99 protein-coding genes and 1 tRNA gene (1 of these 100 running past the window's edge) are annotated in these 115,343 nt (G+C 63.3%); 57 read left to right on the forward strand and 43 right to left on the reverse strand.

What is annotated here, in order from left to right; all coding sequences use genetic code 11:
• Positions 1-232, reverse strand: a 232-nt coding sequence (locus GCT13_RS50795) for a helix-turn-helix domain-containing protein (protein WP_193727573.1), incomplete at its 3' end; no start/stop codon positions are given.
• 187 nt (positions 233-419) lie between these two features.
• On the opposite strand from GCT13_RS50795, the gene GCT13_RS03450 reads away from it, so the two are divergent.
• Positions 420-929 carry an acyloxyacyl hydrolase gene (locus tag GCT13_RS03450; RefSeq protein WP_227746716.1) on the forward strand — a complete coding sequence of 170 codons (510 nt, stop codon included), beginning with the start codon at positions 420-422 and terminating at the stop codon, positions 927-929.
• Between the two features lie 44 nt (positions 930-973).
• Complete coding sequence (locus GCT13_RS03455; protein ID WP_087734154.1) at positions 974-1,357, forward strand: nuclear transport factor 2 family protein; 384 nt, start codon at positions 974-976, stop codon at positions 1,355-1,357.
• 132 nt (positions 1,358-1,489) lie between these two features.
• On the opposite strand, the gene leuA is transcribed toward GCT13_RS03455, so the two are convergent.
• Positions 1,490-3,148 carry a 2-isopropylmalate synthase gene (leuA, locus tag GCT13_RS03460; RefSeq protein ID WP_152755377.1) on the reverse strand — a complete coding sequence of 553 codons (1,659 nt, stop codon included), beginning with the start codon at positions 3,146-3,148 and terminating at the stop codon, positions 1,490-1,492.
• 533 nt (positions 3,149-3,681) lie between these two features.
• Positions 3,682-4,653 carry a DNA-binding protein YbiB gene (gene ybiB / locus GCT13_RS03465; protein ID WP_152755378.1) on the reverse strand — a complete coding sequence of 324 codons (972 nt, stop codon included), beginning with the start codon at positions 4,651-4,653 and terminating at the stop codon, positions 3,682-3,684.
• A 293-nt stretch (positions 4,654-4,946) separates the two neighbouring features.
• Here ybiB and GCT13_RS03470 point away from each other — a divergent pair, with 293 nt between their 5' ends.
• Entirely contained in the window at positions 4,947-5,645 is a 699-nt protein-coding gene (locus GCT13_RS03470; RefSeq protein WP_152755379.1) for a fumarylacetoacetate hydrolase family protein, read from the forward strand.
• 33 nt (positions 5,646-5,678) lie between these two features.
• Positions 5,679-6,323, forward strand: a complete 645-nt coding sequence (gene maiA / locus GCT13_RS03475; protein ID WP_152755380.1) for a maleylacetoacetate isomerase — start codon at positions 5,679-5,681, stop codon at positions 6,321-6,323.
• A gap of 126 nt (positions 6,324-6,449) precedes the next feature.
• Here maiA and ftsY read toward each other — a convergent pair whose 3' ends face one another.
• Entirely contained in the window at positions 6,450-7,649 is a 1,200-nt protein-coding gene (gene ftsY / locus GCT13_RS03480; RefSeq protein WP_152755381.1) for a signal recognition particle-docking protein FtsY, read from the reverse strand.
• Between the two features lie 350 nt (positions 7,650-7,999).
• Here ftsY and rsmD point away from each other — a divergent pair, with 350 nt between their 5' ends.
• The 3 genes from rsmD (at position 8,000) to GCT13_RS03495 (ending at position 9,634) form a co-directional block, all read left to right on the forward strand.
• Positions 8,000-8,614: a 16S rRNA (guanine(966)-N(2))-methyltransferase RsmD gene (rsmD, locus tag GCT13_RS03485; protein ID WP_152755382.1), complete on the forward strand. Its 615-nt coding sequence runs from the start codon at positions 8,000-8,002 to the stop codon at positions 8,612-8,614.
• 113 nt (positions 8,615-8,727) lie between these two features.
• Positions 8,728-9,234: a pantetheine-phosphate adenylyltransferase gene (gene coaD / locus GCT13_RS03490; protein WP_152755383.1), complete on the forward strand. Its 507-nt coding sequence runs from the start codon at positions 8,728-8,730 to the stop codon at positions 9,232-9,234.
• A 142-nt stretch (positions 9,235-9,376) separates the two neighbouring features.
• Positions 9,377-9,634, forward strand: coding sequence for a YfhL family 4Fe-4S dicluster ferredoxin (locus GCT13_RS03495; protein ID WP_090863358.1), 258 nt, complete (start codon positions 9,377-9,379; stop codon positions 9,632-9,634).
• A 53-nt stretch (positions 9,635-9,687) separates the two neighbouring features.
• Here the strand turns inward: GCT13_RS03495 and hisC are convergent, their stop codons facing one another.
• The 8 genes from hisC to GCT13_RS03535 all read right to left on the reverse strand — a co-directional run bounded on the left by hisC (position 9,688) and on the right by GCT13_RS03535 (position 16,790).
• Complete coding sequence (gene hisC, locus GCT13_RS03500; protein WP_152755384.1) at positions 9,688-10,755, reverse strand: histidinol-phosphate transaminase; 1,068 nt, start codon at positions 10,753-10,755, stop codon at positions 9,688-9,690.
• A 26-nt stretch (positions 10,756-10,781) separates the two neighbouring features.
• Positions 10,782-11,384: an aminoacyl-tRNA hydrolase gene (gene pth / locus GCT13_RS03505; protein WP_152755385.1), complete on the reverse strand. Its 603-nt coding sequence runs from the start codon at positions 11,382-11,384 to the stop codon at positions 10,782-10,784.
• A gap of 121 nt (positions 11,385-11,505) precedes the next feature.
• The gene (locus GCT13_RS03510; protein ID WP_152755386.1) at positions 11,506-12,117 is read right to left on the reverse strand and encodes a 50S ribosomal protein L25/general stress protein Ctc; all 612 of its coding nucleotides are present in this window, start codon (positions 12,115-12,117) and stop codon (positions 11,506-11,508) included.
• Positions 12,118-12,273: 156 nt separating this feature from the next.
• Positions 12,274-13,230: a ribose-phosphate pyrophosphokinase gene (locus tag GCT13_RS03515; protein ID WP_087734318.1), complete on the reverse strand. Its 957-nt coding sequence runs from the start codon at positions 13,228-13,230 to the stop codon at positions 12,274-12,276.
• A gap of 47 nt (positions 13,231-13,277) precedes the next feature.
• Positions 13,278-13,354 (reverse strand) — tRNA-Gln (locus GCT13_RS03520).
• A 51-nt stretch (positions 13,355-13,405) separates the two neighbouring features.
• On the reverse strand, positions 13,406-14,287 hold the full coding sequence (ispE, locus tag GCT13_RS03525; RefSeq protein WP_152755387.1) for a 4-(cytidine 5'-diphospho)-2-C-methyl-D-erythritol kinase: 882 nt from the start codon (positions 14,285-14,287) through the stop codon (positions 13,406-13,408).
• Between the two features lie 29 nt (positions 14,288-14,316).
• Positions 14,317-14,949 carry a lipoprotein insertase outer membrane protein LolB gene (lolB, locus tag GCT13_RS03530; protein ID WP_152755388.1) on the reverse strand — a complete coding sequence of 211 codons (633 nt, stop codon included), beginning with the start codon at positions 14,947-14,949 and terminating at the stop codon, positions 14,317-14,319.
• Positions 14,949-16,790 (reverse strand): tetratricopeptide repeat protein, encoded by a 1,842-nt coding sequence (locus tag GCT13_RS03535; RefSeq protein ID WP_152755389.1) that lies wholly within the window; start codon positions 16,788-16,790, stop codon positions 14,949-14,951. The genes lolB and GCT13_RS03535 overlap by 1 nt, the downstream gene beginning before the upstream one ends.
• 87 nt (positions 16,791-16,877) lie before the next feature.
• Between GCT13_RS03535 and mutM the strand changes: the two genes are divergently transcribed.
• Complete coding sequence (gene mutM / locus GCT13_RS03540; RefSeq protein ID WP_152755390.1) at positions 16,878-17,708, forward strand: bifunctional DNA-formamidopyrimidine glycosylase/DNA-(apurinic or apyrimidinic site) lyase; 831 nt, start codon at positions 16,878-16,880, stop codon at positions 17,706-17,708.
• A gap of 7 nt (positions 17,709-17,715) precedes the next feature.
• Complete coding sequence (mutY, locus tag GCT13_RS03545) at positions 17,716-18,867, forward strand: A/G-specific adenine glycosylase (protein WP_152755391.1); 1,152 nt, start codon at positions 17,716-17,718, stop codon at positions 18,865-18,867.
• An 11-nt stretch (positions 18,868-18,878) separates the two neighbouring features.
• Here the strand turns inward: mutY and GCT13_RS03550 are convergent, their stop codons facing one another.
• From GCT13_RS03550 to kdsD, 11 genes are all read right to left on the reverse strand, one after another.
• Complete coding sequence (locus GCT13_RS03550) at positions 18,879-19,514, reverse strand: LON peptidase substrate-binding domain-containing protein (RefSeq protein ID WP_152755392.1); 636 nt, start codon at positions 19,512-19,514, stop codon at positions 18,879-18,881.
• 58 nt (positions 19,515-19,572) lie between these two features.
• Positions 19,573-20,466, reverse strand: a complete 894-nt coding sequence (gene rapZ, locus GCT13_RS03555) for an RNase adapter RapZ (protein WP_152755393.1) — start codon at positions 20,464-20,466, stop codon at positions 19,573-19,575.
• Positions 20,467-20,543: 77 nt separating this feature from the next.
• Positions 20,544-21,512, reverse strand: a complete 969-nt coding sequence (gene hprK / locus GCT13_RS03560) for an HPr(Ser) kinase/phosphatase (protein WP_028365019.1) — start codon at positions 21,510-21,512, stop codon at positions 20,544-20,546.
• Positions 21,513-21,749: 237 nt separating this feature from the next.
• A complete protein-coding gene (gene ptsN / locus GCT13_RS03565) occupies positions 21,750-22,265 on the reverse strand; it encodes a PTS IIA-like nitrogen regulatory protein PtsN (protein ID WP_087734138.1) in 516 nt (171 codons plus the stop codon).
• Positions 22,266-22,577: 312 nt separating this feature from the next.
• Positions 22,578-22,937: a ribosome hibernation-promoting factor, HPF/YfiA family gene (gene hpf / locus GCT13_RS03570; protein ID WP_090863397.1), complete on the reverse strand. Its 360-nt coding sequence runs from the start codon at positions 22,935-22,937 to the stop codon at positions 22,578-22,580.
• 173 nt (positions 22,938-23,110) lie between these two features.
• Positions 23,111-24,628, reverse strand: coding sequence for an RNA polymerase factor sigma-54 (locus GCT13_RS03575; protein WP_152755394.1), 1,518 nt, complete (start codon positions 24,626-24,628; stop codon positions 23,111-23,113).
• A 205-nt stretch (positions 24,629-24,833) separates the two neighbouring features.
• Positions 24,834-25,616 carry an LPS export ABC transporter ATP-binding protein gene (gene lptB / locus GCT13_RS03580; protein ID WP_060599301.1) on the reverse strand — a complete coding sequence of 261 codons (783 nt, stop codon included), beginning with the start codon at positions 25,614-25,616 and terminating at the stop codon, positions 24,834-24,836.
• The gene (lptA, locus tag GCT13_RS03585) at positions 25,613-26,290 is read right to left on the reverse strand and encodes a lipopolysaccharide transport periplasmic protein LptA (protein WP_152755395.1); all 678 of its coding nucleotides are present in this window, start codon (positions 26,288-26,290) and stop codon (positions 25,613-25,615) included. Before lptA ends, lptB begins: the two co-directional genes overlap by 4 nt.
• A gap of 21 nt (positions 26,291-26,311) precedes the next feature.
• On the reverse strand, positions 26,312-26,917 hold the full coding sequence (gene lptC, locus GCT13_RS03590; RefSeq protein ID WP_152755396.1) for an LPS export ABC transporter periplasmic protein LptC: 606 nt from the start codon (positions 26,915-26,917) through the stop codon (positions 26,312-26,314).
• The gene (locus GCT13_RS03595; protein WP_152755397.1) at positions 26,914-27,477 is read right to left on the reverse strand and encodes a KdsC family phosphatase; all 564 of its coding nucleotides are present in this window, start codon (positions 27,475-27,477) and stop codon (positions 26,914-26,916) included. The genes lptC and GCT13_RS03595 overlap by 4 nt, the downstream gene beginning before the upstream one ends.
• Complete coding sequence (gene kdsD / locus GCT13_RS03600; RefSeq protein ID WP_152755398.1) at positions 27,477-28,460, reverse strand: arabinose 5-phosphate isomerase KdsD; 984 nt, start codon at positions 28,458-28,460, stop codon at positions 27,477-27,479. The genes GCT13_RS03595 and kdsD overlap by 1 nt, the downstream gene beginning before the upstream one ends.
• A gap of 148 nt (positions 28,461-28,608) precedes the next feature.
• Here kdsD and GCT13_RS03605 point away from each other — a divergent pair, with 148 nt between their 5' ends.
• The 5 genes from GCT13_RS03605 (at position 28,609) to purU (ending at position 33,805) form a co-directional block, all read left to right on the forward strand.
• Positions 28,609-30,612, forward strand: coding sequence for a monovalent cation:proton antiporter family protein (locus GCT13_RS03605; RefSeq protein WP_152755635.1), 2,004 nt, complete (start codon positions 28,609-28,611; stop codon positions 30,610-30,612).
• A 113-nt stretch (positions 30,613-30,725) separates the two neighbouring features.
• Positions 30,726-31,292, forward strand: a complete 567-nt coding sequence (locus tag GCT13_RS03610; RefSeq protein ID WP_152755399.1) for an adenine phosphoribosyltransferase — start codon at positions 30,726-30,728, stop codon at positions 31,290-31,292.
• 25 nt (positions 31,293-31,317) lie between these two features.
• The gene (locus GCT13_RS03615) at positions 31,318-31,932 is read left to right on the forward strand and encodes a LysE family translocator (RefSeq protein WP_152755400.1); all 615 of its coding nucleotides are present in this window, start codon (positions 31,318-31,320) and stop codon (positions 31,930-31,932) included.
• 75 nt (positions 31,933-32,007) lie between these two features.
• Positions 32,008-32,856 (forward strand): NUDIX hydrolase, encoded by an 849-nt coding sequence (locus GCT13_RS03620; RefSeq protein ID WP_152755401.1) that lies wholly within the window; start codon positions 32,008-32,010, stop codon positions 32,854-32,856.
• A gap of 85 nt (positions 32,857-32,941) precedes the next feature.
• Positions 32,942-33,805 (forward strand): formyltetrahydrofolate deformylase, encoded by an 864-nt coding sequence (gene purU, locus GCT13_RS03625; protein ID WP_152755402.1) that lies wholly within the window; start codon positions 32,942-32,944, stop codon positions 33,803-33,805.
• Between the two features lie 55 nt (positions 33,806-33,860).
• Here purU and GCT13_RS03630 read toward each other — a convergent pair whose 3' ends face one another.
• Positions 33,861-35,096, reverse strand: coding sequence for a PepSY-associated TM helix domain-containing protein (locus GCT13_RS03630; protein WP_152755403.1), 1,236 nt, complete (start codon positions 35,094-35,096; stop codon positions 33,861-33,863).
• A gap of 420 nt (positions 35,097-35,516) precedes the next feature.
• On the opposite strand from GCT13_RS03630, the gene GCT13_RS03635 reads away from it, so the two are divergent.
• Positions 35,517-37,649: a TonB-dependent siderophore receptor gene (locus GCT13_RS03635; RefSeq protein WP_407670744.1), complete on the forward strand. Its 2,133-nt coding sequence runs from the start codon at positions 35,517-35,519 to the stop codon at positions 37,647-37,649.
• A gap of 83 nt (positions 37,650-37,732) precedes the next feature.
• On the opposite strand, the gene GCT13_RS03640 is transcribed toward GCT13_RS03635, so the two are convergent.
• Positions 37,733-38,818 carry an AI-2E family transporter gene (locus tag GCT13_RS03640; protein ID WP_152755404.1) on the reverse strand — a complete coding sequence of 362 codons (1,086 nt, stop codon included), beginning with the start codon at positions 38,816-38,818 and terminating at the stop codon, positions 37,733-37,735.
• A gap of 21 nt (positions 38,819-38,839) precedes the next feature.
• Complete coding sequence (gene uvrA / locus GCT13_RS03645; RefSeq protein WP_152755405.1) at positions 38,840-41,974, reverse strand: excinuclease ABC subunit UvrA; 3,135 nt, start codon at positions 41,972-41,974, stop codon at positions 38,840-38,842.
• Positions 41,975-42,243: 269 nt separating this feature from the next.
• Here uvrA and GCT13_RS03650 point away from each other — a divergent pair, with 269 nt between their 5' ends.
• Complete coding sequence (locus GCT13_RS03650) at positions 42,244-43,431, forward strand: MFS transporter (RefSeq protein ID WP_152755406.1); 1,188 nt, start codon at positions 42,244-42,246, stop codon at positions 43,429-43,431.
• 137 nt (positions 43,432-43,568) lie between these two features.
• On the forward strand, positions 43,569-44,108 hold the full coding sequence (locus GCT13_RS03655) for a single-stranded DNA-binding protein (RefSeq protein WP_152755407.1): 540 nt from the start codon (positions 43,569-43,571) through the stop codon (positions 44,106-44,108).
• Between the two features lie 162 nt (positions 44,109-44,270).
• On the opposite strand, the gene GCT13_RS03660 is transcribed toward GCT13_RS03655, so the two are convergent.
• The gene (locus tag GCT13_RS03660; RefSeq protein ID WP_321574167.1) at positions 44,271-45,014 is read right to left on the reverse strand and encodes an SDR family oxidoreductase; all 744 of its coding nucleotides are present in this window, start codon (positions 45,012-45,014) and stop codon (positions 44,271-44,273) included.
• 137 nt (positions 45,015-45,151) lie between these two features.
• Here GCT13_RS03660 and GCT13_RS03665 point away from each other — a divergent pair, with 137 nt between their 5' ends.
• Complete coding sequence (locus GCT13_RS03665; RefSeq protein ID WP_152755409.1) at positions 45,152-46,057, forward strand: LysR family transcriptional regulator; 906 nt, start codon at positions 45,152-45,154, stop codon at positions 46,055-46,057.
• A gap of 235 nt (positions 46,058-46,292) precedes the next feature.
• Positions 46,293-47,942 (forward strand): methyl-accepting chemotaxis protein, encoded by a 1,650-nt coding sequence (locus GCT13_RS03670; protein WP_152755410.1) that lies wholly within the window; start codon positions 46,293-46,295, stop codon positions 47,940-47,942.
• 203 nt (positions 47,943-48,145) lie between these two features.
• Here GCT13_RS03670 and GCT13_RS03675 read toward each other — a convergent pair whose 3' ends face one another.
• From GCT13_RS03675 to GCT13_RS03705, 7 genes are all read right to left on the reverse strand, one after another.
• Positions 48,146-48,955, reverse strand: coding sequence for a c-type cytochrome (locus GCT13_RS03675; protein WP_152755411.1), 810 nt, complete (start codon positions 48,953-48,955; stop codon positions 48,146-48,148).
• On the reverse strand, positions 48,955-50,577 hold the full coding sequence (locus GCT13_RS03680; protein ID WP_321574168.1) for a b(o/a)3-type cytochrome-c oxidase subunit 1: 1,623 nt from the start codon (positions 50,575-50,577) through the stop codon (positions 48,955-48,957). The genes GCT13_RS03675 and GCT13_RS03680 overlap by 1 nt, the downstream gene beginning before the upstream one ends.
• A complete protein-coding gene (locus tag GCT13_RS03685) occupies positions 50,564-51,136 on the reverse strand; it encodes a cupredoxin domain-containing protein (RefSeq protein ID WP_087734116.1) in 573 nt (190 codons plus the stop codon). Before GCT13_RS03685 ends, GCT13_RS03680 begins: the two co-directional genes overlap by 14 nt.
• Before the next feature lie 2 nt (positions 51,137-51,138).
• Positions 51,139-51,321, reverse strand: coding sequence for a hypothetical protein (locus tag GCT13_RS03690; protein WP_152755413.1), 183 nt, complete (start codon positions 51,319-51,321; stop codon positions 51,139-51,141).
• Between the two features lie 43 nt (positions 51,322-51,364).
• Entirely contained in the window at positions 51,365-52,705 is a 1,341-nt protein-coding gene (locus GCT13_RS03695) for a c-type cytochrome (RefSeq protein WP_152755414.1), read from the reverse strand.
• Positions 52,702-53,424, reverse strand: a complete 723-nt coding sequence (locus tag GCT13_RS03700; protein WP_321574170.1) for a c-type cytochrome — start codon at positions 53,422-53,424, stop codon at positions 52,702-52,704. Before GCT13_RS03700 ends, GCT13_RS03695 begins: the two co-directional genes overlap by 4 nt.
• A 428-nt stretch (positions 53,425-53,852) precedes the next feature.
• Positions 53,853-54,746, reverse strand: a complete 894-nt coding sequence (locus GCT13_RS03705) for a LysR family transcriptional regulator (protein WP_152755415.1) — start codon at positions 54,744-54,746, stop codon at positions 53,853-53,855.
• 99 nt (positions 54,747-54,845) lie between these two features.
• On the opposite strand from GCT13_RS03705, the gene GCT13_RS03710 reads away from it, so the two are divergent.
• From GCT13_RS03710 to GCT13_RS03745, 8 genes are all read left to right on the forward strand, one after another.
• A complete protein-coding gene (locus GCT13_RS03710; protein ID WP_321574171.1) occupies positions 54,846-56,153 on the forward strand; it encodes an MFS transporter in 1,308 nt (435 codons plus the stop codon).
• A gap of 663 nt (positions 56,154-56,816) precedes the next feature.
• Positions 56,817-57,470 carry a response regulator transcription factor gene (locus tag GCT13_RS03715; protein ID WP_152755638.1) on the forward strand — a complete coding sequence of 218 codons (654 nt, stop codon included), beginning with the start codon at positions 56,817-56,819 and terminating at the stop codon, positions 57,468-57,470.
• A gap of 123 nt (positions 57,471-57,593) precedes the next feature.
• The gene (locus tag GCT13_RS03720; RefSeq protein WP_321574172.1) at positions 57,594-58,304 is read left to right on the forward strand and encodes a response regulator transcription factor; all 711 of its coding nucleotides are present in this window, start codon (positions 57,594-57,596) and stop codon (positions 58,302-58,304) included.
• Between the two features lie 85 nt (positions 58,305-58,389).
• A complete protein-coding gene (locus GCT13_RS03725) occupies positions 58,390-59,031 on the forward strand; it encodes a response regulator transcription factor (protein ID WP_152755416.1) in 642 nt (213 codons plus the stop codon).
• A gap of 214 nt (positions 59,032-59,245) precedes the next feature.
• Positions 59,246-59,992 (forward strand): aquaporin, encoded by a 747-nt coding sequence (locus tag GCT13_RS03730; RefSeq protein ID WP_152755417.1) that lies wholly within the window; start codon positions 59,246-59,248, stop codon positions 59,990-59,992.
• Positions 59,993-60,107: 115 nt separating this feature from the next.
• Positions 60,108-64,463, forward strand: a complete 4,356-nt coding sequence (locus GCT13_RS03735; RefSeq protein ID WP_227746719.1) for an ATP-binding protein — start codon at positions 60,108-60,110, stop codon at positions 64,461-64,463.
• A 157-nt stretch (positions 64,464-64,620) separates the two neighbouring features.
• Positions 64,621-65,055, forward strand: coding sequence for a CHRD domain-containing protein (locus GCT13_RS03740; protein WP_152755419.1), 435 nt, complete (start codon positions 64,621-64,623; stop codon positions 65,053-65,055).
• A gap of 166 nt (positions 65,056-65,221) precedes the next feature.
• Positions 65,222-66,172, forward strand: coding sequence for an alpha/beta hydrolase (locus tag GCT13_RS03745; RefSeq protein WP_152755420.1), 951 nt, complete (start codon positions 65,222-65,224; stop codon positions 66,170-66,172).
• Here GCT13_RS03745 and GCT13_RS03750 read toward each other — a convergent pair.
• Entirely contained in the window at positions 66,142-66,984 is an 843-nt protein-coding gene (locus GCT13_RS03750) for an EcsC family protein (protein ID WP_152755421.1), read from the reverse strand. The genes GCT13_RS03745 and GCT13_RS03750 overlap by 31 nt on opposite strands.
• Positions 66,985-67,122: 138 nt before the next feature.
• Here GCT13_RS03750 and GCT13_RS03755 point away from each other — a divergent pair, with 138 nt between their 5' ends.
• Both GCT13_RS03755 and GCT13_RS03760 read left to right on the forward strand, forming a co-directional pair.
• The gene (locus GCT13_RS03755) at positions 67,123-68,718 is read left to right on the forward strand and encodes an MFS transporter (protein ID WP_152755422.1); all 1,596 of its coding nucleotides are present in this window, start codon (positions 67,123-67,125) and stop codon (positions 68,716-68,718) included.
• Between the two features lie 35 nt (positions 68,719-68,753).
• Positions 68,754-69,224, forward strand: coding sequence for a MarR family winged helix-turn-helix transcriptional regulator (locus tag GCT13_RS03760; RefSeq protein ID WP_152755423.1), 471 nt, complete (start codon positions 68,754-68,756; stop codon positions 69,222-69,224).
• 96 nt (positions 69,225-69,320) lie between these two features.
• On the opposite strand, the gene GCT13_RS03765 is transcribed toward GCT13_RS03760, so the two are convergent.
• Positions 69,321-70,598 (reverse strand): amino acid deaminase, encoded by a 1,278-nt coding sequence (locus GCT13_RS03765; RefSeq protein ID WP_152755424.1) that lies wholly within the window; start codon positions 70,596-70,598, stop codon positions 69,321-69,323.
• Between the two features lie 141 nt (positions 70,599-70,739).
• Between GCT13_RS03765 and GCT13_RS03770 the strand changes: the two genes are divergently transcribed.
• The 3 genes from GCT13_RS03770 to GCT13_RS03780 are packed head-to-tail and all read left to right on the forward strand — an operon-like array spanning position 70,740 to position 73,567.
• Positions 70,740-71,630 carry a MurR/RpiR family transcriptional regulator gene (locus GCT13_RS03770; protein ID WP_152755425.1) on the forward strand — a complete coding sequence of 297 codons (891 nt, stop codon included), beginning with the start codon at positions 70,740-70,742 and terminating at the stop codon, positions 71,628-71,630.
• Between the two features lie 3 nt (positions 71,631-71,633).
• A complete protein-coding gene (locus GCT13_RS03775; RefSeq protein WP_152755426.1) occupies positions 71,634-73,121 on the forward strand; it encodes an N-acyl-D-amino-acid deacylase family protein in 1,488 nt (495 codons plus the stop codon).
• 59 nt (positions 73,122-73,180) lie between these two features.
• Positions 73,181-73,567, forward strand: a complete 387-nt coding sequence (locus GCT13_RS03780) for a RidA family protein (RefSeq protein ID WP_152755427.1) — start codon at positions 73,181-73,183, stop codon at positions 73,565-73,567.
• A 113-nt stretch (positions 73,568-73,680) separates the two neighbouring features.
• Here the strand turns inward: GCT13_RS03780 and queF are convergent, their stop codons facing one another.
• From queF to ilvA, 3 genes are read right to left on the reverse strand one after another with little or no spacing between them, the layout of a single operon-like run.
• Entirely contained in the window at positions 73,681-74,505 is an 825-nt protein-coding gene (gene queF / locus GCT13_RS03785) for an NADPH-dependent 7-cyano-7-deazaguanine reductase QueF (RefSeq protein WP_152755428.1), read from the reverse strand.
• A complete protein-coding gene (locus tag GCT13_RS03790; RefSeq protein ID WP_152755429.1) occupies positions 74,502-75,404 on the reverse strand; it encodes a 5'-nucleotidase in 903 nt (300 codons plus the stop codon). The genes queF and GCT13_RS03790 overlap by 4 nt, the downstream gene beginning before the upstream one ends.
• Before the next feature lie 18 nt (positions 75,405-75,422).
• Positions 75,423-76,991 carry a threonine ammonia-lyase, biosynthetic gene (ilvA, locus tag GCT13_RS03795; RefSeq protein WP_321574192.1) on the reverse strand — a complete coding sequence of 523 codons (1,569 nt, stop codon included), beginning with the start codon at positions 76,989-76,991 and terminating at the stop codon, positions 75,423-75,425.
• 560 nt (positions 76,992-77,551) lie between these two features.
• Here ilvA and GCT13_RS03800 point away from each other — a divergent pair.
• From GCT13_RS03800 to GCT13_RS03890, 18 genes are all read left to right on the forward strand, one after another.
• Positions 77,552-81,667: a DUF3683 domain-containing protein gene (locus tag GCT13_RS03800; protein WP_152755431.1), complete on the forward strand. Its 4,116-nt coding sequence runs from the start codon at positions 77,552-77,554 to the stop codon at positions 81,665-81,667.
• A gap of 33 nt (positions 81,668-81,700) precedes the next feature.
• Positions 81,701-82,129, forward strand: a complete 429-nt coding sequence (locus GCT13_RS03805; protein ID WP_087734312.1) for an HIT family protein — start codon at positions 81,701-81,703, stop codon at positions 82,127-82,129.
• 7 nt (positions 82,130-82,136) lie between these two features.
• Positions 82,137-82,550: a gamma-butyrobetaine hydroxylase-like domain-containing protein gene (locus GCT13_RS03810; RefSeq protein WP_152755432.1), complete on the forward strand. Its 414-nt coding sequence runs from the start codon at positions 82,137-82,139 to the stop codon at positions 82,548-82,550.
• Positions 82,551-82,728: 178 nt separating this feature from the next.
• The gene (gene ubiE, locus GCT13_RS03820; protein WP_152755433.1) at positions 82,729-83,460 is read left to right on the forward strand and encodes a bifunctional demethylmenaquinone methyltransferase/2-methoxy-6-polyprenyl-1,4-benzoquinol methylase UbiE; all 732 of its coding nucleotides are present in this window, start codon (positions 82,729-82,731) and stop codon (positions 83,458-83,460) included.
• Positions 83,461-83,497: 37 nt separating this feature from the next.
• A complete protein-coding gene (locus GCT13_RS03825; protein ID WP_152755434.1) occupies positions 83,498-84,499 on the forward strand; it encodes a Tim44 domain-containing protein in 1,002 nt (333 codons plus the stop codon).
• 110 nt (positions 84,500-84,609) lie between these two features.
• The gene (locus GCT13_RS03830; protein ID WP_152755435.1) at positions 84,610-85,254 is read left to right on the forward strand and encodes a ubiquinone biosynthesis accessory factor UbiJ; all 645 of its coding nucleotides are present in this window, start codon (positions 84,610-84,612) and stop codon (positions 85,252-85,254) included.
• A gap of 15 nt (positions 85,255-85,269) precedes the next feature.
• Positions 85,270-86,853, forward strand: a complete 1,584-nt coding sequence (gene ubiB, locus GCT13_RS03835) for a ubiquinone biosynthesis regulatory protein kinase UbiB (RefSeq protein WP_152755436.1) — start codon at positions 85,270-85,272, stop codon at positions 86,851-86,853.
• Between the two features lie 23 nt (positions 86,854-86,876).
• A complete protein-coding gene (locus tag GCT13_RS03840) occupies positions 86,877-87,518 on the forward strand; it encodes a class I SAM-dependent methyltransferase (protein WP_152755437.1) in 642 nt (213 codons plus the stop codon).
• 139 nt (positions 87,519-87,657) lie between these two features.
• Positions 87,658-88,002: an FmdB family zinc ribbon protein gene (locus tag GCT13_RS03845; protein ID WP_152755438.1), complete on the forward strand. Its 345-nt coding sequence runs from the start codon at positions 87,658-87,660 to the stop codon at positions 88,000-88,002.
• A 67-nt stretch (positions 88,003-88,069) separates the two neighbouring features.
• A complete protein-coding gene (locus GCT13_RS03850; RefSeq protein WP_090863550.1) occupies positions 88,070-88,732 on the forward strand; it encodes a DUF502 domain-containing protein in 663 nt (220 codons plus the stop codon).
• 72 nt (positions 88,733-88,804) lie between these two features.
• Positions 88,805-90,604, forward strand: coding sequence for an aspartate--tRNA ligase (aspS, locus tag GCT13_RS03855; RefSeq protein WP_152755439.1), 1,800 nt, complete (start codon positions 88,805-88,807; stop codon positions 90,602-90,604).
• Positions 90,605-90,764: 160 nt separating this feature from the next.
• Positions 90,765-91,241, forward strand: coding sequence for a dihydroneopterin triphosphate diphosphatase (gene nudB / locus GCT13_RS03860; RefSeq protein WP_152755440.1), 477 nt, complete (start codon positions 90,765-90,767; stop codon positions 91,239-91,241).
• The gene (clsB, locus tag GCT13_RS03865) at positions 91,238-92,506 is read left to right on the forward strand and encodes a cardiolipin synthase ClsB (protein ID WP_152755441.1); all 1,269 of its coding nucleotides are present in this window, start codon (positions 91,238-91,240) and stop codon (positions 92,504-92,506) included. Before nudB ends, clsB begins: the two co-directional genes overlap by 4 nt.
• Before the next feature lie 269 nt (positions 92,507-92,775).
• On the forward strand, positions 92,776-93,381 hold the full coding sequence (locus tag GCT13_RS03870) for a TetR/AcrR family transcriptional regulator (protein ID WP_087734085.1): 606 nt from the start codon (positions 92,776-92,778) through the stop codon (positions 93,379-93,381).
• A 375-nt stretch (positions 93,382-93,756) separates the two neighbouring features.
• The gene (locus GCT13_RS03875; RefSeq protein WP_152755442.1) at positions 93,757-95,544 is read left to right on the forward strand and encodes an acyl-CoA dehydrogenase C-terminal domain-containing protein; all 1,788 of its coding nucleotides are present in this window, start codon (positions 93,757-93,759) and stop codon (positions 95,542-95,544) included.
• Between the two features lie 135 nt (positions 95,545-95,679).
• Entirely contained in the window at positions 95,680-98,115 is a 2,436-nt protein-coding gene (locus GCT13_RS03880; protein ID WP_321574173.1) for a 3-hydroxyacyl-CoA dehydrogenase/enoyl-CoA hydratase family protein, read from the forward strand.
• Between the two features lie 235 nt (positions 98,116-98,350).
• Complete coding sequence (locus GCT13_RS03885) at positions 98,351-99,550, forward strand: acetyl-CoA C-acyltransferase (RefSeq protein ID WP_152755443.1); 1,200 nt, start codon at positions 98,351-98,353, stop codon at positions 99,548-99,550.
• Positions 99,551-99,653: 103 nt separating this feature from the next.
• Entirely contained in the window at positions 99,654-100,418 is a 765-nt protein-coding gene (locus GCT13_RS03890) for an enoyl-CoA hydratase (RefSeq protein ID WP_152755444.1), read from the forward strand.
• A gap of 25 nt (positions 100,419-100,443) precedes the next feature.
• Here the strand turns inward: GCT13_RS03890 and fdhD are convergent, their stop codons facing one another.
• On the reverse strand, positions 100,444-101,274 hold the full coding sequence (fdhD, locus tag GCT13_RS03895) for a formate dehydrogenase accessory sulfurtransferase FdhD (protein ID WP_321574174.1): 831 nt from the start codon (positions 101,272-101,274) through the stop codon (positions 100,444-100,446).
• A 139-nt stretch (positions 101,275-101,413) separates the two neighbouring features.
• On the opposite strand from fdhD, the gene GCT13_RS03900 reads away from it, so the two are divergent.
• Both GCT13_RS03900 and GCT13_RS03905 read left to right on the forward strand, forming a co-directional pair.
• Positions 101,414-101,890: a nitrate reductase associated protein gene (locus GCT13_RS03900; RefSeq protein ID WP_152755446.1), complete on the forward strand. Its 477-nt coding sequence runs from the start codon at positions 101,414-101,416 to the stop codon at positions 101,888-101,890.
• A 182-nt stretch (positions 101,891-102,072) separates the two neighbouring features.
• Positions 102,073-105,207 carry a sensor domain-containing protein gene (locus tag GCT13_RS03905; RefSeq protein WP_152755447.1) on the forward strand — a complete coding sequence of 1,045 codons (3,135 nt, stop codon included), beginning with the start codon at positions 102,073-102,075 and terminating at the stop codon, positions 105,205-105,207.
• A 64-nt stretch (positions 105,208-105,271) separates the two neighbouring features.
• Here GCT13_RS03905 and GCT13_RS03910 read toward each other — a convergent pair whose 3' ends face one another.
• Positions 105,272-105,667, reverse strand: coding sequence for an acyl-CoA thioesterase (locus GCT13_RS03910; protein ID WP_152755448.1), 396 nt, complete (start codon positions 105,665-105,667; stop codon positions 105,272-105,274).
• A gap of 271 nt (positions 105,668-105,938) precedes the next feature.
• Here GCT13_RS03910 and GCT13_RS03915 point away from each other — a divergent pair, with 271 nt between their 5' ends.
• On the forward strand, positions 105,939-107,828 hold the full coding sequence (locus GCT13_RS03915; RefSeq protein WP_152755449.1) for an ABCB family ABC transporter ATP-binding protein/permease: 1,890 nt from the start codon (positions 105,939-105,941) through the stop codon (positions 107,826-107,828).
• A gap of 28 nt (positions 107,829-107,856) precedes the next feature.
• Here the strand turns inward: GCT13_RS03915 and murU are convergent, their stop codons facing one another.
• Together murU and GCT13_RS03925 are read right to left on the reverse strand one after the other, a co-directional pair.
• Positions 107,857-108,555, reverse strand: a complete 699-nt coding sequence (gene murU, locus GCT13_RS03920) for an N-acetylmuramate alpha-1-phosphate uridylyltransferase MurU (protein ID WP_152755641.1) — start codon at positions 108,553-108,555, stop codon at positions 107,857-107,859.
• 28 nt (positions 108,556-108,583) lie between these two features.
• Complete coding sequence (locus GCT13_RS03925) at positions 108,584-109,678, reverse strand: aminoglycoside phosphotransferase family protein (protein ID WP_152755450.1); 1,095 nt, start codon at positions 109,676-109,678, stop codon at positions 108,584-108,586.
• Positions 109,679-109,904: 226 nt separating this feature from the next.
• Here GCT13_RS03925 and GCT13_RS03930 point away from each other — a divergent pair, with 226 nt between their 5' ends.
• The 4 genes from GCT13_RS03930 to rsmA all read left to right on the forward strand — a co-directional run.
• Positions 109,905-112,271 carry an LPS-assembly protein LptD gene (locus GCT13_RS03930; protein WP_152755451.1) on the forward strand — a complete coding sequence of 789 codons (2,367 nt, stop codon included), beginning with the start codon at positions 109,905-109,907 and terminating at the stop codon, positions 112,269-112,271.
• 257 nt (positions 112,272-112,528) lie between these two features.
• Positions 112,529-113,908 carry a peptidylprolyl isomerase gene (locus tag GCT13_RS03935; protein ID WP_321574175.1) on the forward strand — a complete coding sequence of 460 codons (1,380 nt, stop codon included), beginning with the start codon at positions 112,529-112,531 and terminating at the stop codon, positions 113,906-113,908.
• A gap of 14 nt (positions 113,909-113,922) precedes the next feature.
• Positions 113,923-114,924, forward strand: coding sequence for a 4-hydroxythreonine-4-phosphate dehydrogenase PdxA (gene pdxA / locus GCT13_RS03940; RefSeq protein WP_152755453.1), 1,002 nt, complete (start codon positions 113,923-113,925; stop codon positions 114,922-114,924).
• A 20-nt stretch (positions 114,925-114,944) separates the two neighbouring features.
• Positions 114,945-115,343 carry the 5' portion of a 16S rRNA (adenine(1518)-N(6)/adenine(1519)-N(6))-dimethyltransferase RsmA gene (rsmA, locus tag GCT13_RS03945; protein WP_152755454.1) on the forward strand. 432 nt of this gene lie beyond the right edge of the window, so only the first 399 of its 831 coding nucleotides appear in the window; the start codon lies at positions 114,945-114,947; its stop codon lies beyond the right edge, outside the window.

The following is a 115,343-nucleotide window of genomic DNA, read 5'->3' on the forward strand; positions in this document are numbered from 1 at the left end:
CGCAGTGACCGCCTGTCAGGCCGCACACCCCGCTGTCGCGCCACGCGTGGGACCAGTTATAAACCGATTGGCCGCTCACGCCGAGCTGCTCTGCGATGGCCTTTGGCTTGATCTTGCGCCCAAGCATCAGCAGGCCCGCCGCTCGCGTGCGTATATCCCGATGCTTGTGATTGATCGACAGCTGTTGCAATGTAATTTTCTCAGCTTCACTCAGCTCTACGACACACTTCATTCACTATCCCGGCATCACGAAGGCGCCAGGATAGCGAAATTCAAATCAGTTGCCCAGGAACACTTAATTGTCTCTGTCTCTAAAATGTCGCTGCGCGATTTTCGCCGCTCAACCCTGAAATCTCAGTGGACACACGATGGAAAAGAATAAGGCTTGGTGTGGTCTGGTACTTAGGTGCACCGCGGCGATGGCGTTTTGGGGCGTATGCGGGTCGGCTTTGGCGGACGAGTTTGGCGTGCAGATCACGGGCGGCCTCGCCGATCATCATGTGCGCAAGCTCGATCTGGGCTTTGTCTGGGACCCGAATCTGACCTGGTGGGAAATCGGCGGCTGGCACTTTGCACTGATCGGCGAAGCGCACGCCGCGTGGTGGCACACGGACGAAGGCAACGTCCACAACAACATCGGCGAATTCGGCGTCACGCCCATTGTGCGGTTCATCAAGGGCACGGGAGCGTTCCGGCCGTTCGTCGAGGCGGGCGTCGGCGTGCGCGTGCTGACCAGTCCGCGAATCTCTTCGACCTTTACGTTGGGCTCCGCGTTCCAGTTTGCCGACATGGTGGGCGCGGGCGCGCAATTCGGCTCGCATCAGCAGTATCAGCTCGGCTACCGTTTTCAGCATGTCTCGAACGGCGGTATCAAAGAGCCGAATCCTGGTATAAATTTCCACCAGGTTTACGTGCAGTACAACTTCTGACGACGGCCGCCGTTGCAGGCACTGTCGTCCTGGGGGCGAATGCAATGGCGGCAAAGGTGATCGAGGCGATTCGCGGGCTGGAGCGCGATCGCTTTCGCGCGATGGTCGAAGGCAACGGGCAGCAGCTCGACGCGCTGCTCTCCGACAACGTCATTTACGTCCATACGAACGGCAAGCGCGAGTCGAAGCAGCAGTTCATCGACGCAATCACGGCCGGGCGCCGCCGCTATCGGCAGATCGAGATCCAGTCGCAAGACGTGCTGCCCGTCGGCCGCGAGACGTGCGTGGTCACGGGACGCGCGCTGATCGAGATGGAGGCCAACAGCGGCGCGCTGCTCTTTCCGATCGCTTACACCGCGATTCAGGCGCAGGAGGACGGGAAGTGGCGGCTGATCGCCTGGCAAGCGACGCGTTGCGCGATCGAGTGACACGGATCGCGCGATCACTCTTTTCCTGACGGCGCCACCTCGTGAGTGGGCCGTGCGCGCCGCGGTGATCCGAACCGTCGGCGCTGGCGTTTTCTGCGTTCCTGCTCGTGTGCGTCTATGCCTGTCCGGTTGCTACGCCGCAACTCGGCGGTCCACCGTTGGCCAGCCCGAGCGATTGACGCCGCTGACTACGGCATCGACGACGGCCGTCATTTCGTCTTCCGCGACGCCTACGCCGTGCCGCATCGGCTGCTCGCCGACACGGCAGCCGACGAACACGGCCGTGCGTCCGTCCGTCGTGCGCACGGTCTCGAAGGACGTGATTTCGACAGGCTGTGTCGCCGCCGCCGACATTTCCTGCGCGACAGCCTTTGCATGCGCCTCGTGATCGTCGGCGCGGGCCGCCGCCGTCGCGGGCACGCCGATCTCGCGCTTGTTCCAACGGACCGTCGATCCGTTCACGCGCTGCGCCGGCCCTTCCGTCTCGAAGTATTCGCGCGCGAAGAGCGCGCAGATCGCGTCGCCCGTCACTTCTTCGCCCGACTGGTCGGCGACCGTCTGCACGGCATGGCTGAATTCGATCTGCACGCGGCGCGGCGGCGCGAAGCCCATGCCGCGCTCGAGCAGATACGTCGAGCCGCCCTTGCCGGACTGGCTGTTCACGCGAATCACCGCGTCGTAGCTGCGGCCGACGTCGGCGGGATCGACGGGCAGATACGGCACTTCCCATACGGCGCCCGTTTTCTGCTGCGCGAAACCCTTGCGGATCGCGTCCTGGTGCGAGCCGGAAAACGCCGTGTAGACGAGATCGCCCGCATACGGATGGCGCGGATGCACGGGAATCTGGTTGCAGCGCTCGACGACGCGCCGCACTCCGTCGATATCCGAGAAATCGAGCCCCGGATCGACGCCTTGCGTGTACAGGTTCATCGCGAGCGTCACGATGTCGACGTTGCCGGTGCGCTCGCCGTTGCCGAACAGGCATCCTTCGACGCGGTCCGCGCCTGCCATTAACGCGAGCTCGGCCGCCGCGACTGCCGTGCCGCGATCGTTATGCGGATGCACCGACAATACGATGCTGTCGCGGTAGCCGAGATTGCGGTCCATCCACTCGATCTGATCGGCGAAGACGTTCGGCGTCGCGGCTTCGACGGTGGCGGGCAGATTCACGATCATCTTGTGATCGCGCGTCGGGCGCCACGTCTGCGCGACGGCGTCGCAGACTTCGCGCGCGAACGGCAGCTCGCTCATGCTGAACGTCTCCGGCGAGTACTGATAGGTCCAGTGCGTCTGCGGACGGGCATCGGCGTGCTCGCGGATCATGCGCGTGCCCTCGACGGCAAGCGCCTTGACCTCTTCCTTCGACTGGTCGAACACGATCTTGCGAAACGACGGGCAGATCGCGTTGTACAGGTGGACGATCGCGCGCGGCACGCCTTCGAGCGCCTCGAACGTACGCGCGATCAGCTCTTCACGCGATTGCACGAGCACTTCGATCGTCACGTCGTCGGGAATGCGCTTCTCGTCGATCAGCTTGCGCACGAAGTCGAAGTCAGTTTGCGACGCGGACGGAAAGCCCACTTCGATCTCCTTGAAGCCGATCTGGACGAGCATCTCGAAGAACTCGGTCTTTTGCTCGATGCTCATCGGCTCGATCAGCGACTGGTTGCCGTCGCGCAGATCGGTGCTCATCCAGATGGGCGCGCGCTCGATCGTGCGGCTGGGCCATTTGCGTCCGGTCAGACGGACGGTGGGGAAGGGACGGTACTTCTCGGCAGGGTTGCGCAACATGGTGAGCCTCGTTCGTTTCGTTTAGTCGTGTGCTGGGTGATGTGGCGTCGAGCGGCTGGCGGGGTGCCACGGATGCACGTCCCGCAAGCCGGGCGCTAGCGGGAGCAACGAACGGGCGCGGACGAAGAACGCCATCGGGACGACGACGAAGGCAACGATCGGTACTGAAGCCCATGCAACGTGCATTTGACCCTCGCGATTCGTCCGAGTGGTAAACGGACGAATACAGACGACTACAGGTTTTGAAGGAACTACGGACTGGGGTGAAACAGGAACTACGGGAACTGCTTGGGAGGACCGCGCGAGCCGCTATGGCGACTGCGTGCGGCGCTACGCCTGGCTTACGCTAGACTTAGCGATAGGGGCCGCGCTAGGCGGCCGAGGGTAATTCGGAGGGTGTTCGGGTGAGAACGCATTTTTTAAGGGTAAGCGAGGCCGCGCGTGGCTGTCAACACGCCCTGGTCACTTGATGCTCTTCTGACTGCGCTCGCCGCGGCGGTTCACAACGTGCGTGAAGCCGCTGCATGCCTTGATCAGGCGGCCTTTCTGGCGATGTCGACGATCAGTTCGACCTGGCGCGTGATCGCGGCCGGCACAGGCGCTTCGCCACGCAGAACGGACTCGATCCAGGCCGCCGTCGTGGGCGCATCTCGGCCCTCGGGCAGTTCGACTTCGGGCGCATCCGGCGAGGAGCGCTCGGCGGCGACGCGCGTTTCGCAGATGCCGTCGTGCAGCCAGTCGATCTGCACCTGGCGGCGCGTATCGGCAACCGCTTCGCCTTCCGTGCCGCGCGCGAGCAATGCGCCGCCAACGGCCGCGTCGGGATGCGAGACGAACAGCTGCGTCAGGCTTTCGCGGTACGGCGGGTGCGTGTAGTTCACGAGCCGCAGACCGGCGGGCGCGAACGGCTGGAGGATCTTGACGAGCGTATGCGTCGAGTTGCGCACACCCATCCGCCGACGCAGCGACAGCAGCCGCGCGAGCTTCGGCGCGAGCGTTTCGATCGGTGCGAATGCGATGCGCCGGTTCGCAAGACCCGCTTCGATATCGGCGTGCGTTTGCGCCGGCGCGACGTTCAGATGGGCGAAGATTTCCGCGCTTGTCACGCGGCCAGGGTCTTCCGTCACGCCGTGAACCAGCACGGGCACGCCCTCACGCGCGAGCAGCAACGCGAGCAGCGGCACGAGGTTCGGCTGCTTGCGCGCGCCGTTGTAGCTCGGAATCGACACGGCCTGATGCGCGTCGTGCGTCACGTTGACGGGCGGGAACGACGCATGGGCCGCCGCCAGCATAGCGGCCAGTTCATCGGCGGATTCTCCTTTCACGCGATACGCGAGCAGAATCGCGCCCAGTTCCAGGTCGGACACGCGTCCGTCGAGCATCGCGGCGTAGAGCGCATGCGTGTCGTCGGGCGTGAGCGCGCGCGCGCCATTGGGGCCGCGCCCGATTTCCTTGATGAATCGGGCGCAGGGGAAAGGGGCGGCAGTGTCGGTGAAATCGGTCATCGGGCAAATCGGTCTCGTGGGGACAGCGGGCAACGAGGCTATGCACTGGCTCGTGAGCGAGCGGGGCGCGGATCGCGTGGCGTCGTCGGCCGTTTGGTCTTGATTCCGTCCAGTATCGCACGCTGCGCGTGCCTCCAGAATTCGAGCAAATCGCCGGCCTGCATCGAACGTTAAAGCATGGCCGCGAGGCTCGCCACCTGGCCGTTCGGCCAGGCCACGCGCGTGACAGCGTCGCGTTACACTCAATGTTTCGCCGCGTCGGGCGGCTCAATCAATAGAAGACGGAGAAGGGAATGGGTTACGTGTTTGCGCCAGCGCCGGTGACGGCAGTGCCGGTCGTCGGATCGGACGATCAATTCGCGGTGCGCCGCATTTACTGTGTCGGCCGGAACTACGAGGCGCACGCGCGCGAAATGGGCCACGATCCCGATCGCGAGCCGCCGTTCTTCTTCGCGAAGCCCGCCGACGCCGTGCTGTACGTGGCGCCGGGCGCGACGGGCGAATTCACTTATCCGGCGCAGTCGAAGAACGTGCACTACGAGATGGAACTCGTCGCGGCAATCGGCAAGGCCGGCAAGAACATTTCCGCCGACAACGCGCTCGACCACGTCTACGGCTACGCGCTCGGCCTCGACATGACGCGCCGCGACCTGCAGGCCGAGGCGAAAAAGCTGGGCCGTCCGTGGGACACGGCAAAGGGCTTCGACCAGTCGGCGCCGCTCGGCCCGATTCATCCCGTGTCGAAAGTCGGGCACGTCGGCAAGGGCGCGATCTGGCTCACCGTCAACGGCGAGGAGAAGCAGCGTTCAGATGTGTCGCAACTGATCTGGTCGGTGGCGGAGACGATTGCTTATCTGTCGACTTTCTTCGAACTTCAACCGGGCGACCTGATTTTCACGGGCACGCCGGAAGGCGTCGGCGCGATTGTGCAAGGCGATCTGATGAAAGGAGGCGTGGACGGGCTGGGCGAGTTCAGCGTGCGCGTCGTTTGATGATGTAGAAGTGAGGTTGGGGAGGACAACACGATGAAGCTGTACAGCTACTTTCGCAGTTCCGCGTCGTATCGCGTGCGCATCGCGCTGAACCTGAAGAACCTGCCGTACGAGTACTTGCCGGTGCACATGCTGCGTGATGGCGGTGAGCAGTTCAAGCCCGAGTATCGCAAGCTCAATCACGATGCCGTCGTGCCCACGCTGGTGGACGACGGCACCGTGCTGACGCAGTCGATCGCGATCGTCGAGTATCTGGAGGAGACGCATCCCGAACCGGCGCTGCTGCCGTCGAATCCCGCCGACCGCGCGTACGTCCGCTCGATCGCGCTGCAACTCGCATGCGAGATTCATCCATTGAACAATCTGCGCGTGCTGAAGTATCTGAAGCGCACCGTCGGTGTGAACGACGAGGTGAAGGACGCGTGGTATCGCCACTGGATCAGTTCGGGCTTTGCGGCGCTCGAAGAATATCTGGTCGCGGATGGGCGCGGGGGCAAGCTGTGTTTCGGCGATATGCCGACTTTGGCGGATATCTGTCTCGTGCCGCAAGTGTTCAACGCGACGCGCTTCAATGTCGATATGAGTCCGTATCCGACCATCCGGCGCATCTGCGACTACGCGAACACGCTCGACGCGTTCGCGCGCGCGGAGCCTGGCGTGCAGCCCGACGCCGAGTGAAGTCGTGGCGTTCGAGCAGCCCGCTATCGCGATGCACGAACGGTGACGGCAACGAAAAAAGGGCGTCATGCAAACACATGACGCCCTTTGTACCTGGTGCCTGGCCAGCCTTAGCGGCCCGACGAATCAGCCCAGCAACGCATCCGAGAATTCTTCGGCGCTGAACGGCTGCAAATCCTCGACCTTTTCGCCGACGCCGATGAAATACACGGGCACCGGGCGCTGCCGCGCGATCGCCGCGAGAATGCCGCCCTTCGCCGTGCCGTCCAGCTTCGTCACGATCAGGCCGGTGAGGTTCAGCGCATCGTCGAATGCCTTGACTTGCGCGAGCGCGTTCTGACCCGTGTTCGCGTCGATGACGAGCAGCACTTCGTGCGGCGCGCCGTCCATTGCCTTGCCGATCACACGCTTCACCTTGCGCAGCTCTTCCATCAGATGAAGCTGCGTCGGCAGGCGTCCCGCCGTGTCCGCCATCACCACGTTGATCTTGCGAGCGCGCGCCGCTCCGACTGCGTCAAAAATCACGGCAGCGGGGTCGCCACTTTCCTGCTGCACGACCGTCACGTTGTTGCGCTCGCCCCAGATCGCGAGCTGTTCGCGCGCGGCGGCGCGGAACGTGTCGCCCGCGGCGAGCAGCACCGACTGGTTGAAGTTCTGCATGTGCTTTGCCAGCTTGCCGATGCTCGTCGTCTTGCCGGCGCCGTTCACGCCCGCGATCATCATCACGGTTGGCTGGTAGTGGCCGAGCGTCAGCGACTTCTCCAGTGGCTTCAGCAGGTCGACGAGCAGCGCGCGCAGCGCGCCCTTGACCTGCTGCGGATCGGTAAGGCGCTCGGTGCGCACTTTTTCGTGCAGCGCTTCGAGCAGATACTCCGTCGCGTCGACACCCGCGTCGGACATCAGCAGCGCCGTCTCCAGCTCTTCGTACAGTTCTTCGTCGATCTTCGTGCCGACGAAAATGCCCGTAATGCTCGAACTGGTCTTCGACAGGCCGCTCCGCAGACGCGTGAGCCACGTGCGCTTCGCTGCTGCCTCGGGTTGCGGCGGCGGGATGATTTCGACTTCCTCGTCCGCGTCTTCGAAGTCGGCGGCGCTGGGCACATAGTCGGGGTCGAATTCGGGCGCGTCGACTGAGTCGGGCACCGGCTGCGCGTCGCGCGCAGGCTTCGACGAAGCGCCGGGAGTACCGGAAGCGGCGGGCGCTTCGGGTGCTTCGGGCGCGGCCGCGTCCTGCGTATCGACGTCGCCGCCTGAATCGGTCTGCGACGCCTCAGGCGTGCCGTCGGGCGTCTTCGAACCCTTGAATCGTTTGAAAAAGCTGAACATGGTCTGAGCTGCGTGAGAATGCGCTGGATTCCCGCTATTTACCGGATGGCGCGTGGCGACGAACGTCGACGCGTCGGTTCTGGCGGCGGGGCATGGCAGTGCGGGATGCGAGGCGCTGGAAGCCCGACATTTTATCAGGCGCGTCCGGCGCCGTCGTGATGGCGCGTCATTGGGCACCGCGACGGGCGTCATCGCGCACCGCCCCCGTGAACTTCGGCGAAGGCCGCCGCGCGCGTGTGGTAACGTGGGCGCTCCGGCCCGCCCGTGGACGAAACCTGCGCGATCGACATATCTTGACGCGTATCGACCGCATCCGCGACAGGCAGGCGCACGCTCAATAAACGAACCGCATGTCCCGTACTTCCCCTGCACGCGCAAGAAACGCGCCGTCCGGCAGTGGCCAGGCGCGCACCATTCGCATCATCGGCGGCGACTGGAAACGCACACCGCTGCCCGTGATCGACATCGACGGGCTGCGTCCGACACCCGACCGCGTCCGCGAAACGCTGTTCAACTGGCTCGGCCAGCGGCTCGACGGCCAACGCTGTCTGGACCTTTTCGCCGGCAGCGGCGCGCTTGGCTTCGAGGCGGCATCGCGCGGCGCCGCACGTGTGCTGATGGTGGAGCGCAACGCGCGCGCGGCGGCGCAGTTGCGCGCCAATCAGGCCAGGCTGTCGGCGAGCGCGATCGAAATCGCCGAGGCCGATGCGTTGCGTCTCGCCGCAAGCCTCGCGCCCGGCTCCTTCGACGTCGTCTTTCTCGATCCGCCATTCGGCGAGGATCTGCTCGGCCGCGCCCTCGAGGTCGCCGCACCGCTGGTAAGCGCGGATGGCTTTCTTTATGTCGAATCCGGAGAATCGCTCGACGCGGCCGGAAGCGCGGCGCTCGAAGGCTGGTCGGTGATCCGCGAGGGCAAGGCGGGCGCCGTCCGCTATCATTTGCTGCAACGCGAAAATGAGGAATAATGCGCGTTCATAACAAGCGCCGGGCGGCTTGCCGCTGAACGCGCGGTGTCGTTGCCGGACGGGTCCTGCGGGGCGTTCCGGCACGCTTCTAGTCTGTAGAGAGGAGAAATCCCATGGTAGTCGCCGTGTATCCGGGTACGTTCGATCCGCTCACGCGTGGTCACGAGGACCTCGTGCGTCGCGCATCGAGCATTTTCGACACGCTGGTGGTGGGAGTGGCCGATAGCCGCAACAAGAGGCCGTTCTTTTCGCTCGAAGAGCGGCTCGACATCGCCAATGAGGTGCTCGGCCACTATCCGAACGTGCAGGTAATGAGTTTCAAGGGGCTATTGAAGGATTTCGTCCGAGTCAACAACGCGCGCGTGATCGTGCGCGGTCTGCGCGCCGTATCCGATTTCGAGTACGAGTTTCAGATGGCGGGTATGAACCGCTATCTGCTGCCGGACGTCGAGACGATGTTCATGACGCCATCCGATCAGTATCAGTTCATCTCGGGCACGATCGTCCGCGAGATCGCCCAGTTGGGCGGCGACGTGAGCAAGTTCGTGTTCCCGTCGGTGGAAAAGCGGCTGCAGGACAAGGTCGCGGCGATGGAGCAGGCTCGGGCGGCGCAACCGTGATCTTCGGCGCCTGACGGAGTGCTGCGTCCTCGTAGTCGATAACCGGATGCGGCGCATGGTCTATCCGACAGGCGTAGAATCGTGGATTACGGAATGTTAGCCGGCATGCGCGCGACGCGCGCCGGCATGAAGTGAGAACAGTATGGCCCTGATGATTACCGACGAGTGCATCAATTGCGACGTTTGCGAGCCCGAGTGCCCGAACGACGCGATTTCGATGGGCCCGGAAATCTATGTGATCGACCCGAAGAAGTGCACCGAATGCGTCGGCCATTTCGACGAGCCGCAATGCGTGCAGGTGTGTCCCGTCGAATGTATTCCGCGCAATCCGGAGCATCTTGAGACGCCGGAACAGTTGATGACGAAGTACAACGCGCTGCAGGCCGCAAAGAGCGCGTGATCTCACAAAAGCGGCACACGGGACGCGCCGCTTGTCTTGTTCCCGGCGTTATATCAGCCGACGATCTCCTTCAACGCGTTCACGAGCGTATCGCACTCGGCATCGGTGCCGATCGAAATACGCAGATGCTGATCGATGCGCGGCGCCTTGAAGTGCCGCACGAAGATTTCTTTTTCCCTGAGCCGCGCTGCAAGCGTCGCGGCATCGTATCCGGCGTGTCGTGCGAACACGAAATTCGCTGATGACGGCACGACGTCGAAGCCGAGCGCCGTCAATTGCGTAGTGAGCCGCTCGCGGCTCGCGATCACTTTTTCGGTGCAATCGCGGAACCACGCGTCGTCCTCGTACGCGGCCGTTGCGGCGGCTTGTGCCAAACGGTCGAGCGGATACGAGTTGAAGCTGTCCTTCACGCGATTCAACGCATCGATCAACGCAGCATCGCCGAACGCAAAGCCGACGCGCATGCCGGCGAGCGAGCGCGACTTCGACGTCGTATGCACGACGAGCAGATTCGGATACTTGCCGATCAGCGAAATCGCAGACTGCGCGCCGAAGTCCACATACGCTTCATCGACGACAACCACCGAATCGGGATTCGATGCGACCACTCGCTCGATGTCCGATAGCGGCAGCGTGTGGCCAGTCGGTGCATTCGGATTTGGAAAGAGGATGCCGCCGTTCGGCTGCGTGTAGTCGTCGATGCGAATCTTAAAGGCGTCATCGAGTGGAATCGTCCGATACGCGACATCGTAGAGACGCGCGTACGTTGGATAGAAGCTGTACGTGATGTCGGGAAAGAGAATCGGCTTATTGTGCTTCAGAAGCGCCTGAAACACGGTCGCGAGCACTTCATCGGAGCCGTTGCCCGCAAACACCTGATCGGCGTTCAGACGATGATGCGCGGCGACCGTCTCACGCAACGCGCGCGCAGTCGGATCGGGATAGCGGCGCAAGGATTCGGCGTGCTCGCCCAGTTCGTTGCGGATCGCGCTCACCACGCCGGGAGACGGCGGATACGGATTCTCGTTGGTGTTCAGCTTCACGGGATGCGCAAGCGCGGGCTGCTCGCCCGGCACGTATGGCGTCAGCCGATGAACGATATCGCTCCAGTAGCGGCTCAAGCTTCTCTCCTTTTTAGACGCTCGCGTCAAGGATTGCGATGCAACTGCATCATCGCGCGTTCGAGTTCGCCTTTGACGACAGTTGGCATCACGGCAAGCGCGCGTTCGATCGACGCGTCGATCACGTCCTGCTCTTCCCTGCGCGGCGGCTTCAGCACGTAGTTCGCGACGTCCGGTTTCGCGCCCGCGCGGGCGCTCTCGGGAATCAGGTCGCGCGGGTGGCCGATGCCGATACGAAGTCGCCAGTATTGCTGCGTCGACAGATGCGCGGAAATGTCCTTCAGGCCATTGTGTCCGCCGCTGCCGCCGCCGAGTTTCAGCTTGACGGTGCCGGGCGGCAGATCGAGTTCGTCGTGCGCGACGAGAATTTCATCCGGCAGGATCTTGAAGAAATGCGCGAGCGCGACGACCGATTGACCCGAACGGTTCATATACGTCTGCGGCTCGAGCAGATGCACCTCTTCGCCATACAGACGTGCTTTCGCGTAGAAGCCATGAAAGCGCCGTTCGTCGCGCAACGTCGCGCCTGCTTCGCGCGCGAGTTGGTCGACGAGCCAGGCGCCGGCGTTGTGGCGGGTCGCGGTGTATTCGGCGCCCGGATTGCCGAGCCCGACGATCAGCTTGATCATGTTCGAGTGAGCTGCGCGGCACGCACGCAGCCTGGAAAAAATCGAAAAAAAACCCGCCGGGGGTAAACCGCGGCGGGTTACGTCGACCGTTCCATTGAAACGGATCGAGAGGATAGCGGCCTTATTCGGCAGCCGGCGTTTCGCCTTCAGCCGATGCTTCTTCCGACACGGTACCAGCAGGAATCGGTGCCGACACGATCACCGGGTTTTCTGCTGCAAGGTGCGCAACGAGTGCGACGCCAGCCGGCAGAACGATGTCCGCTAAGTGCAGCGATTGACCCGCTTCGATCTTCACCAGATCGACTTCGATGAACTCCGGCAGAGCGGCCGGCAGGCATTCGACTTCGATTTCGTTGATGACGTGCGAGATCACCGCGCCACCCAGCTTCACAGCCGGGTTGGTTTCCTGGTTCAGGAAGTGCAGCGGCACCTTCGTGTGAATCTTCTTGTTCGCGTCGACGCGCTGGAAGTCCACGTGCAACACGAGCTGACGGAACGGGTGGTATTGCACGTCGCGCAGCAGAACCTGTTGCGACTTGCCTGCCACTTCCAGATCGAGAATCGACGAGTGGAATGCTTCTTTCTTCAGTGCGTGAAACAGCGCGTTGTGATCGAGTTCGATCAGTTGCGGTTCGCCGGCGCCGTACACGATACCCGGGGTCTTGCCCGAGTTACGCAGGCGGCGGCTCGCACCCGTACCTTGCAGATTACGCTCGAAAGCGATGACTTTCATTTGATTCTCCATTATCTGCCCGCGACCAGGCAGTAAGACGAGGCTTGCATACCCAAAACTGGATTAGCGGCCCCAGACACGACGGCGTGAACCTTCGTCCGTTCACGCCGATATGCAAAAGCGCCGCATTCGTCATGCGGCGCTTTCGCGGATACTTTAGCTTTCCGCGAACAGCGACATCACCGAGTCGCCGCGACGGATGCGCGAGAACGTTTCGGCCAACAGACCTGCGCTCGTCAGCGAGCGGATCTTCGGGCACGAGCGGGCTTCTTCGCCGAGCGGGATCGTATCGGTAACGACGACTTCGTCGAGCGCCGAAGCCGCAATGCGCGCGCCAGCACCGCCCGACAGAACCGGGTGCGTCGCATACGCGAAAACCTTCGTCGCGCCGCGCTCCTTCAGCACTTGCGCTGCCTTGCAGAGCGTGCCGGCCGTATCGACCATGTCGTCCATGATCACGCAGGTGCGGCCTTCGACTTCACCGATGATGTTCATCACTTCGGCGACGTTCGCCTTCGGACGACGCTTGTCGATGATGGCCAGATCGCAGTTCAACTGCTTTGCCAGCGCGCGGGCGCGGACCACGCCGCCGACGTCCGGCGACACGACCAGCAGGTTCTCGTGATTCTGCTTGCGCAGATCGCCGAGCAGCACAGGCGTTGCGTAGATGTTGTCGACGGGGATGTCGAAGAAGCCTTGAATCTGGTCAGCGTGCAGATCCATCGTGATGATCCGCTCGACGCCAGCGATTTCCAGCATGTTCGCCACGACCTTCGCCGAGATCGCGACGCGCGCCGAACGCGGGCGGCGATCCTGACGCGCATAGCCGAAGTAGGGGATGGCTGCCGTGATCCGGCCGGCGGATGCGCGCTTGAGCGCATCGACCATGATCATCAGTTCCATCAGATTGTCGTTGGTCGGCGCGCACGTGGACTGCAGGACGAAGACGTCCTTGCCACGAACGTTTTCCTGAATCTCGACCTGAATCTCGCCGTCCGAGAAACGGGAGACCATTGCTTTACCGAGGGGAATACCGAGGATCTTGACGACTTCCTGTGCAAGCGCCGGATTTGCGTTGCCAGTAAAAACCATCAGGCCGTCATGGCTGCTCATCATGCACCTGCTTCAGGCTGTGGGAGGCGAGGAACTGCGAGAATTTTTGGCAGGGGAGGAAGGACTCGAACCCTCGCATGCCGGAATCAAAATCCGGTGCCTTAACCAACTTGGCGACTCCCCTACACTAACTTTGAGCTTCACTGAATGTGTAGGCCATTCAGTGCCGCGAAACTTATGCCGCGAAAGCGAAGAGTGGATGCGTATCCAGACTTGCTGCTACTGCACTGTTCCATTCGACTGGCAGTTTGGCTTGCGCCGCCACCGCTTCATCTTTGCTACGGAACGATGCAAAAACGCTAGCACCTGATCCCGTCATCCGCGCTGGCGCGATGTCGCCAAACCATCGAAGCACCTGCGCGACTTCCGCGTATTTTCCCGCGACAACCTGCTGCATATCATTCCGGCCGAAGCTGTCTGGCCATTCTGCGTTGCAGCTATGCTGTGCAAGAAAGTCTGCTATTGTGAGGGCTTTCGTATCTCTTGTCAACGTTTTTTCGGAAAAAATCGCTGAGGTTGGAACGTGAACCCTCGGTGTCACCACCAGAAAGTGGCGCGGCGGCAATTGTACCTGCTCAAGTTCCTCTCCGATACCCTCTGCGAAGGCATTTTTTCCGAAGATAAAGAACGGCACGTCGGCGCCTAGTTTGACTGCGAGCGCCTGCAATTCCGCGCGCGGCAAAGCGACCTTCCAAAGACGGTTCAGCGCGAGCAGTGTCGTCGCCGCGTCGGAGCTGCCGCCGCCCAGGCCAGCGCCCATCGGCAGGCGCTTGTCGATCTCGATGTTCACGCCGAGGCGCGCGCCCGTGTGCTCTTTGAGCAGCTTCGCTGCGCGCACGGTGAGGTCGGTGTCGGCGGGAACATCGGCGATCTCGGTGCCACGCGTGATCGCGCCATCGTCGCGAAGCGTGAAGTGCAGCGTGTCGCCCCAGTCAAGCAACTGGAACACCGTCTGCAATGCGTGATAACCGTTCGGCAGACGTCCGGTGATGTGCAGGAAGAGATTCAGCTTCGCCGGAGCGAGACAGTCGCGCAGCGAGTCGTTCGTTTCGATCATGAGTCTTTGCAAGGAGCGCGTGCGCGCAATTACTGGTCGAGCACGAGCTTGATGTCGAGCGGCGGTTCGGAGCGTTCGAGATTCAGGCGCTTCACGCCGGTTGCGGGCGCATCGGCATAGGCGAGATAGTCGATCGTCCAGCCGTCCTGTTGAATCTGCTTCAGATGCGATTGCTGCTGCGGATCGCTTTCGGTCGTCGCTCTCGACGTCGGCGCGACGGACGGCTGCAGCCAGTAGCGCAGTCCTTCGACGGGCAGCGTGAAGCCGAGCGCATTCTGCATCAGCGTGGAGACGTTATCGGCCGTCATCGGCTGACGGTTCGGCAGTTCGAGCGTGGCGGTCGCCGGCGATGACGTCACGATCGCCATGGTCTGTCCGAGCGGATTGCGCAATTGCACCGTGACGGTGTCGCCGTGTTCCTGCCAGTCGAAATTGCCGTATGCGTTGCGCTGCTGGCCGTTCTGGTCGACGTACTGAACGGCGAAACGGCCGTGATAGGCGCGGGCCGTCTGCGCGGTGACGGCCGTTGCGGCATTCGACGTGGATGGGCCCTGCGGCTTGACGGAAGCACAGCCCGCCAGGGCGACGACGGCTGCGGCTGCGAGACCCAGCGCCGCGCGGCGCGGCGCCGGAGTTGAAAACACGAGATGGGGAAAAAGCATCAGAGATCGTTCACCTGAAAACGTTTGAGCGTTTTTACGAGTGTGTCGTTGTCCGGTTCGAGCTTGCGCGCATCGCGCCATGCTGCGCGCGCCTGGTCCTGATCGCCGCTCTTCCACAGCACTTCACCCAGATGCGCACCGATTTCGGCGTTCGGCTGCAGATCGTAGGCCCTGCGAAGCAGATTGATCGCATCCGTCGTATCGCCCAGCCGGTACTTGACCCAGCCGACACTATCCATGATGAACGCATCGTTCGGCGCCAGCGACAGCGCCTTTTCGACGAGCTTGTCCGCTTCCTGCAGACGCTGGTTGCGATCCGCGAGCGAGTAGCCGAGCGCGTTGTATGCCTGCGCGTTATCCGGTTGCGTGCGCATCAGCTTGCGCAGTTGCGTTTCCATCACGTCGAAATGGCTGTTCTTTTCCGCAGCCATTGCGTAGTCGTAGGTGAGATCGGGGTCCTCCGGGAAATCGCTCGTGGCTTGCGCGAGCCGCGTTTCGGCTTCCGAATAGCGCTTCGCGTCGAACAGAATGGCGGCGTCGGTACGCGCGATCAGCGCCTGATCGCGCGGGTCCTGCGGATGAATGCCCGCAAGCAGCTTGCGCGCGTCATCGACTTTGCCCTGCTTTTCCAGCAACTGCGCGCGCGTGATCTGCGCGGGGACGTACTGCGTGCTGGTCGGCGAAATCTTGTCCAGCCAGCGGCCGGCTGCGTCGTTGTCCTTCTGTTCGAGCGACAGTTGCGCGAGATAGATATACGCCTGACCGGCATCCGCGCCCGGCATTTTTTCGGCTCTCTGCGCGTACTGCTGCAGATAGTTCTGCGCTTCGGGCAGATTCTTTTGCTGGATCTTGATCAGCGCAAGCGCCATCAGCGGCGTCAGATCGTTCGGGTTGTCCTTCTGCATGTACTCGAACTGTTTCTGCGCGTCGTCGAGGCGATCGCTCGCGAGATACATTTGCGCGAGCGCGAGCCGTGCTTCATGCGACCTCGGATTGGCCTTGACATACCTTTCCAGCGACTCGATGCCTTCCTTGCGTTCTTCCGGTCCCATCTGCGAGAGCAGCAGCGCAGCGGGCAGATAGTCGGGCTTGAGCTTGAGTGCCTGTTCGAGCGACTTGCGCGCGCCGGGCGCATCGTCGGCGAGAAGCTGCTGACGCGCCATCGCGAATTGCGCTTCCGGGCGGTTCATGTCGTTCGCGAGCAGATCCTGCAGCACGTGCAATCCGCCTACACGATTCGGCCCGCGCGAAATCAGCAGCTGTAGCGCGAGAATGCCGTTGCTGCGATTTTCCGGCGCGATCTTCGCGAGTTCTTTCGCGAGCATCGGCTTTGCGTCATCGGGCTTGCCCGACAGCACGAGCAGCGATGCGTCGAGTTGCGCGGCGCGCTCGGACGTCGGCGCATATTGTTGCCACAGTTGCGCGGCCGTCAGCGCATCCGACGGACTCTGCGCAGCGAGCGCGATTTCAGTCGCGCGCTGCGCCATGCGCGGATCGTGCGTGTCGCGAGCGAGCGAGAGATAGGTCTGATACGCGGGCGCAGGCTGATTGCGCTGCAGCGCGACTTCGGCTGCGAGCACCTGGAAGACGATCTGGCTCGTCAGCGCAACGTTCGGCAGATTGTTCTTTTCTTCGGCGGATTCAGGGCCGAAGGCGTCTTGCACGGATACGGCGTTGTCATCCGTATCGGGCGACGGATCCTGGGCATGCGCGGGCAATGCGGCGAGCGCCCAGACAGCCAGAGCGGCCACACCGAGCAGCCGGCGTGGGGAAACAGCGTGCGGCACGCTGTTCACACCAGTCCGGCGCTTAAAAAACTGCGTAACGAAGGACAGGTTCATACAGATCCGTTCAATGTTTCGGACGATTGTAACGCGCTCGCTACAATAAGCGCATAACCACGGACGCAAGTTGCAGACCAGTTAGACATGCCAGAGTTGCCAGAAGTTGAGGTTACGCGACGCGGAATCGAGCCGTTTGTCGCTGGGCGGCGCGTCGAGCGCGTCGACGTACGCACGCCCGCGTTGCGCTGGCCGATTCCAGCCGGTTTCGCGCGCCTGCTGCATGGCCGGCTGGTCCACAAAGTGGAACGGCGCGGCAAATATTTGCTGTTCGAGATCGACGAGGGCTGGTTCATCGTGCATCTCGGCATGACAGGGACGCTCAGAGTGCTGCGCAACGTGCCGCATCCGCCGGCAGCCGCAAAACACGATCACGTCGACTGGGTCTTCGACGACTTCATTTTGCGCTTTCGTGATCCGCGCCGCTTCGGCGCCGTCTTATGGCACCCGCGCTCGGCAGGCGACATTCTTGATCATCCCTTGCTGGCAGCGCTCGGCGTCGAGCCGTTCGCACCTTCTTTTTCCGGTGCGCTGCTGCATCGTAAGACGCGCGGGCGCAAGGTATCAGTGAAGCAGGTGCTGCTCGCAGGTGAAATCGTCGTCGGCGTGGGCAACATTTACGCATCCGAATGCCTGTTCCGCGCCGGCATCCGGCCGACCACGCCCGCTGGACGCATCTCGCTCGTTCGTTACGATCTGCTTGCAGATGCCGTGCGCGCCACGCTCGCGTCCGCGATCGAAAAGGGCGGCAGCACATTGCGCGATTTCGTCGGCAGCAACGGCGAGAGCGGCTACTTCCAGCTCGACTATTTCGTCTATGATCGCGCGGGTCTGCCATGCCGCGTGTGCGGCACGCCGATCAAACAGATCGTGCAGGGGCAACGCTCCACTTACTACTGTCCGACCTGTCAGCGCTGAATCATTCATGTCCGCTTCCGTTTCCTCGACCGCTTCTTCGGCTGCCTCTTTGAGCGCATCTGCGACCGCCACTTCGATCGCATCTTCAACAATACCCGCTCTGTCCGATTTCTCTGTGCGCCTGATCGCATGGCAGCGCGAACATGGCCGTCATGACCTGCCGTGGCAGAACACGCGCGATCCATACCGGATCTGGCTGTCCGAGATCATGTTGCAGCAGACGCAGGTGTCGACGGTGGTTCCGTACTACGCGCGCTTTCTCGCGCGTTTCCCCGATGTCGCCGCGCTCGCCTGCGCGCCCGCCGACGACGTGATGACGCTGTGGGCCGGCCTCGGCTACTACACGCGCGCGCGCAATCTGCATCGCTGCGCGCAGGTCGTCGTCGAACAGCACGGCGGCAGGTTTCCGGAATCAGTGGAAGCGCTCGCGGACTTGCCTGGCATTGGACGATCGACGGCGGCTGCGATTGCATCGTTCGCATTCGGCGCGCGCGCGACGATTCTTGACGGCAACGTGAAGCGCGTGCTTGCGCGCGTATTCGGCGTCGAAGGTTTTCCGGGCGAGAAGAAGGTTGAGAACGGCATGTGGCTGCTCGCGGAATCGCTGCTGCCCGTGAACGTAACCGACGATGACGTGAGCGCCTACACGCAAGGCCTGATGGATCTCGGCGCGACGCTGTGCGTGCGTGGCAAACCCGATTGCGCGCGCTGTCCGTTCGCGGTGGACTGCGTGGCGAAGGTGACGGGCCGTCAGCGCGAATTGCCGGCGGCGCGTCCGAAAAAGACCGTGCCGACGCGCCGCACATGGATGCTGCTGCTGCGCGACGGCGATACCGTGATGCTCGAAAAGCGTCCGCCATCGGGCATCTGGGGCGGCTTGTGGAGTTTGCCGGAAGCGGCGGATGAAGCGGCGCTCGTGCAACTCGCGCGCGACTTCGGCGCGAGCGCCGATGTGTCGCCGCTTGCGCCGCTCACGCATGTGTTCACGCACTTCAGGCTTGATATCGAGCCGCGTCTTGCCGAACTCGATCGCTCTTCAAACGCCGCGAACGCACGCGACGCCGAAACCGTATGGATGTCGCTGAACGAACTCGACGCGTTTGGCGTGCCTGCTCCCGTGCGTAAGCTGCTAGAAGGCCTGCAGGGTTCGCTGATCTGATCGGCCGCGAGCTACAGCAGCTGATGTTGCTGCATGTAGTGATGCACGACGTCGATGCGCGCGCCGGCGTCTTGCAACTCCATCAGTTTTTGCCGCGCCTTCAATGCGATCGGCAGCACTTCCGACAAGCGGTTCGATACCCATGTGGGATCGTCGAGCCTGAACGGTTCGATGAACGGAAGACTTTCCGGATCGCGCTCGCGTATGGTCGCGATGATGCGTTCGAGCACTTCCGCGCACGCGCCGAATTTCTCCATGTGGCCCGTGCCTTCAAGCGGCAAGTCTCCGCCGATCAGCTCCGCCATGCCGACCAGCAAGCCGCCCGATTCGACGCGATGCGACAGCAGGCGAAACCGTTCTGTGCCGCGCGCGCGAATCAGCAGCATGCCGAACTCGTCGACATCGCACACGTCGATCTCCGCGAGGCAGCCGATCGCTTCCGGCACAGCAGGTTCGTCGGGCTGCGCGACTTCCGCACCGCTTTTCAGCAGACACACGCCGAACGGTGTCTTGTCGCGCAGACAGTCGCGCGCCATGTCGAGGTAGCGGGCCTCGAAGATTTTCAGAGGCAGCAGCCCATCGGGAAAGAGGACGGTGTGCAATGGGAACAGCGGCACATCGGCAAGCACGGACGGTGTAGAGGACATGGCGCAACGCTTCGGTTAGGGCCGCCTCGAGCGGCCGGTCAAGCCACCATCGGAAACCTCAGGCGACCAGTTTCGATGAGTCGTCGACGTCGATCGGCGCATCGCGATGCCGCACTATCACGTTCGCTTCGCTCGCGAAACGCGCGGCAAGCGTTTCGGCGATGAATACCGAGCGGTGCTGTCCGCCCGTGCAACCGATTGCGACGGTCAGGTAACTGCGATTGTCGTCGCGGAAATGCGGTAGCCACTTCTGCAGGAACGACTCGATGTCGGCCATCATCTGCTGGACGATCGGCAATGCATCGAGGAAATCGATGACGGGCTTGTCGAGTCCCGTCAACGGACGAAGCTCGCGGTCGTAGTAAGGGTTCGGCAGCACGCGCACATCGAACACGAAGTCCGCATCGAGCGGCACGCCGCGCTTGAAGCCGAACGACTCGAACATCAGCGCAAGACCCGTGTGCTCCTGTTCGATGAAACGCTTGACCCACGCGCGCAAGACGTTTGCTCGCAGGTTGCTGGTGTCGATCTGATGGCCGAACTCCGCAAGACCTGCGACGAGTTCTCGCTCGCGTTCGATCGCTTCCGCAAGCGATGTCAGTACGCCGACGTCGGCATCGTGCGCGGGCGAGCCCGACAGCGGATGACGGCGGCGCGTTTCGGAAAATCGTTGGATCAGGGCTTGCGTGCTGGCGTTCAGGAACAGCACGCGCACGTCGTGCCGGCCGGCGAGATCGCGGATCATCTGCGGCATGTCTTCGAGCGAGGCGCCCGAGCGCGCGTCGATCGCGACCGCGAGCTTGTCCTGGCCATCGCTCGCGATGTACCCGGCGAGTTCGGGCAGAAATCGCGGCGGCAGATTGTCGACGCAGTAGTAGCCCGCGTCTTCAAGCGCGTTCAACGCAACAGACTTGCCGGAGCCGGAGATGCCGGTGATCAGGATAATGCGCATGGAGTCGAGGAATCCGTTGAGTTCATCATAGCATCCGGTGCCACCCGCTGTGCCGCTGCGGCTTCTCGTCCATCGCGTCAGATCAGCTTGCCGGGAAACTGGCTGTCGGGGTCCTGCATCGCGAGACGCTGGCGGTCCATGAAGTCACGCAGAGTATCGATGCCGCGCAGTTGCAGGATCGTGTTGCGCACGGCCGCCTCGACCAGCACTGCGAGGTTTCGGCCGGCCGCCACCTGGATCGTGACCTTGCTGATGGGCAGGCCGAGCACGTCGACGGTCTGGCTCTCGAGCGGCAGACGCTGGAATTCGCCATCCGGTCGGCGCACCAGCTGCACGATCAATTTCAGCTTCATCTTCCGGCGTACGGCCGTTTCGCCGAAGATCGTCTTGATGTCGAGCAGGCCAAGACCGCGTACTTCAAGAAGATTTTGAAGCAGGGGCGGGCAGCGTCCTTCGACGAAATCCGGGCCGAGGCGCACGAAGTCGACGGCATCATCGGCGACGAGACCGTGGCCGCGGCTGATCAATTCGAGGCCGAGCTCGCTCTTGCCGAGGCCGGAGTCGCCCGTGAGCAGCACGCCCATGCCGAGGATGTCGAGGAACACGCCGTGCAACGTTGCACGCGGTGCGAGAATGCGCGACATGTAGAGGCGCAGGCTGTCGATCACGGCAGCCGGCGACATCGGCGTCGTGAAGAGCGGCGTCGACGAACGCGTGCAGCGCAGGACCAGTTCCGGCGGCGCTGCGACGCCGCCCGCGACCACGAGGAACGGCGGTTCGAGCGCGATCAGCTCGGCCATATGGCGCGAACGGTCTTCGTCGGATTGACGCTGGTAGTAATTGGTTTCGGCGTCGCCGAGCACCTGGATCCGGTTCGGGTGAATCAGGTTGAGGTGGCCGACGAGGTCGGCACTGGACGTTGCGGTCGCAACCGTTTCCGCCGAGAAGCCTCGCTCCCAGCCCTCATGCCCCGTCAGCCAGCTGAGCTTCAGCGCGGCGGCGTTGTCGTCGAAAATGCTTTGGGCGTTGATGCTGGACGTATCCATGAATCCCTGACTCCCTGACTTCATATGTGCCGCTGTGGTGCCGCCCTGGTGCTGCCGTAGTGCCGCTTCGGTGCGCTCTGGCCGTTGCCCCGCCTGTTTGCCTGCTCGTTGCGCGTTCTGCCACGCTTCGCACGGGATGTGTTCGGCTCGCCGCGACGCCCTGTTCACCGGACGATCGCCGCGTGCCCCGGAGGCGGCCTCATGCTCTTCTCACGGACGCCGCGCGACGCCGATATGTCAAGGTTGCCACTGAGTGAGCAGGCGATGCAATGCCTCCCGGTCCTGTTCCGTGTGCAGCCGTTCGCGTGCTTCGCGGTCAGACAGCAGTTGGGCGATCTCCGACAGGATCTCAAGGTGTTGCTGCGTCGCCTGTTCGGGGACCAGCAGGAAGATCAGCAGCGAAACGGGCTGGCCGTCGGGCGATTCGAATGGGATCGGTTCGGACAGGCGTACAAACGCTGCGAGTGGCTGCTTGAGGCCCTTGATGCGGCCGTGCGGGATCGCGACGCCTTCGCCGAGTCCCGTCGAACCGAGACGCTCGCGCGCGAACAGATTGTCCGTCACTGTGCTGCGGGCGATGCCGTTCTGATTTTCGAAGATCAGGCCCGCTTGCTCGAATACGCGCTTCTTGCTGGTAACCGAAAGACCGACGACGACGTTTTCGAGGGGAAGATATTTGGCTAAACGATTCATGTTGGCAGGCGCAAAGGTCGCCTGGATTCTCCTCGCTGTGGCGTTTGAAAAGCGTTCCATGCGTGGCAACTGCTCATAGCGGACACAACGATGCGCAGTGAGCCCCGCCCCTGAGATCCGCAAACGATCCCTTTGTGCAGGACTCGGGCTGGACAAAACCCCGAAAGGCAACCGATTCATTATAGAACAGGGTTGCAACATATGGTGCGCCGCGCCATGAGTGAAAAGACGAGTCGTCCCGTATCGCGTGTGCGGGGGCGAACGTTCGCATGCAACGTTGCGCACTGGCAATCGACTGCAAAGGGCTTCTCAACGAAAAACCGCCCGATGTCGGGCGGTCTCGCGGGGCGGTAAAGCAACTTTCGGATCTGCCTATTGCGGTGGCACTTCAGGTTGCGCCGCCACCGGCTGATACTTGATCGCATCGTGCTGATGGCCCTGCAGGCGATCCTTGTGACGAATGACTTGCCGATCCAGCTTGTCGATCATCAGGTCGATCGCGGCGTAAAGGTCGCCATCGCAGCTTTCGACGAAAATGTCCTTGCCTTTCAGATGCAGGTTGATTTCAACCTTTTGTCTCTTTTCCTTTTCCTTGTGGTTGTCGACCGAGAGGACCACATTGCCATCGATCACCTGATCGAAATGTCTTAGCACCCTGTCTAGTTTGGTGATCACGTATTCTCGCAACGCTGGCGTTACTTCGAGATGGTGTCCACTGATCTTCAGATTCATAGTGCTTCTCCAAGCTAGTGGCCGCTTGGTCCGCATGAATCGCGCGAGCGCCGGTCGATTCTCGCGACTGCCACGCCGTCCCCCGTTGACAGGCTACTGGCAGGTCGCATCGGCCAGCCTGCTCCGCCATACAGCGGCGCGGCCGGAAAATACCCGCCACAGGAGGCAGCGGGCTACAGAGACTTGCGCAGATTGACTGCTGGGATTTTCAGTGCTTCGCGATACTTCGCAACTGTACGGCGCGCGACCACGAAACCCTGTTCTGCCAGCAGTTCGGCAATGCGGCTGTCTGAAAGAGGAGATTTGGTGTCTTCTGCTCCTATCAGTTGCTTGATGAGTGCGCGAATGGCCGTGGAAGAGGCCGCGCCCCCCGTATCGGTGGACACGTGCGATCCGAAGAAGTACTTAAATTCAAGCGTCCCGAACGGGGTGAGCATGTACTTGCCGGTTGTCACACGCGAAACCGTCGACTCGTGTAAACCCAGCGTATCAGCTATTTCCCGCAAAACCAAGGGGCGCATGGCAATTTCGCCGTGGGCAAAAAAGTTCTTTTGACGTTCGACAATCGCCTGGGCGACACGCAGAATCGTCTCGAAACGCTGCTGAATATTTTTGATCAGCCAACGCGCTTCCTGTAGTTGTTGCCGCAGCGAACCGCTGCCCGGATCGCCGCGATTGTTGCGCAGGATATTCGCGTACAGATGGTTGATACGTAGTTTCGGCACGACTTCAGGGTTCAGTTCGGCCAGCCATCCCTGTGCCGTTTTGCGCACCATGATGTCGGGCACGACGTAGTCTGCTTCTGCCTTGCCGTACGCGGCGCCCGGGAAAGGTTCTAGCGAGCGGATCAGCGCGTGGGCTTCGCGCAGGTCGTCGTCGCTGGCCTTCAGATATTTGCGCAGTCGCGTGAAATCGCGTGCGGCGAGCAGTTCCAGATGATGCGCGACGATGTCGAGCGCAAGCGTGCGCGTCGGCGATGGTTCGAGCCGGCACAATTGCAGACGCAGGCACTCGGACGCCGAACGCGCGCCGACACCCGCCGGATCGAAGCTGTGCAGCAACGCCAGTGCAGCGTTCAGTTCGTCGGTATCGACTTCGAGCTCTTCGGGAAGGTCCGTGAGAATTTCGTCGAACGTGGCCGTCAGATAGCCGTCGTCGTCGAGCGATTCGATCAGGAACGTGACGAGCGCGCGGTCTCGCGGACTTGCCTGCGTCACGCGCAATTGCGCAGTCAAGTGGTCGCGCAGCGTCGTAGTCGATTCGTGGATTTGCAGCGGCGGCAGATCGTCGTCGTCCGATGCGTTGCCCGAACGGCCGTAGTCGTCGAGGTTCCACTGGCTCGAATCGGCGTTCGCATCCGCGCCCAGGCCGTTGTACTCGTCGACGCTCTGCGGTTCGCCGCCATCGGCGCTCTCGCTGGTCGACGTCGACGAAGCGGACGGCGGCGTGTTCGACATTTGCTCCGGCGCAGCCCCCTGCGGCGCCTGCGCGATCACGGTTCCGTCGGCGGCGACGCGCAACGGACTCGCGATCCAGTCGTCCTCCGCTTCGAGCAGCGGATTCTGAGCGATCGCCATCGAGACTTCCTGTTGCAGCTCAAGCGTAGACAGCTGAAGCAGCCGGATGGACTGCTGCAGTTGAGGTGTCAGCGCAAGATGCTGCGACAGGCGGAGTTGGAGGCTGGCTTTCATGGCAAGTTGTGAATCATTGTAGAGAGTTTGCCACGACCGCGATACATTGCGACACCCGCAAAAACGCGTGTGCATGAGATTTTGGCGCGGACGGCGGAAACAAGCCAGTCCGGCGTCAAAATTACTGGACCTGTTCCTGAAACGGCTGCAGGGTTGGGCGAAGAAGGGCGAGCCGAACGCGGCCGCCGCCCGGCGCGGGCGCGCTTTACATGCGGAAGTGCTCGCCCAGATAGACGCGGCGCACGCTCTCGTTTTCGATGATGTCGCCGGGGGCGCCAGCCGCGAGCACGCTGCCGTCGCTGATGATGTATGCGTGATCGCAGATCCCGAGCGTCTCCCGGACGTTGTGATCGGTGATGAGCACGCCGATGTTGCGCTGCTTCAGGAACTTCACGATCTTCTGGATTTCCAGCACGGCGATCGGGTCGACGCCCGCGAACGGCTCGTCGAGCAGAATGAAGCTCGGGTTCGTTGCCAGCGCTCGTGCAATTTCGACACGGCGGCGCTCGCCGCCCGACAGCGACAGCGCAGGATTTTCACGCAGATGGGCAATCTGCAGTTCGTCGAGCAAAGCTTCCGTGCGCGACGCGATCGCATCTTTCGACAGCCGTTTGCCGTCTTCGCCGATCTGCAGTTCGAGCACGGCGCGAATGTTTTCCTCGACGGAGAGCTTGCGGAAAACGGAAGCTTCCTGCGGCAGATACGACAGTCCGAGCGACGCGCGCTTGTGAATCGGCAGAAGGCTGATCGACTTGCCGTCGAGGTCGATCTCGCCGGCATCGAGCGGCACGAGACCGACGATCATATAGAACGACGTGGTCTTGCCCGCGCCGTTCGGGCCGAGCAGGCCGACCACTTCACCGCTTTTCACGTCGAGCGACACGTCCTTGACGACCGTGCGCGAACCATAGCGCTTCTTAAGATTGCGTACGACGAGCGAACTGCTGGTGCCGGCGGGCTTTCGGTTGGGAAGGGCAGGGGCGCTCACGGCTTCGTCGTTCCTTGTCCTTGGAATTGGTTGGTCGGTTGCAGCGTCGCGGACGGCCCGCTGATCGGTTGCGCGCCGCCATTGCGCGGCGACAGCATCGCGCGCACGCGGCCATTCGGATTACCCGGACCCGCGACGTCCTTGCCGGCCTTCGCCGTGTAGAAATCGTTCTGGCCGTCATACGTGATGACGCTGCCATGCACTTCGTCCATCACCGTCGTGAGGCCTTGCAGACGGCGCACCGTTGCACGCGTCGTCAGCGTGGTGAGGTCCTGCTTGCCGTCGTAGTCGATGCGTTCGGCATCGCCGTCGATATATTCGTTGACGCCGTCGCGCTTCTGGCGGAAATACGCGAGGTTCTTGCCCGTCGACGTGCCCGTTGCATACTGATAGCCCTGCGGGTCCTGCGAGACTTCGACGCGGTCCGCCTTGATGACGATCGTGCCTTTTGTCGCGACGACGTGGCCGGTGAAAACGTTGACCTGCTTGAGGTCGTCGTACGTCATGTTGTCCGCTTCGATATTGAGCGGCTTGTCCTTGTCGGCACGCTCGGCGTGCGCGAGCGGCGCAAAACCGGCGAGCGGTAATGCGAGCAACAGTGCCGCAAGTCCGGCGCGGCTCGCGCACAGCGCGCGCATGCGGCCGGACTCAAAACGGGGGAACGATTCGTTCATGCAGTCACGCCTGGAATTGGATTACCCGGGTTGCTTCTGGGAGCCGCCGGAGTCGACGGGGGCGATGGCGCCGCGCACGTTGCCGAATAGCTGCATGACCCGGGTGACATTGTTGTATTTCATGCCGCTGGCCGTCATGATCGACTGGCCGCGCTGCAGTTTAACCGGCTTTTCTGTCTCGATCACATCGTCGTTGACGAGCACGCGGAAATGCGAGGAATCGGCCTGCATTTGCGGATCGCCGTAGCCCGCGTCGCGCAGGATGCGCGCGTTGTCGTACAGATCGACGATCGACGCGTCCGCGTTCACCGTGCCGCGATCTCCCGTCGCGGTGACGACGGGCTTGCCGGGTTGAAACGCGCGGATCGCGGGCTTCGTCAAGTCGCTCACTTCGGTGTCCTCGTAGTGAACGAGCTTCGCTGCGGTGAGACGGTATTGCGTCGCGCCCGACTGATCGAGCTCGGACACCGAGAAGCTGTCGGCGAAATAATCGGGCGTGTGCTGCTTCGGCTTGACCGCGCCTTCGTTCTGACGCGGCAGCGTCGCTTGCAGCAGCCAATATGTGATCCCTGCGAGCGCCGCCATCGCGACGAGCGGTATCAGCGAAGTCCAGCGAAACCGGTTCATCCGACGAGGCCCCGCGGCATCTCGCCGCTGCACGCCGCCGCGAGCAGCGCGTCATAGCGGCCTTGCGCGCGCAGCAGCGCATCGCATACTTCGCGCACGGCGCCGTGGCCGCCGCGCGCTTCGCTGACCCAGTGCGCACGGGCGATCACTTCGGGATGCGAGTTGGCCGGCGCGGCCGCAAAGCCGACTTTCAGCATTACGGCCAGATCGACCCAGTCGTCGCCCATATAGCCGCATTCTTCGGGCGTCCGGCCCGTTTCGTCCAGCAGCTGCGCGAACGCTTCGAGCTTATGCTCGACGCCCTGATAGAGATGCGTGATGCGCAGTTCCCGCGCGCGCGCCGCGACGATGCCCGACTTGCGCCCCGTGATGATCGCCGTGTCGATGCCGGCTTCGCGCAGCAGTTTTGCGCCGTGGCCGTCCATCGAATTGAACGCCTTCATCGTGTCGCCTTCGGCCGTGAACAGCAGGCCGCCGTCGGTGAGCACGCCGTCGACGTCGAAAATCATCAGCTTCACGCGGCTCGCGCGTTCGGCCGCGGTCAGGGCGGAAGAAGCCATCAGATCACCTTCTTCGAGAACAGGTCGTGCATGTTGAGCGCGCCGATGAGGCTGCCCGTTTCATCGACGACCAGCATCTGATTGATGCGATGACGCTCCATCAGTTCCACGGCTTCGACGGCGAGCCGGTCGGGACCGATCGTACGCGGGCCACGTGTCATGACGGATTCGATCGGCAGCGCGCGGAAATCGCCGTCGCGTTCGAGTACGCGGCGCAGGTCGCCGTCGGTGAAGATGCCCTTGACCCGCTCGTTTTCGTCGACGATGGCCGTCATGCCCATGCGCTTCGCCGTCAACTGGAACAGCGCGTCGCGCACGGTCGATCCGGACAGGACCATCGGCACCTGGTCGCCCGTGCGCATCACGTCGCGCACATACGTGAGCAGGCGCCGGCCGAGCGCGCCGCCCGGATGCGAGCGCGCGAAATCGTCTTCTCCGAAGCCACGCGCTTCGAGCACGGCCACCGCGAGCGCGTCGCCGAGCGCGAGCGCTGCCGTCGTGCTCGCCGTCGGCGCGAGATTGAGAGGACACGCTTCTTTTTCGACGCCGCAATATAGATGGACGTCGGCGAGCCTGGCGAGACTCGAAGTGGGGCGACCCGTCATCGCGATCAATTTCGCGCCGAGGCGCTTGATCAGCGGCAGGATTGAGACCAGTTCTTCGGATTCGCCGGAATTCGACAGACCGATGAAGACGTCTTCTGCCGTGACCATGCCGAGATCGCCGTGGCTCGCTTCGGCGGGGTGCACGAAGAACGCGGGCGTGCCCGTGCTGGCGAGCGTCGCCGCCAGCTTGCGCGCGATATGACCGGATTTGCCAATGCCTGAGACGACCACGCGTCCACGGCAGCCGAGTATGAAATCGATCGCTTCGACGAAGGAGTCGTCGAGATGATCGCGAAGGGAGCGCACGGCGTCCGCTTCGATGTCGAGCACGTCACGAGCGAGCGCAAGTGCCCGATCGCCATTGATTTTCGCTATCATCCGGGGAGTATAGCAAAGGCGTATGTTCGCCGCGCCGGGACTGACCGTTCCGGACATTGCCCTCACCGGCCCTTCGACCTTGCTGCGCGGGCGTTTGCGCGTGGCTTCGCTGACGACCCAGGACGCTCTCTCCGATGCGCTTTTGCCGATGATTTCCCCGCTCGAAATGACGCTGTTCCTGCTGCTGGCATCAGTGGTGGGCGTCGTCGTGTTCCGCTATCTGAACTTGCCGCCGATGCTGGGTTATCTGACGGTGGGGATCGTCGTTGGGCCGCACGCGTTCGGCATCGTGCCCGATTCCGTCGGCGCGCAGAATCTCGCCGAATTCGGCGTCGTGTTCCTGATGTTCTCGATCGGGCTGGAGTTTTCGCTCGCGAAACTGCGCTCGATGCGCCGGCTCGTGTTCGGCCTCGGCCTGCTGCAGGTGCTCGGCACGGTGGCCGTCGCTGTATCGGTCGGTTTCGCGCTGGAGCGCTGGGTGCATATCTCGTGGCAGGGCAGCATCGCGCTAGGCGGCGCGCTCGCGATGTCGTCGACGGCCATCGTCAGCAAGATGCTCGCGGAGCGGCTCGAGATCGAGACCGAGCATGGCCGCAATATCTTCGGCGTGCTGCTGTTCCAGGATCTCGCCGTCGTGCCGCTTCTGATCATCATCTCGGCGCTGGGCGGCAATTCCGACGATCTGATGAAAGCGCTCGGCATCGCGTCGATCAAGATCGTGATCGCTCTGTCGCTGCTGCTGATCGTCGGGCAGAAATTCATGACGCGCTGGTTCAACGTCGTCGCGCGCCGCCGTTCGCAGGAACTGTTCATCCTGAACCTGCTGCTCGTCACGCTGGGCGCGGCGTTCATCACCGACAGGTTCGGCCTGTCGCTCGCGTTGGGCGCGTTCATCGCGGGCATGCTGATCGCCGAGACGCCGTACCGGCATCAGGTGGAAGAGGACATCAAACCGTTTCGCGACGTGCTGCTCGGTCTCTTCTTCGTGACCACGGGTATGCTGCTGAATCCGCGCGTGATCTGGACACATCCGCTCGTCGTGCTCGCGTTTCTGATCGGTCCGCTGCTGCTGAAAGCCGTGATGATCACCGGGCTCGCGCGGCTGTTCGGCGCGACGCCTGGCGTGGCGATGCGCACGGGCATCGGGCTCGCGCAGGCGGGCGAGTTCGGCTTCGTGCTGCTCAATCTGATCCTCGATAAGCACCTCGTCGACGCGACGTTCCTGCAGGCGATTCTCGCCGCGATGCTGCTGTCGATGCTCGCCGCGCCGTTCCTGATCCAGAACGCGGATCGCATCGTGCTGCGGCTGTCGTCGACCGAATGGATGATGCAGTCGTTGCAGATGACGCGCATCGCGACACAAAGCCTGAAGCAAACCGGCCATGTGATCATCTGCGGCTACGGCCGCGCCGGACAGAACCTCGCGCGGATGCTGGAGCACGAAGGGCTGTCGTATGTCGCGCTCGACCTCGATCCCGATCGCGTGTCGGCGGCTGCGGCGGCGGGCGAATCGGTCGTGTTCGGCGATGCGGGACGGCGCGAGTCGCTGCTCGCGGCGGGTATCCATCGCGCGGCGACCGTCGCGATCACGTACGCGAATACGCCGTCGGCGCTGCGCGTGCTGCACAACATCCACGAACTCGAGCCGACGCTGCCCGTCATCGTGCGCACCGTCGACGACAGCGACCTCGAAAAGCTGCTCGCCGCGGGCGCGACGGAAGTGATCCCGGAAATCGTCGAAGGCAGTCTGATGCTTGCGTCGCACACGCTCGTCGTGATGGGCGTGCCGATGCGGCGCGTCGTGCGGCGCGTCGAGGAGTTGCGCGACGAACGCTATAGCCTGCTGCGCGGCTATTTCCACGGCGCAGACGACGTGGATGACGACGACGGCCATGAGCAGGTGCGGCTACAATCGGTCCCCATCGACGAGAAGGCCGATGCCGTCGGGCGCACGCTCGAAGAACTCGGTCTCTTCGATCTCGGCGTCGAAGTGACGGCGATCCGGCGACACGGCATTCGCGGCGTCGAGCCCGATCCATCGACTAAACTTCGCGCAAGCGACATCGTCGTGCTGCGCGGCCTGCCCGAAGCGCTGGCGGAAGCGGAGGAGCGTCTGTCGAAGCATCGGCGCGCGGGCGCGGCGGCGGCCTGACGTTTGCTGCCATCCATCGACATCGATCACGCGGCGGCGCTCGACGAACGCGCGCCGTATTCAAGCAACTCACTGGAAACATCGGGGTCTTCGACGACCCGTCTGGAGTCATCATGTCCAACGCGCCTGCGAACAAGCCATTCGATCCGGTCGAATACATCAACAGCCAGATCCGCACGGTGCCCGACTGGCCGCAAGCCGGCGTGCAGTTTCGCGACATCACGCCGTTGCTGCAAAACCCGAAAACGCTGCGCGTGCTGATCGACATGTTCGTGCAGCGCTATATCGACCAGAAGCTTGACTACATCGCGGGGCTCGACGCGCGCGGCTTCATCATCGGGCCGATTCTCGCGTACGAGCTGAACCTCGGCTTCATTCCGATCCGCAAGATCGGCAAGCTGCCGTACAGGACGGTGTCCGAATCGTATGCGCTCGAATACGGCACGGCGACCGTCGAGATTCATGAGGACGCGTGCAAGCCTGGCGACCGCATCGTGATCGTCGACGATCTGATCGCGACGGGCGGCACGATGATGGCGGGCAAGAAGCTGCTCGAGCGTCTTGGCGCGACGGTGGTCGAAGGCGCGGCGATCATCGATCTGCCCGACCTCGGCGGCTCGAAGCTGCTGCGCGATGCAGGGCTGCCGCTGTTCACCGTGACGGGATTCGGCGGTCACTGATTCTTTCCAACGGAGTTTCTGAGCAATGCCGAATTTCCTGCTCTTTCTCGCGACGTCGATAGCGATCACTTTCGCGCCTGGTCCCGACAATCTGCAAGTGCTCGCGCGCGGCATTTCGCAAGGACGCGCGGCGGGCTTCGTCGCCGCGCTCGGTTTCGCCGCGGGCATTTCGTTTCACACGACGCTCGCGGCGCTCGGCGTCGCCGCCGTGCTGCGCTCGTCGCCTGTCGCCTTTCAGACGATCAAGCTCGCGGGCGCGGCGTATCTCGTATGGATCGGCATCAAGGCATTGCGCAGCAACGGTCTTGCGACGGCGCACGAGCGCCCGCCGCAGCCGCTCTCGTCGATCTTCCGGCAGAGCGTGATCGGCAACATGATGAACCCGAAGGTGACGCTGTTCTTCGTCGTGTTCCTGCCGCAATTCGTCGATCCGCACGGCGCGCAGAGCGTTACGTTGCAGATGCTCGAACTGGGTGCGCTGTTCATGCTGCAAACGGTCGTCGTGTTTTCGCTGTTCGGCGTGTGCGCGGGTGTGATCGGCGGATGGCTGAGGCGTCGTCCGCGCGCGGGCGTGTGGCTCGACCGGCTCGCGGGCGCGACGTTCATCGCGATCGGTATCCGTGTCGCGCTGCGCGACTGATTCGATCGATTCGTTGTTTGCCGTTTGAGTCGTCGGCTGGATCGTCTACACGTTGTCACGCTGTCTGGAGCTTTCATGTCTTTGCCTTGCATCGCCGCCGCGCGCCGCTTCGATCCTGCGCGGCATCTTCCGTTCGTGATCGGCGGGGAACGCGTCGGCTGGGTTCGTGCGACCGACGTGCCGCTGCTCGCGCGCTGGCCCGATGTGTTCGACATCGATGCGAAGAGCGTTACGCTTGCGCCGCAATTCAACACGGTCGAGCTGCGTAGCGCCGCGCTGGGTTCAGTGATCGGCGCGCTCGCCGCCGACGGCTGCATTCCCGGCTGGCGCGACGAAACCTACGCGATCCGCAATGCGTTCGATGCGCCGCCGCTCGCGTATATCGAGCGCGCGGCGTCACGCTTTTTCGGCACGATGACGTACGCGGTGCATCTGAACGGCGTCGTAGAATACGAAGACCGCGCGCCGCAGTTGTGGATCGCGCGCCGTAGCGACACGAAGGCCACCGATCCTGGCATGCTCGACAACGTCGTCGCGGGCGGCGTCGGTTGGGGCTTTAGTCTCTCTGAAACGATCGTCAAGGAGTGCTGGGAAGAAGCGGGCATTCCCCAAGAGATCGCCGCGCGCGCGGTCGCGGGACGCACGGCACATGTGCTGCAATCGCTGCCCGAAGGCACGCAGGCCGAGCAGATCTTCATCTACGACCTCGCATTGCCGGCAGACTTCGCGCCACGCAATCAGGATGGCGAAGTGGGCGAGCATCGGCTGGCGCGCATCGAAGATGTCGCGCAGTCGATCGAAGAAGGCGCGATGACGGTCGATGCGAGCCTCGCGACGCTCGATTGCCTGCTGCGCCGCCGCTGGATCGACGAAGACGCCTGCGCCGGCATCGACGCGCTGTTCGAGCCGCCCGTCTTCGATTGACACTGACGGACGAACGCGCACGCGCACCCGAAGCACCGCATCACACTCTACGAAACACGCACTGAAGAAGGGAGTCACCGAGGTCATGTCGACCGAACACAGCTTTATTCTCAAACTGTCGTGCGCCGATCGGCCCGGCATCGTTCACGCCGTGTCGGGTTTTCTATTCGAGCGCGGCAGCAACATCCTCGACTCCGCGCAATTCGGCGACAGTCACACCGGCGAATTTTTCATGCGCGTCCATTTTCAGCAGGTGGGCGGCGATCCCGGTCTCGACGCGCTGCGCGAATCATTCGCGACGCTCGCGGCACAGTTCGGCATGCGCTGGGAATTGCACGACGCGAACGTGAAGCCGCGCGTCGTGATCATGGTGTCGAAGATCGGCCACTGTCTGAACGATCTGCTGTTCCGCTATCGCACGGGGCAACTGAACATCGAGATTCCCGCGATCATCTCGAACCACAAGGAGTTCTATCAGCTTGCCGCGAGCTACGACATTCCGTTTCATCACTTCCCGCTGACGTCGAAGGATGCGAAGGCACAGCAGGAAGCGCGCGTGCTCGAAGTGATCGACGAATGCAAGGCGGACCTGGTCGTGCTCGCGCGCTACATGCAGATTCTGTCGCCGGAATTGTGCGAGCGGCTGGCGGGGCGCGCGATCAACATCCATCATTCGTTCCTGCCGAGCTTCAAGGGCGCGAAGCCGTACTATCAGGCGTTCGATCGCGGCGTGAAGCTGATCGGCGCAACGGCGCACTACGTGACGACGGATCTCGACGAAGGCCCGATCATCGAGCAGGAAGTGGAGCGCGTCGATCACAGCATGACGCCGGATCAGCTGACGGGCATCGGCCGCGACGTCGAATGCGTGACGCTCGCGCGCGCGGTGAAGTGGCACGTCGAGCACCGTATCGTGCTGAACGGCAGCAAGACGGTTGTGTTCCGCTGAATCGTTTTTCTTTTCGCTAAGACCGGCGCGGATCGTGATCGACCGCGCCGGTTTTTTATTGCGTCGCGCTTTCGGTTTGCGTACGAACGGCGCGTGACTTTGCGTCGCGCGTGTTCGTCGGGTGGCGGCGCGCGTTCATCTTCTTTAGCCAGATCAACAGACCCGTTGCGCTCAGCACGGCCACCATCACGCCGACGAAGCTGACCAGAACGCGTCCGCCGATACCGAGGATGCGCCCCGAATGCAGCGGGAATTGCGCCTGCATGAAGAGATCGCCCGCCGTGCCCTGGCCGGGAATCTGCGCGCCGAGCGGCTGGCCTGTCTGCGCATTCCAGTACGTCCATGCATTGCCGAGGCCGCCGTCGCCGTGGTCGTCGCCGGCTCGGAAATAGCCGACGCCGTACACATGGAACGCCGGCACGTAATAGATCGCGCCTGGCGGCGCATCGATATGCTTTTCGATGCGCGCCTGTTGCGCCGCCTTCAGAATGTGCTCGCGCGGCAGCGGCTCGTCGTTGGGTTTTGCGTTGGGCAGCATCGACGGATCGGTGAAGGGCGTCGGCGTGAGTGTCGAGAACAGCTTGACGATCGGCTGCACGACGGGCGTCGACAGATTCATCGACACCGACGTCACCGCGACGATCAGCAGCAGCCCCCATATCCATACGCCGCCAGAGCGGTGCAGATCGAACGTGAGTGCGTAGCCGCCCCGCCGCAAGCGAAACGCAAACGACTTCTTCCACGCCTTCGCGCTGGGAAACGCGAGCACGAGCGCGATCACGCTATCGAAAATCCACACGATGCCGACGATGCCCATCAGCCACGTGCCGATGTCGATGCCATGTGTGAACGACAGAAACAGCGTGTAGTGCAGCTTGTAGATGAACGGCAGCAGATTGATCCGCGCGACCGACAACGCGCCCCAATCGCGCTGACCCTGAATTTCGCCGGTGGCGGGATCGACGGCGATCTGGTTGAAGTCGAGCGCATACGGCTGGTTCGTTTTCGGATCGATGCGCGGCATCACCATCATTTGCAGCGTATGTCCTTTTTCGGCTGCGAGCGGCAGATAGGTCACTTGCAGCCGAGGGTCGCCCGACTCGACGCGGCGCGCGAGTTCCAGCGACGGCAACGGCGCGGCGTCGCTGCGCGCGTCGAAGAACGACGGATTGAGCGCCGCGTCGATTTCGTGATCCCACGCGATCAGCGCGCCCGTCAGTCCCGCGACGAACAGAAACAGCGCTGTCCCGATGCCGAACCAGCGATGCAGTCGAACGAGCGCGGATCTCATGCGCCGTTTCCGTCGAAAGCGACGGCCGTCGACGGCAAAAAAGTGACAGACATGACGGCGTGGCGTCTCTGCAAATACGAATTATTCGCATCTTATGAGGCAGGCGACGATGTCGCAAGAGTGTCGTAAGCGCTAGCGGCGCGTATTCCCTCTATCAGGGATAACTTTGCGGGCAACCGTTAAATTCTCGGCTTCAGCTGTACGCACATGCGACAAAATGTCGCGCCTAAACACTTATAGAAATCCGGTGGTAGTTGGCATCATTCGTTTTTTTTTGTAAATAAGAATGATTCTTATTTGTTAAAATGAGTGGACTGACTGTTGGGAATAACAATGAAAAACGCTGCTGACCAAGGAGTGAGTAAGAAACAACGCGGAAAGACAAAAGGGCCGATGATCGGCGTCGTGCATATCGCCGTGATGCTGGCGTTTGCTGCGAGCCGAAACGCCAATGCGCAGACGGACGCGCCGGTCAATGCGTCGGGTGCTGCCGCGGCATCCGCGGGCGCAGCGAACGACGCAGCCGCCGAGAAGTCATTGCCCGCCGTCAAGGTGACGGCTGCGCAGGACTCGCCGCAGCATCTGAACGCCGACGTCGGCAGCGGCGCGCTCGGCATGCGCACGCAACTCGACACGCCGTTCTCGACGACGGTCGTGACGAGCGAGGAGCTGCGGGACATGCAGCCGCAAAAGCTCGGCGACGTATTCGCGCGCGACGCGTCCGTCTCCGATAACGGCAATCCGTATAGCGCATGGGCCACGTATTTGAGCGTGCGCGGCATGCAGCTCGACTGGCAGAACGGCTTCAAGATCGACGGTTTGCCGTTCAACAGCTACGGCATCACGATGCCGTATGCACAGCTGGAGAGCGTCGAACTGCTCAAGGGACTGTCCGGTTTCATGTACGGCTTTGGCGCGCCCGGCGGCGTCGTCAACTACGTGACGAAGAAGCCGCCGCTTTCGGTCACGCCCATTCGCTGCGTCGACGTTGGTTATTTGACGGAGGGCGTATGGGCGGAGCACGCGGACCTCGGAGGCCGCGTCGGCCCGAACGGCATGTTCGGCTATCGCTTCAACGCGACGCACGAAGAAGGGCAGACGTACAACGACGGCACGCTTCGTCGCAACGCGTTTTCGCTCGCGCTCGACGCCCGCATCACGCGCGACCTGAGCGCGACGTTCGGCGCGCTGTATCAGGACCAGCACGCGACAGGGCAGGGCGGCTCGATCTCGACGGCGCAATACGTCGGCACGTCGCTACCGACGACACTCAGCGGCTCGACCGACAACCTCGGCAATCCGTCGCAGCACCTGAACACGAATCTCCAGCTTTACACAGCGGGCGTTCACTACAATCTGAGCCCCGACTGGACCGCGCATCTGACATACAGCTTCAGCAAGAGTTTTCGCGATCGCAACGAAAGCACGTTCTTCCTCGAGAACCCGGCCGGCGACTATACGGAATTCCGCTTCGCCGGCAAGGAAGGACATCGGTTGAGCCTCTGGCAGGCGATGGTCGAAGGCAACGTGAAGACGGGGCCGTTCGAGCATCAACTGGTGTTCGGCGCGGCATGGCAGAAGCAGGTGAACGAGTACGAAGCGAACAGCGTCTACGAGCAGATCGGCACGGGCAATCTCTATTCGCCGAACACGAACCTGTTCTACAGCCCCGAAGGACTGTCGACCTATCGCGCTGGCGACATCATGCAAAAGGCGCTCTTCGCCAGCGATACGATCCAGTTGACCGAACGCTGGTCGGTGCTCGGCGGCGTCCGTTATACGAACTACGAGCAGAACGGCTACACGCTGACGGGCGCGACGAGTTCGCACTACAGCCAGAGCGGCGTGCTCACGCCGACCGTCGCGCTGATGTTCAAGCTCGCTCCGACGACCACGCTCTACACGAGCTATGTCGAATCGCTTGAACCCGGCTCGATCGTCGACTTCACCTATGCGAATGCCGGCCAGATGCTCAAGCCGCTGCGCAGCAAGCAGTACGAAATCGGCATCAAGAGCGAGCATGCGCGCTGGAGCGCGAGCTCGGCGCTGTTCCGCATCGAGCGCGGCGCGGAGTACGCGAACAGCGCGAACGTCTATGTTCAGGATGGCGAGTCGATCTTCGAAGGCGTCGAAGCGGGCGCCGATGTGCGGCTCGGCGCGAACTGGACGGTCGGCGGCGACCTGATGTGGCTGCATACGAAGTACGAGCGCGGCTCGTCATTCGACGGCAACCGCGTCGCGGGTGCGCCCGGTTTCGTCGCGGCTGGCCATGTCACGTACAACGTGCCCTACGTGCCTGGGCTCAGACTCGGCGCCGACGCGAAGTTCACGGGCAACACGACCGTGCGTCCGGCCGGCGATCTGAAAGCGGGCGGCTATACGCTGTTCAATGTCGGTGCGTCATATGCGACGCGTATCGGCGGCTATGGCGTGACGTTCCGTGCCGCGATCGACAACATCACGAACAAGCGGTACTGGGAATACCAGTACGCGGACTATATCTCGCCGGGCGATCCGCGCACGCTGTCGCTCAACGCGCGCATGGACTTCTGATCGCGGCACGTTGCGGACATCGATGCGCACATGAAAAAGGGCGGCCTCGCGGTCGCCCTTTTTCATTTGATGCACCTGTTGCGCTACACGAGCCGCAGATAGATCAGTTCGCGCTTGATGTACGCATAGAAGATCGGCGCGGCGATCACGCCGGGGATGCCGAACGCCGCCTCCATCACGAGCATCGCGATGAGCAGTTCCCATGCGCGCGCCTCGATCTGTCCGCCGATGATGCGCGCGTTGAGGAAGTATTCGAGCTTGTGAATCAGGATCAGGAACACGAGCGCCGTCACAGCCGCCGGAAAGCTCACCGACAGCGCGACTGCGACGATCAGCGTGTTCGAGATCAGATTGCCGATCACGGGCAGCAGGCCGACGATGAACGTGATGATGACGAGCGTCTTCGCCATCGGCAGCGGCGCATGGAAGAGCGGCAGCAGCAACAGCAGGAATATGCCCGTGAACACCGTGTTGATCGCGGAGATCTTCATCTGCGCGAACACGATGCGGCGGAACGCATCGGCGAAACGGCTGACGCGCGTGATGAACGCCGTCGACAGCGGCAGCCGGTGAATGTGCTTCTGCGCGCCGACCGCGACGATCGCGCCGATGATCATGCCGATCAGCACATGCGTGAAGATGCGCGCCGCGTTCTTGCCGCCTTGAGAGAGCGTGCTCGCATGCGTCTGCATCAGCACGGCGGCCTTTTCCTTCATCTGCTCGGTGGAAACGGGCAGGTTCTGCGCGATGAACTGCGGCAGGCGGCCACGCGCCTGGTCGATCAGCGACATCGCCTGGTCGAGCAGCTTCTGGACGCTCGGCACGTCGCTCTCGAAGTGCTCGATGATGGCGACGGTGAAGCCCGTCAGCACGCCGACGATCACAGCGGACAGGATCACCACGGCGAACCAGCGCGCGCGGTAGCTCGACATGTGTTTTTCGATGCGCGGCGCGAGCATATGGACGAGCTGAAACACGAGCATGCCGGCGAGCAGCGCGCCCAGCAGCCTCAGTTCGAGCACCGCCCACATCGCGAGCAGCGCCACGACATAGCTGCCGATTTCGACCGCCGACAGTTTCGGCAGGCTCATGTCGCTGGTCAGCCTGACCGGGCGAGGGCGCAGATCCTGCACCTGCCCGTCGTCGCGGGCCGGATTACGCTTGGCCATGGCTTTCTATCGTCTCCAACCTCAGGTTTTTACGCTCGGCTTGCCGGCTTTTGCTGTCGCTTTCGCCGTTCCTGCCGCTGGCTTCGCCGTCGATTTCGAAGCCCGTTTCGGTGCGTCGGCGGCGACGGCCTTCTTTGCCCTCGCCGGTTTTACGGCTGTTTTTGCGGATTCTGCAGCGGTGTTGTTCCCGATTGCCTCGGCTTCGCCGGTTTCATCGTCGGACTGTTCGCCTGATTCCGCGTCCGCCCGTTCAACCGATCCGGCCTGTGCTTCCGATGCCGATACGCCGTTTACGGCGCCGCGCAGCAACAGCGGCGCGAGATACCGGCCGGTAAAACTTGCCTTCGACTTCGCGATCTGCTCCGGCGTGCCCTGCGCGATGATCTGACCGCCGCCCGCGCCGCCTTCAGGACCGAGATCGATCACCCAGTCGGCTGTTTTTATCACATCGAGATTATGCTCGATGATGACAACCGTATTTCCTTGATCACGCAACCGATGGATCACTTCGAGCAGCAGCGCGATATCGTGGAAATGGAGGCCCGTGGTAGGTTCGTCGAGGATGTAAAGTGTGCGACCCGTATCGCGCTTGCTCAGTTCCAGCGAGAGCTTGACGCGCTGCGCCTCTCCGCCCGACAGCGTGGTCGCCGACTGGCCGAGGCGGATATAGCCGAGGCCGACGTCGAGCAGCGTCTTCAGCTTGCGCGCGACGACGGGCACCGCGCGGAAGAATTCGTGCGCGTGCTCGACGGTCATCTCCAGCACTTCGCTGATGTTCTTGCCCTTGTACTGGATGTCGAGCGTCTCGCGGTTGTAGCGCTTGCCGTGACACACGTCGCACGGCACGTACACGTCGGGCAGGAAATGCATCTCGACCTTCAGCACGCCGTCGCCCTGACATGACTCGCAGCGTCCGCCCTTTACGTTGAACGAAAAGCGGCCCGGATCGTAGCCGCGTTCCTTCGCGGCAGGCACGCCCGCGAACAGTTCGCGGATCGGCGTGAAGACGCCCGTGTACGTCGCGGGATTCGAGCGCGGCGTGCGGCCGATCGGCGACTGGTCGACGTTGATGACCTTGTCGAAATGCTCGAGGCCTTCGATCGCCTCGAACGGCGACGGCTCCGTCGACGAGCCGTACAGGTGTTGCGCGACGGCGTGATAGAGCGTGTCGTTGATGAGCGTCGACTTGCCCGAGCCCGACACGCCCGTCACGCACGTCAGGAGACCGACGGGCAGATCGAGCGTCACGCGCTTCAGGTTGTTGCCGTAAGCCTCGACGATGCGCAGATGGCGCTCGTCAGGCTGCTTGCGGTCATCGGGGAATTCGATGCGGCGCGTGCCCGCGAGATACTGGCCCGTCATCGAAGCCGGGTCCGCCTGCACGTCGACGGGCGTGCCTTCCGCGATCACCATGCCGCCATGCTCGCCCGCGCCCGGTCCCATGTCGACGACATAGTCGGCCATCCGGATCATGTCCTCGTCGTGCTCGACGACGATTACCGAGTTGCCGAGATCGCGCAGATGCTTGAGCGTCGAAATGAGGCGGTCGTTGTCGCGCTGATGCAGGCCGATCGACGGCTCGTCGAGTACGTACATCACGCCCGTCAGCCCCGAGCCGATCTGCGATGCGAGCCGGATGCGCTGCGCCTCGCCGCCCGACAGCGTTTCGGCGCTGCGCTCCAGCGACAGATAATCGAGCCCGACGTTGTTCAGGAACATCAGGCGCGCGACGATTTCCTTGATGACCTTGTCGGCGATTTCGCGCTTTGCGCCTTCGAGCCGCAGCGTCTGGAAATAGCCGAGCGAGTCGCGCAGCGGCCAGCCGCTCACTTCGTAGATCGCGCGCGCATCGCCGTCCGCGCCGATGCGCACGAAACGCGCTTCGCGCCGCAGACGCGTGCCCTCGCACGACGGGCACGCCTGGTTGTTCTGATACTTCGCGAGCTCTTCGCGCACCGCGACGGAATCCGTCTCGCGATAACGCCGCTCCAGATTCGGAATGATCCCTTCGAACACGTGCTCGCGCACCGAAGTGCGCCCGCGCTCGTTGATGTACGAGAACGGCACGGTCTGCTTGCCGGAGCCGTACAGCAGAATCTGGCGCACCTTTTCCGGCAGGTCTTCGAACGCGGTATCGATGTCGAATTCGTAGAACGCCGCGAGGCTTTGCAGCATCTGGAAGTAGAACTGGTTGCGCCGGTCCCAGCCCTTCACGGCACCCGCCGCCAGCGACAGCGACGGATGCGCGACCACCCGCTTCGGATCGAAGAAGGTGATCTGGCCGAGGCCGTCGCATTCCGGGCACGCGCCCATCGGGTTGTTGAACGAGAAGAGGCGCGGCTCAAGTTCCTGCAGCGAGTACGAGCAGATCGGGCACGCGAACTTCGAGCTGAAAAGATGCTCCTTGTCCGTGTCCATTTCGAGCGCGATCGCGCGGCCGTCGGCGAGTCGCAGCGCCGTTTCGAAGGATTCGGCGAGACGCTGCTTCGCGTCGGGGCGCACCTTCAGACGGTCGACGACCACGTCGATCGTGTGCTTGTCGTTCTTCTTGAGTTGCGGCAGCGAGTCGACTTCGTAGATCTTCGCGGCGCCCTCGTTCGCGGTGCCGCCGCCCGAGCGCACGCGAAAGCGGATGAAGCCCTGCGCCTGCATGTCTTCGAACAGCTCGGTGTGCTCGCCCTTGCGATTCGCGACGACGGGCGCGAGGATCATCAGTTTCGTGTCTTCGGGCAGCGCGAGCGCGGCGTCCACCATCTGCGAGACGCTTTGCGCCTCGAGCGGAATTTCGTGGTCCGGGCAGTAAGGCGTGCCGACACGTGCGTAAAGAAGCCGCAGGTAGTCGTGGATTTCTGTGACGGTGCCGACCGTCGAGCGCGGGTTGTGCGACGTCGCTTTCTGCTCGATCGAAATGGCAGGCGACAGGCCCTCGATCAGATCGACGTCGGGCTTTTCCATCAGTTGCAGGAATTGGCGGGCGTACGCGGACAGGCTCTCCACATAACGGCGCTGGCCTTCGGCGTAGAGCGTGTCGAAGGCCAGCGACGATTTGCCCGAGCCGGACAGGCCGGTAATCACGACCAGCTTGTGACGCGGCAAGTCGAGATTGACGTTCTTCAGGTTGTGGGTCCGAGCCCCACGGATACGGATTTGTTCCATGAACCGGCGGGAAGAGGAGAAGGCTAAACCTGCTACTATAACGACTTTTCCAGACCGCCGTTACGGCTTCCTGACAGCCCGCAAACGGCGTGCTGACAGATACGAAACCGTCGTTTTTTGCGGTCCAGCGTCGCGGTGAACTGCTTGTATGTGAGGCGTTTTCCGTCGTCTGCAAGGCAACAGGTGGCCGGCGCGAGCGCTGCACGCGTCAGAAGCTGCGCATGCGGGCCCACGCGGTTCGCCGTCCGTTCATTCGAATATCGCTCCCGATGTCCAATCCGTCCGCCACCTCTTCACGCATGAGCGCGCATGAACTGCGCGCGACCGTGTCGCTTGCTGCGATCTTCGCGCTGCGCATGCTGGGTCTCTTCATGATCATGCCTGTCTTCTCGATCTACGCGAAGACGATTCCGGGCGGCGAGAACGTACTGCTTGTCGGCATTGCGCTCGGGGCGTATGGCGTCACGCAATCGCTGCTCTACATCTTCTACGGCTGGATTTCCGACAAGGTCGGCCGCAAGCCCGTCATCGCGACGGGCCTGCTGATCTTCGCGCTCGGCAGCTTCGTCGCCGCGTTCGCGCACGACATGACTTGGATCATCGTCGGGCGGGTGATTCAGGGGATGGGCGCGGTGTCGTCAGCGGTGATCGCGTTCATCGCGGACCTGACGGCCGAAGAGCATCGCACCAAGGCGATGGCGATGGTGGGCGGATCGATCGGCGTGTCGTTCGCGGTCGCGATCGTCGGCGCGCCGATCGTGTTCCATTGGGTCGGCATGAGCGGCCTGTTCGCGCTCGTCGGCGTGTTCTCGATCCTCGCGATCGGCGTCGTGCTGTGGGTCGTGCCCGATGCGCCGAAGCCCGTCCACGTGCCCGCGCCATTCCACGAAGTGCTGCACAACCGGGAACTGTTGCGCCTCAATTTCGGCGTGCTCGTGCTGCACGCGACGCAAACGGCGCTCTTCCTCGTCGTGCCGCGCATTCTCGAAGCGGGCGGTCTTCCCGTCGCGTCGCACTGGAAGATTTACCTGCCCGTGATGGGGCTGGCGTTCGTGATGATGGTCCCTGCGATCATCGCCGCCGAAAAGCGCGGCAAGATGAAGGCGGTCCTGCTGGGTGCGATTGGTCTTATCCTGATCGGCCAGTTACTTCTCGGCGTCGCAGCGCATACCATTATGTCGGTGGCGGCGATCCTGTTTATCTACTTTCTCGGCTTCAATATTCTCGAAGCATCGCAGCCTTCGCTGGTGTCGAAACTGGCGCCGGGCAACCGCAAGGGCGCAGCGGCGGGCGTCTACAACACCACGCAGTCGATCGGCCTCGCAATGGGCGGCGTGATCGGCGGCTGGCTGCTGAAAGTGGATGGACAAAGCGTCGTGTTTTTTGCATGCTCGGGGCTCGTAGCTTGCTGGCTTATAATCGCCGCGAGCATGAAGCAGCCGCCGCGCAAAGCATAAATCTTTTACGGCACGAATTTAAAGGCGGCGGTCAAACGGGGCGCGGGGGCGCGCTTTCCGGTCATTGACTCAGGCGGCCATGGCGTAGAAGGCCATCGGTGCCGCGTCGCCGGAAACGAAATCAACAGGAGAAACTCATGGCATCCGTGAACAAGGTCATTCTCGTCGGCAATCTCGGCGCCGATCCGGAAGTCCGTTACCTTCCGAGCGGTGACGCAGTGGCGAACATCCGCCTTGCCACGACCGATCGCTACAAGGACAAGCAATCGGGCGAATTCAAGGAAATGACTGAGTGGCATCGCGTGTCGTTCTTCGGGCGTCTCGCGGAGATCGTGTCGGAGTACCTGAAGAAGGGCTCGTCGGTGTATATCGAAGGCCGTATCCGCACGCGCAAGTATCAGGCGCAGGACGGCACCGACCGTTACTCGACGGAAATCGTCGCTGATCAGATGCAGATGCTCGGCGGCCGCAGCGGTTCGGGCGGCGGCGGTGGCGACGACGGCGGCTATAGCCGTGGCGAGTCGATGGAGCGCGGCGGTGGCGGTGGCCGCATGTCGGGCGGCGGCGGTGGCGGCCGTGTGTCGGGTGGCGGCAGTGGTGGCGGTGGCGGTCAGAGCCGTCCGAGCGCGCCGGCTGGCGGCGGCTTCGACGAGATGGATGACGATATTCCGTTCTAGACGCGCTCTGCGCAAAAACAGTCCGGCGCAGCGAAACATCGCGCATCGAACGAACAGGAAAACACCCCGCCTTCGAGCGGGGTGTTTTTTCATGCGCGTGCCCGTCGCGACAGTTGCAAGAGCAAGGACAAGGGCAGGATCAACCGAAGTCCAGCCACCGCCTCAAGCCACCCCCCCATTCGCCCGCAGAATCTGCCCATTGACCCACGCGCTATCCGGCCCTGCCAGAAACGAGACCACGGACGCGATATCCTCCGGCTGTCCCAGGCGTTGCAGCGGCGGCATCTTCGCAAAGTTCTGGATTTGCTCTTCCGTCTTGCCTTCGAGGAACAGCGCCGTCGCGACGGGCCCCGGCGCGACCGCATTCACGGTGATATCGCGGCCGCGCAGTTCTTTGGCAAAGACATGCGTGAACGCTTCGACGGCCGCCTTCGTCGCGTTGTAGATCGCGTAGCCCGGCATGTTCAGCGCGAGCGTCGTGCTCGAAAAGTTGACGATGCGCCCGCCGTTGTTCATCCGCGCCGCCGCTTCACGCAGCGTATTGAAAGTGCCGCGCACGTTGATGTCGAAGGTCTGCGTGTAGAGCGCATCGCTGGTGTCGGCGAGCGGCAGCGTCTTCATGATGCCCGCGTTGTTGACGAGCACGTCGACCTTGCCCAACTGCTGCTCGGTCGCTTCGAACATGCCGCGCACGTCGTCGGCGTTCGACACGTCCGCTTTCACCGCGATCGCGGCCGCGCCTTGCGCCTTCAGTTCCGCGACGAGCGCGTCCGCTTCCTTCGAACTCGCCGCGTAGTTGACGACGACGGCAAATCCGTCGCTGGCGAGTCGCCGCGCGAGGGCCGCGCCGATGCCGCGCGATGCGCCCGTCACGATAGCCACCTTCGCATTCTTCACGTTGTTCACGATCCCGTTCCTCAAAGTAGTGATTCGGTGAAAAGGATGATCGGATATTTCATGGAAGAGATAATTGGTCGAGACTTGGTATCATCATTCCATTCACTTCAACAATACGCTCGCATGAGACTGCGGAGCCAGCCGCCATGGACCGATTTCAGGAAATGCAGGTGTTCGTCCGCATCGCCGAGCGGCAGAGCTTCACGCGTGCCGCCGACGATCTGCAGATTCCGCGCGCGACCGTCACGAACCTGATGAAGCGGATGGAGCAGCGGCTCGGCGCGCGGCTGCTCGAGCGGACTACGCGCACCGTGCGCCTCACGCCCGACGGCGAAGCGTACTACCGCCGCTGCGTGCGTCTGCTCGCCGATATGGAAGAGGCCGAAGGCTCGTTCCGCAATGCGGCGCCGAAGGGACTGTTGCGCGTGAACTTGCAGGGCACGCTCGCGCGGCACTTCATCGTCCCGGCGCTGCCGGAGTTTCTCGGACGCTATCCGGGGATCGAACTGCATATCGGCGAGGACGACCGGCTCGTCGATCTCGTGCGCGAGGGCGTCGATTGCGTGCTACGAGCGGGCAACCTGCAGGATTCGTCGATGGTGGGGCGGCGCGTCGCGCGGCTCGAACAGGTAACGCTCGCGAGTCCCGCGTATCTGGAGCGGCACGGACTGCCAGCCGATCTCGCCGCGCTCGCGACGCATCGCGCCGTCAACTACATATCGAGCGCGACGGGCAGTGCAATGCCGCTCGAATTCACCGTCGACGAACGTGTGGTCGAGGTGAATCTCGAGGCGATCGTGTCGGTGACGGGCGCCGATCTGTACACGGGCGCGGCTGTCGCCGGACTCGGTCTCGTACAGGTGCCGCGTTATCGGGTGCTGAACGAGCTCGCCACGGGCGGTCTCATCGTCGTGCTGCCGCAATTTCCGCCGCCGCCGATGCCCGTTACGGTGCTGTATCCGCAAAGCCGCCAGTTGTCGTCGCGCGTGCGCGCGTTCGCGCAGTGGATGCGCGAGATCTTCGACGCCGCGGGTGGACTCAAGGTCGGTTGATCCACGACGCGCCCGGCGTTTCCGGGCGAGATTGCGCGAGATCAAGCCCGGCGGCCTTCCGACAGAAAGCCTCCCGACAGGCCATAAAGTTTTCGGCAAATCGGCCGTAACTGGCAGTGTGGTGCATCTGCTTAATGTTCAATCGAGTTGCGGACCTTGCCTGGCGGCCTGGGCGCAGCAATCCTGCCACGGGACTCTGGAGATTCCGGTCAGGCGGCCATAGGAGACATGCTTCATGTTGAAAGGTCTTTCGATTCGTACGTACCTCACGTTGATGATCGTGCTGTTCGGCATCGTATTGCTGATCGGCGCGGCGGCGGGGCTGCTGTCGCTGCGTGCGAGCAATGCGTCGCTGCAGCGGATGTATACGATCGATACGCCGGCCATCGCGGATCTCGAAGGCAGCGCGGGGCAGCTGCTTCGCCTGCGTCTCTCGCTCGCGACGTATTCATCGCTCAACGAACTGAATGATCAGCAAGGCGCAGACGCCGTGCTCAAGCGATTCGATACGTATCTGAAGGTGTCGAACGAACGTCTCGCCAATTTCCTTCGTAATGCGAGCAATGATGCCGACGAGCAGCGGCTCATCAAGGAGATGCAGGAAAAGCGCAACACGTTCCTGGCTGAAGGCGTCGAACCTGCAATGGCGGCGCTCAAGGCCGGCGACAAGGCGACGTTCCACGAGTTGCAGGGGCACAAGCTGTCGCCGCTTTATAGCGCCTACGAAAAGCCGATGCTGACGCTCGAAAAGGTGCAACTGGATCACGCCGAAAAGCGCTACCAGGATGCGCAGCAGCTCTTCTATGTCGTCTGCGTCGCTGTTGCGATCGGCATGGCGGGCACGCTGATCTTCTCGTGGATCGGACGCGTCGTGATGGTTCGCGCGATCGTGCATCCCGTTGATGCCACTATCGAGCAGTTCCAGCGCATCGCGCACGGCGACCTGACGGGCCGCATCGAAAACACCGGCGACAACGAAATGGGCCGCCTCGCCGCGGCGCTGCGCAGGATGCAGGAGTCGCTGATCGCGACCGTGAACACGGTGCGCCACAGCACCGATTCGATCGACACAGGCGTGAGCGAAATCGCGGCGGGCAATACCAATCTGTCGCAGCGCACGGAAGAGCAGGCGGCCTCGCTGGAAGAAACGGCAGCGAGCATCGAAGAACTCACGTCGACGGTCAAGCAGACGGCCGACAACGCGAAGCAGGCCAGCTCGCTCGCGCAAGGCGCATCGACGCTCGCGGCGCAAGGCGGCGAACTCACGCAGCAGGTGATGGGCACGATGCAGCAGATCGTCGACGACTCGCGGCGTATCGCCGATATCGTCGGCGTGATCGAGGGCATCGCGTTCCAGACGAATATCCTCGCGCTGAACGCCGCCGTCGAAGCCGCGCGCGCAGGCGAACAGGGGCGCGGCTTTGCCGTCGTCGCGAGCGAAGTCCGTTCGCTTGCGCAACGTAGCGCGGCAGCGGCGAAGGAGATCAAGGGCTTGATCGGCGCGTCGAATGACCGTGTGACTGCAGGTGCCGATCTCGTCCAGCGTTCGGGTTCGACGATGACGGAAATCGTCGATGCGATTGCGCGCGTCAGCGCGATCATGAGCGAGATCGCCGAAGCGGCAAATGAGCAGAGCACGGGTATCGATCAGGTGAACGTCGCCGTCGCGCAGATGGATGAAGTGACGCAGCAGAATGCCGCGCTCGTCGAGCAGGCCGCGGCAGCCACGAGTTCGCTCGAAGAGCAGGCGCGGCATCTCACGGAGGCCGTCTCTGTGTTCCGCACCGACACCACGCGGGTCGCGTCGCCGCGTGCCGTTGTCCATCGCATGGTCGCGCAGAAGCCGGATCTGGACGTATCGCTGGAGACGGCCGAAGCCGTCTAGGCACGTTGGTGACTGGAATCGCGAAGACGTAGCTCACGTCTTTGCATCGCCGATGGATGAAGGTGCGTGAAGCAGAGGCGACGCGCCAATAACCCGCGCTTCATCATCGACGCAAAACAGAACGGCGGTGCAAGCCTTCAATGCTTGCACCGCCGTTTGTTTTCTAGCGCAATGCGCGCGGCAGCTTAGGGGCTCTTAAGGCCTTAAGGCCGCACTGCGTAGTACTTCGCCACGCCGTCGATTTCTTCCGGCGTCATGTTGCGCGCGACGTTGCGCATCTGCTCGTTGACGTCGTTATGACGCTCGCCGTTGGCAAACGCACGCAACTGCGCCGTCATATACACCGACGACTGCCCGCCCAGCCACGGCGCGGACCCCTTGCGGTCGCGCTCGCCGTGACACGCGGCGCACGGCGCGATGTTGCGCATCGGCGAGCCTTCGTTCACGAGCTTGCGGATACTTGCGTCGTCGACAGTGCCCTTTTCGACGGCCGGCGGACGCGGCAGCGTCGAGTAGTAGTTCGCGAGATCGTGCAGATCGCGGTCGCTCAAGTGACGGATGATGGGCGGCATGATGGAGTTCATGCGCTGGCCGCTCTGGTAGTCGCGCAGCTGCTTGTAGACCACGTCCGCGTATTGCCCCGCAAGCACGGGCGCAGTGACCTGAATCAGGCTCTCCACGCCGTGACACATCGAGCAGTTCTGCGCGAGCGTCGCGCCGCGCCCGACCGAAACGGCGTCGGGATTCGGGCGGCTCAACGGCGGCGCGGGCGGCAGCACGACCACATTGCTCGGCGCCGGGCCCGCGATGTTCTCGTTTTGCGTGTACCAGGACGACGGCGCGCCCGCCGCGCTGCAAATCGTCGCCCAGAGTCCGCGTTGCGTGAAGTCGGGATGCTTCGACGGCAGCCAGATGAAGCCGATCAGAATCGACACGACAGCAATCGCAATCACGCCGCCGACGCTCGACGTGAACCATCGGTTGCTGAAGCTGAATACGCGTTCGTCGCTCATCACCGTGCTCCCACTGCGACGGCCGGCACGGACGTCTGTTGCAAGCCGAGCAACTGCGCAATCGGCACGCTGTAGTTCACGACCGTCAGGCCGATCATCAGCGCGACCCACAGGCCGAAGCTGTTCAGCGCGGCAGGCACGCGCTCGACGGGATGCACGGGCGCGCTGAAGCGGAACTGCTTCGGTTGCTCGATCGCGCCGAACTGCGCTTTCGCGAGGATGTAGAGGAACAGCAGACCGGAGATCACGAGTATCAGTCCGCCGAATGCCGAGACGGCAACCCAGATCGCTTGCGGCGCAATCGCGGGATTGCTGTAGTCGTAATAGGCCATCCGGCGCGGTGCGCCGAGCAGGCCGACGTAGTGCCAGGGCAGCGTGACGACCATCATGCCGATGAACCACAGCCACAGTTGCCAGCGGATCAGGTTCAGCGAGCCGATCGCGCGGCCCGTCAGTTGCGGCCACAGTTCATATGCAATCGCGAAGTACATGATGACGATCGCGCCGCCGAAGATCAGGTGAAAGTGGCCCGTGACCCACTGCGTGTTATGAATCGTCTCGTTGAGCTGGTAGCTCATGTTGATGAGCCCGCCCGCGCCGCCGAAGCCGAGCATGATGAACGAGAACGCGATGACGAGCATCATCGGGTTGTCCCACGGCAATGCCTTCAGCCACCCGAATGCGCCCTTGCCGCCGCGCAGCCGCCCGGCGATTTCCACCGATGCGCAGATCGTGAAGACGGTGAGCAGTGTCGGCACCGACACCATGCCCGTGAACACGGCGTGGACGAACTTGAAGCCCGCGCCCACTTGCGGATCGGCGAACAGATGGTGAATGCCGATCGGCATTGCGAACACGAGGAACAGGATGAACGACACGCGCGCCATCGAATCGCTATACAGCCGTCCGCCGATCGCGCGCGGCACCAGCGTGTAGTACGCGATATACGACGGAACCAGCCAGAAGTAGACGATCGCGTGCAGCGTCCACGAGAACAGCACACGGGCAAGACCGGCGTCGATGGTCGTCTTGAGGCCGAGCGCGACGGGCAGGATCTGGAAGAGGATTTCGAGCGCCGCGCCGACGGCCGTCCACGCCCACAGATACGCGCCCGCGACGTTCGCATACATCGCGAGCGGCACCGGCTTGCCGGGATTCGCGCGCTTCCAGATGCGCAGGTTGATGCCCATCAGCGCGACCCAGATCCACGAGCCCACGACGACGAGCACGACGCCGAGGTAATAGAACGGGCTGCCGATCATCGGCGGATAGAACGTGAAGAGCACCGACGCCTGGCCGGCCGCGACGGGCACCATCGCCATCACCGCGCCGATCGCAAGCATGATCAGCGCGGCCCATGCCCACTTCAAGCCGACGAGCGCCTGTTGCAGCGCGAGTTCGACGATCGCGTAGCCGAAGCCCATCGCGACCAGCGTGGGCAGCACATAGGCCATCACCGTGCCGTGCGCCGTCACCGAACGGTAGTAAAGCTCCGGATCGCCGATCCACGGATGCAGCGGACTGCGCACGAGCATCTGCCATGCGCCCAGCAGCAGCGCGACCCCGAACGAGATGAACGCGAGCCAGAAGTGCGCGAGAACGAGTCGCTTAGCGTGAAACACAGCTGAGCCTCCGATGTTGTTTTGCCTGTTCGAAGAAGGCAGCCTTGTCGATGACCTTCACGTGCGCCCACATCGTCTGATGGCCGAAGCCGCAGAACTCGTGGCAGGGCATCAGATGATCGGCGGGTTTGTCGAAGGAGGAGGAAAACGTCGCGACGTAGCCGGGCACGACCATCGTGTTGATGTTCGTGTCGGTGACGAGCAGGCCGTGCACGACGTCGGCGCTCGTCGTGCGGAAGGTGATGTCGGTGTCGGCGGGCACCAGCAGGCATTGCGGCGTGAACGAGTACTGCTGCGCGATGAAACGCACGACGACGGAACCGTCGGGCTCGACGGCGCTGCCGAGATTGCTCTCGACGAATTCACCCGACATCTGCAGCCGCGACGGATCGATGGTCTCGACGCGCGATGGCGGCATCATCGCCCAGTGCAGCCCCGAGTACACGACGAGGACCAGCATGAACACGACGATCGCGATGACGAAGTACGCCCAGCGCCGTTCCGAGCGCACGGAGACGGCATGACCGCTGTCTGGAGAATGGGAAGGTTGGGTCGACATGATCAGTGAATGACGCCGCGCGGCAGAAACACGAGAAAGTAGAAGCCGATCCAGATCGCGAGGACGACCACGGCGGCGACGCCTGCGACCGCGATCGCGCCGTTCGGTCCTTGCGCGACGATGCGTTCGACTTCGTCGTCCGAAGCGTTGCCGTGGTGGTCGCCGGAGTGATCGTTAGGGTCCATCTGCGAAGTCTCCGAGGACAGGGTTTGTGTCAGTGAAGCGTGATCAGCGCAGCGGTGCCTTGCGCAATTCGTTGACCTGTTTCGCCGTCACGGGCTGGCCGTGATTGCCCCAGGCCGTGCGAATGTAGGTGACGACAGCGGCGGCGTCGACGTCGTTCAGTTCCTGCGCGAACGGCGGCATGCCATAGGGCTCCGGATTGCGTCGCGTGCCCGGCGGGAAGCCGCCGTTGAGCACGATGCGGATCGGGTTGACGGCCGAATCCATTTCGATCGACTGGTTGCGCGCGAGCGGCGGGTAATGCTGGAGCTTGCCTTCGCCGTTATCTCCGTGGCACATCGCGCACTTCGTCATGTAGATGTGCTGGCCGGATTCGAACACGGCGGGCTTGACCGTCGCCGACGGACCCGTCTTGCGGCCCGGATCGTTGTCGGGCAGCGTCTTCAGATAGACGGCCATCGCCTTCACGTCGTCGTCGGTCATGTATTGCAGGCTGTGGTACGTCACCTCGGCCATCGGGCCATAGACCGCGCCGCGATCGGAGATGCCCGCCTGCAGCAGATCGACGATGTCCTTGATGCTCCAGTCGCCGAGTCCGCCGTCCTTGTCGGAAGTGAGCGACGGCGCGTACCAGTTCTGCACCGGGATCAGGCCGCCCGCGAACTGCTCGCTCTTCGACGAGCCGCCGAGCAGATTGATCTTCGTGTGGCACATCGTGCAGTGGCCAAGCCCTTCGACCAGATACGCGCCGCGATTCCATTCGACGGAGCGCGTCGGGTTCGGCTGGAACTCGCCTTCGCGGAAGTACAGCGAACGCCAGCCGATCAGCAGCTCGCGCTGGTTGAACGGGAAGCGCAGCTCATGCTTGCGATTCGCCTGGTGCACGGGCTCGACCGACTTCAGGTACGCGAAGATCGCATCGGAGTCTTCGCGCGTGACCTTCGTGTATTGCGCGATCGGCATCGCGGGATAGATCAGCTTGCCGTCCGGGCTCTTGCCCGTGCGCATCATCTTGAAGAAGTCGTCGGCCGTCCACTTGCCGATGCCGTACTCGTTGTCGGGGCTGATGTTCGGCGTGTAGAGCGTGCCGAACGGCGTTTCCATCGCGAGGCCGCCGCCGAACGTCTTGCCGCGTGGCGCGGTATGACACGCGACGCAATCGCCCGCGCGCGCGAGATACTCGCCGCGCACGACCTGTTCGGGACGCGTGCCGGCGGCTGCGGGCGCGGCTGCACCCGCTCCGTAGGCAGCGGTGACGAACGGAGATTGCGCGGCGATGGCAGCGAGCGCAAGCGCGGTGCCTGCGAGCACTGACATCGTCGCGCGGCGCGTGAGGCGGGCGGCACGTTGCATGCGATTCACGGAGCGAGAGGAGAGAGTCTTCATTCCGGTTGGCTCCCACATGCCAATGGCAGCTTGCCGGGTAGTCGCGGCACGGGACGCGGATCGGCGGGGCGCGGCTGGCGCGCGAGCCAGCTCGAGACCGCGGTGATGTCCTTGTCGTTCAGTTTGACGGCGATCGAGTGCATGCAGTCGGGCGCAAGCGCATGACGCGTGCCGGAGCGCCATGTGCCCATCTGTCCGGCGATATAGCTCGCGTGCAGACCGAGCAAGCCGGGGATGCCGGGCTGCTGTCCCGTCAGGCGCTCGCCGTGACACGCGGCGCACGCGGGAATGCCGCGCTTCGCGTCGCCTTGCATGACGAGCTGCTTGCCGTAGTCGAGCGTCGCTTGCGGCAGCGGATTGGTATCGGGATTCGGATAAGGCGGCTGACGATCGGCAAAGTACTGGCTGATCTTGCGCAGATAGTCGTCGGGCAGGAACGCGAGCAGATAGCCCATCGGCGGATACGTGCGGCCGCCGTCGCGGAATGCAGAGAGCTGGTTGAACAGATAGTCCGCGGGCTTGCCCGCGATGCGGGGGAAGTAGTCGTTGTTGCGCCCCTGGCCCTGCACCCCGTGACAGGTCGTGCAGGCGTGCATTTTTTCGTCCATGGCCGACGGCGGCGGTACGTCGTTCGAGGCCGCAATCGAAGGCCGCGCACTCAAGGTGCAAATGACGCAAATCAGCAACAGGATCGAAGAGCCGACGGTTCTGCGATGCACGAGTGGCCTCGTAGGGAAATGGGTTTCTAGATTCGTTGTTTGAACACCCTTTGAAGAGGCGGGTCGCTCTCTTCAATACTGCTTGGTCGCCTCAGTCACGTATGTGACTTATGTCAATCGAATGGCTGCTGCTCTTGTCCGTCCGACGCGCGGCGCCGACAGTGTATTCAAGTTCGCAAAAAGATGCAGAATAGGGGACGGTTTTACCAGGTTTTACGATGTTTTACCAAACCGCTGCCTCGTATGGCTACGCAGTGGCTTCCAACCCGCACACGAACCGCTTGCCGCAGAACCGACAAGCTAGAGCATCACGATGACGCTGGCATTGCAACCATCATAGGAGGCAATGTGCGCGCTTTCAACGAATGCCAGAAGGAATGCCGCACGAAATGCGGTCATTGTTCCGTTAGCGGACACGACCATTGCGTTCATGCAAGCAGCCGTATGAACGCTGCGCGCGCATTGGTGACCAGTGCGCTCTCGCCGGGGCGCGCCGGCAACAGGTGGAATTCGACTGAAGGCAACGGAGGCAGGCCGATGGTCGCCGGACACGGCACCATGCCCGAGCCGATCGACGATTCATTCAGACACGAGATGCCGAGACCTGCCTTCAGCGCGAGTTGAAGCCCGGCCATGCCCGACGCCGAATGCGACACGAGGTACGGCACGTTGCGTTCGTCGAGCAACCTGACGACGAAGCGCTGCAACTGGCATGTCGAAGGCAGCAGCACCAGATGAAAGGGGGCCGCGAGATGCCGCGCATCGGCATCGGCCGACATCGCCCATACGAGCTTCTCGCGCCGCACGACGGTGCTCGGCGCGCGCGCGTTGCCGCTCGTAGCGCGCTTCGTACCCGGCGCCATGATGCGCAGCGACAGGCCGATGTCGAACGTGGTGTCGTCTTCGACGCTGCTGTCGATCATCGCGCTCGGCAGCACGGTCACATGCAGACGCAGGCGCGGATGCTGTTCGGAGAACATCTTCAGCACCCGCGCGACATCGTGCGGACGATAGTAGTCGGTGATCGCGATGCGCAACTCGCCGTCGAGCGAACGGCCTTGCAGGTCTTCGAACGCCGCTTCGCTCATCGCCAGAATGCGGCGCGCGTGGTCGAGCAGCTTCGTGCCCGCCGGCGTCGCGGTGACGCCTTGCTTGCCGCGCAGGAAAAGAGGCTGGCCGGCGCGCTCTTCGAGCTTCTTCAATTGCTCGCTCACCGACGATTGCGACAGGAACACGCGTTCCGCACCCGCCGACACGCTGCCCGCTTCCGCGACGGCGACGAAGGTGCGCAACTGCGCGAGGTCGAACGCACGCTGGTTCATGTTTCGGATTCTCCGATGGATGGCATCTCATTTTCCCGCTTTTCCGATTGATCGTCCAACCCTACGATAGCCGTCAATGGGACTGATGCGGAGACAATCGTGGGGCAAGTAGTTGATGCAATTGGAAGTTCAGGCGTCGTGCGCGCCAATCATCGATGGAAGGTGCTCGGCGTCGGCTTTGCGGCGAACGCGAGCTTTTCTGCAGCGTTCTCGGGCATTCCGACGACGGCGGTTTTTCTGCGCCACGGCTATCACATCGGCAATGGCGGACTGGGTATCGTGCTCGGCATGCTGGGCCTTGGGATCGCGCTCAGCGAACTGCCGTGGGGGCTGCTCACCGATCGCTGGGGCGACCGGCGCGTGTTGCTGCTCGGCCTGCTGACGACGGCGGCGGCGCTCGCCGCGATGGCGGGCTTTGTCGTGCCGCGGGGCGCGGGCGCGCCGGGCATCGTGTCGCTTGCGCTCGGACTGCTTGCGGTCGGGCTGCTCGGCGGAAGCGTCAACGGGTCGAGCGGGCGCGCGGTGATGGCGTGGTTTCGCCAAGGCGAGCGCGGACTCGCGATGAGCATCCGGCAAACGGCCGTGCCCGCAGGCGGAGGGCTCGGCGCGATGATGCTGCCGTCGCTCGCCGCGCATGTTGGGTTCGTCGCTGTGTATGGCGTGCTCGCTGCGTTGTGCGCCGTGACGGCTTGGTTCGCATGGCGCTGGCTGCATGAGCCGCCCGTCGCGGCCGCGGGCGCAACGCATCAAGCGGCCATCGACGACGAAAGCGCGGCTTCGCAGCCACAGCCTGTTTCGCCGCTGCGCGACATCGGCGTGTGGCGCGTGGCGCTGGGTATCGGCGTGTTGTGCGTGCCGCAACTCGCCGTCGTCACGTTCGCGACGGTCTTTCTGCACGACTTCGGCCACGCAGGCGTGTTCGCGATCAGCACGACGATGGCCGCCGTGCAGACGGGCGCGGCCGTCGCGCGCGTGTGGAGCGGCCGATGGACTGACCGGCACGGCAACAGGCGCCAGTACATGCGCGCCTGCAGTGTGCTGACGGCGCTGCTCTTCGCATTGCTTGCGCTGATCGCCGCGGGTGTGGGTGGCAGGCACGGATGGATGACCGTCGCGCTCGCGGTGATGATCGTGCTCGGTGGCGTGAGCGCCTCTGCCTGGCATGGCGTGGCCTATACCGAACTCGCGACGCTCGCCGGCACGCGCCGCGCGGGCACGGCTCTCGCAATGGGCAACACATGCGCGTTCACGACGCTGTTCGTCACGCCGCTCGCGATTCCTCCGCTGCTCGCGGTGACGTCGTGGCCAGCCGTGTGGGCGATTGCGAGCGCTTGCGCGTTGCTTGCGTTGCCGGTGTTTCCGCGCCCGTCGCGTGCTGCAGGATATGGATCGCGTGTCAGGGCGTGATCGTCGAGTTGCATTTCCCGGATTCTGGTTTAGGCGTTCAGCCACGTGCTGAACGTTTTTTTATTTCGGTTATTGGTTTATGCGCTGTTGATCGAATTAATCTGGTGACTGAAAAGCCTTCCGTTGAGTCTGAATTGTCTGTCATGAAAGTCAGATTTATTTTAGAAGTTGGTTTTTCTGATTCGTGCTTCTAGGGGGCTTTCTCTTTCGGGCGTATATTCAGCGACCGTGAAGATGCGAGTCGCCTATTTTTTAATGTCGAATCCAAGCGTACCTAGGCAGGACGCCATGAATGAGGCGCACTAAGCGTTACGGCTCCGTGCGTCAACTGTGTTCATGCTCCCGCTTCCTAACAGACGTTTTGAAATTTCGGAAAAGATTCGCTGAAAATGGATAAGCGTATTCAGCGCAAAATCGTTTGAAAGCGGTAATTCTCAACGAAATTTTCAAATTATCTTTGAATCAGACATTGATTCGGAACTCTCTGATATTCCATTTTTACGGCGGATGTTTTGATTCTGTTCGTCGGAACGTGATTCGTTATATGTCGCAAGCGTAGCCGTAAAGCGGGCCAGTTTCGACGGTTACTTTGAAAGAGGCGTTTCGGCGCTGACAGATATAAACCAATAACAGGGCAAGGCGGCAACAGTGAACCTTCGAGTCATGCTGGCAGACGATCACCGGTTTGTTCTGCTCGGTATCCGGGCCACTCTGATGGCGCAAGGAGGCTTCACTGTCGTCGGTGAGGCGACGAGTCCTTCGTCACTCGTGCAACTGATGGAGAAGACGCCATGCGACGTGCTCGTCACGGACCTGACCATGCCCGAATCGTCGGGCGACTCCGACGACGGGCTGCGGCTCATTCGGCGCATTCGCACGCGCTGGCCGGAAGTGCGCATCGTCGTGCTGACAAGTCTGACCAACGCCGCCATTCTCCGCTCGATCATGTCGGACGGCGTGATAGGCATGCTCAACAAGAGCGAATCGATGGACGAACTCGCGTCGGCCATCCGCGCAGCCGGCATGAGTCGCTCATACGTCAGCCGGTCGATCCTGCAAACCCTGGCGGACGCGAGCGGCGAGCCGCTTGGCATGTCGCCCATGCGCCATCTGTCGCCGCGTCAGGCAGAAGTCATTCGGATGTTCGTGCGCGGCAAGTCGATCTCGGAGATTGCTCGCGAACTCGGGCGCGATGTCAGGACGATCAGCCGGCAGAAGCGCGACGCGATGGCGAAACTCGGCGTCAGCAACGACCCTGGGCTCTTCGCGTTCGTGCGCGCATATGGTCTTGTACAGAGACGTATAACGGATTGCTAAATAATGATCAGATTTGTCACTTTCAGAGAACTCTTATGTCTGCGTGCAGTTGAATGTCTGATTCTCGCGGGCATTGCGCCCACTACATCGATACCAAGCTAGAGCACAGGAGGGACCCACGTCGTGAACATCAGAAAGGACGTGACACTGCCGATCCGCACCATCATCGCCGACGATCATCCGCTCGTCCTGCTCGCGATGGAGAACTTGATGTCGGGTTTTCCGAACATCGAGCTGGTGGGCAAAGCAACAGACTCATCCGAACTGTTCGCCGAGGCGCAGCGCGTCGAATGTGATCTCGTCGTCATGGATCTGCATATGCCGGGCGGCACCCATGGCGATGGTGTCGAAATGGTCCGTCGTTTCAGGGAGCGTCATCCTGATGTGGTCGTCGTCGTATTGACCATGGAGATCGTGGCCGAGATGCTGCAAAAAGTGATCGGGCTTGGCGTGGGTGCCGTGATCAGCAAGCGCGATCGCATCGATCTCATTCACGTGGCGATCGTTACGGCGCTGGCGCGCGAATGCTATGTCGGTCCAGCGATTCGTGCGCTGCTGGCCGAAGCCACGCTGTCGCGCCGCATCGACTATGTACGACAGGTTCTATCGAGACGCGAACTCGAAGTGCTGACGCACTACGCGTCGGGACGCGGCGTGACCGAGATCGCGCTGAGGCTCGGACGAAGCGTCAAGACAATTAGCGCGCAGAAATGCACGGCGATGCGCAAGCTGTCGCTGCAAAGCGATGCCGATCTGTTCAGGTTCGCAGTCGAGCATGGTCTCGTGCCTAGCGACCAATCAGACGCTGAAGGACGGATGGCCGCAAGAGCCTGACGCACTGGCATTGCGAACGTGGCAAGGCGACCTCCGCGGGGAAGCGCGATATGCGACGGCGGTCGACTAACAAGAATACAAAAAGATGGAAAACAAGATTCGCGTCATCGTGGCCGATGACCACGCCTGTGTGCGCGATGGCATCCGGTTTTTACTCAATCAGATCACGCATGTGTCGATCGTCGGCGAAGCGGCCGATACGCAAGGACTCGCCGATTTGCTCGATTCGTGCGCGTGTGACGTCGTCGTGTCGGATATCGGCATGCCGGGTATCGACGGCGAGAGCAATGCGATCCAGTTTCTGAGACGTTTGTTGTATCACGCGCCACAATTGCCCGTCGTGGTGCTCACCATGATCCATCAGGCGTCCATCCTGGTGGGCTTGCTGCAGCATGGCGTTGCGGCCGTCGTCGACAAGCGCGACATCACGTCGTCGCTCGTTCATGCAATCGACGCTGCACTGACCGGGCAGGGCTACCTGTCCGATCACGCCCGCACGGCGATCGCGCAGGCGGGCACGCCTCAGCCCAGGGTGGGTGTCATAAGTGCACGCGAGTGGAAAGTGTTCACGATGTACGTAAGCGGCATGACGATCGGTCAGATTGCCGTCAGGCTCAACCGCAGCGCCAAGACGATCAGCACGCAAAAGCGCAACGCGATGCGCAAATTGGGGCTGGAAACGGAAGCCGACGTCATCGATTACGCCTGTCAGATCGGGCTCACGTGAGCGCATTTCGCGAGCCTCAAGTGGCCTTTGAACGTGCTGCCGATTTTCGGAGTTGTCTGATTCCGCCTTTACTCAGCCAAGCAAACAATTCTCTGTTGTCCCCGATTCGCGGGGCGTGGCGCCATGCCATTGATTCGCCATGCAAATCAATCGACACCGAGCGCATCAATGAGACCAGCCCGTCTTATCGGGTGGCGCAGTTACGGGAGGATGCATGTCAGGGCTGGGGAAGCGGTTGATCGTCGAGGGTGCCGGAACGGCGTGGCTCGTATTCGTGGGTTGCGGCACGGCTGTTCTCAATGCGGGCGCGCAAGGCAGCAGCATGCTGGTCGTGCCGCTCGCATTCGGATTTGCGCTGGCTACGGCGACCTATGTGTTCGGGCGTTTTTCAGGCGCTCATTTCAATCCCGCCGTCACTGTCGGTTTCGTGACGGCTCAGCGTTTTCCCGTTCGCGATCTCGCTCCGTATATCGCCGCGCAGGTTCTCGGCGCGATCGCTGGCGCCGCGTTGCTTGCCTATATCGCAGGCGGCCGGCCCGGCTTCGCACTTGCGGCTAGCGAGTTTGGCGCCAACGGATACGGTGATCACTCTCCCGCCGACTTTCAATTTCACTCGGCTTTGGCCGTCGAACTGGCGATGTCCTTCGCGTTCGTCATGGCGCGCATGCTGACGTCGGACGGCAGGGCGGCGAGATTGCTTGGTCCACTGGTCACAGGCATGTGGCTGGCGTTGAGCTACATCGTCGCGACACCTGTGACCAACGCGTCGCTCAATCCCGCGCGTTCGACGGGGCCGGCGCTCTTTGTCGGCGATTGGGCGCTCGACCAGTTGTGGCTGTTCTGGGCGGCGCCGCTGGCGGGCGGCGTGCTCGCAGGCCTGCTGCATTCGTATCTGCTACATCATCCGCACGATGCGCTTGCGCCTTCTTCGCGCGGGGACAGGCACGGCGAGTCGGCGTGAGTGCACGGTTATGCTTTCGTCGTGCGTTTCCACCCGTTCGCTTCCCGGCTTCGCATTCGGCGCCACGCTGATCCGCATCTGCCGAGCACTCGTGAGCAGCCTCGCGTTGTTGTCGATGCTGTGCGGCCGACCGGCGTACGCGGCACCTGGTCACGATCCGCTCGCGTTCCCATCGAGGCTGGTTGTCGGCGTGCTTGCAAACGGCTGGTCGCCATTCGAGATGTTTCAGGAGGGCAAGCTCGCCGGCCTGAGCGTCGACTATCTGCATGCGGTTGTCGGACCGGACACGAAGATCGAGACGAAGGCCTTTCCGGACATGGAGCAACTGCTCGCGGCGGCATGTTCGAACCGGGTCGACGTGCTGATGAGCATCGCTCGCACACCGGAGCGTGAGCATTGCCTGTCGTTCTCGGTGCCTTACTTTCGCGGTACGACTTCTGCTGTGACGCTTGCCAGCAATGTGCTGGTGTTGTCCGGCCAGACGCAGGTCCAGAACGCGCGTGTCGCCGTCGAACGCGGCTTTGCAACCAGTTCGGTGTTGCGTGAGCGATTTCCGCACGCCCGGATCGATTCCTTCGCCGACACGTCATCGGCGTTGCGGGCGATCAAACAGGGCGGCGACGATGTCTACTTCGGCTTCACTCCCGCCGTGCGGCATTACCTTGCCGATCCCGAATTTCGCAGCCTGAGCGTTGCATTCGAGGAAACCGGCCAGTTCAGCGAGATGCGCTTCGCGGTGCCTGTTGCGAGGAGCGATCTGCGAGATAAGCTGGACCTTGGACTCGCAGCGATGCAACCAGAAGACGAAGCCGCCATCCGGGCGCGCTGGCTCGGCGGCGGCTTCGACACACGGCCTGCCTCGGCGGTGTCCAATCTCGTGCTGAGCCGCGAAGAGCAGGCCTGGCTTCAGTCGCTGCCGCCGTTGTCGGTTGGCTTCGACAGCGACTGGGCCCCATTCAGTACGCTCGACGAAATGGGCAGACCATCAGGCGTCGCCGCCGACTACCTCGACTATCTGGGCCGCACGCTTGGCGTCACCTTCCATCGTGCGCCTGCAAAGGACTGGTTCGCGACGCTTGCCGACTTTGGCCGCGGCAACGTCGCGGTGCTCGCCACCGCCACGCGCAACGATCCGCGGCTACCGCGAGCGGCCTTTAGCCAGGCATACGAATCCTATCCGCTCGTCATCGTGGCGCGCGAAAGCGAGCCGGCCGCGCGCAGTCTCAACGATTTCTCGTCGCGCCGTGTGATGGTGTCGGCGCATACCCAGGGTGCGGTGCCGTTTCATCTGTATGGCGTGCCTGCGGCGCGCGTGACCGTTACCGCGAGGCTGGGCGAGGCCTTGAAGGCGCTGGCCTCCGGCCGCGCCGATGCGCTGGTCGGCAATGTCGCCGAAGTCGATGCCGCGCTCACGCAGCAATATGCTGGCGTGCTGAAGATCGTCGGTACAGTGCGCGAACCGGACGCGGTGGGCTTCGCTGTCCGTCAGGACCTCGCGCCGCTGGCCGGGCTGATCGACCGCGCATTGCTCGCGATGCCGGCGTCGGAGCGGCAGCGTATCCGTCAGAAGTGGGTGACGGGCGACGTCCACGCGCAGGGCGCCTGGAGCGTGACCGCGCTGCGACTGTTGCCCGTGCTGATCGGTATCGGCGTCGTGCTGCTGGTGACGCTGCGGGCGTATGTGATGTTGCAGCGTGAAGTCACCCGGCGCGAGCGCACGGAGCACGAACTCGAGTCGCAACTGAACTTCCAGCAAACGATGATGGAGATGATGCCGTATCCGCTTGTCGCGAAGGATTTGCGCGGGCGCTACATCGCCGTCAATCGTGCCTACGAGGAAGCGACCGGGCTCAGACGCAACGCGGTCATGGCCCGCACGAGCGCCGACGTCCGCGCGTGGGGCGAGGACAACAGCGTGCGTCTCGAACAGCTGACGCATGACGCGCTGGCGAGTGGGATACCTACGCAGATCGAGCTCGAATTCGAAGACCCCGACGGCGATACCCGGCACGGCCTGTTCTGCGTGCGCGTTTGCAACGGAGCCGACGGTACGCCTTCGTGTGTGCTGGGCACGGTCGTCGACATCACCGACATTCGCCGCGCCGAAATGCTTGCGAGCGAAACGCAGCGGCGTCTCGTCGACGTGACGGCGTCGCTGCCAGCCGTGGTGTTCCAGTTGCGCCGCGGGCTCGATGGCAAATACACGTTCCCCTACGTCGGCGGCGATACGAAGCATCTGCTCGGCTACGACAGCGCAGCCCTGATGCGCACAGGCGCACTCGATTTCGCCACCATCTGCGTGGACGACCGGCCGGTTGTCGTCTCGGAACTCGAACGCTCCGCGGAATTATCGGCGCCCGTGCACCTGGAATTCCGGATCGACGGGCCGACCGAGCAGCGCTGGGTCCGCGCTGAACTCGTGCCGCGCCTCGAGCCTTCGGGCGCGACTGTCTGGAGCGGCTATTGGGTCGACGCGAGCATCGAGCGGTTGCGGGCCGACGAACTGGCGCACGCGCGCGACCTGGCCGAAGCGGCTTCGCGAGCGAAAGACGACTTCCTCGCGATGATGAGCCACGAAATCCGTACGCCGATGAACGGCGTGCTCGGCCTCGTCGAAGTGCTGGAGCGCACGCGGCTCGAAGCCGATCAGGGCGAGATGCTCCGCATGATTCACGAGTCGGCGGGCGCGCTGCTGCAAATTCTCGATGACCTGCTCGACTACTCGAAGATCGAAGCGGGACGGCTGACCATCGAATCGGAGCCGATCGACTTGCGCGATCTCGTCGACACGGCAGTTGGCTTGCTGGCAGGACGCGCACATGAGAAAGGCCTGAAAGTGCGCGTCGACATCGAGCCTCAGGTGGCCGCGACGCTGCGCGGCGACAGTGTTCGTCTGCGACAAATCCTGTTTAATCTGCTCGGCAACGCGATCAAGTTCACGCCTCAAGGTGAGGTCGACGTGCGCGTCGTAGTGGTCGAGCAGAACGAGGCAGGGCAGACGGTCGAGATCACCGTCGACGATACGGGTATCGGCATCGCGCCCGAAGTGCAGGCGCGGCTGTTCGAGCCGTTCGTGCAGGCGGAGTCGTCGACGACGCGGCGCTTCGGCGGCACGGGCCTCGGCCTGACGATCTGCCGTAAGCTGGTTGCGTTGATGGGCGGCACGCTCACGTTGTCCAGTACGCAAGGCAAAGGCACGCGCATGAAGTTGCGGCTGCTGATGCCGCTCGAAACGGAGCACTACACGGCGGGCGGATTGCGCGGCAAGCGCGGGATCGTCGCGACAGCCGATGCGGCTGTCGCCCAGGCGCTGATCCACTTCGGCGCGGCGCTCGGCATCGATTTGCATTGCGCAGATCCGGAGCGAGCGCAACTGAGCGATCAGCGAGCGCTGCGCGGTATGGATCTGGTTTTTGTCGACGTTGGCGTTGAAGTGCCCGCAGCCGTCGAGCAGTCCGGCGCGAAGGTCGTCGTCTTGACAGAAAAGCCCAAGCCGACGGGCTACCGGATCGTCGACAACGCGGTGCGCGTGAGCATTAATCCGATCTCATGGCGCGGCCTGAGCGCGGCATGCGCCGCGGCGCTGACGGGACTGTCGCCCGCGCCGGCGCGTGAGCCAGGCGAGGCCGAGGCGGGCGTCGTTGCGCCGCCGGACCGGGAACGCGCGATCGCAAGCGGTCGGCTCGTGCTCGTCGCCGAAGATCATCCCGTGAACCAGGAACTGATCCGTCATCAACTGGCGCTGCTCGGCTTTGCCTGCGATGTCGTCAACGATGGTGCCGAAGCCCTCGAAGCGCTCGGCTCGACACCGTACGGCTTTCTCATTACCGACTGCCACATGCCGCGGATGTCCGGCTACGAACTCGCGCGAGCAGTTCGCGAGAAAGAGGCGCTGACAGGCGCGCGGCTGCCGATTCTCGGCATCACCGCGAACACCGCGCCGGAAGATCTGAAGGCGTGCCGCGACGCCGGTATGGACGATTGCCTCATCAAGCCGACGCGGCTCGCCACGTTGCGCGAATACCTGAGCCGTTGGTTCGGTGCGGACAGCTCGCGTACCGGCATGCCCGGCGAGGCGTCAGGCGTCCCGGTTGCCGACCCGCGGCCCGAGAATGCCGACAGCATGACGTTCGTCCCCGTCGATCTCAGCCAGCTGACCCAGGTTTGGGGCAGCGAATCGACGGTGAAGTCATTGCTCGATGCGTTCGTGTCCGCGGTGCGCGACGACATGCGCGCGTTGCCGGCGCTGCTGCACGAGCCGGATGTCGCGGAGCTGCGGCAATGGCATCACCGCGTCGCTGGCGCCGTTGGCGTGTTGCAGTATCCGCCGTTGCTCCGCGCGCTCGAACACTATCGTCGGCAGTTGACCGTTGCACCGCCCGAGACGCTGCGCAGTGAAGGCCTCGCCCTCGCGCGTATGTGCAATGCGATGCTCGACGGCATCGAAGTTCAGGCTGCGCTGCTTGCCTGACGTCCCTTTTTCTCCCGCCTGGCAAGGCTTTACGTTGCTGCGTGTGCGTCACACGCAGTGCTGCGATTTGCACTAGTATGTGCTGGCGCTACGTGCGGCATCGCATCGACAACCATGCCGATGCGCCGATGCCGCGTGCAAAGACTCGGAGAAAACAATGATTGAAATTCGAAAGCTGAGCTTGGTGGCTGTGCTGTGGGCGCTGGCGTCGGGAGTTGCGCTTGCGGATACGGTCGAATTGAAGGCCGACCTCGAACCGTCGAGCGAAGTGCCTCCGCGCGTGAGTCACGGACACGGCACACTGGACGCCACTTTCGATACTTCGACCAAAACCTTCAAATGGACGGCAACGTACGAGGGCTTGTCGGGTCCTGTGACGATGGCGCACTTCCATGGCCCGGCCCCCGTCGGTCAGAACGCGAAGGTGCAGGTTCCGATCGACAAGAGCGCGTTGGCCAGCCCGATCAAAGGTTCGGCGACGCTGACCGAACAGCAGGTCACTGACCTCATGGCGGGGCAGTGGTATTTCAACGTTCACACCGCGCAGAATCCGTCGGGTGAAATTCGCGGCCAGCTCCTGCCGGCGAATTGAACGGACGCATTCGCCGGAGCCATCTACGCCGTCTCCTGCGTTCGTACCTTTTCAAGCGGCGCGCGCCCGTTTGCGACGCCAATAAACCCGCCTTCGAGTCTCGTTCGACGGAAGTCAGCCAAAAGCCACGTACCATGACGCTTAAACGTCGATGGAGGCCATTCCGATGAGCTGGCAAAGCGCCTTGGCGTGCTGGTTTCTGCGCCGTCAGTTTCATCCGCAGACGCGGCATTCGACGATCAGCGCCGAACGCGCGCGCAAGATGACAGCGAAGCGCGCTTATACGCCGCGCGTGCCGCCCGGCTGGGCGTTGCACGAACAATATCGCGAGCAGGACTGGCCGTTGCGCGGCGAATGGCTCACGCGCGCCGACGGCCAGTACGCGGCAACGATCCTGTATCTGCATGGCGGCGGCTACTACTTCTGCTCGCCGCAGACGCATCGCGCGGCTTCCTTCGGCCTCGCCACGCGCAGCGACGCGCGCGTCTTCTCGCTCGATTACCGGCTCGCTCCGGAGCACCCGTTTCCTGCCGCGCTCGACGATGCGCTCGCCGCCTATCGACATCTGCTCGAAGAAGGGACGAAGCCGGAATCGATCGTGATCGCGGGCGATTCAGCGGGCGGCGGTCTCGCGCTCGCGACGCTCGTCGCGTTGCGCGATGCAGGCAATTCGCTGCCCGCGGGCGCGGTCCTGTTTTCTCCGTGGACCGATCTGGCCGCGACAGGCGCGTCGCTGGAAACCAATGATGGCATCGATCCGATGTTTCATGGTCCGTCCGTCGCGCGCGCGGCAAAGCTTTATCTGGGCGGCACGCCTGCGACGCATCCTTACGCTTCGCCGCTCTACGCGGACCTGAGCGGTTTGCCGCCGCTCTTCATGCAGGTGAGCAGCACGGAAGTCCTGCTCGACGATTCACGCCGCGTCGCGGACAAGGCGCGCACGGCGGGCGTCGACGTCGACTTCGAAATCTGGCGCAAGATGCCGCACGTATGGCAGCTATGGGTGCCGTTCATCCCGGAGGCGGGCCGCTCGCTCGATCTCGCCGCCCGTTTCGTCCGGCGCGTGACGGGCGCGCGGGGCAACCTTCATCCGTCGAGCGAAACGTCGATTGCCTGATAGGCCGCCTGGACGGCCTCCGGGCCGTACTGGCGCTCCAGCCTGCGCACGGTGAAGTGGCCGTGCGCGACCTGCTGGAAGTGATCGATGAAAACGGTGTTCACCATCGCGCCGAGCACCGCGCCGATCGCCGGAATCGACTTGGCCGCAATCTGTTCGCTGACCTGCACCGAGAAGCGCGACGCGATCGTGCTCATGAGGCGCAGCAGCGCCGCCGAGCCTTGTGTGGTGAATCCCTTCGTCGCGATCTCCGACGACGCCTTCGATACCGCCTGGGCCAGAGCGCCGCGCATGATGAAATAGCCGTAGTCGGCGTCGTCATCGGCTTTCGACGTGCCACCCATGCCGAGCACCGTCAGACATTGCAGCTGCGTATCGATCGACGTCAGATCCTCGCCCTCGCTGCGCGCGACATCGCAGATCGAGCGGAACATCAGCGTCGTCGTGACGGGCAGTTCGACGGGCAGCGCGAGCATTCCAAATGCGCCGCCCGCGGCGCCCGTCGTCGCGACGGCGAACTTGTGCAGCAGATTGCTCGGCCGTTCGCTGACGCCGAGCGGCGCGCCGCCGATCGGCCGCCCGAGCGTGCGCAGCGCGATCTGCAGACATTTGCGCAGCGCGAGTTGCGTCGCGTCGTTGACCTTGTCGCTGGCCATCGACGGCATGCGCGCGATCAGTTTTTCCAGCGGCGCCCCGACGATGCCCGCCAGTTTCATCGCCAGCGCGGGGCTTTCGAGTTCGTGCCTGGCGCGGCGCAGCGCGGCGAGGTCGTCGGTGGAAAGCGGTGTGGCGGCAAGCGTGGCTGGATTCATGAATCTCCCTGACTTCGTCTGATGACGATTTTCTTACGCATTCCTGGCGAAAACGGCACGTCGATGCACGCAGGATTAGAACCATTCGGCGTGGTATGATTCAGTATCGTTGACTCGTCAACAGTTGCACCATCAAAAATGGCCGTACACACTGCCGCTCACCATTCGAGTGGGCAAGTTTTACCGTTCCGGGAATCGCTGCTGGCGATGCTCGGCGTCTCTTTCGTGTCGATGCTCGTCGCGCTCGACCAGACAGTAGTCGGCACCGCGCTGCCCACGATCGTCGCTGACCTGAAAGGCTTCGAGCTCTACGCATGGGTCGCGACATCCTATCTGCTGACGTCGGTGATCACCGTGCCGATTTTCGGCCGCCTCGGCGACTACTACGGGCGCAAGCCGTTCGTCATTGCGTCGATCGTCGTATTCACGGCGGCTTCGGTGCTATGCGGCGCCGCGCACGACATGCTGTTCCTCGTGATCGCGCGCGGCTTGCAGGGCATCGGCGGCGGCATGCTGGTCGGCACCGCGTTCGCGTGCATTCCCGATCTGTTCCCTGATTCCGTGGTTCGCCTGCGCTGGCAGGTGCTGATGAGTTCGGCGTTCGGAATCGCGAATGCCGTCGGCCCGTCGCTCGGCGGTTTTCTGACGCAGTACTACGGCTGGCGCTCGGTGTTCTACGTGAACCTGCCCGTCGGCCTGCTGTCGCTGGTCTTCGTATGGCGATATCTGCCGCACCTGCGGCACGTCGTGCACGAAGGCAAGATGCGGCTCGACTGGCCGGGCGCGCTGTTGATCGCGCTGTCACTCGGCAGCTTGCAACTTTTTGTCGAGCTTCTGCCGAAGCATGGCGTCACGGCATCGGCCGTTGCGTTGCTCGCAATCAGCGTCGTGAGCGCGATTGCGCTGTGGCAGTGGGAAAAGCGCTTCTCGCAAGCGATTCTTCCCATCGACATGTTCCGCAACCGGAGCCTTTCCGCGCTCTTCATTCTGGCCGTGCTGGGCGGCTTCGCGATGTTCTCGCTGCTGTTCTACGCGCCGCTGCTGTTTCAGGGCGGCTTCGGCATGATGCCGAACGAGGCGGGCCTCGTGATCACGCCGCTCGTCGTGTTCATCACGATTGGCAGCATCGCGAACGGACGCGTCGTGTCGCGCATACCGAATCCGAATGTGATGCTGTACATCGGCTTTGCGCTGTTCGCGGCGGCATCGCTGGGCGTGGTGGTCGCCACGCGCTCGATGCCGCACTGGCTGTTGATGCTGTTCATGACGCTGGGCGGCCTCGGTCTCGGCTTCGTGTTGCCGAATCTCACCGTGTTCGCGCAGCAGACGGCGGGCCGCGAGCACCTCGGCATTGCGACGGCGCTGCTGCAATCGCTGCGGATGATCGGCGGCATGATCGGCACGGCGCTGACGGGCACGCTCGTCACGCATATGTACGCGAGCGGCGTGCGCAATGCACTCGATGCCGATCACGCGAGCCAGTGGTTCGCCAATCTCGGCGATCCGCAGATTCTCGTCAATCGCGACGGACAGCACACGCTTTTGAATGAACTCGCGCGCGCAGGGCACAATGGCGCGGTGCTGCTGGAGTCGGCGCGCGAATCGCTGGTCGGCGCGATCCATATGGGTCTCGCGCTGGGTGCGCTGGTCGCCGTGTTTGCGATCTGGCAGAGCCATCGCGTTCCGCCCGTCAGGCTGCGCAAGCAGATCGAGCCGGTCGTCCACGTCGACTGACCGGTGTTTCAGCGCTTCGGAGTCGTAGAAAGATCATGGAAGAACAGGACCGCGTCGCTATCCTTCAACAGTTCGGCCGCACGTATCGGGCGTTCATGTCCGCGTTCGAAACGCGTGTCGGTCATCCGCTGCCGCGCTGGCGCATTCTGCTCGCGCTGTACGAACAGGCGGGCGAGTCGTCGCAGAAGAAACTGGTCGAGCGCTTGCGCGTCGATCCGGGCGCGCTGACGCGTCAACTGAAGTCGCTGGAGGCAATGGGCTGGATCGCGCGCAGCATGGACGAGCGCGATAACCGCATCACGAACGTCAAGCTCACCGACGAAGGCCGTGCCGCAATCGAAACGAGTCTGCCGAATCGCAATGCGTTCCTGCATGACACGATGGCCGCCTTGCCGGACGACGTGCTGGCGGGATTGGCGAGCGCGCTGACGATGCTTGAGGCGCGCATCGGCGAAGTGGTGACGGCCGCGTCCGCTGATACCGAAGCCACGGCCGCAGGACGTTGAGCGGCTGAAGAGAGCGGCGCATGCGGTGACACGAAGCGAGTGTCGCGCAGCGCCGCTCCAATCGAAGCACCCGTCGAAGAACCGATCGAAGAAAAATCAGAAGAACGTTTCGATCACATCCGTCACGCGATACGAAGGATCGAGCACGAGCACCTGACGCCACTTGTCGAACGTCAGGCACGGATGCGAGATGTCGAACGCGATCATGTCGCCGACCTTGAGATCGGCGCCTGCGGGAATCCGCAGATACGCGTGCTGATCCATCATGCCGAAAATTTCCCAGCCTTCGTCAGCGGCGACATCGCGCGGCGCCTGCGTGCCCGGACGATAGTGCTTCGCGGGTTCCGGATAGCCAGCGTCGAATGCTGAGTCACGCTTGCCGAGGCCGATGATCGCGCGGTCCGGTTCGGGTATCGACTGCACGTAGGCCCACAGATGCAGCGCGGGCAGCAAGCCTTCGCCCATCCGCTTCGCGACGGGATTGCGCCTGAATATGTCCGTCTGCGCCTTGCGATAGATGCCGACGTCGTGTGTCAGATAGCAGCCCGGACGCAGCACGATCTCGATGCGGTCCTTGCGCGAAGCCTTCGCGAATTCTTCCGCGACGACGTCGTACCATGCCGATCCCGCACCCGACAGCACAGCGGGCGTGCGCGCAAAGCGCCCCTGATCGGACAGATCGAGCGTGAGCCTGACGGCGCTGCGCAGAAAGTCGCGCACTTCCTGTTCTTCCTTCAGCACGCCTTCGTACAGTTCGACGCCCGCGAGCTTCAGCGAATCCGGATAACGCGCAATCGCGTCGAGCACGGCGTGGGTCTGCGCGTCATCGCGCACGCCCGTGCGGCCGCCCGGCACACCGAGCTCCACCAGCACCTGCAACTGCTTCTTCACCGAGCCGAAGAACTTGCCGAGCTGCTCGACACCTTCGACGGAATCCACGAGACAGAAGAACTCGAAGTCGGGATCGCTCAGCAACTCGGCGATCATCAGCATGTTGCGCTTGCCGACCAGCTGGTTCGCCATCAGCACACGCGAGATGCCGCCGTGATACGCGGCGCGCACCTGATGCGCGGTCGCGAGCGTGATGCCCCATGCGCCCGTTTCGATCTGGCGGCGGAACAGTTGCGGCGCCATCGTCGTCTTGCCGTGCGGCGCGAGCTTCACGCCGTATTCGGCGACGAACTTCTGCATCCAGTTCAGGTTGTGCTCGATGCGGTCCGCGTACAGAACGGCGGCCGGAAGGCTTACGTCCTCGTCGAGCAGATTCCATTCGAGACGCGCGGCGTCCGCAAGCTGGATACTCGTGCCCGGCACATTGCCCAAGCCCTTGCTATAAGGATCGATCGTCGCTCCCTGATAGTTTGTAACTTTCATGTCACGCTGCTCCATCATCCGGTTAAATCGAATCGAAGTTGACTTTACCATGTTACAGAAAGTACGATGACTGATGAAATGTTATTTAGTACCACGCATCCGGCAGCCGATGTTACCGGCGCTGCGTGGTGCGCGCGAGCGATGAATTCCACAGCCGAACCCGTTGCCTTCGACATCGTCGCGCGCATCGCCGAATGCGCGCCCGAGTTGCGCTCGGCGGAGCGCAAGGTGGCGGCGCTGATCCTCGACGATCTGATGAGCGCATCGCGCGCCAGCATCGGCGCGTTGGCCGAGCGGGCGGAAGTGAGCGTCGCGACGGTCACGCGTTTCGCGAAAGCGGTTGGCTGCCGGGACGTGCGCGAACTGAAACTGCGGCTCGCGCAGGCGGCCGCCGTCGGCCAGCGCTTCCTGCAACCGGGCGCGCAGCCCGACACGCCGGAGCCGCTCGCGACACGCGTGTTCGACGAGTTGCAGACGGCGCTCGCGCACAACCATCACCTGCTGTGCCAGGCGCCCATTGCGCAAGCCGCTGCCGCCTTGCGCGAAGCGCGGATGATCTACGTGTTCGGCATGGGCGGCGGCTCGACGGCGCTCGCCGACGAAATGCGCTTTCGGCTCGTGCGTCTGGGCCGGCCGGTCGCGACGTATCAGGATGGGCTGTTGCAACGCATGGTGGCATCGACGGTATCGCGCGACACCGTGGTGATCGCGCTTTCGACGACGGGCCGCGTGCCGGAGATGGTCGACAGTTGTCGCATTGCGCGCAGCTACGGCGCGACGCTCATCACGGTGACGGCGCCCGCGTCGCCGCTTGCAAAGCTCGCCGACTGGCTGATCCCCATCGTCGCGTTTGAAACCGATTTCATCTACAAGCCGTCGTCGTCGCGCTACGCGATGATGATGGCACTCGACGTGCTCGTCACCGAACTGGCCCTGAGTCTCGGCGACGAGAGCCGCGAACTGCTGCGCCGCATGAAGCATGCGCTCGATGCGCATCGCGGCGGCGGCGACCGACAACCGTTAGGAGACTGATCCATGCATTCGCACCCCGAAGCCGCCGATACGCTGATCGTCGGCGCGCAAATGTACGATGGCACGGGCGCGCCGCCTGTCGAGCGCGACGTGGCGATACGCAATGGGAAGATCGTCGCGATCGGCAATCTGTCGAACTGGCTGGCCGAAGAAGTAATCGAGGCGAACGGCCGCGCGCTCGCGCCGGGCTTCATCGACGTTCACACACACGACGACACGCATGTGATCCGCTCGCCGCAAATGCTGCCGAAGATCACGCAAGGCGTGACGACGGTCATCGTCGGCAACTGCGGGATCAGTGCGTCACCCGTGTCGCTGAAGGGCGATCCGCCCGATCCGATGAACCTGCTCGGCGAGCGCGATGCGTTCCAGTATCCGACCTTCGCCGCGTATGTCGATGCGGTGAATGCGGCGAAGCCGTCGGTGAACGTGAGCGCGCTGATCGGGCACACGGCGCTGCGCAACAACCATATGGACCGGCTCGATCGCGCGGCGACGCCGCAGGAAATCGACGGCATGCGCGCGCAGCTCGAAGAGGCGCTCGCGAACGGCGCGCTCGGCTTGAGCTCGGGTCTCGCATATGGCTCTGCATTCGCCGCGCCGACTGAAGAAGTGATGGCGCTTGCCGAACCGCTTGCGGCGGCGGGCGCGTTGTACACGACGCACATGCGCACGGAGTTCGACGCGATTCTCGACGCAATGGACGAGGCGTATCGGATCGGCAAGCACGCGCGCGTGCCCGTGGTCATTTCACATCTGAAGTGCGCGGGGCCGTCCAACTGGGGGCGCAGCGTCGAGGTGCTCGGATCGCTCGAAGGCGCGCGCCGGCTGCATCCCGTGGGCTGCGACTGCTATCCGTACAACCGCAGTTCGTCGACGCTCGATCTCAAGCAGGTGACGGGCGATATCGACATCACGATCACGTGGTCGACGCCTCATCCCGAGATGGCGGGAAAGACGGTGAAGGACATCGCGGCCGAGTGGGGCGTGACGCAGCAGGAAGCCGCGAAGCGCCTGCAGCCGGCTGGCGCCGTGTATCACAACATGTCCGAGGACGACGTGCGGCGCATCCTCTCGCATCCGGCGACGATGGTCGGCTCCGATGGCTTGCCGAACGATCCCCTGCCGCATCCGCGTCTGTGGGGCGCGTTTCCGCGCGTGCTCGGACACTATGCGCGCGACCAGCAGCTGATTCCGCTCGAAGAAGCGATCCGCAAGATGACGAGCCTGTCGGCGCGGCGCTTCGGCTTGAACGATCGCGGTGAAGTGCATATCGGCTATCACGCCGATCTCGTGCTGTTCGACCCGGCGCGCGTGCGCGATGCGGCGACGTTCGACAAACCGCAGCAGGCCGCCGATGGCATCGACGCCGTGTGGGTGAATGGCGTGCTGTCGTATCTCGACGGCAAGCCGACGGGCGAACGCGCGGGCAAGTTCGTCGCGCGTGGAGCGACAGCGGCATCGCGTGCGGCGTTGTCCGACGCATTTTGAATTTTGGATTGATGCGTTCGCATTGGTTGCGAACGCGCTTACATGACAGGAGTTGAACGATGAAGCGTTATGGCGTTGAAGGTGGCAAAGGCACGGGCGGTCAGGTGATGCCGTTCGCGCGTGCGGTCGAAGCGGATGGCTGGCTGTTCGTGTCGGGGCAGACGCCGATGGAGAACGGCGAAGTGATCAACGGCGGGATCGTCGAGCAATCGCGCAAGGCGATTCAGAACGTGCTCGCTATTCTGGCCGAGGCGGGATACGGGCCTGAGCACGTCGTGCGTTGCGGTGTTTGGCTCGACGATCCGCGCGACTTTGCTTCTTTCAACAAGGTATTCAAGGAGTACTTCGGCGCGAATCCGCCCGCGCGCGCTTGTGTCGTTTCGTCGATGGTGATCGACTGCAAGGTCGAAGTGGATTGCGTCGCTTATAAGAAGCCTGCGGCTTGAGGTTTGGTGTTTGGCTGTTTGCTTTGCCCTTATCGCCGGCATCCGCGAGGCGCCTCGCGGATGCCGGCGCCAAGCCATAAAAGCCAAAACAAAAAGCGTCGCAGACAAAAAGCTCACTGCCGCGCAGTGCGCAGATTATCCGGCATCGGCAGATTGAAGTTCGTGCGGAACGGATTGATGTCGAGCCCACCGCGCCGCGTATAGCGCGCATACACGGCCAGCTTCATCGGCTGACAAACCTTCAGCACATCGGTAAAGATCTTTTCGACGCACTGCTCGTGGAACCCCGTATGGTTCCGATAAGAAATGATGTATCGAAGCAGCGAAGCGTGATCGATCTGCGGCCCGACGTAATGAATCTGCACGGAGCCCCAATCGGGCTGTCCCGTTACCGGGCAATTGGATTTCAGCAGATTGGAGAACAAGGTCTCTTCGACAGGCGCCTCATCCAGTGCGGCCTTCAGCAAACCGGCATCCGGCTGATAAATCTCGGCTTCGAGATCGAGCCGATCCAGCGAAGTCCCTTCGAACTCATCGAGCCCGAGCTTCGAAAACTCCGCGGGTGGATAGAGATGCAACGACACGGAAGCGCCACACGCGGCGGACACATCGCGCTTGATGGTATCGCGCACGACATCGATCGAATCGAATGAAGTCTGCGCAAAAGACCCGAGATACAGCTTGAACGATTTCGACTCGACGATATTCGGCGAATCCGCCGGAATATAGAAAGTCGCAATCGCGATCTGCGGCTTGCCGCGCGCGTTGAGCCACGACAACTCATACGCGTTCCAGATGTCCGTGCCGAAGAAAGGCAACGTCGCGCCGATGCCGATCTGATCGCGCGCATTCTTCCGCGCAATCGGAAAGAGCAGCGTTGCGTCGTACTGTTCGGTATAGGTGGCCGGTTTGCCCAGCGGAGATTGTTCGGGTGTCATGATGCGTTCACGATGCCACTCACGACATGCCCGATCGCTGTCACGTCACGGGCCGATTCGCAGTGGCGAATTTGATCGTCGAAGAAAAAGTCCGGCTCGAACTCGCGCAGAAACGCGCTCTTGTCGAGCCCGCCAAGAAACATCGCTTCGTCGATTTCAATGTTCCAGGCCATCAGCGTGCGGATCGCCCGCTCATGCGCGGGCGCCGAGCGCGCCGTCACGAGTGCCGTGCGAATGTGCATCGGCGCGGCTTCGTCGGCTAGCGTCTGCAAGCGGTGCAAGGCCTTCAGCAACGGCTTCAGCGGTCCGTCGGCGAGCGGCAAATCCTTGTTGTCGATCTCATGACCGACGAATGCCCGCAAGCCATCGCTCTGAAACACGCGCTCCGCTTCGTCGGAAAAGAGCACGGCGTCGCCGTCGAACGCGATGCGAATTTCGTCCGGATACTTGCTCGCCATTTTCGCCGATTCGGGCAAAACGCGCGCAGCGGGAAATCCCGCCGCCAGCGCATCGCGCACGTCGTCCTGATTCGCGGACAGAAACAGCGACGCATTCAGCGGCTTCAGATACGCAAACGGCGCGCGGCCGCGCGTGAACACGCCGCGCTCGATCGCAAGCCCATGCTCGCGGCACGAGCTGAATGCCCGCAAGCCGCTGATGGGATCGCTGCGCGACAGTATCACCACTTCCACGCGATGCGCGCCCGCGTTCAGCGCGAGCAGCTTGCGAATCAGCCCAAACGCGACGCCGGGCTTGGCCGGCACGTTCAGCCGCTCGCGCTGCAGCCCTTCGTAGGCGCGCAGATCGCCATCCTCGTACACGCGGTTCTCTTCCTCGAAATCGAACAGCGCGCGCGAGGAGATCGCCACCACCAGCTTGTCGTTCAGCGAAAAGGCCATGCGTCAAATGGACATGCGTCAGGCGAGGAACAGTCGATACACCGGGTTCGCCGTCTCTTCCCAGTACGGATAACCGAGCGTCGCGAGGAAGCGCGCGAATTCCGCGTCTTCCGCCGACGGCACCTGAATGCCGACGAGGATCGAGCTATAGTCCGCGCCCTGGTTCCGGTAGTGGAAGAGGCTGATGTTCCAGTTCGGCGCCATCGACGACAGGAACTTCATCAGCGCGCCCGGCCGCTCGGGAAACTCGAAGCGGAACAGGCGCTCGTCGTGCGCGAGCGGCGAGCGTCCGCCGACCATGTAGCGGATGTGCTGCTTCGACAGTTCGTCGCCTGTCAGATCGACGGTCGCGAAACCGTGCTCCTCGAAGGCGCTGGCGATCTGCGCCGATTCGCTGCGGTTGCGGATCTGCACGCCGACGAAGATATGGGCGGACTTCGCGTCCGCAATACGGTAGTTGAACTCGGTGACGCTGCGCGTGCCCACCAGTTCGCAGAAGCGCTTGAAGCTGCCGCGCTCTTCCGGAATCGTCACGGCGAACACGGCCTCGCGTGCCTCGCCCACTTCCGCGCGTTCCGCGACGAAGCGCATGCGGTCGAAATTCATGTTCGCGCCGGACGTGACGGCAATCAACGTCTGGTTCTCGATGCCTTCGCGCTCCGCATACTGCTTCGCGCCCGCGACGGCCAGCGAGCCCGCCGGCTCCAGCACGCTGCGCGTGTCCTGGAAGACGTCCTTGATCGCGGCGCACAGCGCGTCGGTGTTCACCGTCAGCACATCGTCGAGATACGCCTGGCACAGGCGGAACGTCTCTTCGCCGACGAGCTTCACGGCCGTGCCGTCCGAGAACAGGCCGACTTCGTTCAGCGTCACGCGCTTGCCCGCCTTCAGCGATTGCGCCATCGCGCACGAGTCGTCGGTCTGCACGCCGATCACCTTGATCTCCGGGCGCACCGATTTCACATACGCCGCGATGCCCGCCGCGAGACCGCCGCCGCCGATGGGAACGAAGATCGCGTGAATCGGCGCCTGATGCTGGCTCAGGATTTCCATCGCGACCGTGCCCTGGCCGGCGATCACATATTCATCGTCGAACGGATGCACGAACGTCAGGCCTTGCTGTTCCTGCAACTTCACTGCGTGCGCGTAGGCATCGCTATACGATTCGCCCGCCTGCACGACTTCGACGGTCGGCCCTCCATGCGCGCGCACGGCATCGACTTTCACTTGCGGCGTCGTCACGGGCACGACGATGATCGCCTTCACGCCCATGCGGGCCGCCGACAGCGCGACGCCCTGCGCATGATTGCCCGCCGAGGCAGTGATCACGCCGCGCGCGAGGGCGTCGGCGGGAATGTGCGCCATCTTGTTGTACGCGCCGCGCACCTTGAAAGAGAAGACGGGCTGATTGTCTTCGCGCTTCAGGTAAATGGCGTTGCGCAACCGTGCGGACAGATTCCGCGCATGTTCGAGTTCGGTCTCACGCGCAACGTCGTAGACGCGGGCGGTGAGGATTTTCTTCAGATAGTCGTGGGAAGCCATGCGGATCGCGCGCGATGCGCTTTTGTGGGACGGGAAAGGATCAATGATAGCGCCAACGGCCTGCCCCGACGCACCTGATCCGGCATTAGGCCGTGGGGTTTCGCCGTATTCACGCAGCCAGTCGGCCGACCGGACGGTCGGAAAATCCCGCGCGGCCTGATGCGGGCGACGATGCATTTCGGGCGCGTCGCCGTCTGGCAGTTTCGCGGCGAATTCTGGCAGGCTGACGCGCAAAGGCTTGTCACGCGGACATCCGGGCGTCAACGCGCGCGGGGATCATGCGGTAGAATCGTGTTTTGGAAAAGGATCAGATGATGCATTGGCAGCCTCGGATCGCCCATTTGATGCCCGTCCCGCGTGAGGCTCGCCCCGCGGCGCAGCGGCACGTGCGGCATGCACGATCGTGTAGCTGTATCTGAGCGCCGCGACGCGACCGGCCATCTATGTTCTCGCCATGTCCCCGGCGATCCCGGGCACAGGCCGCCGGTCGAGGCTTCGCACACTATAGAAAGATTTCCAGCATTGCGCCCCACGCGCACCGTCAGCACGCCTCTTCGCCGAATGTTCGATGAGCGCGCGTAGCTGACCTACCGAGTCGTCCAAACATGAACGCACCTCAAGTTTTCGATCCGCACGGCGCCGCCGCTACCGTCGCCGCCGATGCCGAACCGCGTCTGCGCGAAATTCCATACAACTACACGTCGTTCTCCGACCGCGAAATCGTCATTCGCCTGCTGGGCGACGAGGCCTGGGCCGCGCTCGACGAGCTGCGCACGGAGCGCCGCACGGGCCGCTCGGCGCGCATGCTGTACGAAGTGCTCGGCGACATCTGGGTCGTGCGCCGCAATCCTTATCTGCAGGACGACCTGCTCGACAACCCGAAGCGCCGCACGCTGCTGATCGAGGCGCTGAATCACCGTCTCACTGAAATCGAAAAGCGCCGCCGCGCCGATCTGACCGAACATGGCGACGAAGCAGGTGTCGGTCGCGCCGCGCGCGTCGAAACGCTGGTCGCCGCCGCGCGCCGCGCCGTCGATGCATTCGCGGGCGAGTTCGACAAGATGGCCGACCTGCGCCGCCGCGCGACGAAGGTGCTGGGCCGCCGGACGCAGAAGGACAACATCCGCTTCGACGGTCTCGCGCGCGTCTCACACGTGACGGACGCGACCGACTGGCGCGTCGAATATCCGTTCGTCGTCCTGACGCCGGATACGGAAGCCGAAATCGCCGGCCTCATCAAGGCGTGCTTCGAACTCGGTCTGACGGTGATTCCGCGTGGCGGCGGCACGGGCTACACGGGCGGCGCGGTGCCGCTCACGCCGTTCTCCGCCGTTATCAATACCGAGAAGCTCGAACAGCTCGGCGCCGTCGAACTGACGGAAATGCCCGGCGTCGCGCACAAGGTGCCGACGATCTTCTCCGGCGCGGGCGTCGTCACGCGCCGCGTGACGGAGGCGGCCGAGCAGGCGGGCTACGTGTTCGCCGTCGATCCGACGTCGCTCGACGCTTCGTGCATCGGCGGCAACGTCGCAATGAACGCGGGCGGCAAGAAGGCCGTGCTGTGGGGCACGGCGCTCGACAATCTCGCTTGGTGGCGCATGGTCGACCCGGAAGGGAACTGGCTGGAAATCACGCGGCTCGACCACAACCTCGGCAAGATCCACGACATTCCCGTCGCGCGCTTCGAACTGAAGTGGTTCGACGGCGAACACGCGCCTGGCGAAAAGCTCTTGCGCACCGAACTGCTGGAGATCGAAGGCCGGCGCTTTCGCAAGGAAGGGCTCGGCAAGGACGTCACCGATAAATTCCTCGCCGGGCTGCCGGGCATCCAGAAGGAAGGCTGCGACGGCCTGATCACGTCCGCGCGCTGGGTGCTGCACAAGATGCCCGCGCATACGCGCACCGTCTGCCTGGAGTTCTTCGGCCAGGCGCGCGAGGCGATTCCGAGCATCGTCGAAATCAAGGACTATCTGTTCGAAACGTCGAAAGAGGGCGGCGCGATTCTCGCGGGCCTCGAACATCTCGACGAACGTTATCTGCGCGCCGTCGGCTACGCGACGAAGAGCAAGCGCAACGCGTTTCCGAAGATGGTGCTGATCGGCGATATCGTCGGCAACGACGCCGATGCCGTTGCCACTGCGACGTCCGAAGTGGTCCGCATGGCCAACGGCAAGAGCGGCGAAGGCTTCGTCGCCGTGAGTGCCGAGGCCCGCAAGCGCTTCTGGCTCGACCGCAGCCGCACGGCCGCGATCGCGAAGCACACCAATGCGTTCAAGATCAACGAAGACGTCGTGATTCCGCTCAACCGGATGGGCGAATACACGGACGGCATCGAGCGCATCAACATCGAACTGTCGATCAAGAACAAGCTGCAACTGGTCGACGCGCTCGAAGTGTTCTTCCGGAGCGGCAAGCTGCCCCTCGGCAAGACCGACGACGCGAACGAGATCCCGAGCGCCGAGCTGCTCGAAGACCGCGTGCATCAGGCGCTCGAACTGCTTGGCCGTGTGAAGAAGCGCTGGGAATTCCTGCGCGACAAGCTCGACCTGTCGTTGCGCGAGGCGCAGCACTATCTGGTGCAACTCGGTTATGCGGGTCTTGCGGAAAAATTCGCGGATCGCGTCGATGACCAACCCAACGCGAACGTGTTCCATATCGTGCAGGATCGCACGGTGCGCGTGTCGTGGAAGCAGGAGATCCGCGCTGAGTTGCGGCAGATTTTCAACGGCGGCGAGTTCAAGCCGATCCTCGACGAAGCGCAGGCGATTCACAAGCAAGTGCTGCGCGGCCGTGTGTTCGTCGCGCTGCACATGCACGCGGGCGACGGCAATGTTCACACGAACATCCCCGTCAACTCCGACAACTACGAGATGCTGCAGGACGCGCACACTGCGGTGGCGCGCATCATGAAGCTCGCTCGTTCGCTGGATGGCGTGATTTCCGGCGAGCACGGCATCGGCATCACGAAGCTCGAATTCCTGACGGAAGACGAAATCGGCGAATTCCGCGCGTACAAGCAGCGCGTCGATCCGCAAGGGCGTTTCAACAAGGGCAAGCTGCTCGACGGCGCGGACCTGCGCAACGCGTACACGCCGTCGTTCGGCCTGATGGGCTACGAGTCGCTGATCATGCAGCAGTCCGATATCGGCGCGATCGCCGATTCGGTGAAGGACTGCCTGCGCTGCGGCAAGTGCAAGCCCGTCTGCGCGACGCACGTGCCGCGCGCGAACCTGCTGTACAGCCCGCGCAACAAGATTCTCGCGACGTCGCTGCTGGTCGAGGCCTTCCTGTATGAAGAGCAGACGCGCCGCGGCGTGTCGATCAAGCACTGGGACGAGTTCAACGACGTCGCCGATCACTGCACCGTCTGTCACAAGTGCGTGACGCCGTGCCCGGTGAAGATCGACTTCGGCGACGTATCGATGAACATGCGCAACCTGTTGCGCAAGATGGGCAAGAAGAAGTTCAACGCGGGCAACGCGGCGGGCATGTTCTTCCTGAACGCGACCAATCCGCAGACCATCAATCTCGCGCGCACCGCGATGATGGGCGTCGGCTACAAGGCGCAGCGCCTCGGCAACGAAGTGCTGAAGAAGATCGTCAAGAAACAGACGGCCCGTCCGCCCGCGACGACGGGCAAGCCGCCCGTCGTCGAGCAGGTGATCCACTTCGTCAACAAGAAGATGCCGGGCAACCTGCCGAAGAAAACGGCGCGCGCGCTGCTCGACATCGAGGACAACAAGATCGTGCCGATCATCCGCAACCCGAAGACGACGTCCGTCGATTCGGAAGCGGTGTTCTACTTCCCGGGCTGTGGCTCGGAGCGCCTGTTCTCGCAGGTCGGCCTTGCGACCCAGGCGATGCTGTGGGAGGCGGGCGTGCAGACGGTGTTGCCGCCGGGCTATCTGTGCTGTGGCTATCCGCAGCGCGGCTCGGGCCAGTACGACAAGGCCGAGCAGATCGTCACTGACAACCGCGTGCTGTTCCACCGCGTCGCGAACACGCTGAACTATCTCGACATCAAGACAGTGGTCGTGTCTTGCGGCACCTGCTACGACCAGCTGGCGGGCTATGAATTCGACAAGATCTTCCCGGGCTGCCGGATCATCGACATCCACGAATTCCTGCTGGAGAAGGGCATCAAGCTCGACGGCGTGAAGGGCACGCGCTACATGTACCACGACCCGTGCCACACGCCGATCAAGACGATCGACCCGGTGAAGCTCGTCAACGAACTGATGGGCACCGAGAAGAACGACGGCTACAAGATCGAGAAGAACGATCGCTGCTGTGGCGAGTCGGGCACGCTGGCCGTCACGCGTCCGGATATTTCGACGCAGGTGCGCTTCCGCAAGGAAGAGGAAATCCGCAAGGGGGCGGCGAAGCTGCGCGGCATTCCCGTCGTGGCCGACGCGGGCGCGAACGCGATCAACATGGCGAACGCGGCGGCGGGCGCGGCGGGTGCTCAGCCGGGCTCGGTGCTGAAGGCGGGCGATGGTCCGCAGCCGAATGGCGCAACCGGTGCGAACGGCGCAGCGGACGTCAAGATTCTCACGAGCTGCCCGTCTTGCCTGCAAGGGCTGTCGCGCTACAACGAAGACGCGAACATCGAAGCCGACTACATCGTCGTCGAAATCGCGCGGCACGTCCTCGGCGAGGACTGGATGGCCGACTATGTCCAGCGTGCGAACAATGGCGGAATCGAGCGCGTGCTGGTCTAATGGCACGATATGGGGTTTCGCTCGAGGTCGACGATGGACTGTATTTTCTGCCGTGAAGATGGCGGCGACGTGCTGTGGCAGGACGACACGCTACGTGTCGTCCTCGCCGACGAACACGACTATCCCGGCTTTTGTCGGGTGATCTGGAACAGGCATGTGGCCGAGTTCTCCGACCTCGGCCATGGGGAGCGCGACCACGTGATGCGCGTGGTCTACGCGGTCGAGCGCGCGATCCGGCGCATTCTGCAACCCGTCAAGGTGAACCTGGCGAGCCTCGGCAACCAGGTGCCGCATGTGCATTGGCACGTGATCCCGCGCTTCTCCAACGACGCGCACTTCCCGCTGCCCATCTGGGCGCCGCGCCAGCGGACGGTATCCGAAACGATGCTGTCCCAGCGCCGCGCGCAGGCGACGCTGTTGCGCGAAGCGGTACGCGGCGAAATCGAACAAGCTCTCGCCTGAGGTCATCATGAGTGGATTGAAATCCGATACGCCGGTGCCCACCGGCGTCGTCGTTCACGCCGTATCGCGGGTGCTCGAATTGCAATATGCGAGCGGCAAGAGCTACCGCGTGCCGTTCGAGCTGATGCGCGTCTATTCGCCATCGGCGGAAGTGCGCGGCCACGGCCCCGGCCAGGAGACGCTGCAGACGGGCAAGCGTGAAGTGACCATCACGGCGCTCGAAGGCGTCGGCAACTACGCGCTGCAGCCCACGTTCTCCGACGGTCACAACACGGGCATCTATTCGTGGGACCTGCTGTGGGATCTCGCGACCCGTCAAGACGAACTCTGGGCCGAGTATTTCGACAAACTTAAGGTAGCGGGCGTCGACCGGGACGCGCCGATGCCCGTATCCAGCCCGGCGCACGGCCACAGACACTGATACGATCCGCGGGGCGGCCATCCGCGGGGCGGCCATCCGCGGGGCGGCCATCCGCGGGGCGGCCATCCGCGGGGCGGCCATCCGCGGGGCGGCCATCCGCGGGTGGTGATCTGCTCTACCCGCCGCCGGAACGTGGCGAAACAATTTTCAGAATGAATACGCGAAAGGACGAAGCGCGATGACCAATACCCACTTCGGCTATCAGACAGTCGATGAACAGGAAAAAGCGAAGAAAGTGGCGGGGGTGTTCCATTCGGTCGCTTCCAACTATGACCTGATGAACGACCTGATGTCGGGCGGGCTGCACCGCGCGTGGAAGGCGTTCACGATCGCGCAGGCCAACGTGCGGTCCGGCTATAAGGTGCTCGATATCGCAGGCGGCACGGGCGACCTGTCGAAAGCGTTCGCGAAGCAGGCGGGCGAGACGGGTCAGGTGTGGCACACCGACATCAATGAATCGATGCTGCGAGTCGGTCGCGATCGCCTGATCGACAAGGGCATCATTACGCCGACGCTGCTGTGCGACGCCGAAAGGATTCCGTTTCCGGACAACTACTTCGATGTCGTCACAGTGGCATTCGGTTTGCGTAACATGACGCATAAGGACGTGGCGCTCGCGGAAATGCGTCGCGTGCTGAAACCGGCCGGGCGGCTGCTCGTGCTGGAGTTCTCGAAAGTGTGGGACCCGCTGAAAAAGGCGTACGACGTCTATTCGTTCAAGGTGCTGCCGTGGCTCGGCGAGCGCTTCGCGAAGGACGCTGACAGCTACCGCTATCTGGCTGAATCGATCCGCATGCATCCGGACCAGGAAACTTTGAAGACGATGATGGAACAAGCTGGCCTCGACGCCGTCAAATATTACAATTTGTCAGCTGGCGTGGTAGCTTTACATATCGGGACCAAATACTAGCGTCCCTAACTTCTCGTTTCTAAAGGAAATTGCGAAAATGTCCGATTCGAATATGTTATCTCGTTGTAAGGCTAGGGGGTCGTGGGCGAGGAGAATCGGACTGATCGCGATGGTCGGCCTGATTACCGTCGGCATGCTGAATTCGCTCGACGCCGAAGCGAAACGCATGGGCGGCAGCCGCAGTTTCGGGCGCCAGTCCAATATCACGCAGCCGTCTCAGCAGACGGCGCCGTCGCCTTCGCAGTCGCCGGGCACGCCGGCGCAAGGCATGCAGTCGCAGCGTCCGGCCACGCCGCCGCCCACGCCCGCGCCACAGCCCAACCGCTCGCGCTGGCTTGGGCCGATCGCCGGTCTCGCGGCGGGTCTGGGCATCGCGGCGTTGTTGTCGCACTTCGGTCTGGGCGAGGCGTTCGCCGGCATGATGGCGAACCTGATCGTCGTCGCGCTGATCGCGTTCGTCGCGATCTGGCTGATCCGCAAGTTCCTCGGCCGCAAGCGGGATGCATCCGCGCCCGCTTATGCCGGCAATTCGCCGACACTGAACGCGGGCGGCACGGGCTACTCGCAGGAGCCGCGCTATACGGCGCCGCCATCGGGCTCGTACCTCGCGCCGCAAGGCAACCCGCTGACGACGCCCGAAGTCGCGGCCGCGCCCGCCGTGCCGGCCGGCTTCGACTCCGAAGCGTTCCTGCGTAACGCGAAGGTCTACTTCGTGCGCCTGCAGGCTGCGTGGGATGCCGGCAACATGGACGACATCCGCGAGTTCACGACGCCGGAAATGTTCGCCGAAGTGAAGGTCGACCTGGCTTCGCGCGGCGCAGAGAAGAACCAGACCGACGTCGTGAAACTGGACGCCGATCTGCTCGGCGTCGAAGATCGCGGCAGCGAGTATTTCGCGAGCGTGCGCTTTTATGGCCTGATCCGCGAAACGATGGGCGGAACGGCCGAGCCGTTCGAGGAAATCTGGAACCTGTCGAAGTCGACCCGTACGGGCGAAGGCTGGCTGCTCGCGGGCATCCAGCAAGTGAATCATCACTGATATTCCGTCAAGGATTAGCCGTTCGGCAGAGCAAGGCGCGAAGCGAACGGACGTTACAATAGGAACCCGCGTCGGCAGTCGCCGGCGCGGGTTTTCTCTTTCCACTTCCGATGACCTTTGCCGCCAAGCCCTTCGCTGCTGCCGTCAACCATCTGCTCGCTCGCGAAACGTGGGCGCGCGAACGCCTCACCCCGTATGCCGGCAAGACCGCGCGGCTCTCGTGCCCTCCCGTCACGCTGATCCTGCTGGTCCAGCCTGACGGCTATCTGAGCGCCGTCGACGAAAGCGAAGCGCACGCGTTCGATGTCACCGTCTCCGTGCCCGCCGATGCCGCGCCCGCGTTCCTGAAAGGCGGTCAGGCGGCTGTGATGAAGCATGTGAAGATCGAAGGCGATGCGGAGTTCGCGACCGTGATTGCCAAGCTCGCCGAGCATCTGCGCTGGGAGCCCGAAGAAGACCTGGCGAAGCTGATCGGCGACGGGCCCGCGTGGCGGATCGCGTCGGTGGCGCGCACGGTCGGCGATCATGCGATGCGCACGGGCCGCAACCTGCTCGAATCAGTGGCCGAATATCTGCTCGACGAGAACCCGCAACTGGTGCGCCGCACCGCGCTCGACGATTTCAATGTCGAACTGGCGCGTGCCCGCGATGCGCTCGCGCGCGTCGAGAAACGCATCGAGCGTCTCGAACAGAAGGTCGAAGCCCGCGGCGCCCATGCGCCGGGCGGCGCCGCCACGTCGCGCGGCACGCGCTAGTCATCGGGCTCAGTCATGCGTTTCCTGCGTTTCCTCAAGATCTTCTTTACCGTCATCCGGTTCGGCCTCGACGAGATGATGCTGAGCCGCATCAACGACCGCCGCGTGCGGTTGCTGCTGCGTATCACCACGGTCGGCCGCAAGTTCGATCAGCCGCCCGGGCTGCGGCTGCGTCTCGCGCTCGAGAGCCTCGGGCCGATCTTCGTGAAGTTCGGTCAGGTGCTGTCGACGCGCCGCGACCTGCTGCGCCCCGACATCGCGAACGAGCTCGCGAAGCTGCAAGACCAGGTGCCGCCGTTCGATTCGGACGTCGCGATCGCTATCATCGAAAAGTCGCTGGGCGCGCCCGTCGATTCGATCTTCGACGACTTCGAACGCGTGCCGGTAGCGAGCGCATCGATTGCGCAGGTTCACTTCGCGACCCTGAAGACGGGCGAGCACGCGGGCAAGCAGGTCGCCGTGAAGGTGCTGCGGCCGAACATGCTGCCCGTGATCGATTCCGACCTCGCGTTGCTGCGCGATCTCGCTGTGTGGGCCGAGCGCCTGTGGGCGGACGGCAAGCGCCTGAAGCCGCGCGAAGTGGTCGCGGAATTCGACAAGTATCTGCACGACGAACTCGACCTGATGCGCGAGGCGGCGAACGGCAGCCAGTTGCGGCGCAATTTCGCGGGCCTCGATCTGCTGCTCGTGCCGGAGATGTACTGGGAATACTGCACGGCCAACGTGCTCGTGATGGAGCGCATGGTCGGCGTGCCGATCAGCCAGGTGGATACGCTGCGTGCGGCGGGCGTCGATATTTCGAAGCTGGCGCGCGAGGGCGTCGAGATCTTCTTCACGCAGGTTTTCCGCGACGGCTTCTTTCACGCGGACATGCATCCCGGCAACATTCAGGTGAGTCTCGATCCGGCGCATTTTGGGCGCTATATCGCGCTGGATTTCGGCATCATCGGCGCGCTGTCGGACTTCGATAAGAACTATCTCGCGCAGAACTTTCTCGCGTTCTTCAAGCGCGACTATCACCGCGTCGCGACGCTGCACCTCGAATCCGGCTGGGTGCCGCCGACTACGCGCGTCGAAGAACTGGAAAGCGCGATCCGCGCGGTCTGCGAGCCGTATTTCGACCGCGCGCTGAAAGACATCTCGCTCGGCCAGGTGCTGATGCGGCTTTTCTCCACGTCGCGCCGCTTCAACGTCGAAATCCAGCCGCAACTGGTGCTGCTGCAAAAGACGATGCTCAATGTCGAAGGACTGGGCCGTTCGCTCGACCCGGAACTCGACCTTTGGAAGACGGCGAAGCCGTATCTCGAGCGCTGGATGAACGAGCAGGTCGGCATGCGCGGCTGGTACGAGCGGCTCAAGATCGAGGCGCCGCAATGGAGCAAGACGCTTCCGCAATTGCCGCGGCTGATTCATCACGCGCTGGCGCTGCGGCACGACGCGCAGCAGCGCGGCATCAACGACGAAACTATCCGCCAGATCCTGCTCGAGCAGAAGCGCACGAACCGCCTGCTGCAAGGACTGTTGATGTTCGGCGTGGCCGTGGGTGTCGGTGCGATGCTGGCTCGCGCGTGGCTGAGCATCGCGTACGGCGGCTACTGAACTCCCCATTTCGAGGTATGCCGATGAGCGGTTCCAGGCCAACAGTTCCTTCCGGCGCGCCGGATTTCGAAAACCGCGATCCGAACGCGCCCGGCTTCTGGGACGAGCGCTTCGAGCGCGGCTACACGCCGTGGGATCAGGCGGGGGTGCCGGCATCGTTCAAGGCGTTCGTCGAGCGGCACGCGCCGACGCCCGTCTTGATTCCCGGCTGCGGGAGCGCGTACGAGGCATGGTGGCTTGCCGAACGAGGCTGGCCGGTTCGCGCAATCGACTTTGCGCCCAACGCGGTCGAAGCCGCGCGCGCCCAACTGGGCGCGCATGTCGACGTCGTGGAAGTCGCCGATTTCTTCACGTATCAGCCGCCTTTCGAGCCGGGCTGGATCTACGAGCGGGCATTCATGTGCGCGCTGCCGCCGTCGCGGCGCGACGACTACGCGGCGCGCATGGCCGCTCTGTTGCCGGCTGGCGGATTGCTCGCCGGTTACTTCTTCATCGGCGCGACGCCGAAGGGGCCGCCGTTCGGCATCGAGCGCGCCGAACTCGACGCGCTGCTCACGCCCCATTTCGAACTGCTGGAAGACGAGCCCGTCGACGATTCGATCGCCGTCTTTGCTGGCCGGGAGCGCTGGCTGACGTGGCGTCGGCGCGGCGCAACAAGGGCTTGATTCGCGACGCTATTGCCTTCATCTACATAACCGGTGGCTATGCCGGCCGTTTCCCCCTGGAATTCCAGGGCGGCCCATCGTTTGCGGCTATAATTCAAGGCTTTGCAAGCGTTCAAAAGATTTCTGTAGGGACAAGATCATGCCGATCTACGCTTATCGTTGCGAGTCATGCGGCTTCGGGAAGGACGTGCTTCAGAAAATGAGCGACGCCCCGTTGACGCAATGCCCGGAGTGCGGAGCCGATGCGTTCCGCAAGCAGGTCACTGCCGCCGGCTTCCAGCTGAAGGGCTCGGGCTGGTACGTCACGGACTTCCGTGGCGGCAATTCGGGCGCAGCTTCCAGCGCGGGCAACGGCTCGGGCGCATCGGCTGGCAAGGCCGACAGCAAGCCGGAAACGGCTTCGTCCGACAGCGCGGCTTCCACGAGCGCGCCGGCTGCTGCACCCGCAGCGGCGCCCGCCTCGGCAAGCAGCTCTGGCGCGTAGCCGGTTCGCCGCTCGACGGTGAAGTAGGCGCCGCGCAAGGGGTTCGTGCGGATTTCTGGCGATACACATGACGACGAAAAAAACGACGCTCAAATCGGTGTTCCTGACGGGCCTTCTGGTGCTGGTGCCTCTCGCCATCACGTTGTGGGTGCTCGGCCTGATCATCGGCACGATGGATCAGACGCTGCTGTTGCTGCCCCGTTCATGGCAGCCGGAGCGGCTGCTCGGCTTCCGCCTGCCCGGACTCGGCGCAGTGCTGACCCTCGCGTTCATTTTCGTCGTCGGTCTATTGACGCAGAACTTCGTTGGGCAGAAGCTGGTCGGCTGGTGGGAAGTGATCGTCGCGCGCATTCCCGTCGTCGGTCCGATCTACACCAGCGTCAAGCAGGTGTCCGATACGCTGCTGTCGTCGAGCGGAAACGCATTCCGCAAGGCGCTGCTCATCGAGTACCCGCGCAAAGGGTCCTACACCATCGGGTTTCTGACGGGCATCCCCGGCGGCGACGTGGTCAACCACCTGAAGGAAGATCACGTCAGCGTCTACGTGCCGACCACGCCGAACCCGACGTCCGGCTTCTTCCTGATGGTGCCGAAAAGCGAAGTGATCGAGCTCGACATGACCGTCGACGCCGCACTCAAGTACATCGTCTCGATGGGCGTCGTCGCCCCGTCCTCGCCCACGCATCAGCCGTTGGGGGAGCGCCGCACGACCGTCGAGCCACCCATGTAATGCCGGCGCGCGCCACTCGGACATCCGTTTGGCGCGCGCCGTTCAACCCATGCAAAACGAAAGACAAACATCATGTCGATGAGATCTGAATACTGCGGTCTGGTGACCGAACACCTCCTGGGGCAAACCGTGTCGCTGTGCGGCTGGGTGAGCCGGCGCCGCGACCATGGCGGCGTTATCTTCATCGACCTGCGCGATCGCGAAGGCCTCGTTCAGGTCGTCTGCGACCCGGACCGCGCTGAGATGTTCAAGACGGCCGAAGGCGTGCGCAATGAATTCTGCGTCAAGGTGAAGGGTGCGGTTCGCAATCGTCCGGAAGGCACGACGAACGCCGGCTTGAAGAGCGGCAAGATCGAAGTGCTGTGCCACGAGCTGACCGTGCTGAACGCATCCGTCACGCCGCCGTTCCAGCTCGACGACGACAACCTGTCGGAAACCACGCGCCTCACGCATCGCGTGCTCGACCTGCGCCGTCCGCAGATGCAGCACAACCTGCGCCTGCGCTATCGCGTCGCGATGGAAGTGCGCAAGTACCTCGATTCGCGCGGCTTCATCGACATCGAAACGCCGATGCTGACCAAGAGCACTCCGGAAGGCGCGCGCGACTATCTGGTGCCGTCGCGTGTGAACGCTGGCCAGTTCTTCGCGCTGCCGCAGTCGCCGCAGCTCTTCAAGCAGCTCTTGATGGTCGCGAACTTCGACCGTTACTACCAGATCACCAAGTGCTTCCGCGACGAAGACCTGCGCGCCGACCGTCAGCCGGAATTCACGCAGATCGACTGCGAAACGTCGTTCCTGAACGAGCAGGAAATCCGCGATCTGTTCGAAGACATGACGCGCCATGTGTTCAAGGAAACGATCGGCGTCGAGCTGGACGCGAAGTTCACCGTGATGCAGTACGCGGACGCGATGCGCCGCTTCGGCTCGGACAAGCCGGACCTGCGCGTGAAGCTCGAGTTCACGGAACTGACGGACGCGATGAAGGACGTCGACTTCAAGGTGTTCAGCACACCGGCCAACACGAAGGACGGCCGCGTCGCGGCGCTGCGCGTGCCGAAGGGCGGCGAGCTGTCGCGTGGCGATATCGACAGCTACACGGAATTCGTGCGCATCTACGGTGCGAAGGGTCTCGCGTGGATCAAGGTCAACGAAGTGGCGAAGGGCCGTGACGGCCTGCAAAGCCCGATCGTGAAGAACCTGCACGACGCGGCGATTGCGGCCATCATCGAGCGCACGGGCGCGAAGGACGGCGACATCATCTTCTTCGCGGCGGATCGCGCGAAGGTCGTGAACGATAGCCTCGGCGCGCTGCGCCTGAAGATCGGCCACTCGGAGTTCGGCAAGGCGAACGGTCTCGTCGAAGCGGGCTGGAAGCCGCTGTGGGTCGTCGACTTCCCGATGTTCGAGTACGACGAAGAGGAAAGCCGCTACGTCGCCGCTCACCACCCGTTCACGAGCCCGAAGGACGAGCACCTCGAATATCTGGAAACGGACCCGGGCCGCTGCCTCGCAAAGGCATACGACATCGTGCTGAACGGCTGGGAAATCGGTGGCGGTTCGGTGCGTATCTTCCAGGAAGACGTGCAGAGCAAGGTGTTCCGCGCGCTGAAGATCGGTGCGGAAGAAGCGCGCGCGAAGTTCGGCTTCCTGCTGGACGCGCTGCAATACGGCGCGCCCCCGCACGGTGGCATCGCATTCGGTCTGGACCGCATCGTCACGATGATGGCGGGCGCCGATTCGATCCGCGACGTGATCGCGTTCCCGAAGACGCAGCGCGCGCAGGATCTGCTCACGCAGGCGCCGAGCGAAGTCGACGAGCGCCAGCTGCGCGAGCTGCACATCCGTCTGCGTCAGCCCGAGCAGAAGGCGTAAATGTGACGGTTAGCGCGCCGCGCCGCTAAAACAACGGCGGGTGCGCGAAACAACGAACGAAGAAGGCGCGTGATGCGCCTTTTTCGTTTTTTGCGTTACAGTCACTGAAAGCTACGCCTTCCGACATGCGATCGCGCGACTCCCGCGCCGCTTTATCACCATGCCGAAACCGCCAAAGATTCCGGAATCCGTACTCGTCGTCATTCACACGCCCGAGCTCGACGTGCTGCTTATCGAACGAGCCGACCGCGAGGGGTTCTGGCAATCGGTGACGGGCTCGAAAGAGCGCGTCGACGAGCCGATCGCGGAAACAGCCATCCGCGAAGTGGCAGAAGAGACGGGCATTGTGATCGGCGGCGATCTCGTGCCAAGTGACGCGCTCGTCGACTGGCATCATCACATCGAGTTCGAGATCTTTTCGACGTGGCGCCATCGCTATGCGGAAGGCGTCACGCACAACATCGAGCACTGGTTCAGCCTGCAAGTGCCTGAGCGTCTCGAAGTGACGCTCGCGCCGCTCGAACATACCGCGCATCTGTGGCTGCGCTGGCAAGAGGCCGCCGAGCGCTGCTTCTCGTGGTCCAATCGCGACGCGATCCTGCAATTGCCGCAACGCGTGAAGGAGCGTTGCCGATGAGCGGCGGCGGCCGCCGCTTTGCGCGACTGACCCAGCATCTGCCCGGTCGGCGCTACTGGTCCAGGTATCGTTTTTGTGCCGGCAACGAGATTCGCCTGTTCACCGAGGGCGAGCCGTTCTTTGCGTCGCTGGTCGAGCGCATCGACGCCGCGCAACGCGACGTTGCGCTGGAAACCTATATCTTCTGCGACGACGCGGCGGGCCGTCCCGTCTCCGATGCGCTGATACGGGCCGCGTCGCGCGGCGTGCGCGTGCGCGTGATTACCGACGGCATCGGCACCGAGCGCCTCGCGATGTTCAACGACTGGACGATGGCGGGCGTCGAGCATCGCATCTACAACCCGCATCTGTTTGGCCGCTTCGGATTCTCGCGCACGCATCGCAAGCTCGCCGTGGTCGACGACGCGTTTGCATGGTGCGGCGGCATCAACATCGTCGACGACTACGATCAGAACGGCATGCGCCTGCCTTATCCGCGCTGGGATTTTGCCGTCGAGCTGCAAGGGCCCGTGGTGGCCGACGTGCTCGAAGCATTCGACGTGCAATGGGAGCGCATCCGCATCGGCCACCGGCCCGCGCTGACGCCGCCACCCATCGGCGCCTCGACGCCGCGTGCGGCGACCGCGCGCTTTGTGCGCGCGCGCCAGAGCACGAGGAGCGCCCGCACTGCTGACATGCGCGCGATGGCCGAGCCGTGCGTCGCGTTCGTCGCGCGCGACAACTTCGTCAACCGGCGCGCGATCGAGAAGGCGTATCTGACGGCGATCGGCCAGGCGCGCTCCGAAGTGCTGCTCGCCAATCCGTACTTCATGCCCGGCCGCAAGCTGCGGCGCGCGCTGATCTTCGCGGCGCAGCGCGGCGTCGACGTGCGTCTCGTGATCGGCAGAAAAGAGTTTGCCGCGCTCGATTACGCGGTGCCGTTCCTGTACCGCTCGCTGCTGAAGGCAGGCGTGAAGATCGCCGAGTACGAAAGGACCATGCTCCACGGCAAGGTGGCCGTCGTCGATTCGAATTGGGGCACGGTCGGCTCGTCGAACCTCGACGCGCTGAGCCTCGTGCTGAACAACGAAGCCAATGTCGTGCTCGTGCTTCATCCCGAGATCGACCGGTTGCGCGACGCGATCCTGGCGGCGTTCGACGAATCGCGCCGCATCGACGAAAAGCACTACGAGTCGCGTCCCGCCGGCGAGCGGCTGCTCAACTGGCTCGCGTATAACACCTATCGGCTGGCGATGAAGCTGCTGACGGTCGGCGGCTACGACTAGACGAACGATCGGACGACAGGCTGGAAAGAACAAAAAAGCGCGGACAAAATACGATCCACAGCGCTCAGAAAACACAAATTGGAGACAACTCAGACCAGTTCCGGTAAATGATTCTAAAAATTCCGCATCGTCCTATAGACGAATGACGGAAAATCGAAGCGTCGTTAGAAACCCGTTTCTAATAAATTCCTTGTTTCGCGGACGGTCACCCCCAATAATGGTACGACCGTTCGATTTTTCCTTTCGATCAAATCAGACGGTACACAGCTATGCGAAAAGGCGAACAAACGCGAGCCGCGATTCTCGATGCAGCACTCGATCTGGCAAGCCGCGACGGACTGGAAGGTCTGACGATTGGCCTGCTGGCCGAACGCATGCAGATGAGCAAGAGCGGAGTGTTCGCGCATTTCGGGTCGCGCGAGGACTTGCAGGTCGAAGTCGTGCGCGAATACCACCGTCGTTTTGAAGACGAGGTGTTTTTCCCGAGTCTGCGCGAGCCACGTGGCTTGCCCCGCTTGCGCGCGATGCTCTCGCGCTGGATCGAGAAGCGTGTCCAGGAAGTCACGACTGGGTGCATCTACATCAGCGGCGCGGTCGAGTACGACGATCGCGCGGACAGCGCGGTGCGCGAGCAGCTGGTGGCGAGCGTGCAGATGTGGCGCGCGGCGCTCACGCGAGCCATTTCGCAGGCAATCGAAGAAGGGCATCTGCGCGCAGATACGGACTCGCAGCTGATGCTCTTCGAACTGTATAGCTTCACGCTCGGTCTGCATCACGACGCACGCTTTCTGCATCTGCCCGATGCTGTGCGCCTCACGTGGGCCGCGCTGGAAAAACTGATTGTTTCGCGTCAGAGCGAGAGCACGAGCCGCTAGCGGGACTGGCTGGGTCCATCGGATCCAAACGGCGGGAGGCTGGCTGCCACGCTCGAGCTAGGGCCTGTTCACGCTAATAACGGGCTTGCGCTGGCCGCCAGAAGGGCCGAGCGCAAGGATCGCGACGGAAGCGAATACTCGACGTATTCGCGAGGAGTATGACGCGGCGTTCGGCCCTTCTGGTGGCCAGCCCCTCAAATGATTTTTTCAAATCAGGGGAACGCGCCTTGCCGGCCGCATTGCGGCGTCGCGCGTCGCTTGTCTGGCTCGGCCAAACGGCGCTCCTTGCTTCTTGCACTGCAGCCGGCAAGGCACGTTCGCAAGCCCGTTATTAGCGTGAACAGACCCTAACCTTTGGATTGACTGGAGAGACTCATGGGACAGTACGCCGCGCCGCTGCGCGACATGCAATTCGTATTGCACGAGCTGCTGAACGTCGAAGCCGAGATCAAGCAGATGCCCAGGCACGCGGATCTCGATGCCGAAACGATCAATCAGGTGCTCGAGGAAGCCGGAAAATTCTGTTCGGAAGTGGTCTTCCCGCTGAACCTGAGCGGCGATCAGGAAGGCTGCAAGTACGAAGGCGATGGCGTCGTCACCACGCCGAAGGGTTTCAAGGAGGCGTATCGGCAGTACGTCGAGGCGGGCTGGCCCGCGCTCGGCTGCGATCCCGAGTACGGCGGCCAGGGCCTGCCCGCGTTCGTCAACAACGCGCTCTACGAGATGCTGAATTCGGCGAACCAGGCGTGGACGATGTACCCCGGCCTGTCGCACGGCGCGTACGAGTGCCTGCACGCGCACGGCACGCCGGAACTGCAACAGGCGTATCTGCCGAAGCTCGTGTCGGGTCAATGGACGGGCACGATGTGCCTGACCGAGCCGCATTGCGGCACCGACTTGGGCATCCTGCGCACGAAGGCCGAGCCGAATGGCGACGGCTGGTACGCGATCAGCGGCACGAAGATCTTCATCTCCAGCGGCGAACACGATCTCGCCGACAACATCGTTCACCTCGTGCTCGCGCGTCTTCCCGATGCGCCGAACGGCACGAAGGGCATCTCGCTTTTCATCGTGCCGAAGTTCGTGCCGGACGCGAGCGGCAACCCGGGCGCGCGCAATGGCGTGAAGTGCGGCTCGATCGAAAACAAGATGGGCATTCACGGCAACGCGACGTGCGTCATCAATCTCGACAACGCGAAGGGCTGGATGGTCGGCGAGCCGAATAAAGGCCTCAACGCGATGTTCGTGATGATGAACGCGGCGCGCCTGGGCGTCGGCATGCAGAGCCTTGGCCTGACAGAAGTCGCGTACCAGAACTCGCTCGCGTATGCGAAGGAGCGTCTGCAGATGCGCTCGCTGTCGGGCCCGAAGGCGCCCGAAAAGGCCGCCGACCCGATCATCGTCCACCCGGACGTGCGCCGCATGCTGCTCACGCAGAAGGCGTACGCGGAAGGCGCGCGCGCGTTCTCGTACTGGTCGGCGCTGCACATCGACAAAGAGCTGTCGCACGAAGACGAAGCGGTGCGCAAGGAAGCCGCCGATCTCGTCGCGCTGCTCACACCGATCCTGAAGGCGTTCCTGTCGGACAACGCGTTCGAAGGCACGAACCTCGCGATGCAGGTGTTCGGCGGCCACGGCTATATCGCCGAATGGGGCATGGAGCAGTACGTGCGCGACGCGCGGATCAACATGATCTACGAAGGCACGAACACGGTTCAGTCGCTCGACCTGCTGGGCCGCAAGGTGCTCGGCGACATGGGCGCCAGGCTCAAGAAGTTCGGCAAGCTGGTGACGGATTTCGTCGAAGCCGAAGGGATCAAGCCGGAGATGCAGGAGTTCGTCAATCCGCTCGCGGATATCGGCGACAAGGTCCAGAAGCTGACGATGGAAATCGGCATGAAGGCGATGCAGAACCCGGACGAAGTGGGCGCGGCGGCCGTGCCGTATCTGCGCACCGTCGGCCATCTGGTGTTCTCGTACTTCTGGGCCCGCATGGCGCGCATCGCGCTCGACAACGAAGCGTCCGGCGATCCGTTCTACAAGTCGAAGCTCGCGACCGCGCGTTTCTATTTCGCGAAGCTGCTGCCCGAAACGGCCTCGATGATCCGCGCCGCGCGCGCCGGCTCGAAGACGTTGATGGACATCGACGAAGCGCTGTTCTAAAGCCATCGCGGGCGTCGCATCGCTTGTCACGCCATGCGCCGCCGCTCCTCTCTCTCACACACGCCGCGTCAAGGAGGCTACGTGCGCCTTCACGCGGCCACTCGCGACACCGCATAACTCTCCCGGAGGAACGACGTGAGCAATCTGATCATTCGCAAGGTCGCCGTGCTCGGCGCCGGCGTGATGGGCGCGCAGATCGCTGCGCACCTGATCAACGCCAGAGTGCCCGTGCTGCTGTTCGACCTGCCTGCAAAGGAAGGCCCGAAGAACGGCATCGCATTGAAGGCGATCGAGAACCTGAGGAAGCTGTCGCCGGCGCCGTTCGGCGTGAAGGACGACGCGCAATACATCCAGCCCGCCAACTACGACGACGACATCGGGAAGCTCGCCGAGTGCGACGTGGTGATCGAAGCGATCGCCGAACGCATGGACTGGAAGCACGATCTCTACAAGAAAGTGGCGCCGCACATCGGCGCGAATGCGATCTTCGCGACGAACACTTCGGGCCTGTCGATCACGGAATTGTCGAACGGCTTCTCCGACGAACTGAAGGCGCGCTTCTGCGGCGTGCACTTCTTCAATCCGCCGCGCTACATGCATCTGGTCGAGCTGATCCCGACCACGGCGACGCGCCCGGAAATTCTCGATCAGCTCGAAACGTTCCTGACGAGCGTCGTCGGCAAGGGCGTCGTGCGCGCGAAGGACACGCCGAACTTCATCGCGAACCGCGTCGGCGTTTTCTCGATTCTCGCCGTGATCGCGGAGGCCGCGAAGTTCGGCCTGCGCTTCGATGAAGTCGACGATCTGACGGGCAGCCGCCTCGGCCGCGCGAAGTCGGCGACGTTCCGCACGGCGGACGTCGTGGGTCTCGACACGATGGCGCACGTGATCAAGACGATGCAGGACAATCTCGCGGACGATCCGTTCTTCCCGGTCTACGAAACGCCCGCCGTGCTCGCCGGTCTCGTGAAGCAGGGCGCGCTCGGCCAGAAGACGGGTGCGGGTTTCTACCGGAAGGAAGGCAAGGCGATCAAGGTGCTCGACGCGAAGACGGGCGGCTATGTCGACGGCGGCGCGAAGGCCGACGAACTGGTCGGCCGGATTCTCAAGCGCCCGCCCGCCGAGCGTCTGAAGCTTCTGCGCGAAACGCAGCATCCGCAGGCGCAGTTCCTGTGGGCGATCTTCCGCGACGTGTTCCATTACATCGCCGTGCATCTGGAGTCGATCGCCGACAATGCGCGCGACGTCGATCTCGCGATCCGCTGGGGTTTCGGCTGGAACGAAGGCCCGTTCGAGGGCTGGCAGACGGCGGGCTGGAAGCAGGTCGCCGCGTGGGTGCAGGAAGACATCGCGACGGGCAAGGCACTGTCGAATGCGCCGCTGCCCGCGTGGGTGCTCGAAGGCCCCGTCGCCGAACACGGCGGCGTGCATACGAACGAAGGTTCGTGGTCGCCGGCTGAAACGCGCTTCGTGCCGCGCTCGTCGCTGTCCGTGTACGACAAGCAGGTATTCCGCGCCCCGCTCGCGGGCGAAACTGGCGTCGATCCGAAGACCTACGGCAAGACCGCGTTCGAAACGGATGCCGTGCGCGCGTGGGTCGACGATCGCGCGGGTGAGAACGACGTCCTGATCGTGTCGTTCAAGAGCAAGATGAACACGATCGGGCCGTCGGTGATCGACGGCCTCGTGCAGGCCATCGATGTCGCCGAGCAGGACTACAAGGCCGTCGTGATCTGGCAGCCGACATCGCTGAAGCTCGGCGCGCCGGGCGGTCCTTTCTCGGCGGGCGCGAATCTCGAAGAAGCGATGCCCGCATTCATGATGGGCGGCGCGAAGGGCATCGAGCCGTTCGTGAAGAAGTTCCAGCAGGGCATGCTGCGCGTCAAGTATTCGAACGTGCCTGTGGTCGCGGCCGTGTCGGGCATCGCGCTCGGCGGCGGTTGCGAGCTGGTGCTGCACAGCGCGAAGCGCGTTGCGCATATCGAGAGCTATATCGGCCTCGTCGAAGTGGGCGTCGGCCTCGTGCCGGCGGGTGGCGGCCTGAAGGAAGCCGCATTGCGTGCCGCAGAAGCGGCCGCGCAAGCCGGTGCGACGAACGATCTGCTGAAGTTCCTGCAAAAGCCGTTCGAAAACGCGGCGATGGCAAAGGTCTCGGGCTCCGCGCTCGACGCCCGCGCGATGGGTTATCTGAAGCCGTCGGACGCGATCGTCTTCAACGTCTTCGAACTGCTCGACACCGCGAAGAAGGAAGCGCGCGCGCTCGCCGCCGCGGGTTATCGTCCGCCGCTGCGCGTGACGCAGGTGCCCGTCGCCGGCCGCTCGGCGATTTCGACGATCAAGGCGTCGCTCGTCAACATGCGCGACGGCCGCTTTATCAGCGACCACGATTACCTGATCGCGAGCCGCATCGCGGAAGCGGTGTGCGGCGGCGATGTCGAGGCGGGCAGCTTCGTCGACGAAGAATGGCTGCTGACGCTCGAGCGTCGCGCGTTCGTCGAACTGCTCGGCACGCAGAAGACGCAGGAACGGATCATGGGCATGCTGCAAACGGGCAAGCCGGTGCGCAACTGAGTTGCGGGCAGACCGCATCCCTCTATGCATGGGATCGGAGTAGGTGCTCTGCATGGGGCTGGAGTAACTGCTAAAGCACCATCTCCAGCCGACAGCCAAAGCGTCAACTCTGGTCGACCGCAACAAGGTTGCATGGGACCAGAGTAGGTGCTCTGCATGAGGCTGGAGTAACTGCTAAAGCACCAACTCCAGCCGACAGCTAAAGCACCAACTCTGGTCGACAAAGGAGCTTCAAATGACAAAGCAATTGCAGGACGCCTATATCGTCGCCGCGAGCCGCACGCCGATCGGCAAGGCGCCGCGCGGAATGTTCAAGAACACGCGCCCCGACGAACTGCTGGTGCACGCGATCCGATCGGCTGTCGCGCAGGTGCCCGGCCTCGATACGTCGCTGATCGAAGACGCGATCGTCGGCTGCGCGATTCCCGAAGCCGAGCAGGGGCTCAACGTCGCGCGGATGGGCGCGTTGCTGGCGGGTCTGCCGAGCACGGTCGGCGGCGTGACGGTGAACCGTTTCTGCGCATCGGGCGTGACGGCGCTCGCGATGGCGGCGGACCGCATTCGCGTCGGCGAATCGGACGTGATGATCGCGGGCGGCTGCGAATCGATGAGCATGGTGCCGATGATGGGCAACAAGCCGTCGCTGTCGCCGCATATCTTCGACCGCAATGAGGACGTCGGCATCGCCTACGGGATGGGCCTCACGGCAGAGAAAGTCGCGGAGCGCTGGAAGGTGAGCCGCGAGCAGCAGGACCAGTTCTCCGTCGAATCGCACCGCAAGGCGATCGCCGCGCAGCAGTCGGGCGAGTTCAACGACGAGATCGCGCCGTACATGCTCACCGAGCGCTTTCCCGATCTGGCGACGGGCGAGATCAACGTGAAGACGCGCGAAGTGAAGCTCGACGAAGGCCCGCGCGCCGATACGTCGATGGAAGGTCTCGCGAAGCTGCGCACCGTGTTCGCGAACAAGGGCTCGGTGACGGCGGGCAACAGCTCGCAGACGTCGGATGGCGCGGGCGCGCTGATCGTCGTGTCGGAAAAGATCCTGAAGCAGTTCAACCTGACGCCGCTCGCGCGCTTCGTCAGCTTCGCCGTGCGTGGCGTGCCGCCGGAGATCATGGGCATCGGTCCGAAGGAAGCGATTCCCGCTGCGCTCAAAGCTGCGGGTCTCAGGCAGGACGATATCGACTGGATCGAGCTGAACGAGGCGTTTGCAGCGCAATCGCTCGCCGTGATCAACGATCTCGGCCTCGATCCGTCAAAGATCAATCCGCTCGGCGGCGCGATCGCGCTCGGTCATCCGCTCGGCGCGACGGGTGCGATTCGTGCTGCAACCGTCGTGCATGGACTGCGCCGGCGCAATCTGAAGTACGGGATGGTGACCATGTGCGTCGGGACGGGCATGGGCGCGGCGGGGATCATCGAGCGGCTGTAGTTCACCCTTAGTTCTCTATCGCCTGCGGGCCGCTCTTTGCCGCATTGATGCGGGCGGTCCGCCTGGCACGTGCAACACACCGACGACGTCGAGGAGTCACAAGATGGACATTCTGGTCGAACGCACAGCCGACGTGCTGGCGATAGCCTTCAATCGTCCCGACAAGAAGAACGCGATCACGGCCGCGATGTATCAGACGATGGCCGACGCGCTGGTTCAGGCGCAAGACGACGCTTCGGTGCGCGCGATCCTGATCCGCGGCAGCGTCGGCATTTTCAGCGCGGGCAACGATCTCGAAGACTTCTTGAAAAAGCCGCCCGTCAGCGAAGACGCGCCCGTGTTCCAGTTCCTGCGCGCGATCTCGGCGGCGGAAAAGCCGCTGGTGGCGTCGGTGGCGGGCGCGGCCGTCGGCGTGGGCACGACGCTGCTGTTGCATTGCGATTTCGTCTACGCGGCCGACACCGCGATGTTCTCGCTGCCGTTCGCGCAACTGGGCCTCTGTCCGGAAGCAGCGTCGTCGCTGCTGTTGCAGCGCGTCGCCGGCTATCAGGCGGCCGCCGAAAAGCTGATGCTCGGCGAAGCGTTCGACGCGAAGGAAGCGCAGCGCATGGGCTTCGTGAACCGCCTGCTGCCCGCGGCCGAAGTGGATGCGTTCGCGATGAAACAGGCGCAGAAGCTGGCCGCGCTGCCCGCATCGTCGCTGCGCGTGACCAAGCAGTTGATGAAGCGCGCCGCGCAGCACGAACTGCGCGCGCAGATGACCGACGAGGCCGTGCACTTCGCGAAGATGCTGCTCGCGCCCGAGGCGAAGGAAGCGTTCAACGCGTTCTTCGAGAAGCGCAAGCCGGACTTCCGGCAGTTCGACTGAACGGGGCCGCGTTCGCGAGCCGTCGTCAGACGGTGTCGTAATCGACGTAACTCGACTCGCGGCAGAAGCTCACGAGCCGCACGCCCGCTTCGCGCGCAATCGTGATCGCGAGCGACGAAGGCGCTGAAATGGTCGCGACCATCGGAATGTCGACGCGCGCGGCCTTGCGCACCAGCTCGTAGCTCGCGCGGCTCGACAGGAACACGAAGCCGTCCGTCGTATCGACGCGGTCCAGCACGAGCCGGCCGATCAGCTTGTCGAGCGCGTTGTGGCGGCCGACGTCCTCGAACGCATAGCGGATCGCGCCCGTCGCATCGCACCACGCGGCGGCGTGCAGGCCGCCCGTCATCTTCGTGAGCGCCTGATGTGCGGGCAGCTCCTTCGCGGCGCGGGCGATCGCATCGGGCGCGAGCCGTTGCAGAAAGCCGGTGTCGGGTATGCGTTCGGGCGTCAGGTCGAGCAGATCGATGCTTTCGATGCCGCACACGCCGCAGCCCGTTCTCCCGGACAGCGCGCGACGCTTCTCCTTCAGCGCGACGAATGCCTGCTGCACGACGGTCAGCTGCACTTCCGCGTGGGGCAATTTGCCGTCGCGGAACTCGACCTCGATGTCCTGAATGTGCGCGCCGCGCTCGACGATCCCCTCCGAAATCGCAAACCCGACCGCGAACTCCTCCAGATCGCGCGGCGTGCACATCATCACCGCATGCGAGATGCCGTTGAAGACGAGCGCAACGGGCCACTCCTGGCCGACATGATCGGTGACCGTTTCGACCATTTCTACCGCTTGGCCGCGGTGCCGGCGCACCGATTGCTCGATGACGCCCGGCTGTTCGCCCGTTTCCAGTTCGTTCACCTGCCTGCTCCTCTCATGCCGTGCAAAGGGTTGCTCCGCGTTGGCGGCAGTCGACGGCAGGGCCGCCGCGCCGCGAATAAGGTTCTAAAATACCTCAGACCGGCTTAGCGCGTTGGCCGCCGAACAAGAGGAATCTGCTATGGGACTCAATGATGCGCCGCTGCTGTTCAACTTCGAGATCGAATCTTCGGAGAATTTGAAATTTATCCCGATGGTCGTCCGCTTCAATCTCGACCGTTTCGGGCTGCGGATTTCGCTCGAACAATGGCAGATGCTGCCGCACGAAGACCGCACGCTGCTCGCGCGTTTTCCCGTCGACGAAGACACCGCGATCGAGCCGAACTTCGATCACGCGCTCTTCGAAATGATGCGCACGCACGCGAACGTCGAGCCCGAGTGGTTCTCGCCCGAGGATAACCCGGCGTGGCGCGACACCGCAGCCGTCCCCGAGACCGTGCTGCATCAGGCGAATCTCGCGAACCTGAGCCCGCCGGGCGTCGACGACTGGGCGCGGCTCGATCCGTTCAAGCGTTACGTGCTCGCCAAACTGGCACGCAAGAGCGCGAGCAACCACGATTTCCTGCCCGCGATGAAGGAATTCGGTCTCGCCGGCTGATCCCCGCGAAAGATTTTTTCGTTTTCACACTCAATCTCCTCCGAACGCTGCCGTTATCCAAAGATGGCGCGTAAGAGCGCTGCGCCCGGCGACGCGTCTCTCGTCCGGGGCGCCCGCGTGCGCCGCCTGTGAACGGCTCCCTCGCGGGCATCGCCTGCAGGATCGAACGACGTTCGGAACCTATGATCTCTTTCCTATCGAAGCGGCTGCTGATCAACCTGGCGGTCGTCGCCGCGGCTGTCGGCGCGAACGCCTTTGTCGCGTACACGCAGATTCGCGGACAGCGCGACGCCGATGAGCGAACGGTCCGTTCGACGGCCATTCGCGAGAATCTCGAAGCGTATCGCGCGACGCTCGACCACGGCCTGTCCGTGCTCGGCCGCTACGAGGCGGGGGGCATGGCGGCGCCCGCGAATGCGGGATCGGCGATGTCTGTGACGCTGGCGAAGCTCGAAACGACGCTGCGCGACCAGTTGGCGAGCGAACCGGCGATCGCCGCCGAGTTCGGCCGGCTCACGGCCGATGGCAGCCGTCTCCAGCAGGACATCGCGCTCGCGCTCGACGGGACGATGGCGCCCGGAGCGGACGACACGCGCGCCTGGGCGGCGCAAGCCTACACGCGCCTCGGCATGGAATCCGACCAGATCGACGAGCGCATCGGCCGGCTGCGCGACGAGGAGGACCGTGCGCTGAAGGCGGCGCTCGACGAATCGATGCGCGACACGCAGTACGCGACGCTCGTCCTCATCTCGACGCTGCTCGCGGGCAGCGGGCTTCTGATCTACACGTTCGGCGCGCGCGAAAACGTCGCGCGGGAAAAGCTGCGCATCGCGAAGGCGCTGCATCGCAACGACGAGCGGTTTCGCGGGCTGTTCGAAGAGCATCCCGTGCCGATGTACATCTTCGACCGCGAAACGCTGCGCTTTCTCGCCGTCAACGCCGCGGCCGTCCAGCAGTACGGCTACACGGAGAGCGACTTCCTGTCGATGACGATCCGCGACATCCGCCCGGGTTCCGAGGTCGCGCGGCTCGATTCGCATCTGCAGCGCAGCGACGCGACGCCGGGTGGCCCGCGCACGATGGCGGGCATCTGGCATCACCGCCGCAAGGACGGCTCGCTGATCAGCGCCGACATCTCGTATCACGCGATGACGTTCGTGGGCCGCCCCGCGCTCTTCGTGCTCGCCGACGACGTCACCGAACAGATCAACGCCGAAGCCGAAGCGCAGCGCTCGAACCAGATGCTCGAAACGGTGATCGACAACATCCCGCAGCGCATCTTCTGGAAGGGCAAGGACTTGCGCTATCTCGGCTGCAACATGGCGTTCGCGCGCGATGCGGGGCTTGCGTACCCGGAGCAGGTGATCGGCAAGCTCGACGAGGACATGCCGTGGCGCGCGTTCGCTGACAAGCTGCATCGCCACGACCTGGAGGTGATGAACTCGGGCGTGCCGAAGATGAACTTCGAAGTCGACGTGGTGATCGACGGCGTGCATCGCACGACGATGACGAGCAAGCTGCCGTTCACCGACGGCGAGGGCCGCGTGATCGGCGTGCTCGGCTCGTACACGGACATCACGGAGCGCAAGCGTGCCGATCTCGCGCTGCGTCTGCAAAGCCGCGCGCTCGATGCGAGCGTCAACGCGATTCTGATCACCGCGCCTTCGAACGAAGGCAATCTGATCGAATACGTGAACCCGGCGTTCAAGCGCATCACGGGCTACGATCCGCAGGAAGTGATCGGCCAGGACTGCCGCCTGTTGCAGCGCGACGACCGCGATCAGGACGGCATCGCCGCGATCCGTCAGGCGCTCGTGGCGAACCGCGAGGTGAGCGCGGTGCTGCGCAATTACCGCAAGGACGGCGCGCTGTTCTGGAATCAGCTGTATATCGCGCCCGTGCCCGATGCCGACGGACAGACCACGCACCACATCGCCGTCATCAACGACGTGACGGCGCTGATCCGCTATCAGGAGCAGCTCGAATATCAGGCGAACTACGACGGCCTCACGCGGCTGCCGAACCGCAATCTGCTGCGCGACCGCCTGCAACATGCGCTGATCGTCGCGGAGCGGCATCACAAGGGCGTGGCCGTCGTGTTCATCGATCTCGACGGCTTCAAGAACGTCAACGACAGCCTCGGGCACAGCGTCGGTGATCGTCTGTTGTCGGTGGTCGCGGACCGTCTCGCGCGTTGCGCGCGTGCGAGCGATACGGTGGCGCGTCACGGCGGCGACGAGTTCGTGATCGTGATGACGGATACCGTCGACGAGCAGTCGCTGATCGCGTGGATGGAGCGCGTGCGTGCGTCGATCTCTGAGCCGGTGTGGCTCGACGGCACGGAGTTGTACGTCGGGTGCAGCATGGGCGCGAGCCTGTTCCCGCAGGACGGCGACGACGCCGAAACGCTGATGAAGAAGGCCGATCTCGCGATGTATCGCGCGAAGGACATGGGCCGCAACACGTTCCAGTTCTATCAGCCGGAGATGAACGTGTCGGCGGGCGCGCGGCTCAACATGGAGCGGCGTCTGCGCCGCGCGCTGCGCGACAACGAATTCCTGCTGCACTATCAGCCGCAGGTCGATATCGAAACGGGCCAGGTGGTCGGCATGGAAGCGCTCGTGCGCTGGCGCGATCCCGAGGTCGGTCTGATTCCGCCGTCGCAGTTCATTCCCGTCGCCGAGGAAAGCGGTCTGATCGGGCCGCTGTCCGAATGGGTGCTGCGCGAAGCGTGCCGGCAGAACAAGGCATGGCAGGACGAAGGCCTGCCAGCCGCGCGCGTGTCGGTAAACTTGTCGGCGCGGCAGTTCCAGCAGCGCGACATTGCGAAGCTCGTGACGCAGGTGCTCGCCGACACTGGGCTTGAGCCGCAGTATCTGGAGCTCGAACTGACCGAGAGCACCATCATGCGCAACGCCGAAGAAGCCGTGACGATGCTCACCGAACTGCACGCGCTCGGCATCGGTCTCGCCATCGACGACTTCGGCACCGGCTATTCGAGCCTGAGCTATCTGAAGCGCTTCCCGGTGGACCGCTTGAAGATCGACAGATCGTTCGTGTCGGATATCGGCGAATCGTCGGACGATGAAACGATCACGTCGGCGATCATCGCGCTGGCGCACTCGCTGAATCTGCAGGTGATCGCGGAAGGCGTCGAGACGTCGACGCAACTCGACTTCCTCAAGGAGCGTGCGTGCGACGAGATGCAGGGTTACTTCTTTGCGAAGCCGCTGCCGCACGACGCGATTCCCGACATGCTGCAGCGAAGCGCGGACAATGCCGCGGAAAATGAGGACGTAGCCGCGGCGGACGCCTGATCGCGCGGCTTCCAGGCGTGAGCGTGCGAGGCGCCATGCAAGGCGGCGTCGCGATGTTCGAACCTCAGTCCAGCTGAGGCAGTGCGCGCGGACGGCGGTCGCTGTCCGTCGCGACATACGTGAGGGTCGCTTCCGTGACCTTCACCACTTCTTCCGCGAGGCTCATGCGCTGCGCGTAGACCTCGACGTCGACTGTGACCGACGTGTTGCCCGTCTTCACGATATCCGCGTAAAAGGTCAGCAGATCGCCGACGAACACCGGCTGCTTGAACACGAACGAATTGACTGCGATTGTCGCCACGCGGCCGTTCGCGCGGCGGCTCGCGGGAATCGAGCCGGCAATGTCGACCTGCGCCATGATCCAGCCGCCGAACACATCGCCGTGGACGTTCGCATCCGACGGTTGTGGAACGACGCGTAGCGCGCACGGTTTCTGCGGAAGTTGGAGAGTCTGGGTCATCGGGGTATCCATAAAAATCAGTTGGGCCGACAGCGGCAGCGGCGGATCTCACGACAACGGCACGACGGGAACGGCAAACGACGCTGGGTCAGCGCTGTGAAAGCGGCGCCAGCCGGCTTCTGCGACAATATTGTCGAATCAGGAATTGTACGGGAAAGCGCGTGCCGGAGCGCATCAGGCTCCGGGGCGCTTCTGGACGTTTCAGGCGCGTCCCCCGTCACATTTCCCATCAGTCACGCGTCACGCGTGCAGGCTCCCCCACAAAACAATCATGCGTCGCTATTCCGCTTCGTCCGAACCGCCGCCGATCTCGAACCAGCCGCGCAACGACTGGCAAACGATCGTCTCGCTGCTGCCGTACCTCGCGACGTACAAGTGGCGCGTCGTGCTGGCGCTCAGCTGCCTGATCGGCGCGAAGGTTGCGAACCTCGGCGTTCCCATCGTGATGAAGCGCATCGTCGACAGTCTCGCGTCGGTGCAGCATCTGACGGCGCTCGGGCGCGCGACGAATGCGCCCGGCATCGTGCTGCTCGGCGGCGTCGGGCTGCTGGTGGTCGCGTATGCCGTCGTGCGGCTGTCGACGTCGCTCTTCACCGAACTGCGCGAGATGCTCTTCTCGAAGGTGACGGAGAGCGCGGTGCGCCAGCTTGCGCTGAAAGTGTTCCGGCATCTGCATTCGCTTTCGCTGCGTTTTCATCTGGAGCGGCAGACGGGCGGCATGTCGCGCGACATCGAACGCGGCACGCGCGGCATCACGCAACTGATTTCGTACTCGCTGTACAGCATTCTGCCGACGCTCGTCGAAGTCGGTCTCGTGCTGGGCTTTTTCGTCGTCAAGTACGAGGCTTATTACGCGATCGTCACGTTCGTCGCGCTGGCCGCCTACATCACGTACACCGTCAAGGTGACTGAGTGGCGCACGCATTTTCGCCGCACGATGAACGAACTCGATTCGAAGGCGAACTCGCGCGCGATCGACTCGCTGCTGAACTACGAGACGGTCAAGTACTTCAACAACGAAGAGTGGGAAGCGATGCGCTACGACGAAAATCTGAAGCGCTATCGCGCGGCGGCGATCAAGTCGCAGAACTCGCTGTCGGCGCTGAACTTCGGGCAGCAGGCGATCATCGGCACCGGGCTGGTGTTCATCCTGTGGCGCGCGACGCAAGGCGTGATGGCGGGGCACCTCACGCTCGGCGATCTCGTGCTGATCAACACGTTCATGCTGCAGCTCTACATTCCGCTGAATTTTCTCGGCGTCGTGTATCGCGAGCTGAAGCAGAGTCTCACCGACATGGATCGCATGTTCACGTTGCTCGGCGCGTCGCGCGAAGTGCCTGACGCGCCCGATGCGTTGCCGCTCGCCGTGCGTGGCGCACAGGTCAGCTTCGAGCACGTGAACTTTGCGTATGAACCGTCGCGGTCCATTTTGCACGACGTGAGCTTCACGATTCCGGCGGGCACGACGACGGCTGTGGTCGGACACAGCGGCTCGGGCAAATCGACGCTCGCTCGCCTGCTGTTCCGCTTCTACGATCTGGATCGCGCGACGGGTGGTGCGATACGCATCGACGGACAGGATATTCGCGACGTGACGCAGGATTCGTTGCGGGCGTCGATCGGCATCGTGCCGCAGGACACCGTGCTCTTCAACGACACGATCTACTACAACATCGCGTATGGCCGTCCAACGGCGACACGCGACGAAGTGATTGCGGCGGCGCGCGCGGCGCACATACACGAGTTCATCGAGAGCCTGCCGAAGGGCTATGAGACGCCCGTCGGCGAACGGGGATTGAAGCTGTCGGGCGGCGAGAAGCAGCGCGTCGCGATCGCGCGCACGGTGCTGAAGAATCCGCCCATTCTGCTCTTCGACGAAGCGACGTCCGCACTCGATTCGCGCTCCGAGCGCGCGATCCAGCACGAACTCGATCAGATCGCGCGCGAACGCACGACGCTCATCATCGCGCACAGATTATCGACGGTCGTGCACGCGCAGCAGATCATCGTGATGGACAAGGGGCGCATCGTCGAGCGCGGCACTTTCGCTGAATTGATTTTGATGGGCGGGCTATTCGCGCAGATGTGGGCGTTGCAGCAGGAGCGCGCGGCGCACGGCGAAGAAGCGGTCGAAGAGCAGGGGAACGGGGCGGCGCACTGAGGGCGTCGCTTGCCTGCTCTTCTAACGCTTACGCGTTCTGCCCCACCAGCTGCCGATCGAGCGCATCGAGCTGCGCCGGCGTCCCGACGTTCTCCCACAGCCCTTCATAAAGCTCGCCGCTTGCGCGCCTCTGCGCAATCGCCTCGCGATAATACGGCGTGAGCGCGCGACGCGTGCCCGGCGCGAGATCGCGAAACATCCGCGTGTCATAGAGCCCGATGTTGCCGAACGTATAGCGCGGCGCGCCTTCGAGTGACAACACACCGTCGCTGTCCAGCGCGAAATCGCCGTTCGGATGAAACACGGGATTGGGCACCATCACCAGATGCATGCCCGGATCAGCCGCCTCGGCAAGCCGCGCCGCATGCACACGCAGCGCCGCGTAATCGAAGTCCGCGTACACGTCGCCGCTGACGGCCACGAACACCTCGGGCTTGCCCGCGTCTTCGAGCAGCGGCAGCGCCTGCGCAATGCCGCCCGCCGTCTCCAGCGCTTCATGCTCGGCGGAATAGCGCAGCGACAGGCCATACTGCGAGCCGTCGCCGAGCGCCGCTTCGATCTGCGCGCCGAGCCAAGCGTGATTGATCACGACGGTCGTGAAGCCGGCGCGCGCGAGCCGCTCGATCTGCCACTCGACCAACGCCTTGCCGCCGACCTTCAAAAGCGGCTTCGGGCAGGCATCCGTCAGTGGACGCATCCGTTCGCCGCGTCCGGCGGCGAAGATCATCGCTTTGTTCAAGTTGTTCACCCGTGCGTCAGAAGGTGTAGCCGACATCGACGGCGCGGCCTTCGAGGTCATCGAGCAGTTTCGCGAACGGCGCGAGCGGCCGGTAGCGTTCCGCGACCTTGCGCGCATAGCCGATGAAGCGCGGCAGGTCGGCCATGTAATGCGGCTTGCTGTCGCGATAGTTGATCCGGCAGAAAAGACCGAGCACCTTGATATGCCGTTGCAGACCCATCCATTCGACCTGGCGATAGAACTCGCCGAAATCGGCATCGACGGGCAGGCCGGCCTTCTTCGCGCGCTCCCAGTAGTACGCGAAGCAATCCAGTTCGAACTCTTCGTCCCAGCTGATGAACGCATCGCGAAGCAGCGACGCGACGTCATAGCTGATCGGCCCGTACACCGCGTCCTGGAAGTCGAGCACGCCCGGGTTCGGGCTCGCGATCATCAGGTTGCGCGGCATGAAATCGCGCAGCATGAAGACCTGCGGCTGCGCGCGCGCGCTCGCGATCAGCAGCGCGAATGTGCGGTCGAGCACGCCGCGCGCGTTGTCGTCGACCTCGCGCCCCAGGTGCCGGCCGATGAACCACTCGGGCATCAGCTCCATCTCGCGGCGCAGAAACGCTTCGTCGAACGGCGGCAGCACGTCTTCGCGCGAGGCGAGCTGCCAGCGGATCAGCGCGTCGAGCGCATCGCGCATCAGCTTTTTTGCGTCGCCCGCGCTGCCTTCCTTGAGCGCGCCCAGATATGACTGCGTGCCCAGATCGGTCACGAGCATGAAGCCCGCATCGAAATCGACTTCGAGCACGCGCGGCACATGCACGCCCGCGTCGGCCAGCAAACCCGCGACCTGGACGAATTCACGGCATTTTTCGGGTGGCGGCGCATCGACGGCGATGACCGTCGCGACGGCCGGATCGTTCGCGCCAAGGTCAGCGCCGCTGCCCGCGAGGCGGAAATAGCGGCGAAAGCTGGCATCGGCGGAAGCGGGCGCGAGCGTCGCGAGCTCGAGTCCATAGCGGTCGGCGTGGGTGCGCAGCCAGGCGCTCAGAAGATCGAGGCGGTGATCCGCGCGCGAAGCAGCGGAGGTGGCAGAAAAAGCGGAAGAAGCAGGGGGAAGCGTCATGAAATGCTGGTGACAAAATCGGGGTGGGCAACGTCTTGCCATATAATACCCCACGACTTTTTTGACGCGACTCGCGTCAGTTCTCGCGCATCTCCCGGATCGCCCGCCTTACCGCTGCATGAATCGTCAAGAGTTGTGCATTCGAAGCCCGACTGCACAGGCGGCAGCTTGTGATCGATGAACCGGGTGGATGAACTGACCGCAGAGCCGATACGCCAAACGATACATGCCGCCTAACAAGCTTTTCCCAACCACTCCCTCCTCTGACGGCCTGCCGCGCAGAAGGCGGCTCGCAGCGGCGCTGGTCGCCGTGCCGGGCCTGCTGCCCGCGCTCTCGCACGCGCAGTTGGCGGGAGAGGCGGCGCAGGCGCAGCCGATAGACGCGCCGTGGGGCCTGCGGCTTGCTCCACAACTCGAAGAACATCCGACGCCCAACGGTCAGAGCCCCGCGACCTTCGTGCTCGGCGACTCGACGACGGGCACGACCGACCAGGACATCGCCGCAAAAGGCTCGGCCGAAGTCCGCCGCGGCTATTCGGCGCTCAAGGCGGACGCGCTTCATTACGATCAGGATACGGACATGGCCGACGCGTACGGCAATGTCCATCTGTCGGGCAACGGCAGCGTGTTTACGGGGCCTGAAGCGCATATGAAGGTGGAGTCGAGCGAAGGCTTCATGACTTCGCCGAAGTATCGCTTCAACGCGACGGGCGGCTCGGGCAGCGCGGAACGCGTCGATCTGCTCGACAACGAGCGCTCGGTGTTCACGCGCGGCACGTACACGGCGTGCCAGTGCACCGACGATCCCGCGTGGTACATCAAGGGCAGCGAATTCGATTTCGATTCGGGCGCCGACGACGGCGTCGCGCACAACGGCGTGCTGTTCTTCCAGGGTGTGCCCGTGTTCGCGAGCCCGTGGCTGTCGTTCCCGCTGTCGGGCGCGCGGCGCAGCGGTCTGCTGCCGCCGACGGCGTCGCTCAGTTCGACCAACGGTTTCGAGCTGTCGCTGCCGTACTACTTCAACATCGCGCCGAACCGCGATCTGACGCTGACACCGCGCATCCTGTCGAAGCGCGGCGTGCAGACGCAAGCGAATTTCCGCTATCTGTCGCCCACCTATAGCGGGTCGATCACGGGCGAGTTCCTGCCCGACGACAAGATCACGAAGACGAACCGCTACGCGCTGTACATCCAGCACAACCAGAACTTCGGTTCGGGCTTCGGCGGGTACATCTACTACAACAAGGTCTCGGACAACACGTATCCGGAAGACCTGTCGTCGACGACGAACCAGTTCCTGAACGGCACGCAACTGCTGTATCAGCAGGAAGCGGGCCTCACGTACAACAACGGTCCGTGGTCCGTGCTCGCGCGCGAGCAGCACTGGCAGACGCTGCCGCCGTCCGTCGCGCCGTACGGCCGCGAGCCGCAGTTGAACGTGAAGTACACGAAGTACAACGTCGGCGGCTTCGACTTCGGCGCGGAAGCGGACTACACGCGCTTCCGGATCACGACGGCGGACGCGACGGAAGGCGATCGCGTCGTCTTCAATCCGTATCTGTCGTATTCCGTCGTCGGCCCGGGCTACTTCGTCACGCCGAAGGTGCAGTGGCACTTCGCGTCGTACGACCTGAGCAACATCGGGACGGGCGCGCCCGCCGGCCAGCCGAAGAACTTCACCGAGTCGGTGCCGACGTTCTCGTTCGATACCGGCCTGATCTTCGACCGCTCGGTGCGCATCTTCGGCGAGGACTATATCCAGACGCTGGAGCCGCGTCTGTACTACGTCTACACGCCGTTTCGCAACCAGAACTTCGCGCCGCTGTTCGATACGGCAGAGTCGGACTTCGGCCTCGCGGAAATCTTTACGCCGAACACGTTCGTCGGCAACGACCGCATCGCCGATGCGAACCGCCTGACGGCCGCGCTGACGACGCGTTTCCTGAACCCGGCCACGGGCGACGAGCGCGCGCGCTTCGTGATCGCGCAGCAGTACTATTTCCGCGATCAGCGCGTGACGCTGAACCAGTCGCAGACGACCGAACAGGCGACGCATTCGGACCTGATTCTCGGCGCGTCGCTGAAGCTCGGGGCCGGTTTCGCCTCGGAAACGGCGTTCCAATATAATGCGGACAACAACCAGCTGGTCAAAACCAGCGTCGGCTTCGGATACAGCCCGGAATCGGGCAAAGTCATCAACGTCGGATACCGCTACACGCGCGCCAACACGACGCTGGACAACCAGCCGATCAACCAGCTGCTGATCTCGGGCCAATGGCCGCTGACGCACCGCTTCTACGGCGTCGGGCGGATCAATTACGACCTGAAGGGACACCGCGCCGTCGACGCGCTGCTCGGCGTGCAATACGACGCGGATTGCTGGACGCTCGGCGTCGGCTTCCAGCGCTACGCAAACGGGATCAACTCGACGGGCGGCCAGTCGGCGGGTACGCGGGTGCTTGCGCAGTTGACGTTCAAGGGACTGTCGAGCGTCGACAACGGGCTGATGTCGGCGTTCCGCGCGAGCGTGGCGGGCTATACGCCGCTGCCGCCTCCGCCGCCGCCCGAATCGCAGTTCAACAACTACGAGTGACCGGGTCGCGAATGACTGGATCGCGAATGACGGATGCCGCGTCGTTCGCAGAAGGGAAAGGCAACTGTGTTGCATAGGATCGGAGTAAGGCGCTGAAGCGCCGATTCCAGGTCGACCGCAACCACGTTGCATGGGACGGGAGTAGGTGCTCTGCATGGGGCTGGAGTGAGTGCTAAAGCACTGACCCCAGCCGACAGCCAAAGCGCCAACTCACGTCGACAGACGGGCCGAGCGTGCCCGACATCATTGGAGTATCTGTGGCAATCATGAAAAAGCTTCGCCTGGCAACGTTCGCGACCGGCCTCGCTGCGGCCGCATCCATTCTGTTGGCGGCACCGGCGCACGCGCAGGCGCTCAATAGCGGCAACAACGCGCAAGCCGTCGATACGATCGCGGCTGTCGTCAACAACGGCGTCATCACGCAGCGCGAGCTGGACATGCGCGTCGGCCTGATCACGAAGCGGCTGAACCAGCAGCATGCGCCGATTCCGCCCGCCGATCAGCTGCGTCAGCAGGTGCTCAACCAGATGGTGCTGGAGCGCATCCAGCTGCAGAAAGCGCGCGAAGACGGCATCACCGTCGACGACGCAACGGTGCAGCGCACGCTCGAACGTCTCGCGCAGGCGAACAACATGCCGCTCGAAATGTACCGCGCGCGCATCGAGGCGCAAGGCGTGCCCTGGACGACCTTCACGGGTGACGCGAAGACGGAGCTGATCCTGTCGCGTCTGCGCGAGAAGGAAGTGGACAGCAAGATCACGGTGTCGGATGCCGAAGTGGCGAACTACATTGCAAGCCAGCGCGGGCCGACGGCCGGTCTCACGTCCGACCTGCACTTCGAGCACATCTTGCTGAAGGCGCCGCTCAACGCATCGCAGACGGACATCGAGGCCGCTCAGGCCAAGGCGAATTCGCTGCTCCAGGAAGCATCGAACGGCGGCAACTTCGCAAGGCTCGCGAAGGCCAATTCGCAGGCGCCGGACGCATCGAAGGGCGGCGACATGGGCTTTCAGCCGCCGTCGAAACTGCCGGCTGAATTCGTGACGGCGGCTTCGACGCTGCGTCCGGGCCAGGTCAATCCGTCCGTGATCCGCACCAACGACGGCTTCGAGATCGTGCGCCTCGTCGAGCGCCGTTCGGGCCAGGGCGCCACGACCGCCGACTCGACGAAGCTCGTGCAGACCCACGTGCGCCACATCCTGCTGCGCGTCGGCGAAGGCATGTCGGAACCGCAGGCACGCGAGAAGCTGGTCGAAATCAAGCGCGACATCCGGTCGGGCCAGGGCGATTTCGACAAGTTCGCGCGCACCTACTCGCAGGACGGCTCGTCGTCGCAAGGCGGCGATCTCGGCTGGATCAGCCCGGGCGAAACGGTGCCCGAGTTCGAGCGGGCGATGAACTCGCTGCAGGACGGCCAGATCAGCGAACCCGTGCGAAGCGAATACGGCTACCACCTGATCCAGGTGCTGGGCCGCCGCGAAGCGGAAGGCTCGGTTGCGCAGCAGATGGATCTCGCGCGTCAGGCCATCGGCCAGCGCAAGGCGGAACAGGCATATGCCGACTGGCTGCGTGAACTGCGCGACACCGCGTATATCGACTACAAGGCAGGCCCCGTCACGGGCACATCGATGCAATAAATTCCGGAGCCGTCATGACCGCTGATCAGCCCTCGAACGCACCGCTGAAAATCGCGATTACCACGGGCGAGCCGGCCGGCGTCGGTCCTGAACTGACGGCACTGGCGCTCGCCGCGGCGGGCGCGCACTGGCCCGATGCGCACTTCACGGTGCTCGGCGACAGCGGCCTGCTGGCCGAGCGCGCGAAGGCAGTCGGCATCGACTGGGCGGCGCAGCGGGGGCGCCGCATCGCGACGCAGCATCACGCGCTGGCCGTGCCCGCGCAGGCGGGCAAGCTCGACGCGAAAAACGGTCCGTATGTGCTCGGCCTGCTCGACGCGGCGATCGACGGCGCACTCGCCGGCACATTCGATGCAATCGTCACCGCGCCGCTGCAAAAGAGCACGATCAACGATGCAGGCGTGCCCTTCACCGGCCACACCGAATATCTCGCCGAGCGTACGCACACGCCGCACGTCGTGATGATGCTCGCCGGCACGGGTGCGCGGCCGCTGCGTGTCGCGCTCGCGACCACGCACCTGCCTTTGAAGGATGTATCGGCGGCATTGACCGTCGAGGGGCTCGTCGACACGCTGCGCATCATCGATCACGATCTGCGCCATCATTTCGGCCTGCCCGCGCCGCGCATTCTCGTCACGGGCCTGAATCCGCATGCGGGAGAAAACGGCTATCTCGGCCGCGAGGAGATCGACGTGATCTCGCCCGCGCTGAAGCTCGCCAACGACCAGGGCATCGACGCGCGTGGACCGTATCCCGCCGATACGCTGTTCCAGCCGCGCTATCTGAACGAAGCCGATTGCGTGCTCGCGATGTTCCATGATCAGGGCCTGCCCGTGCTCAAATACGCGACGTTCGGCGAGGGCATCAACGTGACGCTGGGTCTGCCCATCATCCGCACTTCCGTCGATCACGGCACGGCGCTCGATCTCGCGGGCACGGGCCGCGCGGATGCGGGCAGCCTGATCGCCGCGATCGACACCGCGGTTTCCATGGCGCGCAACCGCCGCGCCGCGTGATTTTTTCTTAAGCTTCTTCGATGTCCAACAGTTCAAGCAGACAGCACCAGGGCCACTTCGCGCGCAAGCGCTTCGGACAGAATTTTCTCGTCGACCTCGGCATCATCGATTCGATCGTCGACGTGATCCGTCCGCAACGCGGCGAACGCATGGTCGAAATCGGGCCGGGGCTGGGCGCGCTCACCGGGCCGCTGATCGAGCGTCTTGCGACGCCCGAAGCGCCGCTGCATGCCGTCGAACTGGACCGCGATCTGATCGGCCGTCTGAAGAAGAAGTTCGGCGATCTGCTCGAACTGCACGAAGGCGACGCGCTCGCGTTCGACTTCGGCTCGCTCGCGGCGGAAGGCGACAAGCCGACGCTGCGCATCGTCGGCAATCTGCCGTACAACATTTCGAGTCCGCTGCTGTTTCATCTTGCC

The organism is Paraburkholderia franconis (assembly GCF_009362735.1).
Classification (GTDB): Bacteria; Pseudomonadota; Gammaproteobacteria; order Burkholderiales; family Burkholderiaceae; genus Paraburkholderia; species Paraburkholderia franconis.

Bases quoted from the DNA above. Each gene is read 5' to 3' on its own strand.
- GCT13_RS03450 (WP_227746716.1), top strand. From the start codon at position 420: ATGGCGTTTTGGGGCGTATGCGGGTCGGCTTTGGCGGACGAGTTTGGC.
- GCT13_RS03455 (WP_087734154.1), top strand. From the start codon at position 974: ATGGCGGCAAAGGTGATCGAGGCGATTCGCGGGCTGGAGCGCGATCGC.
- leuA (WP_152755377.1), bottom strand. From the start codon at position 3,148: ATGTTGCGCAACCCTGCCGAGAAGTACCGTCCCTTCCCCACCGTCCGT.
- ybiB (WP_152755378.1), bottom strand. From the start codon at position 4,653: ATGACCGATTTCACCGACACTGCCGCCCCTTTCCCCTGCGCCCGATTC.
- GCT13_RS03470 (WP_152755379.1), top strand. From the start codon at position 4,947: ATGGGTTACGTGTTTGCGCCAGCGCCGGTGACGGCAGTGCCGGTCGTC.
- maiA (WP_152755380.1), top strand. From the start codon at position 5,679: ATGAAGCTGTACAGCTACTTTCGCAGTTCCGCGTCGTATCGCGTGCGC.
- ftsY (WP_152755381.1), bottom strand. From the start codon at position 7,649: ATGTTCAGCTTTTTCAAACGATTCAAGGGTTCGAAGACGCCCGACGGC.
- rsmD (WP_152755382.1), top strand. From the start codon at position 8,000: ATGTCCCGTACTTCCCCTGCACGCGCAAGAAACGCGCCGTCCGGCAGT.
- coaD (WP_152755383.1), top strand. From the start codon at position 8,728: ATGGTAGTCGCCGTGTATCCGGGTACGTTCGATCCGCTCACGCGTGGT.
- GCT13_RS03495 (WP_090863358.1), top strand. From the start codon at position 9,377: ATGGCCCTGATGATTACCGACGAGTGCATCAATTGCGACGTTTGCGAG.
- pth (WP_152755385.1), bottom strand. From the start codon at position 11,384: ATGATCAAGCTGATCGTCGGGCTCGGCAATCCGGGCGCCGAATACACC.
- GCT13_RS03510 (WP_152755386.1), bottom strand. From the start codon at position 12,117: ATGAAAGTCATCGCTTTCGAGCGTAATCTGCAAGGTACGGGTGCGAGC.
- GCT13_RS03515 (WP_087734318.1), bottom strand. From the start codon at position 13,230: ATGAGCAGCCATGACGGCCTGATGGTTTTTACTGGCAACGCAAATCCG.
- ispE (WP_152755387.1), bottom strand. From the start codon at position 14,287: ATGATCGAAACGAACGACTCGCTGCGCGACTGTCTCGCTCCGGCGAAG.
- lolB (WP_152755388.1), bottom strand. From the start codon at position 14,949: ATGCTTTTTCCCCATCTCGTGTTTTCAACTCCGGCGCCGCGCCGCGCG.
- GCT13_RS03535 (WP_152755389.1), bottom strand. From the start codon at position 16,790: ATGAACCTGTCCTTCGTTACGCAGTTTTTTAAGCGCCGGACTGGTGTG.
- mutM (WP_152755390.1), top strand. From the start codon at position 16,878: ATGCCAGAGTTGCCAGAAGTTGAGGTTACGCGACGCGGAATCGAGCCG.
- mutY (WP_152755391.1), top strand. From the start codon at position 17,716: ATGTCCGCTTCCGTTTCCTCGACCGCTTCTTCGGCTGCCTCTTTGAGC.
- GCT13_RS03550 (WP_152755392.1), bottom strand. From the start codon at position 19,514: ATGTCCTCTACACCGTCCGTGCTTGCCGATGTGCCGCTGTTCCCATTG.
- rapZ (WP_152755393.1), bottom strand. From the start codon at position 20,466: ATGCGCATTATCCTGATCACCGGCATCTCCGGCTCCGGCAAGTCTGTT.
- hprK (WP_028365019.1), bottom strand. From the start codon at position 21,512: ATGGATACGTCCAGCATCAACGCCCAAAGCATTTTCGACGACAACGCC.
- ptsN (WP_087734138.1), bottom strand. From the start codon at position 22,265: ATGGAACGCTTTTCAAACGCCACAGCGAGGAGAATCCAGGCGACCTTT.
- hpf (WP_090863397.1), bottom strand. From the start codon at position 22,937: ATGAATCTGAAGATCAGTGGACACCATCTCGAAGTAACGCCAGCGTTG.
- GCT13_RS03575 (WP_152755394.1), bottom strand. From the start codon at position 24,628: ATGAAAGCCAGCCTCCAACTCCGCCTGTCGCAGCATCTTGCGCTGACA.
- lptA (WP_152755395.1), bottom strand. From the start codon at position 26,290: ATGAACGAATCGTTCCCCCGTTTTGAGTCCGGCCGCATGCGCGCGCTG.
- lptC (WP_152755396.1), bottom strand. From the start codon at position 26,917: ATGAACCGGTTTCGCTGGACTTCGCTGATACCGCTCGTCGCGATGGCG.
- GCT13_RS03595 (WP_152755397.1), bottom strand. From the start codon at position 27,477: ATGGCTTCTTCCGCCCTGACCGCGGCCGAACGCGCGAGCCGCGTGAAG.
- kdsD (WP_152755398.1), bottom strand. From the start codon at position 28,460: ATGATAGCGAAAATCAATGGCGATCGGGCACTTGCGCTCGCTCGTGAC.
- GCT13_RS03605 (WP_152755635.1), top strand. From the start codon at position 28,609: ATGATTTCCCCGCTCGAAATGACGCTGTTCCTGCTGCTGGCATCAGTG.
- GCT13_RS03610 (WP_152755399.1), top strand. From the start codon at position 30,726: ATGTCCAACGCGCCTGCGAACAAGCCATTCGATCCGGTCGAATACATC.
- GCT13_RS03615 (WP_152755400.1), top strand. From the start codon at position 31,318: ATGCCGAATTTCCTGCTCTTTCTCGCGACGTCGATAGCGATCACTTTC.
- GCT13_RS03620 (WP_152755401.1), top strand. From the start codon at position 32,008: ATGTCTTTGCCTTGCATCGCCGCCGCGCGCCGCTTCGATCCTGCGCGG.
- purU (WP_152755402.1), top strand. From the start codon at position 32,942: ATGTCGACCGAACACAGCTTTATTCTCAAACTGTCGTGCGCCGATCGG.
- GCT13_RS03630 (WP_152755403.1), bottom strand. From the start codon at position 35,096: ATGAGATCCGCGCTCGTTCGACTGCATCGCTGGTTCGGCATCGGGACA.
- GCT13_RS03635 (WP_407670744.1), top strand. From the start codon at position 35,517: ATGCTGGCGTTTGCTGCGAGCCGAAACGCCAATGCGCAGACGGACGCG.
- GCT13_RS03640 (WP_152755404.1), bottom strand. From the start codon at position 38,818: ATGGCCAAGCGTAATCCGGCCCGCGACGACGGGCAGGTGCAGGATCTG.
- uvrA (WP_152755405.1), bottom strand. From the start codon at position 41,974: ATGGAACAAATCCGTATCCGTGGGGCTCGGACCCACAACCTGAAGAAC.
- GCT13_RS03650 (WP_152755406.1), top strand. From the start codon at position 42,244: ATGTCCAATCCGTCCGCCACCTCTTCACGCATGAGCGCGCATGAACTG.
- GCT13_RS03655 (WP_152755407.1), top strand. From the start codon at position 43,569: ATGGCATCCGTGAACAAGGTCATTCTCGTCGGCAATCTCGGCGCCGAT.
- GCT13_RS03665 (WP_152755409.1), top strand. From the start codon at position 45,152: ATGGACCGATTTCAGGAAATGCAGGTGTTCGTCCGCATCGCCGAGCGG.
- GCT13_RS03670 (WP_152755410.1), top strand. From the start codon at position 46,293: ATGTTGAAAGGTCTTTCGATTCGTACGTACCTCACGTTGATGATCGTG.
- GCT13_RS03675 (WP_152755411.1), bottom strand. From the start codon at position 48,955: ATGAGCGACGAACGCGTATTCAGCTTCAGCAACCGATGGTTCACGTCG.
- GCT13_RS03685 (WP_087734116.1), bottom strand. From the start codon at position 51,136: ATGTCGACCCAACCTTCCCATTCTCCAGACAGCGGTCATGCCGTCTCC.
- GCT13_RS03690 (WP_152755413.1), bottom strand. From the start codon at position 51,321: ATGGACCCTAACGATCACTCCGGCGACCACCACGGCAACGCTTCGGAC.
- GCT13_RS03695 (WP_152755414.1), bottom strand. From the start codon at position 52,705: ATGAAGACTCTCTCCTCTCGCTCCGTGAATCGCATGCAACGTGCCGCC.
- GCT13_RS03705 (WP_152755415.1), bottom strand. From the start codon at position 54,746: ATGAACCAGCGTGCGTTCGACCTCGCGCAGTTGCGCACCTTCGTCGCC.
- GCT13_RS03715 (WP_152755638.1), top strand. From the start codon at position 56,817: ATGCTGGCAGACGATCACCGGTTTGTTCTGCTCGGTATCCGGGCCACT.
- GCT13_RS03725 (WP_152755416.1), top strand. From the start codon at position 58,390: ATGGAAAACAAGATTCGCGTCATCGTGGCCGATGACCACGCCTGTGTG.
- GCT13_RS03730 (WP_152755417.1), top strand. From the start codon at position 59,246: ATGTCAGGGCTGGGGAAGCGGTTGATCGTCGAGGGTGCCGGAACGGCG.
- GCT13_RS03735 (WP_227746719.1), top strand. From the start codon at position 60,108: ATGCTGTGCGGCCGACCGGCGTACGCGGCACCTGGTCACGATCCGCTC.
- GCT13_RS03740 (WP_152755419.1), top strand. From the start codon at position 64,621: ATGATTGAAATTCGAAAGCTGAGCTTGGTGGCTGTGCTGTGGGCGCTG.
- GCT13_RS03745 (WP_152755420.1), top strand. From the start codon at position 65,222: ATGAGCTGGCAAAGCGCCTTGGCGTGCTGGTTTCTGCGCCGTCAGTTT.
- GCT13_RS03750 (WP_152755421.1), bottom strand. From the start codon at position 66,984: ATGAATCCAGCCACGCTTGCCGCCACACCGCTTTCCACCGACGACCTC.
- GCT13_RS03755 (WP_152755422.1), top strand. From the start codon at position 67,123: ATGGCCGTACACACTGCCGCTCACCATTCGAGTGGGCAAGTTTTACCG.
- GCT13_RS03760 (WP_152755423.1), top strand. From the start codon at position 68,754: ATGGAAGAACAGGACCGCGTCGCTATCCTTCAACAGTTCGGCCGCACG.
- GCT13_RS03765 (WP_152755424.1), bottom strand. From the start codon at position 70,598: ATGAAAGTTACAAACTATCAGGGAGCGACGATCGATCCTTATAGCAAG.
- GCT13_RS03770 (WP_152755425.1), top strand. From the start codon at position 70,740: ATGAATTCCACAGCCGAACCCGTTGCCTTCGACATCGTCGCGCGCATC.
- GCT13_RS03775 (WP_152755426.1), top strand. From the start codon at position 71,634: ATGCATTCGCACCCCGAAGCCGCCGATACGCTGATCGTCGGCGCGCAA.
- GCT13_RS03780 (WP_152755427.1), top strand. From the start codon at position 73,181: ATGAAGCGTTATGGCGTTGAAGGTGGCAAAGGCACGGGCGGTCAGGTG.
- queF (WP_152755428.1), bottom strand. From the start codon at position 74,505: ATGACACCCGAACAATCTCCGCTGGGCAAACCGGCCACCTATACCGAA.
- GCT13_RS03790 (WP_152755429.1), bottom strand. From the start codon at position 75,404: ATGGCCTTTTCGCTGAACGACAAGCTGGTGGTGGCGATCTCCTCGCGC.
- GCT13_RS03800 (WP_152755431.1), top strand. From the start codon at position 77,552: ATGAACGCACCTCAAGTTTTCGATCCGCACGGCGCCGCCGCTACCGTC.
- GCT13_RS03805 (WP_087734312.1), top strand. From the start codon at position 81,701: ATGGACTGTATTTTCTGCCGTGAAGATGGCGGCGACGTGCTGTGGCAG.
- GCT13_RS03810 (WP_152755432.1), top strand. From the start codon at position 82,137: ATGAGTGGATTGAAATCCGATACGCCGGTGCCCACCGGCGTCGTCGTT.
- ubiE (WP_152755433.1), top strand. From the start codon at position 82,729: ATGACCAATACCCACTTCGGCTATCAGACAGTCGATGAACAGGAAAAA.
- GCT13_RS03825 (WP_152755434.1), top strand. From the start codon at position 83,498: ATGTCCGATTCGAATATGTTATCTCGTTGTAAGGCTAGGGGGTCGTGG.
- GCT13_RS03830 (WP_152755435.1), top strand. From the start codon at position 84,610: ATGACCTTTGCCGCCAAGCCCTTCGCTGCTGCCGTCAACCATCTGCTC.
- ubiB (WP_152755436.1), top strand. From the start codon at position 85,270: ATGCGTTTCCTGCGTTTCCTCAAGATCTTCTTTACCGTCATCCGGTTC.
- GCT13_RS03840 (WP_152755437.1), top strand. From the start codon at position 86,877: ATGAGCGGTTCCAGGCCAACAGTTCCTTCCGGCGCGCCGGATTTCGAA.
- GCT13_RS03845 (WP_152755438.1), top strand. From the start codon at position 87,658: ATGCCGATCTACGCTTATCGTTGCGAGTCATGCGGCTTCGGGAAGGAC.
- GCT13_RS03850 (WP_090863550.1), top strand. From the start codon at position 88,070: ATGACGACGAAAAAAACGACGCTCAAATCGGTGTTCCTGACGGGCCTT.
- aspS (WP_152755439.1), top strand. From the start codon at position 88,805: ATGTCGATGAGATCTGAATACTGCGGTCTGGTGACCGAACACCTCCTG.
- nudB (WP_152755440.1), top strand. From the start codon at position 90,765: ATGCCGAAACCGCCAAAGATTCCGGAATCCGTACTCGTCGTCATTCAC.
- clsB (WP_152755441.1), top strand. From the start codon at position 91,238: ATGAGCGGCGGCGGCCGCCGCTTTGCGCGACTGACCCAGCATCTGCCC.
- GCT13_RS03870 (WP_087734085.1), top strand. From the start codon at position 92,776: ATGCGAAAAGGCGAACAAACGCGAGCCGCGATTCTCGATGCAGCACTC.
- GCT13_RS03875 (WP_152755442.1), top strand. From the start codon at position 93,757: ATGGGACAGTACGCCGCGCCGCTGCGCGACATGCAATTCGTATTGCAC.
- GCT13_RS03885 (WP_152755443.1), top strand. From the start codon at position 98,351: ATGACAAAGCAATTGCAGGACGCCTATATCGTCGCCGCGAGCCGCACG.
- GCT13_RS03890 (WP_152755444.1), top strand. From the start codon at position 99,654: ATGGACATTCTGGTCGAACGCACAGCCGACGTGCTGGCGATAGCCTTC.
- GCT13_RS03900 (WP_152755446.1), top strand. From the start codon at position 101,414: ATGGGACTCAATGATGCGCCGCTGCTGTTCAACTTCGAGATCGAATCT.
- GCT13_RS03905 (WP_152755447.1), top strand. From the start codon at position 102,073: ATGATCTCTTTCCTATCGAAGCGGCTGCTGATCAACCTGGCGGTCGTC.
- GCT13_RS03910 (WP_152755448.1), bottom strand. From the start codon at position 105,667: ATGACCCAGACTCTCCAACTTCCGCAGAAACCGTGCGCGCTACGCGTC.
- GCT13_RS03915 (WP_152755449.1), top strand. From the start codon at position 105,939: ATGCGTCGCTATTCCGCTTCGTCCGAACCGCCGCCGATCTCGAACCAG.
- murU (WP_152755641.1), bottom strand. From the start codon at position 108,555: ATGATCTTCGCCGCCGGACGCGGCGAACGGATGCGTCCACTGACGGAT.
- GCT13_RS03925 (WP_152755450.1), bottom strand. From the start codon at position 109,678: ATGACGCTTCCCCCTGCTTCTTCCGCTTTTTCTGCCACCTCCGCTGCT.
- GCT13_RS03930 (WP_152755451.1), top strand. From the start codon at position 109,905: ATGCCGCCTAACAAGCTTTTCCCAACCACTCCCTCCTCTGACGGCCTG.
- pdxA (WP_152755453.1), top strand. From the start codon at position 113,923: ATGACCGCTGATCAGCCCTCGAACGCACCGCTGAAAATCGCGATTACC.